Here is a 115,343-nt window from a genome sequence, read left to right on the forward strand (position 1 = left end):
CGGTACTGTCCAACATCGACCTGCAGCAGATCAAGCCCCAGGCCCTGATCCTGGCGCCGACGCGCGAACTGGCCATCCAGGTTGCCGAGGCGTTCCAGTCGTATTCGTCGAAGATCCCGGGCTTCCGCGTGCTGCCGGTGTACGGCGGCCAGCCGTACGGCCAGCAGCTGTCGGCCCTGCGCCGTGGCGTGCATATCGTGGTCGGCACCCCCGGCCGCGTGATCGACCACCTCGACCGCAGCACCCTGGACCTGTCCGAGCTGAAGACGCTGGTGCTGGACGAAGCCGATGAAATGCTGCGCATGGGCTTCATCGACGACGTCGAAGCCGTGCTGAAGAAGCTGCCGGAGCAGCGCCAGGTGGCCCTGTTCTCGGCCACCATGCTGCCGCAGATCCGTCGCATCGCGCAGACCTACCTGCAGGACCCGGTGGAAGTGACCATCGCGGCCAAGACCACCACCTCGGCCAACATCCGCCAGCGTTACTGGTGGGTGAGCGGCATGCACAAGCTGGATGCGCTGACCCGCATCCTGGAAGTCGAGCCGTTCGACGCGATGATCATTTTCGCGCGTACCAAGGCCGGCACCGAAGAACTGGCCAGCAAGCTGCAGGCCCGTGGCCTGGCCGCTGCCGCCATCAACGGTGACATGCAGCAGGCCCAGCGTGAGCGCACCATCGCCATGCTGAAGGAAGGCAAGCTGGACATCCTGGTCGCCACCGACGTGGCCGCGCGCGGCCTGGACGTGGAGCGCATCAGCCACGTGCTGAACTACGACATCCCGTACGACACCGAAAGCTACGTGCACCGCATCGGCCGTACCGGTCGTGCCGGCCGCAGCGGTGAGGCGATCCTGTTCGCCACCCCGCGCGAGAAGGGCATGCTGCGCCAGATCGAGCGCGCCACCCGCCAGCCGATCGAAGAGATGCAGCTGCCGAGCGTGGAAGCGGTCAACGACACCCGCATCAACAAGTTCACCTCGCGCATCAGCGAAACCCTGGGTGCCGGTGGCCTGGACTTCTACCGCCAGCTGCTGGAGCGCTTCGAGAACGAGCAGAACGTGCCCGCCATTGAAGTGGCAGCCGCGCTGGCGAAGATGCTGCAGGGCGATACCCCGTTCCTGCTGCAGCCGCCGGTGCGGGCCCCGCGTGAAGAGCGCGCGCCGCGCGAGCGCTTCGACCGTGGCGACCGCCCGGAACGTGGCGATCGCTTCGACCGTAACGAGCGTGGTCCGCGTTTCGAGCGCGGTCCGCGCCGTGACGACGCCGAAGGTGGTTTCGAGCAGCGTCCGCGCCGCGAGGTTCCGCCGCGTGGTGCACCGGAGCAGGGCATGGAGACCTACCGCATTTCGGTGGGCCACCAGCATGGCGTGAAGCCGGCCAACATCGTCGGCGCCATTGCCAACGAGGCCGGCCTGGAAAGCCGCTTCATCGGCCGCATCGACATCCACGACGACTTCTCGCTGCTGGACCTGCCGGCACAGATGCCGCCGGACGTGCTGTCGCACCTGCAGAAGGTGTGGGTGTCCGGCCAGCAGCTGCAGATGCGTGCGCTGGCCCCGGGTGAAGACACCAACCCGGCCCCGCGTCCGTTCAAGCCGCGCTTCGACAAGCGTGGTCCAGGCGGTCCGGGTGGCCCGCGCCGTGGTGGCCCGGGTGGTCCGGGTGGCCATGGTGGCGACCGCGGCGGTGACCGCGACAGCCGCCCGCCGCGTCGTGACGGCTTCAAGCCGCGCGGCCCGCGCAGCTACTGAGTCGTACCGCAGCCATGACAACGCCAGCCTTCGGGCTGGCGTTGTCCGTTATGGGGCTGGAAAAGGGGACGGAGGGGATTAAGTCGTAAATGGCTGGCCAGGGGGCTTATGCCGAAAACGACTTAATCCCCTCCGTCCCCTTTTTCGCATGGCCAACACATTCCCGGTCCTAGGCTGAGCTGGTTCCAAAGGAGGTTGTCACCGCATCACATTCGGGGGGATCCGGGATGGGTAGGAGTGGCACGGACCAACAGAGCCGGCGGGTGCCGATGACCCGCGGCCTGGGACTTCGGTTTGCGTTGTTGACGGGCATGGCGATTGGACTGGTCGCACTGTCCGCCTTGATCCAGGAACTGCAGGCGGCTTCCACCGCCTGGATTGCCGGCCAGGGGTACTGGTCGCGGGGGCAGCAGGACGCGACCGCCGCACTCAGCCGCTACCTGGCGCGTGGTGATGCCCAGGACCTGGACGATGCACGCCGGGCCCTGCAGGTGCCCATGGGGGATCTGCAGGCGCGGCTGGCACTGGAGCAGGCCGAACCGGACGAGGCCAAGGCCCGGCAGGGCTTCCTGCGGGGCGGTAACGCGCGCGCCGATATTCCACGACTGGTGTTCTCGTTCCGGTATGCACGCGACATCGGCGCATTCCGTGAAGCGACCGCCCTGTGGCGGCAGACCGACGGCGACCTGATGGCCGTGCAGCGGCTGGTGGATGAGCTGCAGCAGCGGCACGGCCAGGGCGGGCTGCCGGTCGCTGCGCGTGACCGCTACCTTCAACAGCTGCGTGATCTCGACCGTCGCCTGCAGGTGCAGGCGCAGGCGTTCTCGCAGGCATTGCTGCGGATGGCCACCATGGTGCGCATCGCGACGCTGGTGGTGGGAGGACTGTCGGTACTGGCGATCAGCCTGATGGCGGTAGCCCTCGCGCGCCGCGTGGGCAAGGACCTGACCGAACACGAGAGCCGCTTCCGCGCGGCGTTCTACCAGGCCAACGTCGGCATGCTCAAGCTTGACACCGAAGGCAGGGTGGTCGAAGCCAACCAGGCGATGGCCGATATCCTCGATTACCGGCGTGAGGTGCTGCTGCAGATGTCGCTGGGCGATCTGCTGATGGAAGGCGAGCTGGTCATCGACGGCGTCGGCCGCATCGACTGGGACCGCCAGCTGCGGCCGAGCGAACTGCGCTTCTGCCGGCGTGACGGCAGCCTGGTCTGGGGGCGCTGGAGCGGTACCGGTGTGCGCAGCGCCGGCGGTGGCCTGTCGGTGTTCGCGATCATCGAGGACGTCAGCCAGAACCATGCGCTGGCACGCGAGATCGAGCACCACGCCAGCCATGATCCGTTGACCGGCCTGATCAACCGTCGCGAGATCGAACGCCTGCTGGAACGCGCACTGCTGCAGGTGCGCAGCGATGGTGGAACGCATGCGCTGTGCTACATCAATCTGGACCACTTCAAGCTGGTCAACGACAGTTTCGGCCACGCCGCCGGCGATCAGATGCTGCGCAGCTTTGCCGACTACCTGGTGGCTGCGGTGCGTGATGGCGACTGGGTCGGGCGACTTGGCGCCGATGAGTTCGCGGTATTTCTTGCCCATGCCAGCCAGGACGAAGCCAAGCGGGTGCTGCAGCGGGTGATCCGCAACCTGGGGCAGGCGACCTTCCCCATCAGTGAAGGCCGCCCGCAGCTGAGCTGCAGCATCGGCGTGGTCGAAGTCAGCGCCGACGCACCCGATGTGAACTGGCTGATGAGCGCTGCCGACAGTGCCTGCTATGCCGCCAAGCAGGCCGGCCGCAACCGCGTGCACTGCTTCAACGAGAACCGCATGGCACTGGAGGAGCGGCGGCAGGAGGCCGAGCGCCTGCAGGGTGTCAGCCTGGCGATGGCCGAGAACCGGATGCTGTTGTATGCGCAACGCATCGCCCGGGTTGGCGATCCGTCCTACCTGCACTATGAAGTGCTGGTGCGCATGCGGGGCACCGACGGCAACCTGCACCTGCCCGGACAGTTCATGCCTGCGGTGGAGCGCTATGGCATGGCGGTAGCGCTGGACCGGCACGTGCTCGGACTGCTGTTCCGCCACCTGCAGGTCTGCCCGGTGCATGTCCGCCAGCTGGGACTGTGCAACGTCAATGTATCTGCCCAGTCGATTGCCGAACCGGGTTTCCTCTCCTTCGTCTGCGACCTGCTCGAACGCAACCGTGCGCTGGCGTCCAAGCTGTGTTTCGAGATCACCGAAACGGCCGCGATCAGCAACCTCAGCCAGGCCCGTGCGTTCATCGACGCGGTGAAGGCGCGCGGCTGCCGGATGGCGTTGGACGACTTCGGGTCCGGCCTCTCTTCGTTCGGTTATCTGCGCCAGCTGCCGGCCGACATGCTCAAGATCGACGGCGCCTTCGTCCGCGACATGGACACCGACCCGGTCAGCCACGCCACCGTGCGCGCGATCAGTGAACTGGGGCGCGAGCTGCAGATGGAGGTGGTGGCCGAATGGGTGGAGACCGCCGAAGTCGCCGCCGCACTGACCCGGCTTGGGGTGCAGGGCCTGCAGGGCTATGCGGTCGAGCGGCCGCAGCCGCTGGAGCGGGTGACCCTGGCTGACCTGAGGCCGTTCCGGCTGGTGGCCGTGAAGGGACCGCCCAGCGCAGGCTGAACCGCGGACGCCGACTTTGGTCTACACATGCGCGGCGTGCCCGGCTGCGATAATGCGCGCCAGGGGCGACGCGCAGTGGGCGCGGACGTAAGCAGGAACAGGACGTGGCGTGGGCGGCAGGCAGTGGCGGTATGGAACAGGAGCGGTGTTGGCCGTCCTGCTGGTGTGGTTGGCGTTGCCGTGGCCGCTTCTGGCTGCAGAGGCCGTGTCGGGCCGTGATTATCTTCTGGTCGGCGGTGCTACCGACGAGCCGACGCCGCACCGAGCGTGCACGCCGCAGATGCTGTCCGGCGCCCGCCAGCAGGCCGAGGTGCCCGCACCGCCCACTGGCTGGTCGGGCGAGCCGCAGGCACTGGATGTGTTCAACGTCTTTGCCGGTGAAGTGCGCGTCCAGCATGGCGACCGCGAAATCTGCGGCGACATGCATGATGCCCGTACCCGCGATTCGCGTTTCCGCGCAGGTATCGGCATGGTGGCCGTACCGCCGGCAGGCAGCCACGAGCCTTTCCTGGTTTCCTGGCAGACGCCGCTGAAAACACGCTGGGTACCGACCCTGCGGCTGGGCGCACCCAGCCCGGTGCAGCAGAACGATACCGCGCGCCTGCTGGTACGTGCCGCCTGCATCGCGGTCGCGATCGCGCTGGCGTTGTCGGCGCTGATGGCGTTCCTGACCACGCGCGACCGAAGCTTCCTGGTCTATATCGCCTGCACCACCGTACTGGTGTTGTGGCAGGCCATCCTCGGCGGGCTCAGTGGCTACCCGGAACCCTGGCTGCCGGTGGGGGAGCATGGCGCGAGGTGGCTGCTGTCGTTGACCGCGGCCTCGCAGGCGCTGGTGCTGCCGGCACTGTGGCGGCTGAACGGAGGCGACCGCGTGCTGCCTCGATCGCGCTCTGCGCAGCTGCTGGTGTTGTGGACCCTGATGGCGCTGGCCGCGCTGGTGCCGTGGCTGCGCTGGGAGCATCTGGCCTGGGTCGCACAGGGCCTGCAGGTGTCCTATCTGTCCGGGTGTGGCCTGGCACTGCTGGTCGGCCTGTGGGCACGCTGGCGCGGTGACCGTTGGGCGCAGGCGGGTCTGGCAGCGCTGGCACCGATGCTGGTACTGATCATCGCCGATGCCTGTGGTGCGGAGTGGCTGCTGGAATACCGGGTGGAGGCGCTGCAGCTGGCGGTGACCTGGTTGTTGATGATGGCTGCCTACGCCCTGAACCAGCGGCTTGGCCGCCTGCGCCAGCAGCGTGACGAGCTGCGCCAGCTGGCCGAGACCGATGGCCTGACCGGCCTGCCCAACCGTCGTGCCGGCCTGCAGCAGCTGGCGCGGCATCTGGAGCGTGTCAACCGTGAAGGAGGGCCGCTGGTGATCGGCTTCCTCGACATCGACCTGTTCAAGGACATCAACGACCGTCATGGCCACGCGGTGGGCGACCAGGTGCTGGTGGCCGTCGCGCGGGCCTTGCGCACGGCGGTGCGCAGCCAGGACGAAGTGGTACGGATGGGGGGCGAGGAGTTCCTGCTGCTGATGCCGGGCATGCCGCGTGAGGCGGCATCGGCGCGGCTGGACCGCCTTCGCCAGCGCATCACCGAGGCCGGCCTGGCGTTGCAGGTAGCGGGGCTGGAAGTGACGGCCAGCATCGGCCTGGCACAGTGGCGGCCGGGCGAGGATGACCTGGCGGCACTGCTGCGGCGGGCCGACCATGCCATGTACGTGGCCAAGCGCGCAGGCCGCAACCGTGTGTTCGACGGTGAAGAGCTCGATCCGCCCGGCCCGGCATGAGGCGCAGCGGGCGGCGATGCCGGATAATAGGGCGATGACCACCCGACTCAACAAACACATCGCCGACACCGGCTTCTGCTCCCGCCGCGAGGCCGATCGCCTGATCGCCGCCCGCCGCGTCACCGTCAACGGCCACCCGGCCGGCACCGGTGCGGTGGTGGGCGAAGAAGACCAGGTACTGGTCGACGGCCAGCCGCTGCGCGCCCGCGTCGCCCGCAAGCCCGGGACCCGCCGCCACGTCTACATCGCGCTGAACAAGCCGGTCGGCGTCACCTGCACCACCGAAACATCGGTCAAGGGCAACATTGTCGACTTCGTCGGCCACGAACAGCGCATCTTCCCGGTCGGCCGACTGGACAAGGAGTCCGAAGGCTTGATCCTGATGACCAGCAACGGCGACATCGTCAACCAGATCCTGCGCGCTGAGAACGGCCACCAGAAGGAGTACCTGGTGGCGGTGAACAAGCCGGTTACCGATGAATTCCTGCGTGGCATGGCGCGCGGCGTGCGCATCCACGATCAGATGACCCTGCCGTGCAAGACCTCGCGCATCGCCAAGTTCGGTTTCCGCATTACCCTGCAGCAGGGCCTGAACCGGCAGATCCGACTGATGGCCGCTGAATTCGGCTACCGCGTGACCCAGCTGCGCCGTGTGCGCATCGACAACATCAAGATCGGCGCGCTGAAGCCGGGCCAGTGGCGCAACCTGACCGAGCAGGAACTGCAGGGCCTGCTGCCGAAGCAGCTGGACTGGTAACGCGTGGTAGTGCCGGCCGCTGGCCGGCTGCACCAGTCATCGAATGACTGCGGGATGCCGGCCAGTGGCCGGCGCTACCTGTTGTGCGGTTTACGCACCGGCATCCGCTAGACTTGGCGGTGACCTGCCGGAACGTGACGCTGCATGATCAAGCCCGACAAGCCCGCCAACGAAGCCCTTCGGCTTGAGGCGCTGTACCGCTACCGCATCCTGGATTCGGAGCGTGAGAAATCCTTCGACGACCTGGTAGTGATCGCCAAGGCGGTCTGCGGCACTTCGATGGCGGCGGTGACCCTGATCGACGTCGAACGGCAATGGTTCAAGTCGATCCAGGGCATCGATGCGGCGGAGAACCTGCGCAGCGAATCGATGTGCGGCCACGCCATCCTGCAGCCGCAGGAAATCATGGTGGTGGAGGACGCGCTGCAGGACATCCGCTTCCACGACAACCCGGTGGTGACCGGCGATCCGCACATCCGCTTCTATGCCGGTGCGCCGCTGATCAGTTCAGATGGCCTGCCGCTGGGCACGCTATGCGTGTTCGACGCGCATCCGCAGCACCTGGCCAGCGACAAGGCCGAGGCGCTGGCTGCTCTGTCGCGGCAGGTGATGCTGGTGATGGAACTGCGCCGCTTCGCCCTCGACATCCAGAAGCACATGCTGGAGCGCGACGATTACGAGCGCCTGTTGTCGGAATACCAGGACGTACTGCTGGCGCAGAATGCCGACCTGGCCGCACAGAGCCGTACCGATGCCTTGACCGGCCTGCCCAACCGCCGTGCGATGGCGGCCGCGCTGGAAGAGGCGGTGGCCGGGAATCCGCCCAGTGCGGCCTGCGTGGCGCTGCTGGACATCGACCATTTCAAGCACATCAACGACTTCCAGGGTCACGCCACCGGCGACCGGGTACTGGCCGAACTGGGAGCGCTGCTGCGCTCGCACTTCGCCGGCCGCGGCATGGCCGCGCGTTATGGCGGCGAAGAGTTCGTGGCGGTGATGCCCGGTACCGATCTGCGCACCGCGGAGCTGCAATGCGAGTTCCTGCGCCTGGCGGTGGCCGACCTTCCGCTGGGTTTCCCGGTCACGATCAGTATCGGTGTCGCCCAGCACCTCACTGGCGAGAGCGTGGACGAGACCCTGGCACGTGCCGACAAGGCGCTGTACCGGGCCAAGGGCAATGGCCGCAACCGGGTGGAACGGGCCGACTGAATCGCCCCCCGTCGAATGGATGCGACGTGCGGATGATTCGATGCCACTCAGGCAGGCCCACGCCACGCGTGGATGCCGTTCCCGATTCAACACCGTCGCGTCGCAATCCCTGCGACCACGACCGGCCAGCATGGTGCATCTGTTCCCGCGGACGCCGACCATGCTGCAGACCCTGGCCATCGCCCACTACCGTTCACTGCATGGACTGGTGCTGCCGCTGCAGCCGTTGAATGTGGTCACCGGCGACAACGGCAGTGGAAAATCCAGCCTGTACCGCGCGCTGCGCCTGTTGGCGGAAACCGCGCAGGGCGGAGTGGCCGCAGTGCTGGCGCGCGAAGGTGGACTCGGCTCGGCGTTGTGGGCCGGCCCGGAAAAGATCGACCGCCGGGTCACGGCGGGCGACATTCCCCTGCAGGGTGGCCCGCGCCAGGAAGCGGTGGGCCTGAAGCTCGGCTTCGCCACTGACCAGTTCGGCTATGCGATCGACCTGGGCTATCCGCCGCCCAGCCGTTCAGCGTTCGCACTGGACCCGCAGATCAAGGCCGAGGCGATCTGGGCCGGGCCGTTCCTGCGCAGCGCAAACCTGCTGGTCGATCGCCGCGGGGCGATGGTGCGGCAACGCCTTGCGCACGGCTGGGATCGGGTCGACGACCGGCTGTCATCGTTCGACAGCCTGTTCACCCAGGTCGGCGATCCGCAGCGCATGCCGGAAACCATCGCCCTGCGTGAGTACATCCGTCGCTGGCGCTTCTACGATCATTTCCGCAGCGATGCCGATGCGCCGGCGCGGCAGCCGGCGATGGCCACGCGCACGCCGGTGCTGCATCACGACGGCCGCGATCTGGCGGCGGCCTGGGTGACCATCCTCGAGATCGGAGATCCGGTTGCCTTGGCACGCAGCGTGGACGATGCCTTCCCAGGTGCCACGATCGGCTTCGAGGAACTGGATGGCCGATTGGCCCTGCGCTTCCACCAGCCCGGGCTGCTGCGGCCCTTGTCGATGACCGAGCTGTCCGATGGCACCCTGCGTTTCCTGCTGCTGGCTGCCGCGCTGCACACACCGCGCCCGCCGCCGCTGCTGGTGCTCAATGAGCCGGAGACCAGCCTGCATCCAGACCTGCTGCCGGCGCTGGCGCGGCTGATCATCGCCGCCAGTGCACGCAGCCAGGTATGGGTGGTGTCTCACGCCAGCCGGCTGATCGCCGCGTTGGAGCAGGCACCGGGCTGCCACTCGCTGCACCTGCACAAGGAGCAGGGGCGCACGTTGTTGAGTGGGCAGGGGCTGCTGGATGCCCCTGCATGGCATTGGCCGCAGCGCTGAAACGTCGATCCACGCGCGGTAGATCCACGCCGTGCGTGGATGCACTCAATCGGCGATGTTGCGCGCCTCGGCCGTGCCAAGGATTTCCGGATGCTGCACCGGCTTGCGGCGATTGAGAAGCGGATGCAGGAACACGGCTCCGACGATGATCGCCACGCCCAGGTAGAACCATGGCGTGACCTCGTGCTGCTCGCGCAGCAGCACCACCGCCAGCACCACTGCGTAGACAGGTTCCAGGTTGGTCACCAGCTGTACGGTGTAGGCGCTCAGGTGGCGCAGCGCGACCAGGGCCAGGGCGAACGGCAGCAGCGTGCAGAACCCGGCCAGTACCAGCAGCAGGATGCCGTCGTGCAGGTCCGGAACCACCCACAGCGGGCTGGCCAGCGCCGGCAGCAGGTAGGGCATCAGCGGTGCCAGCAGGGTCAGGGTGAGGGTGCCGGCACCCAGCTCCAGCGCCGTGACCGTAAGCGGATCGGCGTGGCTGACCATGCGCTTGTTGAGCGAGCCGAACACCGCCACCAGCAATGCCGAGATCGCGCCGATCAATACACCCAGGCGCATGCCATCGGGCACGCCACCGACCACCAGCGCCACGCCCGGCAGTACTGCCAGGCCGAAGGCCAGTTCACGCAGCTGGAACGGCCGCTTGGCTACCCACGGTTCGATGATTGAAGTGAACACCGGCGCCAGCGCAATGCAGGTGGCGGCCACCGACGCATTGGCCAGCTTCACCGCACCGTAGAACGTCAGCCAGTGCAGGGCGACCAGCGCGCCGATGCCAGCGTAGCCGGCCACCAGCCGCAGGGGCAGGGTGCGCAGCCCGCGCCACACCCGTGGCAGCAGGGCCAGCATCGCCGTCACCAGCAGCATGCGCCACCAGACCAGCGGCAATGCGGGCAGGGTGATCAGCTTGCCGAGGATGGCGGTGACGCCCCACAGCAGGACACAGAAGTGGATCTGCCACAGCGCTTTGCGGGTGTCGGGTGTGCTCATCCGCCTATTGTGAGGCAAGGCGAACGTCGCAGCGCTACCCGCGTGTGGAATTGTTGCCCTGGTCAACCTGCCGCTGCAGCGCCATCGCTGCCGCCGGGTTGCGCGCCTTGCCTGCGCCGATGCACAGCAGGTAGACCTCGCGCGGGGTTTCAGGGGCGGGCGCTGCCAGGCAGGGCAGGTCGTCCACCGGCTCGCCGCGCGACCAGCGCCGGGCCCGTTCGGCCCAGCGCTGCTGCACGGGTGCCGGCAGGCCCTCGTTCAAACGTGCCTGGCTGCGCTTGATCCGTGCGTAGACGAAGCCGGCGCTGACATCGCCGTGCAGGGGTGCCTCGTCGCTGTCCTCGATCACCAGGGCCACGCCGTGCGCGCGCGCAGCGGTAACCAGTTCCGGGCCATGCGCCTCGGCATTGCGGACTTCCAGGGCGTGCTGCAGCGGCACGCCGTCCAGTTGCTTCGGCAGCTGCGCCATCAGCCGTTCCAGCGCTTCGGCGTCGGCCGGATGCCGTGGATCGAACTGCCACAGCAGCGGGCCCAGCCGGTCACCGAGCGCGAGTGCGGCCTGCAGGAACGGCGCCGCGGCATCCACCGTGCTGGACAGGTCGCGGCGCTGTACCAGGTAGCGCGGCGTCTTCAGCGAGAAGCGGAAGCCTTCAGGGGTCTGCGCGGCCCATTGCGCGCATTGCACTGCGGTCGGCGTGCGGTAGAAGGTGCCGTTGATCTCGATGCAGCGCAGCGCACGGCTGGCGTGTGCCAGCTCTTCCCGCTGCGGCAGGCCGGCGGGATAGAACACGCCGCCGCGCCATTCCGGAAACACCCAGCCGCCGATGCCGCAGCGGATCGCTCCTGCGGTCACTGGCCGTGGTCCGCGCGCCAGGGATCGTAGCTGCCGAACCACCACAGGTAGCCTTCCGGATCGGCGCAGGCATAGCCACGGCCGCCGTAGTCCTGGTCGGCGATGTCGATGACGATGCGTGCCCCGGCCGCCTTGGCCCGGGCGTAGTGCGCGTCGGCATCGGTGACGATCACGCAGGCACTCTGGGTCTGGCGGCCGCCCACCTCGTCCGGCATCGCGGCATGCTGGCTCCAGGCGCTTTCCTTGACGGCCGAGCCGAGCATGATCATGCCGTTGCCGAAGGTCAGCTGGGCGTGGAACACGGTATCGCCATCGGCATACACCGCCTGGGCATGAAAGCCGAAGGCGCGCTGCAGCCAGTCGATCGCCGCCTGCGCATCGCGGTAGCGCAGGCAAGGAATGATGGTGGATCCATTGCTCGGTTGGCCGTTCCCGTCCATGACACCCCTCCTATGGCACAGGCCAGCCTGCGCCGATGACCGTTACCATCGCGCGAACCCTTGATGACGGCCTGCACATGGCCGCCACCCCTGTTCGGAGATCGTGCTGGATGAAACCCTGGATTGGAGGAGCCGTGCTGCTGGCATGCACGACCATGGCAAGCGCGGGCACCCCGGCGCAACTGCAGGACCTGGATGCGACCGTCGAGCGCGTGCGCGCGCAGTTCGACGTGCCCGGCATCGCCGTGGCCGTGGTCAAGGACGGCCAGGTCGTGCTCGAGCGCGGTTGGGGCGTGCGTGAACAGGGCAGGCCGGAGCCGGTCCAGGCCGACACCCTGTTCGCCATTGCCTCCAATACCAAGGCGTTCACTGCAACCTCGCTGAACCTGCTGGCCGAGGACGGCAAGCTGAAGATGGACGACAAGGTGATCGACCACCTGCCGTCGTTCCGCATGTCCGATCCGTTCGTGACCGGGCAGATGACGATCCGCGACCTGCTGTCGCATCGCAGTGGCCTGAGCCTGGGCGCCGGTGACCTGCTGTTCTGGCCGACCACGTCCTACAGCAATGCCGAAGTGGTGGAGCGCCTGGGCAAGGTGCCGCTGAAGGGCGGTTTCCGCGAAAGCTATGCCTACGACAACATCCTGTACGCGGTCGCCCAGCAGGTGATCGAGCACGTTTCCGGCATGAGCTACCAGCAGTTCCTGCAGGCGCGCATCTTCGACAAGGTGGGCATGGCCGGCACGCGCTACAACGCCGATCACCTGAAGCCCGGTGACAAGGCCGCGGTCGGTCACGCCAAGTACGATTTCAAGGATCTGCGCACCGTTGCGCCGCTGACCTGGTCGAACAACGCAGGCGCCGGTGGCATCTATTCCAGCGCGCATGACATGGCGCGCTGGATGCAGGTGCAGCTGGCCGAAGGCAAGCTGGCCGATGGCACGCCGTTGTTCACCGAGAAGAGCCAGCAGCAGATGTGGCGGATGATCACGCCGCAGTCGATTCCGGCGCCGAGCGTGCCGGAGCTGGCACCGGCGCGGGCCAATTTCGCCGGCTATGGCGAGGGCTGGAGCCTGAGCGACTATCGCGGGCAGAAGCTGGTCTGGCATACCGGTGGCTGGCCGGGCATGGTCTCGCGGCTGACCCTGGTGCCGGGCGAGAAGCTGGGCGTGGTGGTGCTGACCAACCAGGAGGTGGGTGCGGCGTTCAACGCGATCACCCTGAGCGTGCTTGACGCCTACCTGGGCGGAGAAAAGCACGATTGGGTGGATGCCTATGCCAAGGCCGTGGCCAAGGGCCAGGACAAGGCCGACGAGGCCTGGGCCAAGCACCAGATCGCGCGCGACAAGGGCAGCAGGCCGTCGCTGGCGCTGGCCGGCTACACCGGCACCTTCCGTGACCGCTGGTACGGTGATATGCAGGTCAGCAGCGAGGGCAAGGGCCTGCGCCTGCGCTTTGCCAAGACCGCGCAGCTGAGCGGGCGCCTGGAGCACTGGCAGCACGACACCTTCATCGTGCGCTGGGACGACCGTTCGCTCAACGCCGACGCATTCGTGAACTTCAGCCTGGACCCGGATGGCAAGGTGCGCGAGGTGCGCATGCAGCCGATTTCCGACCTGACCGATTTCAGTTTCGATTTCCAGGACCTGCTGTTCACTCCGGTGAAGTGACGCCGCCGGACGTGGCCCGGCGCCAACGTTTGACGAATCCGATGGATAGTGCCGGCCGCTGGCCGGCAACCTCATGTTCCCCGGATGCGTCGCAAGGGTGCCGGCCAGCGGCCGGCACTACCGGAGCCGCGGCGATCGTCGGCCGGTGTACACATGCGGCGTGGGATACTCCGCCGGCTAATGATGGCGAGGGAATGCGATGTTCCGTTGGTTTGAATCCCTGATCCCGGTGTTCCCGCCCGTGGATGGGCGCATGCCACCGCGCAAGGTGCTGCCGTTCTACCTGCACTACCTGCGCCCGGTCTGGCCGGTGCTGCTGGCCACGCTTGTCGCCGGCCTGCTGCTGGCGCTGGTGGAAGTGGCGATGTTCGACTACCTGGGCCGCATCGTCGACATGGTCGCCGAGCAGCCGGGCGCCGACTTCTTCAAGCGCCACGCCAATGAACTGGGCTGGATGCTGTTCATCACGGTCATCGCGCGGCCGATCCTGGTCGGCCTGCACAACCTGCTGGTCAACCAGGCCATCGTGCCAGGCCTGAGCAACCGCTCGCGCTGGCTGATGCACAACTACGTGGTGCGGCAGAGCCTGAGTTTCTTCCAGAACGATTTCGCCGGCAGCGTCGCCAACCGGGTGATGCAGACCGGTACGTCGCTGCGCGAATCGGCGGTGCAGATGGTCGATTCGCTCTGGTACATCGTGGTCTACACCGGCACCGCGCTGTACCTGTTCGCGCAGGCCGACTAGCGGCTGATGGTGCCGTTGATCCTGTGGCTGCTGGCCTATGCGGTGATCCTGTTCTACTTCGTTCCGCGCGCGAAGGAACGGGCATGGATCGCCTCCGAAGCACGTTCGAAGGCGATGGGCCGCATCGTCGATGGCTACACCAACATTCCCACGCTGAAGCTGTTCGCCCATGGTGGGCGCGAGCAGGCCTACGTGGCCGAGTCGATCCAGGAACTGGCGGTCAAGCACCGCGCGCAGACCCGCATCACCACCGGCATGGACCTGACCATCGCCATCGTCAACGGCTTCCTGATTGCCGGCACCTGTGGGCTGGCGCTGTGGTTGTGGAATGGCGGGCACATCACCGTCGGCGCGATCACGCTGGCGACCGGCCTGGTCATCCGCATCCACAACATGTCCGGCTGGATCATGTGGACCATCAACGGCATCTTCGAGGACATCGGCACGGTGCAGGATGGCATCACCACCATCGCCCAGCCGCTGACCGTGCAGGATCGCGAGGATGCGGTGCCGTTGCAGGTGACCCGTGGCGGCGTGCACTTCCAGGACATCCATTTCCACTACGGCAAGAAGGGCGGCGTGATCGCCGGCCTGGACCTGGTGGTGAAACCGGGCGAGAAGATCGGCCTGGTGGGCCCCTCCGGTGCCGGCAAGTCGACCCTGGTCAACGTACTGCTGCGCCTGTACGACCTGGAGAGCGGCCGCATCCTGATCGACGACCAGGACATTGCCTACGTCACCCAGGACAGCCTGCGCCAGCAGATCGGCGTGGTCACCCAGGACACCTCGCTGCTGCATCGCTCGATCCGCGACAACCTGCTGTACGGCCGTCCGGACGCGACCGATGAGCAGCTGCGCGCAGCAGTAGCCAAAGCACGTGCCGAAGCCTTCATCGATACGCTGGTGGACGGGCAGGGGCGTCGTGGCTACGACGCGCATGTCGGCGAGCGCGGCGTGAAGCTGTCCGGTGGCCAGCGCCAGCGCATCGCCATTGCCCGCGTGCTGCTGAAGGACGCACCGATCCTGGTGCTGGACGAAGCCACCTCGGCGCTGGATTCGGAAGTGGAAGCGGCGATCCAGGACAGCCTGGACGAACTGATGGGTGGCAAGACGGTGATCGCGATCGCGCACCGGTTGTCGACCATCGCGCGCATGGACCGGCTGGTGGTGATGGACCAGGGCCGCATCGTCGAAACCGGCAGCCATGCGGAGCTGATTGCGGCCGGTGGACTGTACGCACGGTTGTGGGCGCGGCAGACCGGTGGTTTCGTGGCTGCCGATCAATGATGGGATCGGGGTCGGATCCCTTTCCGCAGGAAAGGGCTCTGACCCCAGCGTGCTTCTGGAGACCTGCATGATCCTCCCCCTGCGCTCCCTGTTGCTGGCGCTCGCGCTGGCCATGAGCACTGCAACCGCGATGGCCGCACCCGCCGCAGGCGAGCAGCTTGAGCAGGTCATCCTGCTCAGCCGCCATAACCTGCGCGCGCCGGTGGTGGCCTCCGGCGCGCTCGCCAACGCGACACCCGAGACCTGGCCGCGCTGGGAGGTGGCACCGGGCGAGCTGACCACCAAGGGCGGCGTGCTGGAGGTCTACATGGGCCGTTACATCGGCCAGTGGCTGCGCCAGGCGCGACTGTTGCCGGCGTCGGGTTGCCCGCAGCCCGCTGACTTCCACGCCCATGCCAACAGCCTGCAACGTACCCAGGCCACGGCGCAGTTCTTCGTTGCCGGTGCCTTCCCGGGCTGCCACGTTGCGATCGAGCAGCGCATGCCGCTGGGCACGATGGATCCCTTGTTCAATCCGGTAATCCTCAACAGAGACACGGTCTTCCGCGAGCGCGCGCTGTCGGCAATGCAGCAAGCGCTGACCGACGTGGACATGGCACCGGCACTGTCCGTGGTGGAGCAGATCACCCGCTACCCGGAGTCGGCGGCGTGTACCGGCCGCGGCGACTGCCATCTGACGCTGGCCGATATCACCTTCAGTGCGGAGCCGGGCAACGAGCCTCGCGCTTCGGGTTCACTGGCGCTGGCCAGCGGGGTGGTGGATGCGCTGCTGATGGAGCACTACCAGGGAAGTGGCATTCCGCGCGAAGGCTGGGGCCGCTTGAACAACGAGACGCAATGGCAGGCGCTGGCGCAGATCCGCAATCGCTACCAGGACATCCTGTTCGGTACTCCTGAAGTTGCTCGTGATGTGGCCGCGCCGCTGCTGGCAAGAGTAGAAGCGCTGTTCAAGGAACCGGCGTCACCGAAGGTGACCCTGCTGGTCGGCCACGACTCCAACATCGGCTCCGTGCTGGCCGCGTTGGGAATCGCTGACTACACGCTGCCGGGCCAGTACGAGAAGACGCCGATCGGAGGCCTGCTGCAGTTCGAGCGCTGGCGCGAGCGTCGCAGTGGCCTGGAGCGTTTCCGCGTGTCCTACGTCTATCCCACCACCGGGCAACTGCGCGATGCGCTGCCGCTGACCGAGGCGCAGCCGCCGGGGCACGTCGCACTGCCGTTGCCGGGCTGCGACCGGCTGGGCTGCAGCCGTGCGCAGTTGCAGCAGCTGCTGCAGCGGGCCCGTCACTGAAACAGAGCTGCTATCGCAGCGGCGTGCGCACGATGCCATGGGTGGCCATCAGCGTAAGGTCGCCCCCCAGCCGTGGCGAGTGGAACGGGCCGCGTGCATGCGCGGCATCGAACAGACCGCCATCGGGTGATCGCAACCGGTAGAACTCGACCCAGCCGCTCGGTCTGCGGAGCGGCAGCTGTGCAACGCCGGTGTGTTGGTTGAACCATGCAGGGTCCTTGCTGCCTTCGATGACGCGACGGGCAAGGTGGTCGATGGCGTGATCCCTGCTGGCATACCAGTCCTGCCCGCGTAGCCGCGCCAGTTCGGCCATCATCACCAGTGGCGCCAGTGCGTAGTCGTGGTAGTGCAGGGCACGCTGCCCGCGGGCCATTTCCAGCGGCAGGCTGCCATCGTCCTGGACGTCATCGATGCCTTTCTGGAAGGCGGCGTGGCCGGCCTGCCACAGGGCGTCGTCGTCGGTGGCCAGGCCGGTCGCCAGCACGCCCAGGCCGCCCCAGTAGTAGTGGTTGTTGCGGCGCCGTTTCGGGTTGTCCCAGTAGGCCAGGTTGGCGCGTGCCAGCTGTTGCAGCCACGGATCGATGCGTGCGCGCTGCTGCGGGTCGGCCTGGTCGTGCACTTTCAGGTAGGCCATCGCCACGGCATCGAGCATCCACTGCCGCATGTAGAACGACTGGTCGTTGTTGACCCGGATCATCTGCCCGAGCATCGCGCCTCCGTCTGCCCATGCACCCAGCCATGCCAGCGTGCATTGCGCCGCTGCCGGGTCACCGTTGCGCAGATAGTCGTCGCTCATGCGCGCCACGTCGGCGGCATAGCGGTCCAGCGGCGCAGTGGCGTCCTTGTTCTGCTGTTGCAGTGCCGGGTCGATCACCGAGCCGGCCTGGTCGGTGTAGTAGCCCAGGGCACGGATGTCGGGCTGGCCGGGCGGTGGTGGAGGGCAGGCGGCGAAGGCACAGGCGCTGGCCAGCAGCGTGGGCAGCAGTGCAAGACGGAGCAGAGGGAGAGACATGGACGCTGGTGGAAGGGAGAACCCGGCGAACGATGCGCCCGTGCATGTTGCCGGTGCGTGATGCAGCCGCGGCTCCCGCCACCGCATGTAGAAACGGCCCGGGTTTGCCCGGGCCGTTCCGTTTGCAACTTACACCACCCCGATCATTCGATCGGCTGGTCCAGCATCAGCTGGCGGGCGAAACGTACCGGCGGTGCGCCGTAGGACAGCATCTGGTCGTGGTAGGCCTTCAGGTTGAACTTGTCGCCCAGCTTCTCCTGCACCGCCTTGCGGGTGTCGAAGTGTTCCTGCGCACCGACGAAGTAGGTCGGCAGCTGCGCCGACGTCAGCTGTGCGCGCACCCACTTGCCCGAGGCTTCGCTTTCCTGCTGGAACGCGTCGTGGGTCATCAGGTGCATCGCCTTCTCGCGATCCCAGTTGTCCACGTGCACGCCCTGGTCGAGGATCGCGTTGGAGATCGTGCGCAGGTAGAACTTCAGCTGTACCAGGTGGAACAACGGGTCGTTGTTGAGGTAGCCCTGCTCCTGCATCATGCGCTCGGTGTAGACCGCCCAGCCTTCGGCGAACAGGCCCGAACGCAGCACCGCACGCAGGGTGGAGGGGAACTTGGCCGAGTGCCAGCCCTCCAGGTAGTGGCCCGGGGTGCCTTCGTGGATGCTGAGCAGGTGGATCATGCGCGAGTTGTATTCACGCAGGAACGAGTCGACCTGCTTGTCGTTCCAGTCGTCCGGAATCGGCGACACGGCGTAGAAGGTCTTCAGGTTCTTGTCCAGCGGGCCCGGCGAATCGCAGTAGGCCACGGCCACGCCACGCTGGAATTCCGGCATCAGGATGATGTCCACCGGTGCGTCGGGCAGGGTCATCAGGTCGTGCTCGCGCACGAACGCAGTGGACTGGTCCAGCGCGGCCTTGGCATCGTCGACGACCTTGTCGCGTGCCGGCTTGTCGGCGTAGGCCAGTTCCAGCGCGGCCTCGATCGCCTTCTGCTGCTGCTCGTCGGTCGGCTGGGCCGGCATCTCCGGCGCACCCGGCTTGTCCTTCAGCACGGTCTGCGCGATGCCGTACATGTCCTCGCGCACGCGCTTGAGTTCGGCACGCGCGCGCTCACCGATCTCCTGGCGCGACAGCGAGGAGCTCAGCGCGAACTTCAGCTTCTGGTCGTACTTTTCCGCACCGATGCGGAAGTCGCCCTTGGCATTCGGCACCAGGGTCTTGTCCAGCCAGGTCTGCTGCTCGTCCACGGCCTTCTTCAGGCCGTCGATGGCGGCCTGCAGGCGCTGCTGGTCGGCCTGCGGCAGTTCGCCGATGTGGGGGGGTGATGAAGGTATCGACGATGCTGAGGATGCCCTTGTTCTGCTTGGCCACCGTCTCGGCATGGATCTTCGGTACGCGGGCCGGATCCAGGTTCTCGCGGGCCTGGGCGAAGATCGCCGGCAGCTTCTCCATGCGTGCGGTGGCTGACTTCAGGCGCTCCGGCAGCGGTGCGAATTCACGCGCCATCAGGCCGTAGATCGCGCTGCCGGCGATGCCGTTGTACAGCTGCGGGTCCCACTTGCCGGACTGCAGCACTTCGGCGTTCCAGATTTCCGACTGCAGCTGGTTGCGCAGGATCGCCGCGTCCACCTGGTTCTCGCGGCCCAGCTTGGCCACTTCGATCTTGTCCAGCTCGCCCAGCAGTGCCTTGTAGGCGGCCACGGTCTTCTGCTGGCCGGCGGCGCTGAGGTCGTCCAGCTCGCTGTCGTAGCGATGGTCACCGATCTGGGTGGCGCTGACCGGCGACAGCTGCATCCAGGTGTCCAGGGCGCGCTTGGACAGATCGGCGAAGGCGGCATCGACCGCCGCGTCACCGGCCTGCTGGCTGGCGGCCGGGGTGGAACCGTTGGTCGGGGCGTCGGCCGGCTGGCAACCGGCGAGGGCGGCGACCAGGGCGAGGGCAAGAAGATGCGGGCGCATCGGCGTTCCTGTACAGGGTCAAACCCCGAGCATAGGGCGCCGGAGCTGCTTTGTCCCCGTGCCATAGGATTACCATGGGCGCAGACACGGACCCTCCAGCGGAGCACAGGACATGGAATACCAGGGAAGCTGCCATTGCGGCAGGATCGCATTCACCGTACAGGCCGAGGCGCCGATCAGCGACGTCATCGACTGCAACTGCTCGATGTGCCGTCGCCGCGGCAGCCTGCTGTGGTTCGCCCCGCGCGAAGCGTTCCAGCTGAGCACCGATCCGGCGGACGTGGCCACCTACCACTTCAACAAGGCCCATATCGATCATCACCATTGCCGCGAATGCGGCATTGCCCCCTACAGCGAGGCGGTGGATCCGCGCAGCGGTACACCGATGGTGGCGGTGAACGTGCGCTGCGTGCCGCAGGTGGATCTGGCCGGTCTTTCGGTGACCTCCTACAACGGAGCCGCGCTGTGAGGCCGCTGCGCGCGTGGACGCGCACGCTGGCCATGCCGGTGCTGCTGCTGGCGCTGGGCGCCTGCGCCAAGCAGGGCGACATGGCGGCGGATGCGGGCGCCACGGCGGCCGAGGCTGCCATCGCTTCACCGGAAGGCGCGTTCCTTGCCTACGAACACGATGTGCAGGTGCAGCTGGAGGCGGCGCAGATCGCACCGCGCATCCAGCAGATCGCCCAGGCGTGCCAGAGCGCGAAGTTCGGCGATTGTGCGGTGCTGCAGGTCGATCAGCGCAGTGGCGAGCAGCCCAGCGGCGAGGTCAAGGTGCGGATTGCACCGAAGGGCACCGAGCCGCTGATCGCGATGGCCGGTGAGGGCGGCACGCTGCAGTCACGCAACACGCGTGCCGAGGACCTCGCGCAGGCCGTGGCCGACACCGCGCTGACCAAGGCGCGGCTGGAGAAGGAACACGCGCGGCTGCTGTCCTACCAGGATCGCAAGGACCTGAAGATCGAAGACCTGATGGCGATCACTACACGGCTGTCGGAGATCGAGGCCGGTGTCGAGCAGGCCAACAAGGATGCAGCGCAGCAGCGTCGGCGCATCGATACCCAGCTGGTGACGATCCACTTCGACACCACCTCGGGCCAGCGCAGCCGCAGCGAGATCGGCGAGGCGCTGAGCGAGTCGGGCGGCATCCTCAGCACCAGCATTGCGTTCCTGATCCGCGCCGCCGCAGCGCTGCTGCCGGTGGCGGTGCTCGCCTTGATCGCGGCCTGGGGTGTGCGGGCGTGGTTGCGCCGCCGCCGTCGCAAGCTGCCGCCCAACCTCTGAGGTGAAGGCTGATGCCGGCAGCCGGCCGGCATCAGCCCTCGTCGGTCTCGTACTCGACGAACACATCCAGCTCCAGCGCCAGTTCCTGCACGGCATCGCGCACCTTCTGCGCGGTGCTTTCATTGCCGACTTCCACTTCCAGTTCGTGGATGCCCGGGCCGATGTCGTCGGACAGCCCGGCCGAACTGGAGTCGTCGTCGTCCATGTGCGGCATCAGGTCGTCGGTTTCCTCGACATGCTCGATGCCTTCCAGGCCGAGCAGTAGATCGCTGATGGCGCGGGCGTCGTCTTCGGTTCCGGTGATGCGCAGTCGCAGCATGGCCATGGCATAGGTACGTTGTGGGTTCGCCAGCAGCCTAGCCAGCGTGAAGAAAAGAGCGGGTGAGGGCGCAGTCAGCCGCGCGTGGCAGGGCGCCCCAACAGACTGTCCGGCAGCGCGGGAATCGGCGTGCGCTCGTCCTGCGCCTGCTCCAGCAACCAGTCGATGAACAGGCGTGCCGCAGGGCTCGGCGGCTGCCCTTCGGCATGCACCACGTAGTAGGCGTAGCGGGCCTTCAGCGCAGGGCCGGGCAGGCGCACCACTTCATAGCGCTGCAGGTAGGGCTGGGCGACGTGGGTGCGCGCCAGCACCGCGCCCATGCCATACACCGCTGCACGCATCGCATCGGTGCTGTCGGCGAAGGTGTGCATCGGCGGCAGCGGCGACGGCGGGCGTACACCGGCGTGGCGGAACCAGTCACGCCAGCCCTGCGGTGACAGATCGGTCAGCAGCGGCAATCCAGCGATGCGCGCCGGGTCGTCCAGGATTTCGACGCCGGCGAGCGCGGGTGAGGCTACGGGGAACAGATAGTCGTCCATCAGATGCTGCGCGCGCAGGCCCGGCCATTGCCCCAGCCCGTAGCGGATGCCGACTTCGGGGCCGTTGTCGTCGTAGCGATCCAGCCCGCTGCCGGTATGCAGTTCGATGCGGATATGCGGATGCGCCTGGGTGAAGCGCGGCAGGCGTGGCAACAGCCAGCAGTAGGACAGCGAGCGCAGGGTGGTGATCCGCAGCGGTACGCTGTCGGCATCGGGGTGCAGATGGTGGGCAACCGCTGCGACGTCGGTGAACGCAGCGCTGGCGGCGTCGGCCAGCTGTCGGCCTTCGGCGGTCAGGCGCACGCCGCGGGCGTGGCGCAGGAACAGGCGTACTTCCAGCACTTCTTCCAGACGGCGCACATGGTGGCTGACCGCGCTGGCGGTCAGGTGCAGTTCCTGAGCGGCCTGGGCGAAGTTCTGGTGGCGTGCGGCGACCGCGAACACGGCCAGTGCGGGGAGCAGGGAAGGGCGTAGCTGCATGTCGAGCCTCAAACCATATTTGTGGCTGGCAGCGATACTACGCGCTTGTGTGGCGGGCGTCTGCGCCTGATCCTGTCTGCCTTGGCACGAAACAGACGATGGACGGAGGCACGGCATGAATGCGGTCCCACAGGCGGCCGAGCGCGACTGGCGCACGCCGCTGGAATTGACCCTGCTGGGCGCCATCTGGGGCTGCTCGTTCCTGTTCATGCGGGTGGCGGTGCCGTCGTTCGGCCCGTTCGCGCTGGTCGAGGTACGGCTGGTGCTGGGAGCGCTGGTGCTGCTGCCGTTCCTGTGGCGTGCCCGCGCGCAGTTCCCGCCGCGGCGCTGGCTGTGGCTTGCACCGATCGGCCTGATCAACTCGGCGCTGCCGTTCGTGCTGTTTGCCTATGCCGCCGAACAGGCGCCGGCCGCGATCGGTGCGATCTGCAATGCGATGACGGTGCTGTTCGCCGCGCTGATCGCTTTCCTGTTCTTCGGTGAAAAGATCGGCATGCGCCGTGCCGGTGCGCTGCTGGTCGGCTTTGCCGGCGTGGTGGTGCTGGCCACCGCCAAGGTCTCGGGCCTGAGCATCGGCACCGCGGTGCTGGCCGGCGCGGCGGCTTCGCTGCTGTACGGCCTGGGCGTGAACCTGGTGAAGCGGCACATGACCGGCCTGCCGTCGGCCGCGGCTGCGGCAGCCACGCTGTCGTGTGCCTCGCTGTGGATGCTGCCGATGGCGGTGAGCCACTGGCCGCAGGCGGCGATTCCGCTGAAGGCCTGGGGCGCGGCGATCGCCTTGGGCGTAGCCTGCACCGGGCTGGCGTTCCTGATGTTCTACCGCCTGATCGGCCGCATCGGCCCGTCACGCGCGTCGACGGTGACCTACCTGATTCCGCTGTTTGGTGCGGCGTTTGCGTGGTTGTTCCTGGGTGAGGCGGTGACGGTGCAGATGCTGATTGCCGGTGTGCTGATTCTGGGTAGCGTGGCGGTGAGTCAGAAGGGCTGAGGAATTGGCGTTTTGCGCGTTGCGCGTGCTGAAGGTGCTTCACTGTTCATGGGCGTTACTTTTCTTTGTACGCAAAGAAAAGTAACCAAAAGAAACGTTCCGCCGGCCGCGAGCCGGTGCTGCGCACCGGTGCCCTGCGCTCCTCGGCCCGTCGAGGGACGGCGCGGGAACTCGCTGCGCTCAGACACCCGCGCCTCTTCGCCCTCGCCGGACCTGCGGTGCTCGGCTCGCTCAAGGCGGATCCAAGATCAAAGGCAGAAGCGGTCGCTTCGCTCGCCGGGCCCGGCCCGGCCCGGCACTACCATGCATCGTCGTGCAGCTGTGGCTCTTGACCTTGGGTCCGCCTTGAGTGAGCCGAGCATCGCAGGGGAATCAGGGGCGAAGAGGTGCAGATGTCTGAGCGCAGCGAGTTCGGCACCGTCCCCTGATTCACCGAGAAGCGCAGGGGACCGACGTGCGAAGCACGGCGGCTCGCGACCTGGCGGCGCGTTTCTTTTGGTTACTTTTCTTTTCGCGCGAAAAGAAAAGTGACGTCCATGAACAGTGAAGCACCTTCAGCACGCGTCACGCGCAGGAAACCATCAGCGCACCGGCACCGGAATATTGCAGAGGTCGATATGCCCGGCCGGTCGCTTGTAGAAATCATCCACGCGATTACGCCGTGCCTCCACCGTATCGGCGAAGGTCTTCGAATCGGTACGCAGCACCTGGATCTGCGTGCGCTCTGCGGCCGGCACGTCGCTGGCGCGGCGGATCGACACGATCGGCGTGCGCAGTTTCGGGTCTTGGTAGAAGCCCATCGGCGCGGGCCCGCGCGGTGTTGCGCTGAGCAGTTCCATGCCCTTCAGCACGCGACCGACCAGGGTGATGTTGCGGTCCAGTTGGCGCGGCGACTGGCCGGTCACCACGTACAGTTCGGCACCGATGCTGCTGTCTTCCTCGTTGCTGCGGCCGGCGCCGAGCATCCCGTAGCAGTGGGCCAGCCAGGCCTTGCCGGCCTGCGGATCCTGGCCCACCGGGAAACCGTCGACGAACCCGGTCTGCGCGGCCCAGCCATCGCGGTCGGGCAGCACGCTCACCTTCAGGCCGGCGCTGGCGCGTTCGAACTCGGCTGGCAGCTTGCGCGCGGCACTGCCGAACGGCTTGGCCTTGGCCGCGTCATCGGCGTCGGCATCGCCGAACTGCACCACGAAGTTGTCCTGCGAGCGGTAGATGCTGGTGCCGTCCCAGAAGTGCTCGTGGGCGAAGGTCTGGATGTTGGCGACATGGCGCGGGGCGAACTGCGGCGCCAGTTCGATGATCACCCGCCCGGCCGGCAGGTCCATGTACAGCAGGTTGGCCGGATCCGGGGTGCGCCAGTCGCTGGCCGCTGAAGCATCGAGAATCTGCTGCGGGCTGCGGTACGGGGTGGCCGCGCTGGCCAGGGCGGGGAGCAGGCAGGCGAGGGCGAGGGCGGTCAGGGCAAGGCGACGACGGTGCGGCATGGGAACCCCGGAACATGAACAAGGCTTCGATTCTGCGCGAGCGGCCGGGTCTCGCCAACCGGCACGATGACTAACGACACATTCGCTATACCGAACTTCGCACTACTGTGGACTTCAACGTAGTGGAGGCCGGTCATGTCCGAGGACGATGTCCACCTGAAGAAGTTCCAGAAGGAGCTCAGCGCTGGAACGGTGTCGCTGGCCCTGCTGGCAGTGCTGGCCCGGGCCGGCGAGCCGCTGTACGGCTACCTCATTGCCAAGGAGCTGGAACGAGTGGGCGAGGGCGTGCTGAGCGGCAAGCAGAGCGCGCTGTACCCGGTGCTGCGCAACCTGGAGGGCGCCGGCCTGCTGGAAAGCCATGTGGAACCGTCCAGCAGCGGGCCGCCGCGGCGCTACTACCGCATCAATGAACGTGGCCGCGAGGTGCTGGCGCAATGGCGCCAGGCCTGGCAGGCCACCCGCGATTCCGTCGATTCCGTGTTGGAGGGGGTACCGCAATGAACGACCCGAGCCTGGCAGGCCGCGCCCTGCCCACGACCATCCCGCAGTATCTGGCGCAACTGCGCGCGGCGCTGGAAGGTGCCGATCCGGCGATGGTGCAGGACGCGCTGTACGACGCCGAGGAATACCTGCGCTCGGAGCTGGCCGCGCAGCCCGGCCGCAGCGAGGCCGAGGTGATCGCCGACGTGGCCGGCAGCTATGGCGCGCCGGACGAAGTGGCCGACATCTACCGCGAGACCGAAGTGACGGTGAACCGCGCGCTGCGTACGCCGCGTGCAGATACCGCGCCGGTGCTGCGCGCGGCGGCGGAAGCCAGTGGCGTCGAGCCGGCCGCACCGCCGCCGGCGCCGGTGCAGCGTTCGCTGCTGGCGCGCTTCTTCGGCGTGGTGACCGATCCGCACACCTACGGTGCGCTGTTCTACATGCTGCTGTCGCTCGCCACCGGCATCTTCTTCTTCACCTGGGTGGTGACCGGCCTGTCGCTGTCGCTGGGCCTGCTGATCCTGATCGTCGGCATTCCGCTGACCGTGCTGTTCTTCGGCTCGGTGCGCGGGTTGGCGCTGCTGGAAGGACGGCTGGTGGAAGCGCTGCTGGGCGAGCGCATGCCGCGTCGTCCGCGTTACACCGACCGCAGCCGTACCTGGCTGCAGCGCATCGGCGACATGTTCACCGATGGCCGCACCTGGCTGACCCTGCTGTACTTCGTGCTGATGCTGCCGCTGGGCGTCATCTACTTCACCATCGCGGTGACGTTGCTGTCGCTGTCGCTGGGCCTGATCTGGGCGCCGGTCGCGGCGATCTTCAGTGGCGAGATTCCGGGCGTGTACGTCGATGGCGTGAATGTACTGCCGATGGCGGCATCGCCGCTGGTGGCGATCGCGGTCGCCGCGGTTGGCGTGCTGCTGCTGCTGTTGACGATGCATCTGGCACGCGGCATCGGCAAGCTGCATGGGTTGATCGCCAAGAACCTGCTGGTGCGGCTGTAAGCGGGAATCCACGCTTCGGCAGGTGCCAACCCTGGTTGGCACAATCCATCAGCGTCGGGGCGTTTGGCGGACTTCGCTTTGGTAGGTGCCAACCTTGGTTGGCACGCTCCATCAGATACCGGGATTCATGGCATGGCGCCAACCCGGGTCGGCACCCACCACCGGCGGGTTACCCCGCCTTTCGACGCAACGGGGTGACGTTGCTCTTCTTCTTCGTAGCCTTCGCCGCCGGTGCTTCGGCATGCGCGGCGAAGAAGTCGCGCACCTTCGGGTACACCACTTCGCGCCAGCGACGACCGCTGAAGATCCCGTAGTGGCCGGCACCTTCGACGATGAAATGCTCGCGGCGGTCCGCAGTGATACCGGTGCACAGCGCCTGCGCGGCTTCGGTCTGGCCGAGGCCGGCGATATCGTCCAGCTCGCCTTCGATGCTCAGCAGCGCGGTATCGCGGATCGCTGACGGATCGACCTTCTCGCCATTGACCACCCACTCGCCACGCGGCAGCAGGAAGTCCTGGAATACCACGCGGATGGTATCGAGGTAGTACTTGGCCGGCATGTCCAGTACCGCGTTGTACTCGTCGTAGAAACGGCGGTGCGCGTCGGCGTCTTCCAGATCGCCCTTGACCAGGTCGGTGTAGAAGTCCCAGTGCGAACTGAAGTGGCGGCTCGGGTTCATCGACAGGAAGCCGGCGTGCTGCAGGAAGCCCGGATACACGCGACGGCCGGCGCCGGGATAGCTGGCCGGCACGGTGTGGATGACGTTGTTCTCGAACCACGACAGCGGGTTCTGCGTGGCCAGGTTGTTCACTGCGGTCGGGCTGCAGCGCGCATCGATCGGGCCACCCATCATCACCAGCGTGCGCGGCGTCGGCTCGCCACGGCTGGCCATCAGCGAAACCGCCGCCAGCACCGGTACGGTCGGCTGGCACACGCTCACCACGTGCAGGCGCTCGACGCCGAGGTGGCGGATGAATTCCTGGATGTAGGCGATGTAGTCGTCCAGGCCGAATTCGCCTTCGCTGGACGGCACCATGCGCGCGTCGACCCAGTCGGTCACGTACACGCGGTGGTCGCGCAGCAGCGTGCGCACGGTATCGCGCAGCAGCGTGGCATGGTGGCCGGACAGCGGCGCCACCACCAGCACGAACGGCTGGTTGAGCATCGTGTGCAGCTGGTCGGCCTCATTGCTGTGGCGCTTGAAGCGCAGCAGCTTGCAGAACGGCTTGCTCACTTCCTCGTGCACGACGATCGGCACGCGTTCGCCATCGACGTCGATTTCGTTGATGCCCCACTCGGGCTTCTCGTAATCCTTGCCGATGCGGTGGAAGAGTTCATTGACCGCCGCCAGGCGATCAGCGCCGGGCATCTGCGACCACCAGTGGCCCTGGTTGGCGAAGAACCTGGCGTTGGCCTGGGCCTGGTGCACCCAGGGGGCGAGCAGGTTGCGGGTCAGTTCGTGCAGTTGATAGAGCATGACGACCGAATATGTATGGTCATATGTTGCCGCGCAGCATATCCCATCCGGGTGTCCCGCAGGTTAAGTCGGCTGAAAATAATGAATCCGGATTCACATCCGTTCCAGCGCGGCCGCATCGCCTGCCAGGGCGGGGCCGAGCCAGCAGTGCGACCCCACCGGCTGCAGGCCGTGCCGGGCCAGCGTGCGGCGGTACCAGCGCGCTGGGCGGGGCTGGAAGCCGTCGTGGTCGCCGTCGAACTCGTCCTCGGCGGCGAAGGTTTCCAGGAAGGCCACGCCGCCGGTCAGCTCGGCCACGCCGGCCAGTCCGGCACGCAGCTCGCGGTCGGGCACGTAGTGCATCACGTCCGAGCAGATCAGCAGGTCGACCGGGGCACAGGGCCGCAGCCAGGCGAAATCGCCGAAGCGGGCCATGTGCAGGTTGCGGGTCCTGCCGTAGCGACGCACAGCGTACTCGCTGCTGTCGAAGCCGAGGTATTCGACCTTCGGACGCAGCTTCAGCAGCGGCGCGCGCCAGGCGCCTTCACCGCAGCCGATATCCAGCACACTGCGGATCGGCCGCTCCAGGTAGTACTCGGCGCTGGCCACGGCCAACGCGACCTTGCGCGCCAGGCGGGCGCTGCCGCCGATGTCGGCACGGCGGTACCAGCGTTGGAAGTAGGCGGCGTCGTAGGTCTTGTCCATGGGGCGGTGCGCGATCGGGGAAAACGGCGTCTATCGTACGGTGTTGCGACGCGTCATGCGTCGATGTGTCGCGGCGTGCGTGCCTGCAGCGGCTTCGCCACGGCATGCGAGAATGGCCGCCAATCTACGCCAGCCGCCGGAGCGAGCGCATGCAGAGCTACTACTGGGTCAAGACCTTCCACATCGTGTTCGTGGTGGCGTGGATGGCGACGGTGTTCTACCTGCCGCGCATCCTGGTGAACCTGGCCGAGACTGCGGGCCAGCCGGCGGTGACCGAGCGCCTGCAGCTGATGGGGCTGCGCCTGTACCGCTTCGGCCACTCGATGTTCGGCCTGGCCTTCCTGCTGGGCCTGGTGCTGTGGCTGGGCTACAAGGTCATTCCCGATTTCCCGACCATGGTCGCGCCCGGTGGCGCCGGTTGGCTGCATGCCAAGCTGGGGCTGGTGGTGCTGCTGCTCGTGTACTTCAGCTGGATTGGCCGCCTGCTCAAGGGCGTGGCCAAGGGCAGGGCGCTGCCGTCGTCGCGCGCGCTGCGCTGGATCAACGAGATCCCGCTGCTGGCCTTCATTCCGATCGTATGGCTGGTGCTGGCCAAGCCGTTCTGAACGGGGCGCGCTGCGCGCGCGGCGCATCGCACAGATGCATCCACGCATGGCGTGGTTCTACTGGGTGCAGCTGTGGCTTTTGATGTCCAGGTCCGCCATGAGCGAGCCGAGCATCGCAGGTGAAACAGGGGCGAAGAGGTGCCGATGTCTGAGCGCAGCGAGTTCGGCGCCGTCCCCTGATTCACCGAGAAGCGCAGGGAACCGGTGCACAGCACCGGCTCGCGTTCGGCGGCGTGTTCTTTGGTTACTTTCTTGCACGAGCAAGAAAGTAACAAGCCGATGAATCAGGCTGCTTCGTACGTGCCGTAGCTGCGCAGGCGGGTGTAGCGCTGTTCCAGCAGCTGTTCGGTGGACAGCTTGTCCAGCGCGTCCAGCTCGTTCAGCAGCACCGCCTTCAGGCGCTTGGCCATCTGCGTCGGGTTGCGGTGGGCGCCACCGGTCGGCTCGCGCACGACCTTGTCGACCAGGCCCAGGCTCTTCAGGCGCGGGGCGGTCAGGCCCAGCTGTTCGGCGGCATCCTTGGCCTTGCCGGCGTCCTTCCACAGGATCGAGGCGCAGCCTTCCGGGGTGATGGTCGAGTACACCGAATACTCCAGCATCACGGTGCGGTCGCCCACGCCCAGCGCCAGCGCGCCGCCGGAGCCGCCTTCACCGATCACGGTGCAGATGATCGGCACCTTCAGTTCGGCCATCTCGATCAGGTTCCGCGCGATCGCTTCGGACTGGCCGCGCGATTCGGCGTCGATGCCCGGCCAGGCGCCGGCGGTGTCGATCAGGGTCAGCACCGGCAGGCCGAAGCGCTCGGCCATCTTCATCAGGCGCAGGGCCTTGCGGTAGCCCTCCGGCTTCGGCATGCCGAAGTTGCGCTTGATCTTTTCCTTGGTGTCACGGCCCTTCTGGTGGCCGATCACCATCACTGCACGGCCGTTGATGCGGGCCAGGCCACCCATGATGGCCTTGTCGTCGGCGAAGGCACGGTCGCCGGCCAGCTCCTGGAACTCATCGAACATGACGCGGAGGTAGTCGGCGGTGTACGGGCGCGACGGATGACGGGCCAGCTGCAGCACCTGCCACGAGGTCAGGTTGCGGAAGATCTGCGCGGTGCGCATGCGCAGCTTGTCCTGCAGCGCGTGCACTTCCGCCTCGACATTGACCGCCGGCCCGGCACTGGCGTTGCGCAGTTCCTGGATCTTGGCTTCCAGGTCGGCGATGGGTTGCTCGAAGTCGAGGTAGTTCGGATTCATCGGAAGCCGTCGTGTAAAGAAGAGGGGAATTCTAGCCGAATGCGTGCAAACCACCCGTACGCCCTCGTCTGGAAGGCGACGGTAGCGCAGCCGGGCAGGGGGCGCCAGTCAGTTCAGGGCACCACCAGGGCGCTGCGGCCCATCAGCTGGCTGCGCTGGGAGACGAAGTCGTTGTAGGCCTCGTTGGCCTCCCGGCCCAGCCCGCTGCCCAGGCTGGCGGTGGCCGAGGTGAAGGCCATCTGCGCGGCGAAGTCCTGCTTGCGCAGGGCCTTCTGTTCCTCGGCGGTGGTGGCCTTCAGCCAGCGCGCATAGACCTCGCGCAGCGGCGCGGCGTGGGTCTCGAAGGCCGGTACCAGCGCCGGCAGGCTCGCCGGGGCCGGTTCCAGGCTGTACGCCGGGGCCACGTAGCCGGCCGGCTGCTCGCGTTTGAACGCACCCGGCTCGCCCATGCCTTCTTCGACGTAGGCAATGAAGTCGGGGGCGGTGAACACCTTGGCCACGATCTGGCCACCGCTGGCGTCGACGTGCGCCACCACCTTTTCCTTCGGGAAGGGCTCGCGCACGCCGTAGGTCCAGGTCTTGTCGATGAACAGGTCGTGGTGCTTCTCGAACGGGCCTTCGAAGTCGACGCCACCCAGCTCGATGCCGGCCTTGCCGGTGCCGAAGTTCTTCAGCTTGCTCTCGTCGGTGACGTAGATCTCGCGGGCGACCACGTATTCGCTCAGGGTCGGGTTGATCAGGCCGCCACGCCCGTCGGTGTAGACGATGAAGCGCACGTCGCCGAGCTTTTCGGTGTGCAGGCGATGCTCGCCCACGGCCAGCGAAATCGGGCGCGAGCCCTGTGCGGCGACCGGCAGGTCCTTGCCATCGATGCTCAGTGCCAGCGGCGTGTCGGTGGGGTTGTCGATCTGGAACTCGACCTTCGAGGGCGAACAGGCGGCCAGGGCCAGAGCGGCAGCGAACGGGAACAGCAGGGTCTTCATCGGAAAATCGTCCTTGATATCTGGAACGGGGAGTGCAGGAAAACGATGGCGCCAGCCTCAGCTGGCCCACGGTGGGCTGTAGCGCACCTTCAGCGTGCGTACGGCCGGGTCGGCGCGCAGCGCCTCCATCAGCTTGGAATCGATGCGTACGGCGCTCTGCCCGGACACATCGAGCATGCCGGCGACGCCGCCCTGCGGGCCCTTCAGCAGCAGGTCCAGGCGCAGTGGGGTACGCCCCGGGCGATGGCGGTCGAGCAGGGCATCGATGCGCTCCCAGACCGGGCGCTGCTGGCGCAGGTCCAGGCGTAGCGACAGGCGCGTGGCGTAGTTGGCGCAGACCTCGTCGAAGTCCCAGCACTGGCGGATGCGCAGTGCGTAGCCGCCGTTGAACTCGTCCTCGCGCAGGCCACCCTTGACCACCAGGATGCGGTCCTTGGTCATCAGGTGGCCGAACTCGGCCATCGCGTCGGAGAACGCGCTGCACTCGACGCGGCCACGGCCGTCTTCGAGCTGGATGAAGATCTGGCTCTCGCCCTTGCGGCGCACGCCGACCACCTGGCCGGCCAGCACGGTCTGTACTTCCGGGCGCCAGCGCTTCTCGCCACCGCCACCGCCGCCACTGTTGGCGCTCCAGATCTTCTCCACCGCGCCCAGGTCGTTGCCGACCAGGTCGCGCACATCGTCGCGCCAGGGATCGAACGGGTGCCCGCTGAGGTAGAAGCCCAGCGTGTCGCGCTCGCCGTTCAGGCGCTGCAGCAGCGGCCATTCCTCGGCTTCGGGCAGGTCCAGCTGGATCGTGGTCGTGCTCGGGTCGGGGCCGCCGAACAGCGAGTTCTGGCCCGAGGCGCGCTCGCGCGCCATCTGGTCGGTGGCCTTGATCACTTCCGGCAGCTGCAGCATCAGCGAGGCGCGGTTGTGACCGAGCTCGTCCAGCGCGCCGCAGTTGATCATCGCTTCCAGCGTGCGCCGGTTGAGCTTGGCCGAGCCGACGCGGGTGCAGAAGTCGAGCAGGTCCTTGTACCTGCCGCCCTTCAGGCGCTCCTCCACCACCGCTTCGCAGGCCCCCTGGCCAACGCCCTTGATCGCGCCCAGGCCGTACTGGATGGTGTCCGGGGTCACCGCTTCGAACATGAAGGCCGACTGGTTCACCTTCGGTGGCAGCACGGTCAGGCCGAGGTTGCGCACCTCGTCGAGGAAGCCGACCACCTTGTCGGTGTTGTCCAGGTCGGACGACAGCGTGGCCGCCATGAACTCGGCCGGGTAATGGCGCTTCAACCACGCGGTCTGGTAACTGACCAGCGCGTAGGCGGCGGCGTGCGACTTGTTGAAGCCGTAGCCGGCGAACTTCTCCATCAGGTCGAAGATCGCATCGGCCTTGGCTTCGTCCACGCCGTCCTTGGCCGCACCTTCGCGGAAGATCTCGCGGTGCTTGGCCATTTCGGCCGGTACCTTCTTGCCCATCGCACGGCGCAGCAGGTCGGCGCCACCCAGCGAGTAGCCGCCGACGATCTGCGCCATCTGCATCACCTGCTCCTGGTACACCATGATGCCGTAGGTGTCTTTCAGGATCGCTTCGGTGCGCGGATCGGGATAGATGATTTCTTCCTGGCCGTGCTTACGCGCGTTGAACGAAGGAATCAGGTCCATCGGGCCGGGGCGGTACAGCGACACCAGCGCGATCAGATCTTCGAAACGGTCGGGGCGCGCGTCCTTCAGCAGGCGGCGCATGCCCGAGGATTCGAACTGGAACACCGCGCCGGTGTTGCCGTTGGCGAAGATGTCCTTGTAGGTGGGCGTGTCGTCGAGCGGGATCGCGGCGATGTCCACCGGCGGGATGCCGGCGCGCTCATGGCGCTTGTTGATCGCCTTCACCGCCCAGTCGATGATGGTCAGCGTGCGCAAGCCGAGGAAGTCGAACTTCACCAGGCCGACTTCTTCCACGTCGTTCTTGTCGAACTGGGTGACCGGGTTCTTGCCCAGGCCGTTCTCGTCGTGTTCGGCGTACAGCGGGCAGAACTCGCTCAGCGGTTCGGGACCGATCACCACGCCACCGGCATGCTTGCCTGCGTTGCGGGTCAGGTCTTCCAGCTGCAGCGCCAGGTCGATCAGGTCGCGGACATCGTCCTCGGTCTCGTAGCGCTGGATCAGCTCCGGCGAGGCCATTTCCGAGCTGGGGCCTTCCTTGCCCTTGCCCAGTGCATCCTTCAAGTGGATGCCCAGGATGTTCGGGATCAGCTTGGAGACGCCATCCACCAGGCCGTACGGGAAGCCGAGCACGCGGCCGGAGTCGCGCACCACCGCCTTGGCGGCCATGGTGCCGTAGGTGATGATCTGGCTGACGCGCTCGCGGCCGTACTTGCGCGCGACGTAGTCGATCACCTCGTCGCGGCGGTCCATGCAGAAGTCGATGTCGAAGTCGGGCATCGACACGCGTTCCGGGTTCAGGAAGCGCTCGAACAGCAGGTTGTACGGCAGCGGGTCCAGATCGGTGATCTTCAGTGCCCACGCCACCAGCGAACCGGCACCCGAACCACGGCCCGGGCCGATCGGGATGCCCTGGTTCTTGCCCCACTGGATGAAGTCGGCCACGATCAGGAAGTAGCCGGGGAAGCCCATCTTGATGATGGTGTTGAGCTCGAATTCCAGGCGCTCGAAGTATTCTTCGCGGGTCTTGCCCGGCGCCAGCGGATTCTTCTCCAGGCGCTCTTCCAGGCCATCGCGCGACATCTTCTGGATCCAGGTGTCCAGGGTCTCGTCGTCGGGCACCGGGTAGTTGGGCAGGAAGTAGGTGCCCAGCCGCATCTCGATGTTGCAGCGCTCGGCCAGCGCCAGCGTGTTGTCGATCGCATCGGGGATGTCGGCGAACAGCGCACACATCTCCTCGGCCGACTTCAGGTACTGCTGGTCGCTGTACTCGCGCGGGCGCTTGGGGTCGTCCAGCACGCGCCCGGTGGAAATGCACACGCGCGCTTCGTGCGCGCTGAAATCGGTGGGCGACAGGAAGCGCACATCATTGCTGGCCACCACCGGCAGGCCACGTTGGCCGGCCGCCATCAGCGCGAACTGGTTGAAGGTTTCCTCGCCCTCGCGGCCGGTACGGGTCAGTTCCAGGTGCAGGCCATCGCCGAACACGCGCTGCCAGTCGGCCAGCTGCTGCTCGGCCAGTTCATGCTTGCCGTCCAGCGCCAGGCGCCCGGCCAGGCTCTGCCGGCCGGCCAGCGCGAACAGGTTGGCATTGCCGGCCTTCAGCCAGTCCGGATGGATGGCCACACCGCCTTCCGGGCGATGGCCTTCCATCCAGGCGCGGGTCAACAGCCGCGACAGGCTCAGGTAGCCTTCGCGGTCGCGGCACAGCAAGGTCATCCGCCACGGGTCCTGGCCCTCTTCGGCGATCAGCACGTCGGCGCCGGCGATCGGCTTGATGCCCACGCCTTCGGCGGCCTTGTAGAACTTGACCAGCGCGAACAGGTTGTTGAGATCGGTCACCGCCAGCGCGGGCAGGCCGAGCTCGACCGAGCGCGACAGCAGGTTGGCCTGCTTGGCCTTTTTCGGGTCCGCCTGGTCCGGTTTGGCCGGTACACGGATGGTGGAGTCCGCCAGCGAGAACTCGGTGTGGACGTGGAGATGTACGAAGCGGGAGTTGGACATGCCGGACCAGGTTGGAGCGCGCGGGCCCCGGGTGCTGACGGGGGAATCGTCGCCGGGGTCGGGAAGCGCTGGAGTGCCCGGTCAGGGTAGCGAGGGCAGGGGGAGGCGACAAGGACTTGACGGTACGTCGATTGCGCGAATACCGCCGGGCATGGCCCGGCGCTACCGGATGCGTTCACATTGGCGTGGTAGCGCCGGGCCATGCCCGACGGCTGTTCAGGCGATCGTGACGGCCTGCTCGGCCTGCAGGCACTCACGCACCGGGGCGAAGCTGCGGCGGTGTTCCTCGCAGGGGCCGTGCTCGCGCAGGGCTGCCAGGTGGGCCGGGGTGCCGTAGCCCTTGTGCTGCTCGAACCCATACTGAGGGTAGCGGGCGTGCACGTCCTGCATGTAGCGGTCGCGCGAGACCTTGGCCAGGATCGAAGCGGCCATGATCGACCGGTCGATGCCGTCGCCACCGACCAGCGCCTGTGCGGGGAGCACCAGGCCCTTGGGCACGACGTTGCCGTCGATGCGGGCGAAGCCGGCGACGTGGGCCACTGCCGCAACCACGTCGCGCATGCCCTGCAGGGTGGCCTGGTAGATGTTCAGGCGGTCGATGGTGTCCACGTCCACCAGCACCACCTGCCAGGCCAGGGCACGTTCGATGATGCGGTCATGCAGTTGCTCGCGGCGGGCTGCGGTCAGCTGCTTGGAATCGTCCAGGCCGTTGATTCGCGGCCGGGATGGATCGAACACCACTGCTGCCACCGCCACCGGTCCGGCCAGCGGACCGCGGCCAGCTTCGTCGACGCCGGCGACCAGACGCTCCGGCTCGACCACGGCGGCGGCGTCGAACAGGGCCAGGCTGGCCGCTGCGGCGTGGCGGCGGCTCATGCCTGGGCCTGGTCGCGCATCAGCAGCTCGCCCACCGCGTCGGCCGCACGGGCCGAGGCATTGCGGCGCAGGCGCTCATGCAGGCGGGCATAGGTGTCCTGCAGGTCGATCACCCGCTGCGGGTGGTCGAACCACTGCTGGATGGCTGCCGCCAGCTTGTCTGGTGTGCAGTCGTGCTGCATCAGTTCCGGTGCCAGGTCCTGGCCCGCCAGGATGTTGGGCAGGGCGAAGCGATCGACCTTGATCAGGCCCAGCGCCTTGACCAGACGGTAGGTGAGCTCGTTGACGCGGTAACCGACCACCATCGGCCGCTTGACCAGCATCGCCTCCAGCGTCGCGGTGCCCGAGGCCAGCACCACCACATCGGCGGCGATCATCGCGTTGCGTGCCTCGCCGTCGAGAACGTGCGAAAAAGCCACCGGCAACGCCGAGCGTGACAGCTGCTCTTCGATCAGGCGCTTGCAGGCCGGGTTGGCCGCAGGCACCACCACGTGCAGGCCGGGGATGCGTTCGGAGACCTGCCAGGCGGCCTCGAAGAACGGTTCGCCCAAGCGCGAAATCTCGCCCAGGCGGCTGCCCGGCAACACTGCCAGTACCTTGGCCGAGGTCGGCAGGCCAAGTGCGGCACGGGCCTCCTCGCGGTTGCCCTGCAGCGGAATGTCATCGGCCATCGGGTGGCCGACGAAGCGCGCGTCGATGCCGTGCCTGGCATAGATCGGCGGTTCCATCGGGAACAGGCACAGCACCAGGTCGGCGCTGCTGCCGATCTTCTCCGCCCGCTTCTCGCGCCAGGCCCAGACCGAGGGGCTGACGTAGTGCACGGTGCGCACGCCGCGCTGCTTCAGCCAGCGCTCGATGCCCAGGTTGAAGTCGGGCGCGTCGATGCCGATGAACACGTCCGGCTGCCATTCCAGTGCACGCTGGCGGAACGCCGAACGCAGTTTCAACAGGCGTGGGAGATGGCGCAGTACTTCAGTCAGGCCCATCACCGCCAGTTCGCTGGCGTCGTGCCAGGTCTGGCAGCCGGCACTGCGCATGGCATCGCCGCCGATGCCGGCGAATTCGGCATTCGGGAAGCGCGCTTTCAGTTCGCGCACCAGGCCCGCACCGAGCAGATCGCCGGAGGCCTCACCGGCCACCAGGGCGATCCGCAACGGGCGCTCGCTGAGCACCCGCTGGGCAGGGACGCTGCCAGCCATGGAGGCCAGCGGAATCACGGCGGCGCCGGCCGGCGCCTGGCCGGTCGTGCTGCTCATCGCAGCAAGGGCCTCTCGGCGTGCTCGATGAAGTCCAGCATCGCCTTGACGTCATCGCTGTCACGCGCCTGTTCGGTCAGCTGCACCTTGGCTTCGGCCAGCGGCAGGCCTGCCACGTACAGGGTGCGGTAGGCGCGCTTGATGGCGGAGATGCGCTCGGCATCGAAGCCGCGGCGCTTCAGGCCTTCGCTGTTGATACCACGCGGGCGGCCCAGCGAATCGGTGCCGACCATGGTGAACGGTGGTACGTCGCCATTGGTCAGCGCGCCCATGCCGAGGAAGGCATGCGCACCGATGCGGCAGAACTGGTGGGCACCGGCGAAGCCGCTGATGATCACGTAGTCGCCCACGGTCACGTGGCCGGCCAGCGTGGTGTTGTTGGAGAACACGCAGAAGTTGCCGACATGGCAGTCATGCGCCACGTGCGTGTAGGCCAGCATCCAGTTGTCGTCGCCGATGGTGGTGATGCCACCGCCGCCGCCGGTGCCACGGTTCAGCGTGACGAACTCGCGGAACACGTTGCGGTCGCCGATCACCAGTTCGGTGCGTTCGCCAGCGAACTTCTTGTCCTGCGGCTCGCCACCGACCGCTGCGTGGCCCACGAAGCGGTTGTCACGGCCGATCTTCGTCGGGCCGTGGATGCTGCAGTGGGGGCCCACCACCGTGCCGGCACCGATTTCGACATCGGCACCGATCAGGGTGAACGCGCCGACCTGGACGTCGTCGGCCAGGCGCGCGGCCGGATCGATGACGGCGGTCGGGTGGATCCGCGGTGCGTTGTCAGTCATTCCTGCCTCCAGTGGATCAGCCCTTGGCGCCGGCGCACATGACTTCGGCCGAGGCAACGACTTCACCGTTGACCTTGGCTTCGCCGTAGTACCAGCCCATGTTGCGGATCAGGCGCTTCATCTGCACATCCAGCATCAGCACGTCGCCGGGAACGACCTGCTTGTTGAAGCGGGCGTTTTCCACCTTGACCATGTAGAACAGCTTGGACTGCGCATCGCGGCCAAGCGTGAGCTGGGTCATTACGCCACCGGCCTGCGCCAGCGCTTCGATGATCAGCACGCCGGGCATGATCGGGCGGCCCGGGAAGTGGCCCTGGAAGAACGGCTCGTTGATGCTGACGTTCTTCTGCGCAAGGATGCGCTTGGCTTCGATGTCGAGCTCAAGCACCCGGTCCACCAGCAGGAACGGGTAGCGGTGCGGGAGCAGTTCCTGGATCTGGCAGACGTCGATCGGAAGCTGCAGCGTGTCGTTCATTCTTTCTCCTTGCCAGCAGCCAGGACGCGGCGAGCCAATGCGTCCAGCTGCTTGAAGCGCGCGGCGTTCTTGCGCCACGTGCGGTTGTCGGTCAACGGGGTGCCGGACGAGTACTCGCCCGGCTCATGGATGGAATTGCGGACCACCGACTTGCCGGTGATCACGACCTTGTCGCAGATCTCGAGGTGGCCGACCACGCCGACGTGGCCGCCGAGCAGGCAGTAGCGGCCGATCCTGGCGCTGCCGGCGATGCCGGTGCAGCCGGCGATGGCCGAGTGCGCGCCGATCTGCACGTTGTGCGCGATCTGCACCAGGTTGTCCAGGCGCACGTCGTCGTCCAGCACGGTGTCTTCCAGCGCACCGCGGTCGACGCAGGTGTTGGCGCCGATCTCGCAGTCATCACCGATGCGCACGCCGCCGAGCTGCGGCACCTTGATCCACTTGCCGGCATCCATGGCCAGGCCGAAGCCATCGGCGCCGAGCACGGCACCGGGATGCACGCGAACGCGCTTGCCGAGCTTGACCCGGGTGACCAGGGTGACCCGCGCGATGAGCTCGCAGCCGTTGTCCAGGCTGCAGTCTTCACCGATCACGCTGCCGGTACCGATGATGCAGTTCTCGCCGACCACGCTGCGCGCGCCGATGGAGACGAAGGGACCGATATGGGCGCTGGCGGCGACCTGGGCGCTGGGATCGATGACGGCGCTGGGGTGGATGCCCGGCGGGCGCGCCGGCGCGATGTCGAACAGCGCGGCGATCTTGGCGAAGGTGGTGTACGGGTCCTTGGCCACGAGCGCGGCGCCGGGGGCGGCCTCGGCGTCGTCGGCACGCAGGACCACCAGCGAGGCCTGGCTGTCGGCCAGCTGGGCGCGGTAGCGGGGGTTGGCGAGGAAGGTCAGCTGGCCAGGACCGGCATGGGCGAGGGTGGCCACGCCATGGATGGCGGTGGCGGGGTCGCCATGGACCTGCAGGCCGAACTGCTCGGCGAGTTGCTGGGCGGTGTAGGTGGGAGTATTCACGGCGGGAGTTTAACGTGTGAGGCCATTGCGGTCATGCGGGGTCAAAAGCGGCGCCTGCCTGATGTCCCGGGGTGATGGCGCAGGGGGCTGCCCAGGACACGCCGTAGACCCCGCTCCGCGGTCCGGCCCAGCCGCTGGCGGCTGGGCGTTCGGGCGCTTGCGAAGCAGTGCTTCGCAAGCAAAGCGCCCTCACCCCTGGGGGCTCGATGGCGCCTTGCTCGTGTGCGCTGTCCTGCGCACACGGCAAGACCGGGGTTGGGCGTCCTGCCCAACCCGCCCGAAGCATGCCTCGGGCCCATGGCGCCAACGGTCCTGGTCAGCCCCCTGCGCCATCACCAGGTGATTTCACGCGAGCGCGGGAAGTAACGGTGGCGAGCAAGTAAAACGAAAACGCCGGGCAGAGCCCGGCGCTTCGCGCCCCGTCTGGTGGAGAGCCCCCCTTTTGTTAAGGGGGGCGCGCCAGCGGCGCGGGGGATAGGTGAAATGCGCGGGCAATTCACCGGAGGTGGATCAGTTCTGAGGAACGTCGTTCCTCAGAACTGGCCGCCGAAGGTGAATTGCAGGCGTTCGATCTTGTCGCCGTCTTCCTTCTTCAGCGGGAACGCGTAGCTGATCGAGATCGGGCCGACCGGAGCACGCCACAACAGGGCGACACCGGAGGACACGCGCAGCTCGTTGGCCTTGAAGTTCTTGGTGCCGTTGTAGACGTTACCGAAGTCGACGAAGGCCGACACGCGGGCCGACGGGCTGTCGAACAGGCGCGGGAAATAGGCTTCGACCGAACCGACGGTCTTCAGCGAACCACCCAGCGGCTGGCCTTCCGGGTAACCGTCGGTGACTTCGCGCGGGCCGAGGGTGTTGTCCTCGAAGCCGCGGACCGAGTTGGTACCACCGGCATAGAAGTTCTCGAAGAACGGCAGGCCGCTGGCGGTGACGGTACGGGTGGTGCCATCGGCATTGGTGATCGTACGGGTGTAGTCCTTGCCGTAGGCGTCACCGTAGCCCACTTCGGCGCGGGTGTTGATCACCAGCGACGGCATGATCGGCCAGTACTTGCTGATCTGGTAGTTCAGCTTGTAGTACTCGATGGTCGAACCTGGCAGGGTCGTTTCCAGGCCGACGCGCTGGTAGGTACCGCGGGTCGGCATGAAGTAATCGTTGCGCGAGTCGCGCGCCCAGCCGAGCTCGGTACGCCAGGCATGGAAGGTGCGCGAACCGACCGCATCGATGTAATCGATGATCGAGGCCGGGGTCGAGCCACGGTAGGTCGTGATCTGGTTGCTGTCGATGCCGAACATCAGCGAGACGGTGTCGGTCTCGGTCAGCGGCACGCCGAACACCACCTGCGCCGAACCATTGGTGCTGTTGTACTGGGCGGTGTTGAAGTCGGAGTAGTCCAGTTCACGCCAGGACAGGTTGTAGCCCAGCGACACGCCGTCATCGGTGAAGTACGGGTTGGTGTAGCTGAAGCCGTAGCGCTGCAGGTAGCTGCTGCGCGAGGCTTCGACCGACACGCGGTTGCCGCCGCCGAGGAAGTTGTTCTGCGACAGCTGCACCGAGGTGGTCATGCCGTAGGACTGCGAATAGCCCAGGCCGAACACGAAGCTGCCGGAGGTGGTTTCCTTGACGTTGTAGACGACGTCGACCTGGTCGTTGCTGCCGCTGACGGCCGGGGTTTCCACGTCCACCGATTCGAAGTACCCCAGGCGCTGCAGGCGGATCTTGGATCGGTCGATCGCGGCCTGCGAGTACCAGCTGTTCTCGAACTGGCGCATTTCGCGACGCATCACTTCGTCGGAGGTGCGGGTGTTGCCACGGAACAGGATGCGGCGCACCGACACGCGCGGGCCCGGAACGACCTGCATGTTGATGGCCACGGTCTGGTCGGGGCGGTTGGTGGTCGGAATCGGGTTCACCTTGGCGAACGCGTAGCCGATGTTGGACAGCGAGTTGGTGATGGTGTCCGAGCTGAATTCCAGCAGGGCACGCGAGAACGTGTCGCCGGACTTCTGGATCACCATGCGCTCGACGTCCTCCTGCGGGAGGATGGTGTCGCCGCTGACCTTGATCTCGGAGATCTTGTACTGCGCACCCTCGGTCACGCCCGCGGTGAGGAACATGTCGCGCTTGTCGGGGCTGATCGAGACCTGGGTGGAATCGATGCTGAAGTCGACGTAGCCGCGGTCCAGGTACCAGGAGTTGAGCTTTTCCAGGTCGCCGGACAGCTTTTCCTTGGAGTACTGGTCGTCACGGCGGTACCACGACGCCCAGTTGTGCTCCTTGGACTCCCAGGTCTCCAGGATGTCCTTGCTCTCGAACTTCTCGGTGCCGACGAGGTTGACGTGGCGGATCTTGGCCGCCTTGCCTTCCTTGATCGCGATCGCGATGTCCACGCGGTTGCGGTCCAGCGGGCTCACGGTCGGGGTGATCTCGACGGTGTACTTGCCACGGTCGTTGTACTGGCGGCGCAGTTCCTGGGTCACGCGGTCCAGGCTCAGGCGGTCGAAGGTGCCACCCTCGGTCAGGCCGATGTCGGACAGGCCCTTGAGCAGCTGCTCGGACTTGATGTCCTTGTTGCCGGTCACGGTCAGCTTGTTGATCGCCGGGCGTTCCTTGACGGTCACCACCAGGATGCTGCCCTGGCGGTCCAGCTGCACGTCTTCGAAGAAGCCGGTCTTGTACAGGGCGCGGATGGTCTCGCCGACCTTGTTGTCGGTGATCGTCTCGCCACGTTCCACCGGCAGGTAGGTGAACACCGTGCCCGAGCTGATGCGCTGCAGGCCATCGACGCGGATGTCGCTGACAGTGAAGGGCTCGGCTGCCTGGGCCAGGGCGGGAGCGCCGGTGACGGCGGCGAGGGCGAGGGCCAGCAGGCGGCGATTGGGGAGTCGCGTCATGTCACGTCCGGTAGGAAGGTCGATTTCATTGGTGCGGGATGCCGACGCTGTAGACGGCAACAACGTGGAAAAGTTCATCGCGGGACCAGGCCGAGGATGTCGTTGTAGAACGCCAACCCCATCAGCCCGGCCAGCAACGCCAGGCCGATGTATTGGCCGGCGGCGATGGCACGCTCGCTCAGCGGGCTGCCCTTGACCAACTCGATAAGGTAATACAGCAGGTGCCCGCCGTCCAAGATCGGGATCGGCAACAGGTTGATGATGCACAGGCTGAGTGACAGCAGGGCAAGGAACTGCAGGAACCAGTCGAGGCCGCGTTTGGCCGAGACATTGGCCACGCGGGCGATGGTGACGGGCCCGGAAACGTTCTGCAGCGAGGCTTTGCCGGTGACGATGCGGCCCATCATGCCCAGCGAATCGGCGGCAAGCCGGCCGGTTTCACGCACGGCGACGGTCACTGCATCCAGCGGCCCATAGCGCAGCAGGGTGTCATAGGAGGGGCTGTAGGTGGTGGGGAAGCCGACGCCGATCTGCCAGACCGGGTTGCCCTTGCCATCCTTGCCCTGGCGGGGCGTGACTTCCAGTGCAAGGCGTTCACCGCCTCGCAGGACCTCGATCATGCCAGGGCCTCCGGCACGACCGAGGGCCTGGATCTCGCCGATCACCTGGTCGACGCTGTCGATGCGCTGGCCGTCGATCGCCACGATCAGGTCGCCCGGCTGCAGCAGCCCGGTGACCACCGAATCGGCGGTGAGCGAGTCGACCAGCGCCGGCTGCAGCCACGACTGCCAATACAGGCCGGCCAGGATCGGCACCCGTCGTTCATCGAAACCGGCGGGCAGCTGCGACAGCGGCAGGGTGCGCACGCGTACCTGGTCCGCGGGGTCGAGTACTTCAAGCGTGACGTCGCGGCGATCCATCGCGGCGGCGGTCAGCGCCATGCTGGCCTCGCCCAGCGTGGCGACCTGGCGGTCATCCACCCGCAGAACGCGGTCACCACTGACCAGGCCGGCACTGGCGGCGATGCCGTCAACCCGGCCGATCGTCGGCGAGTAGTCCTGCTTGCCGATCACGAACATCGCCCACAGCAGCAGGATGCACAGCAGCAGATTGGCGATCGGCCCTGCAGCAACGATGGCGATGCGCTGCCACACGGTCTTGTGGTTGAAGGCCTGGCCGCGCTCGTGGGGATGGACCTCGACCTCGCGCTCGTCGAGGAACTTCACGTAGCCACCCAGCGGGATGGCGGCAATGGCGAACTCGGTACCGTGCTTGTCGCGGCGCGACCACAGCGGGCGGCCGAAGCCGACCGAGAAGCGCAGGATCTTGACCCCACAGAGGCGGCCGACCCAGTAATGCCCGAACTCGTGGAACGTGACCAGCAGCCCGAGGCTGACAATCATCCACCAGACCGATCCGATGAAGTCAGTCATGCAGGCTCACAGTGGCGGGCAGGGGCGGCGGCGTCATGCTGGGCGAGGCGGTCGTTCAGGCGGCGTCGATGGCGTTCAGGGTGAGCTGGCGTGCCCGCTGGTCGGCGGACAACAGGACCTCCAGTGTATCGGCTGCTTGCGTCGGCAGTGTTGAAAGAGCGTTAGCAACCAACTCCGGGATGGTCAGGAAACCGATCCGGCCCTGAAGAAATGCTGAAACCGCCTCTTCATTGGCGGCGTTCAGCACCGCCGGGGCGGTGCCACCGGCCTGCATCGCCTGCCACGCAAGCGCCAGGCAGGGGAAGGCGTCGGTGTCAGGCGCCTCGAAATCCAGCCGGCCCTGCGCCAGCAGGTCCAGCCCGGCCACGCCTGATTCGATGCGCTGCGGCCAGCCCAGGCCGACCGCCAGGGTGGTGCGCATGTCCGGCAGGCCCATCTGGGCCAGGGTGGAGCCGTCGACGAACTCGACCAGCGAATGCACCAGGCTCTGCGGGTGCACCAGTACCTCGATGCGCTCGCCGGGCACCGCGAACAGGTGATGGGCCTCGATCACTTCAAGGCCCTTGTTCATCAACGTCGCCGAATCGACCGAGATCTTCGGGCCCATCGACCACTTCGGGTGGGCCACGGCCTGGGCCGGGGTGACCTCGGCCAGCTCGGCGCGGCTGCGGCCGCGGAACGGGCCACCCGACGCGGTCAGCAGGATCCGGCGCACGCCGGCGCCGTCGATGCTGGCGTCGCGCGAACGCAGGCACTGGAAGATCGCGCTGTGCTCGCTGTCGATCGGAATGATCTCGGCGCCGGCGCGCTCGGCGGTGCGGGTCAGCAGTTCACCGGCCAGGACCAGCGATTCCTTGTTGGCCAGCAGGATGCGCTTGCCGGCCGCAGCGGCGGCGAGGGTCGAGGACAGCCCTGCAGCACCGACAATGGCTGCGACGACGGTGTCGCAGGCATCGCTTGCTGCCAGCTGGTCCAGTGCGGCATGACCGGCGTGGGCCTCGGTGGACAGCCCGGCATCGCGCAGGCCGTCGCGCAGTTCGGTGAACAGCGCTTCGTCGGCGATGACCGCGTGCGCGGGCTTGTGCTGTCGGCACAGCGCAAGCAGCGCCTGCACCTGGCGGCCGGCGGCCAGCACCGTGGCCTGGTAGCGCTGCGGGTGGCGGGCGATCACGTCCAGCGTGGAGGCACCAATCGAGCCGGTGGCGCCGTATACGGCGACCCGGCGCAGGTCTGCGACAGCTTTCATGGTCAGAACCCGAAGATTTCCTTGCCCAGCGCGAACACCGGCACGGCGGCGAGGACGCCGTCGACGCGGTCGAGCACGCCACCATGGCCCGGAATCAGGTTGCCCGAGTCCTTGGCACCGGCGTGGCGCTTGATCAGGCTTTCGAACAGATCACCCAGCACAGACGCGAATACGGCCACCACCGAGGTGATCAGCAGGCCCGGCAGGTGCGCGATGTCGATGCCGGCCAGCCAGCCCAGGCCGAGGGCCACGCCGACACCAGCCAGCAGGCCGCCGAACAGGCCTTCCCAGGTCTTGTTGGGGCTGATCCGCGGCGCCAGCTTGTGCTTGCCGAAGTGACGGCCGGCGAAATAGGCGCCCGAATCGGCTGCCCAGACGAGTGCCAGTGCCGCCAGCAGCCACAGGTGGCCCTGCTTGCCCGGCGGGTCACCGCCGGCGTGGATCAGCACCAGCGCAGCCCAGGCAGGAACGATGGCCAGGGTGCCGGCCAGCATCTTCACGATCCGGGAGGGGGCCGTCGGCTGGGCGCCGAAGTTGAAGAAGCGCAGCCAGACCAGCGCCGCCAGCCACCAGGCGACACCCGCCAATGTGGTGATCTGGAACAGCACCAGCGTGCTGCCATCGGCCCACACCAGCAGCACCATCAACAGCAGGTTCAGCACCAGCAGCACGGTGCGCGCGAGGGTGTCTTCGATGCCGGCCAGCTTGAGCCATTCCCACAGGCCGATCAGCAGCACGGCGGCGGCGGCGGCGGCCAGCCATTGCGTCGGCAGCAGCAGGATCGCGGCAATGGCGACCGGCGCCATGATCAGCGCGGCGAGGACTCGGGTCTTGGTCATGGGCTGGAGGTCTCGGTGGCCAGTGCGGCGATCTGGGCGCTGGTCAGGCCGAAACGACGCTCGCGGCTGCCATAGGCATCCAGCGCCTGCTGCAGCAGGTCGGCATCGAAGTCCGGCCACAGCGCCTCGGTGAACCACAGCTCGGTGTAGGCCAGCTGCCACAGCAGGAAGTTGCTGATGCGGGTGTCGCCACCGGTGCGGATGAACAGATCCGGCGGCGGCAGGTCGGCCAGGGCCACCTGGCTGCCCAGCAGCGATTCGTCGATCTGTTCGGGCAGCAGGCGGCCTGCGGCGACTTCAGCGGCCAGCGCGCGCGCGGCACGGGCGATGTCCTGGCGCCCGCCGTAACTGGCGGCGATCGACAGGGTCAGAGTGGTGTTGTCGGCGGTGCGCTGCTCGGCCAGCTGCATGCGGCTGACCAGTCCGGCACCGAAGCGCTCGCGTTCGCCGATGAAGCGTACGCGCACGCCACGCCGGTGCAGTTCGTCCACTTCGCGATCGAGCGCGCCAAGGAACAGCTTCATCAGGGCGTCGACTTCTTCCTGCGGCCGGCCCCAGTTCTCGCTGGAAAACGCGAACAGGGTCAGCGCCGGAATGCCCAGTTCAAGGCAGCGCTCGATGGTGCGGTTGACCGCGCGCGCGCCAGCACGGTGGCCGATCACGCGCGGGCGGCGGCGCTGCTGTGCCCAGCGCCCGTTGCCATCCATGATGATGGCAACGTGGCGGGGCAGGGCGGCCGGCAACGGAGGCGGGACTGAAGGCATCGACTTCAGACCGACAGCAGTTCTTTTTCCTTGTCGGCGACGACCTTGTCGACGTCCTTGATGTTGGCGTCGGTCAGCTTCTGGATGTCGTCTTCGCCGCGCTTCTTTTCGTCTTCGCTGATCGCCTTGTCCTTGACCAGCTTGGCGATTTCCTTGTTCGCGTCCTGACGGATGTTGCGGATCGCGATCTTGGCGCCTTCGCCTTCCTTCTGCACCTGCTTGGCCAGTTCCTTGCGGCGCTCTTCGGTCGGCGGCGGCATGTTGATGCGGATCGCGGTGCCCAGCGTGTTCGGGGTGAACTCGGCATTGTAGAGACCCTTTTCGATCTCCTTGATCATGCCCTTGTCGAACGGGGTGACCAGCAGCGAGTGCGCGTCGGCATTGGAGATCGAGGCAACCTGGTTCAGCGGGGTGCTGGCATTGCCGTAGGCATTGACCGTCACGCGGTCCAGCAGGGCCGGCGTGGCACGCCCGGTCCGGATGGAGGTGAGGGTGTGCTTCAGAGCGTCGATGCTCTTGGCCATGCGCGTCTGCGCGTTGTTCTTGATGTCGTTGAGCATCGCCCGGTCCTGGATGTATCTGGAATCGGGCGATTATAGGCGAATACGGGACGCTGCCGGGCCTGAATCGGCCCGGTTGTCGCCGCGCGCTCAGGCTCAGGCCGGATCGCGGCCCTGGACGAGGGTGCCGATGTTCTCGCCGTTGAGGATCTTCAGCAGCTCGCCCGGCTGGCCCATGTCGAACACGCGCATCGGCAGGTCGCTGTCGCGGGCCAGTGCGAAGGCGGCGGTATCCATCACTTCCAGGCCGCGGCGGATCACTTCGTCGTAGCTCAGGCTGTCGAAGCGGACCGCATCGCTGTGCTTGTTCGGGTCCTTGTCGTACACGCCGTCGACCTTGGTGGCCTTGAGCAGCAGGTCGGCGCCGATCTCGATCGCGCGCAGGGCGGCACCGGAGTCGGTGGTGAAGAACGGGCTGCCGACGCCGGCGGCGAAGATCACCAGTCGGCCCTTTTCAAGGTGGCGGATGGCGCGGCGGCGGATGTAGTCCTCGCACACGTCGTTGATCTTGATCGCGCTCATCACGCGGGCCTTGGCGCCCAGCTTCTCCAGGGCGTCCTGCATGGCCAGGGCGTTGATGACGGTGGCCAGCATGCCCATCTGGTCGCCGGTGACCCGGTCCATGCCGCCCGCGGCCAGGCCAGCCCCGCGGAAGATGTTGCCGCCGCCGATCACCAGCGCCACTTCGGCACCGGCCTGCTGGGCTTCGATGACCTCACGGGCCAGGCGGTTGATGATCTTCGGGTCGATGCCGTAGTCCTCATCTCCCATCAGCGCCTCCCCGGACAGTTTCAGAAGGATGCGGCGATAGGCGAGCTTGGACATGGGGACCTCGGGTGCGTGGAAATCGCGGGCGATTCTACGCGCATGCGGCGTCAGGCCATAGTGTTTTGTGCACTGCGGCGTAAAATCCCGGCGTTCGCCCCGGTCATCCGGGGCTTCCCGTTCAGCCCAGCTCGGCGCCGGCGGTCGCTGACAGCTCGTCGTGGCCGAGGGCGCCGGGGGAGCGCGCGATCACCCGGTTGCGGCCGAGGTTCTTGGAGCGGTACAGCACGTCGTCGGCGGCGCGCAGCAGGTCCTGCACGTCGGCGAAGCGTTCGTAGCCGCCCTGGGTGGCGACGCCGGCGGAGAAGGTGACGAACAGCGGGCCGCCTTCCAGCTCGGCCATCGGCGTGGCGACGATGTTGGCCAGCACCCGGCGGATCACGTCCAGTGCCACCGTTTCGCTGGTGTTGGGCAGCAGCGCGACGAACTCCTCGCTGCCGAAGCGGGCCACGGTGTCGCTGTTGCGCAGCTGGCCCTGGAGCTTGCCGGCGAAGGCGCGCAGCACCTCGTCGCCGGTCAGGTGGCCGTGGGCGTCATTGATTTTCTTGAAGTCGTCCAGGTCGATGAAGGCCACCGACAGTGGCCAGCCCTGGCGCCCGGCGCGCAGGAACTCCTGCTCCAGCACCGCTTCCAGCTGGCGCCGGTTGAGCACGCCGGTGAGGGCATCACGATGGGCCTGGTCTGCCAGGCGCTTGGCCCGGGCTTCGAATTCGTCGGCGCGGCGACGGGCCTGGTCGGCATCCTGCAGCTCGCGCAGGTTGCGCAGGGTTGCCAGCTCCTGCGCGTGGTCGATCAGTTCGCGCACCCGCGAGGGGGAATTCAGGCCGGCCTCGAACAGGCTGGCGATGTCCGGCAGCGCCTCGCTGATGCGGGTCAGGACCTGGTCGAAACGGGCGCTGTCCAGTTCAAGGCGGTCATGCACCTGCTGCAGGGCGCGTTCGCGGGCGGCATCGGCGTCATCATCCAGCCAGATGTCGGCCACCGCGCCGGACAGCTGCACGCAGGCCTGGAACGGCGATTCTGCGGCGTCCAGGTCTTCGCTGTGGCTGATGCTTTCCACCAGGTAGCGCGGCAGGCCCCACTGCTCGGCCACCCAGGCGCCCACCTCGGCGTGACTGCAGCCCAGTTCGTCACGCTCGCGCGCGACCAGATCGATGTTGTCGCGCGCTTCGCGCAGCAACGGCAGGTAGCGCTCCGATTCGGCCTGGGCCAGGCACAGTACGCCCAGGTCCTGCAGCAGGCCGGCCAGCATCAGTTCTTCCAGCCGGCGCAGGCCGCGGGCCTGGCCCAGCTGGCTGGCGGCCAGTGCGCTGAGGATGCTGCGCTTCCAGGCACGTTGGCGCAGGTCGTGGTCGGCGCCGGTACCGCCGGTCAGTCCCTGGGTGACGGTGAAGCCGAGGGCCAGGCTGATCGTGGCATTCAGCCCGAGCATGGTCAGTGCCTGGCCGAGGTTCTCGATCCGGCGGCGGCTGGCGTACAGCGGCGAATTGGCGATGCGCAGCATGCGAGCACTCAGCGCCATGTCGATGGCGATGATGTCGGCGGCGGTGGCGATATCCGCTTCCGGGTCCTGTGCCAGTTCGATGATGCGCAGGGCAATACCGGGTGGCGAGGGCAGGTTGCGGCAGAGCGCCAGGGCAGCTGTCAGCTCGGGAGGCATGTCGGGTCGTTCAATTCCATTGGGACAAGAATACCTAGGAATGCATCACAGTCCGCGATTTTCGTTCCTGCTAAATGACTGTTGATTCCCTGTGCCGAGTATCGGCTTGATTCGCGCGCAACGCAAAGGTGCCGGTGTGCCCGGCGCCGGCGTGCGCACCGAGGGTGCGCACCCACGGTTGGAACATGGGCCTCCCATTGTCCCGGGCATAAAAAAAGAGCCGCGGTTTCCCGCGGCTCCTTCTGGTCGTTTCACGGCCCGAGGGCTGGAATCAGACCTGCATCGCCTTGGCAACTTCGGCGGCGTAGTCTTCCACCACCTTCTCGATGCCTTCGCCGACGATCAGCAGCTGGAAGCCAGCCACGTCGGCACCGGCGGCCTTGACCACCTGCTCGACAGTGGTGTCGCCCAGCACGTAGGTCTGGCCGTACAGGGTCACGTCGCTGACGATCTTGTTGATCTTGCCGCTGATGATCTTTTCCAGGATCTCGGCCGGCTTGGCCTTGTCCTTTTCGGACATCTTGGCCAGCTCGATTTCCTTTTCCTTCTCGACGAACTCGGCCGGGACGTCCGCAGCCTTGTTGTGCGGCGGCTTCAGGGCAGCCACGTGCATGGCCAGGCCACGGGCCAGCTCGACGTCGCCGCCGACCAGGTCGACCAGCACGCCAACCTTGCCGTTGGTGTGGACGTAGGCGCCGATGGTGTTGTTGCCATCAACCTTCACCATGCGACGGATCTGGATGTTCTCACCCAGGGTCTGCACGGCGGTGGCGCGGGCTTCTTCAACGGTGCGGCCATCGGCCAGCTTGGCAGCCTTCACGGCTTCGACGTCGCTGGCGCCCGATGCCAGGGCGGCAGCGGCGACGGCGTTGACGAAGGACTTGAAGTTGTCATCGTTGGCGACGAAGTCGGTTTCCGAGTTGACTTCGACCAGCACGGCCTTGCCGCCGTCCTGGGCCAGGCCCAGACGGCCTTCGGCGGCCACGCGGTCAGCCTTCTTGTCGGCCTTGGCGGCGCCGGACTTGCGCATGGCTTCAGCAGCAGCGTCGATGTCGCCGTTGGCTTCAGTGAGCGCCTTCTTGCATTCCATCATGCCGGCGCCGGTGCGCTCGCGCAGTTCCTTGACCAGGGAAGCAGTGATTTCCACGGGATTACCTCACGAAAGAAAGGGGTAGGGCCGGCATGGTGGCCGGCCCGTGTGACACGGTCCTGTCACGCGCCAAGGGCTGCGCGCAGGGAGGGTGGACGCCGGGCGTCCACCCCGGGGCCTGGATCAGGCCTGGGCGTCGTCGCCCTTCTTGGCAGCCTTCTTGGCCGGAGCGCGGCGGGCCGGCTTCTCTTCGCCTTCGGCAGCGGCTTCAGCGAACTCTTCCTCGCGCACCGAAGCGGCGTGCGGGGCAGCGGCCTTGCCTTCCAGCACGGCATCGGCAGCGGCGCGGGCGTACAGCTGCACAGCGCGGATGGCGTCGTCGTTGCCCGGGATGGCGTAGTCCACCAGTTCCGGGTTGTAGTTGGTGTCGACCACGGCGATGACCGGGATGCCCAGCTTCTTGGCTTCCTTGATCGCGATGTCTTCGTGGCCGATGTCGATCACGAAGATGGCGTCCGGCAGACGGTTCATGTCCTTGATGCCGCCCAGCGAGGCTTCCAGCTTGTCGCGCTCGCGACGCAGGCCCAGCACTTCGTGCTTGACCAGCTTCTCGAAGGTGCCGTCGGTTTCACCGGCTTCCAGTTCCTTGAGGCGGGCAACCGACTGCTTGACGGTACGGAAGTTGGTCAGGGTGCCGCCCAGCCAACGCTGGTTCATGAACGGCATGCCGCAACGCTCGGCTTCTTCCTTGATGGTTTCGCGGGCGCTGCGCTTGGTGCCCAGGAACAGGACGGTGCCGCGCTTCTGGGCCACCGACGAGATGAAGTTCATCGCGTCGTTGAACAGCGGGACGGTCTTTTCCAGGTTGATGATGTGGATCTTGCCGCGGGCGCCGAAGATGTACGGAGCCATCTTCGGGTTCCAGTAGCGGGTCTGGTGGCCGAAGTGGACGCCGGCTTCCAGCATCTGACGCATGGTGACCTGGGGCATTGCAATACTCCTGATATGGAACCAGCGATTCCGCCCGCGGGGATAGGTATGCGGGACGCGTGGAAGCGCGATCGGTTCCGGGGTTGGGCTTCCCTGTTGCCTCCGTGGCCGAACTCCTTGCGGAGCACCCCGGCACGGATGGGGGCAGCAGGTGTGGATTCACCGGTGACGTCCGGTGTGGACGGGCTCCCGCGCACGCAGGCGGCAGGAATCCGGTCGATTATAGCCCGCTCGGTGCGCTGGCTGCAATTGCCGGGTCTGGAGCGACCAGATCGACCACGCGGCCATCCTGCAGCAGGGCCTGGAAATGACCGCCGGCGTAGCCATCAGGGTGGGCGGGCAGGGCCCAGCGGCGCTCACGGCCGGCCAGCAGATAGCCGGCAAGCCCCGGCAGCAGCAGGGTGCGTCGGCCGTCGCTGGCGATGTAGGCGAGATCGTTCAGGCGTGCGTGCAGGGTACCGGCGTTGTTCATTCGCAGGACGGTATGCGACTGGCCAGGTTCAATCCATGCATGCAGCCGCGGCTGGGTCATTGGTGTGGCGTGCCCGCGGAACAACGGCAGCGAATAACGCTGCAGGCCTGGCGTGGTGGGGGCCAGGACGATCCGATAGGCCTGTTCACCGGCAGCGGGTGCCGGCTGGCGTGGCAGCAGCCAGATGCGCTGGCGGATGCCGGGCGGGATGTCGAGCTGGGTCGGGCTGGCGACAACCTGGTCGGTGGGACGCAGCACTTCGGCGTCGGTCTGCTGTTCCCACGCCATGATCTGCACCCGGCCCTGCCAGCGGCCGGGACCGGGGTTGTAGAGCCACAGTTCGCCCTGACCACCTTCGGCGGGCAGTTGCAGTGTGGTCGGCAACAGGTCCAGTGCCGCGGCAGGCAACGCCAGCAGCATCGCCAGCAGAGTCAGAAGTGCCCGCATCAGTAGATGACGGTCACGGCGGACGTCGAGTCTTCGTCGTCGGCGGGAGGTGCGAGCTCGCGGACCTGGGGAGGCAGTTGCGGTGCGTCGCTGCGCTGGTGGGGGGCGGGGCAGTGGGCGCTGCCGGGATCATCGCGGCAGGCTTCGACCACGGTCAGGCGAATCTGCAGCGGCGCGGGACTGGGTTCAGCCCACGCCGGCGTGCTGGCGACCAGCATCGCCCCGATCAGAATTGCGCGAACCACCTGCCAACCACCGTGCTGAAAGATATCGCTGCGCGGTATCGGCTGGATCGGCCGAATCTGTAGAGCTGTCAGTCGGCTGCTCCTGGCGCAGGCGTGATGCGCGCATCCACGCATGGCGTGGATCTACGGAAACCCGCCCCGGTGGGCGTCGAACGTCCGAAACCTGCCTGGTGGGTGCCGACCGTTGGTCGGCACGCAGGTCAATAGGTGATCGTCACCTGCACCACATCGTTGTAGGTGCCGGCCGGTGGTTGGCCGGTGACCGGCGGCACCCGGCCATAGATTGTCAGCTGCTGCGCGCTGCCAGTGCCGGTACCGCTGGCGGTATCGACGGTCAGCGCGTTGCCCCAGCGCTGGGTGCGTGTGGAATCGCGGTACAGCTCGTAGGTGAGGTAGTAGGTGCTGGCGCCGATGGTGGTGGCCATGCGTCGCGTGCTGGTGGCGGTGGGATTGTTCTGGCCGTTGTTGAGGCTGATCTGGTAGGCCGTGTTCTTAAGGCAGGTCAGGGTCAAGGTGGCGGTCTGGTCGATGTTGGCGGGAATGCTGCCGGTGACGTTGCCGAAGTTCATGTTGGTGGTGACATAGCTTCCGCACTGCGGCAACACGTTGGCGGTGGCGGTAAAGCTGAAGGCGGCACTGGCGCTGTTGGTACCGGTGGCGCCGCCGTTGCAGGTGGCGGGCACGGTGGCCGTGCCGAGCAGCACTTCGTTCCAGGCCCAGGTCAGCACCACGTTCGCACCGCTGAACGTACTGCTGTAGGCGCCCGACGCCAGGATCTGGTTGGCCGGGATCTGCGCGAACAGCTGGGTCGACTGCGCACCGCTGCCACCGGTCAGCAACGGCACGCTGTAGGTCATGGCCAGTTCCTGTGCCGGCGGAGTGCCACGCGGGGTCAGCCCGGTTACCTGGCTGAAGTTGGAGGTGTTGTAGAGCTGGAAATTCATGCTGTCGCTGGCGCTGGTCTTCATCGTGCGCCAGCTGAAGCTGCTGCCGCCGCCGCTGCCGGCGCCGATGCCCACGCAGACCCGCACGCCGGTGGTGGCCAGCAGGCTCAACGCAGCGGTGGTGCAGGACACCGTGATGTTGAGCGTGCCGGTGGTTGCGCCTGGCGCATTGCTGTTCACGTTGCCGAACGGCAGCGTCGGATCGGCGATGGCGGTGCAGACCGCGGTGGCACGTGCCGGTGCCGCCGCCAGCAGGCCGGCTATCAGCAGCAATCCGAGCAGCAGCACCTTCATGGCGCCACCTCCGGAATGCACTGCAGCGGCGCCGGTTTGGGGCGTGCACCGGTGGCCACCACCTTGGGCAGGTCCGGCACCTTCACCCGGCACTGGCCGCGGCTGGTGGTGATGTACAGCACGCTGCCGGCGGCCACGTCTTCCAGGTACAGCAGGCCGTCATAGCCCACCAGCGCCTGGCGCCCGTCCGGCAGCTGCACCTCGCTGCCGACCTCCAGCGGTTGCCCGTCCATGCCGTGCAGGGTCAGGCTCAGCGAGGGCCGCGAGCGCAGTGCGAAGGTCACGTGGGTACCGGCGCGCTGGCGTGGTGTCACCCAGTCTTCGATGCGGTCGGCGCGCATGTCCTCGGGCAGGTCCAGGGTATCGATGGAGACGCGGTTGCGCTGCCAGGACAGCAACGGGCTGACCAGCAGCAGGCCGCGATCATCGGTCACGCCGATCAGCCGGTTTTCCAGCCGCACCGGCACGCCACCGATGCCATTGGTGCTGATCACCGCGAATGCATCGGAGACCTCGCGGGTGGCGAAGGCATGCCCGCCCATCCACACCAGGCTGCCACTGGCGCTGGCGTAGGCGTAGTTCAGGCCGCCCTGGCGCGAGGCGCCGAATGAGTAGCGACCGATAGCATTGAGGATGCCGACTTCGGCGAGGCCACCATTGCCATCCTCGCCATGGCGCACCTGCGCACGCCAACCGACGCCGCCGGCGCTGCCGTCGCCGGGCACCGGCTGGGTGACATCGGCCACCCAGCTCTGGCTGTCGCCATTGCGCTGGCTGGACAGGCTGGCCTGGCGGTTGTTGCCCAGGCTGGCGGTGACCGACAGGTAGATGCTGCGGTCATCGCTCTTGTCCAGGTTCTGGTTCACCGACAGGTAAGCCGACCAGCGCTGGCTCCAGGTGCGCGACCAGAAGAGGCTGGCGTAGCGGTTGTCCTCGCCGTCGGGATAGCGCAGGCGCAGGTAGCTGGCGCTGAGTGTGCCCAGCCGCAGCAGATCGGCGCCGACCGTGGCCTGTTCGCTGATGCTCGGCGGCAGGTTGCCCTGCAGTGCGCCCAGGTCGCGGTAATCACCATGGCTGCGCACGGTGCGCAGATTGAAGTTGAGCCGGCGGTTGTTCCAGCTGTAGCCCAGTGCCCATTGCCCGCCCTGCAGGCCGTGATAGTCACTGTGCGCATAGGCGGCGTTGAACACGCCCGCGCCGCCGAGCAGCCACCAGCCGCCGATGCCGGCCTGGGCCAGGCCGCCGCCGCCTTCGGCATGTGCTTCGCCGGTGAAGGCGTCGCTGACGCCGCCGCGCCAGCTGGCACTGGCCACGGTGCGATCGTCGTAGGCGAAGGAGCGCTGGCCGAAATCCTCACGCAGGCGGCCAACACCGACCGACCAGTCCGACAGGCCCTTGGCAAGCAGTTGCTGGGTGCCGTAGAAGCTGAAATCCAGCGTCTGCATGCGGCCGAACGCATCGGTCACCACCACCTGCGCACTGCCGGTGCCGCTGATGCCGGGTTGCGCGGCCAGCTGGAATGGACCGACCGGCACCTGCCCGCTGTACTGGCGCAGCCCATCGACGTACAGCTCGACCGTGGACGGCACCACCGCCTGGCCGAGGAAGCTGGGGGTGGGCGTGAGCACACGGTAGGGCTGCAGGCCGTAGTTGCGGCCGATCTGCAGGCCGCCCATGCGCACGGGCCGGGTCCAGTCGACGAAACCACTGTAGAAGTCGCCGACGTCCAGGGTCATCGCCCTGTCGGGGAAGTCCAGGCTCCACCGGGTGTCCAGGCGCACGCTCTCGCCACGCCAGCGGCGGTCACCGGATTGCTGGTAGCGGCGGCTGATCGCGGTGTTTTCGAAGGTGCCGTTGCCGATCCCGAAAAGGCGCAGCTCCGAGCTGAGGCTGAGGTTGCCGAGTGTGTCGACCCGGCTGCCATACACGTCGTAGTTCAGCAGCAGGCCGGGCGAGGCGCTTCCGGCCAGCGCGCGGGTCTGTGGCTGGCTGAGCACGGTGGTCGGCAGGGTCAACTGGTCCAGTGGCACGTCCAGGGCCAGGGTCTGCATATGCGCGTCGTAGCGCACCACGGCCCCGCTGATCTGGTCCAGATAGACCGGCGCATCGCCGCGGGCGCTGAAGCCGAGCTGGCGCAGCACTTCCGGACTGGCCTGCAGCCGGCCATGGTTTTCGGTGAACGGCAGCAGGCCGCGCGGCGTGCTGTTGAGCGAGACGTCCAGGTACAGCGTCTGGCTGGCGGTCAGGGGCGTGGGGGCAGGCGGGATCGCATCGGCCGACACCCCGGAGACATCCGCAGCCCCGGCAGCAGCCATGCCGGGCACATCGGCGGCCTCGGTCGCCGCAGGAGCCAGGGCAGCCAACAGCGCGCCCATCAACGCCTCAGCGAGCCGGTGGTGGCGACAGTGGCGTCTGTTCCGACTCGCCATTGAGCTTGGCCGTGATCTGGTCGTTGTCGCGGTCGATGGCCGTGCGCTCGATCGGCCAGCGCATCACCTGCCCGGGCAGTACATACCCCAGCAGGCCGGGGTGCACGATGCGCGGACGCTGGACGCTGCCCAGTGCGAGGTCGGCGATCTGTGCATAGCTGTTGCCGGTGTTGGCCACCTCCACGCCGTTGCGTCCGTCCTCCAGCCGGACCAGGCTGGCCTGCAGGCGCGGCGCCAGCTTGCCGCCCGAGGGTTGCACGAACACCGGAATCGAATAGCGCAGCACGAACTGCATGCCGTTGGCACGGGTCGCCAGATCAGGCACCTCGTCGACGATCAGCCGGTAGTACTGCTGTGCCGCAGGCGGTTCGTGGTTCGGGCGCATCACCCGTACCAGCTGCTGCTGGCCAGCGCCCAGTTCCTGCATCGGCGGGGTGGCCAGCAGTTCATCAGTGGGCAGCAGTTGTTCCTGGCCATCCTGCTGCACCCAGCGGAAGACCCGCACCTGCAGCCTGACCGGCGAGGTACCACTGTTGGTCAGCCACAGTTCGCCGGCGCGCTGGCGGGCCTCAAGCTGGAGGCTGGTGGGGGCGACCTGGAGGCTGGTGGCACTGGCAGCGGCGGTGGCCAGCAGGAAAAGGGCGAGCAGCGCCACGCCGGTGGCGCGCCACGGGCGGGGTCCGGCCATGCGGGCGTGCTCCATCAATAGGTGATCGTGGCGGTGACCGTATCCAGGTAGTTACCGGTGGCCGGGTTGTTGGTACTCAGGTTCAGGATCTGGCCGTAGACGATGTAGGGTACGGCCAGGCCGGTGCCGATGCCGGCCTGGGTGTTGGTGCCTGAGGTGGCACCCCAGACCAGGGTATGCGCGGCGTCCTGGTAGAGCTGGTAGCCGACGAAATTGTTGGCGGTCACCGCGGCATTGGTGTTCTTCATCCGGCGGGTGGTGACGTCGTTGGCGGTGCTGGCATTGGCGCCCGCGTTCAGCGAAATCGTGTACGGGGTCAGGGCCGAGCACTGGGCGGTCACTGTACCCTGGCCCAGGGTGGGGGTCGCCGTGGTCGAGGCCGCCGTGCCGAAGTCAACGTTGGTGGCGGCCGCTGCCGTGATCGTGCAGGCCTTGGTGACCACCAGGGTGACGTTGAAGGTCGTGGTATCGGCCGCCAGTGCGGGGCCGGCCAGCAACAGTCCGGTCAGGGCCCAGGCGAGCGGTGAGCGGAGCGTGGATCGCATGGACAACCTCCCTGACCCGAAGGTCTGTTGAACAAGGCGAAGGCGGCGCATTCGGGGCCGCTTTGACGACAGTCATGGCCAGCTTGTGGGGGTAAGTGTCTGTAATCCGTGATAAATAGGCATGCGAAAGGGTGGAGGTCGTCACGCTTTCACTTTCCTTGCCGGAACCGTGCATGCCCCGGATCGCCAGTTGGGTGGCGTTCGTTCAGATTGCAGCCGGATCGGCGATAATGGGCGCCATGAGCGTGAATCTGAAAACCCCGCAGGAAATCGAGATGATGCGCATCGCCGGCCGCCTGGCCAGCGAAGTGCTCGACATCGTCACCCCCCACGTCAAGCCCGGTGTCACCACCGAGGAGCTGGACCGCATCTGCCACGACCACATCGTGAACGTGCAGGGCGCGATTCCGGCCAACGTCGGCTACCGCGGCTTCCCGAAGACCGTGTGCACCTCGGTCAACAACGTCATCTGCCACGGCATTCCCAGCGAAGGGAAGGTGCTCAAGGATGGCGACATCATCAATATCGACGTTACCGTCATCAAGGACGGCTGGCACGGCGACACCAGCCGCATGTACTTCGTCGGCACCCCGTCGGTAATGGCCCGCCGTCTGGTGGAAACCACCTACGAAGCCATGTGGCGCGGCATCCGTGCGGTGCGTCCGGGCGCAACCCTGGGTGACATCGGCCATGCCATCCAGAGCTATGCCGAAGGCGAGCGTTTCAGCGTGGTGCGCGAGTACTGCGGCCACGGCATCGGCAAGGTCTACCACGACGAGCCGCAGGTGGTGCATTACGGCCGCCCGGGCCAGGGCCTGGTGCTGCAGCCCGGCATGACCTTCACCATCGAGCCGATGATCAACGAGGGCACCCGCTATAACAAGGTGCTGCCGGATGGCTGGACCGTGGTGACCAAGGACCGCAAGCTGTCGGCGCAGTGGGAGCACATGATCGCGGTCACCGAGACCGGCGTCGACGTGCTGACCCTGTCGCCGGGCGAGTCGCAGGTCTCCTGAGGATGCTGCCGGCGAGTTCGCTGCTGGACACGCCGGCCGCGTCGCTCAACGACCCGGATTGGGCTGCTGCCGCGCGCCAGGCGCTGCAGCAGGCCGACGCGCGCCTGTACCGCCGCTTCGACCAGGGCGACAACATCGAGCGCCTGCTGGCGCTGCGCGCGCGTGCCGCCGACCATCTGATCCGCCTGGCCTGGCAGCGCTGCCTGCCGGTCGACAGCGGCCTGTCGCTGTTCGCAGTGGGTGGTTATGGGCGCGGTGAACTGTTCCCGCGCTCGGACATCGACCTGCTGGTGTTCGGCGATCCGCCGGCACAATTGGCGCACGAATCCGCACTGGCGCGCCTGTTCGCGCTGCTGTGGGATTGCGGGCTGGCAGTCAGCCATGCGGTGCGTAGTGCCGCGCAGTGCCGCGAGGCTGCTGCCGACCAGACCGTGTTGACCGCGCTGATCGAGGCGCGTCCGATCCTGGCTGAGGACGCTGCCCGACGCGCGCTGCGCGAGGCCATCGACGACCGGGAGCTGTGGCCTGCACGTGCCTTCTTCCTGGCCAAGCTGGAAGAGCTGCGCAACCGCCACCAGCGTTTCGGTGACACCGCCGACAACCTGGAGCCGGATCTCAAGGATGGCCCCGGCGGCCTGCGCGATCTCAACACGCTGGGCTGGATGGCGCTGCGCGCCTTCGGCGTGCGCGACCTGGAAGCGCTGGTCGGCCTGGGCCACCTGGGTGCCGACGAAGCGGCCGCGCTGAAGCGCGAGCGTGCGGTGCTGGCGCGTCTGCGCTTTGGCCTGCACCTGGTGGCGCGGCGCCCGGAAGAACGGTTGCGCTTCGATTACCAGAAGACCCTGGCCGCGCGCCTGGGCTTCGAAGACGATGCCGAGAATCTCGGTGTCGAAAAGATGATGCAGGGCTTCTACCGCGCCGCTCTGGTGGTGCGCCGGATCAGTGACCGCCTGCTGCAGCGCTTCGAGGAACAGTTCGATGGCGAGGCGCAGCCGGAACCGCTGACCGTGGGTTTTTCCCTGCGACGCGGCTACCTGGCGGCCAATGATGCCGACTGGCCGCGTGGCGATATCGGCCAGGTGTTCGCGCTGTTCTCCAGCTGGGCCAACAACCCGCAGGTGCGCGGCCTGCATTCGCTGACCGCGCGCGCGCTGGCCGAATCGCTGCCGCTGCTGCCGGCCTACGACCAGGCCGACGCCGACGCGCGCGAGCAGTTCCTGGCCCTGCTGCGTGGCCAGCGCCCGGTCGATACGCTTTCGCGCATGGCCAGGCTGGGCGTGCTCGGCCAGTGGATTCCGGCATTCGCCCAGGTCAGCGGGCGCATGCAGTTCGATCTGTTCCATGTCTATACGGTGGACCAGCACACGCTGATGGTCCTGCGCAACATCGGCCAGTTCGCCAGCAGCCGTGCCGACGAGCGCTTCTCGATCGCACATGAGGTGTGGCCGCGCCTGCGCAAGCCGGAGCTGCTGCTGCTGGCCGGCCTGTTCCATGACATTGCCAAGGGTCGCGGTGGCGACCACTCCGAACTGGGCGCGGTCGATGCACGCGCGTTCTGCCAGGCGCATGCCCTGAGCATCTCCGACACCGAACTGGTGGCCTGGCTGGTCGAACAGCACCTGCGCATGTCGGTGACCGCGCAGAAGCAGGACATCGCCGATCCGGTGGTGATCCATCGCTTTGCGACCCTGGTCGGCAGTCGCGACCGCCTCGACTATCTGTACCTGCTGACCTGCGCCGATATCGCCGGCACCAGCCCGAAGCTGTGGAACGCGTGGAAGGACCGCCTGCTGGCCGACCTGTATTTCGCGACCCGGCGCGCGCTGCGTGAAGGCCTCGAGCACCCGGTGCCTGCCGCCGAGCGCGTGGCCGAGGCGCGTGACAGCGTGCGTGCGCTGGTGCGCGAGCAGGGGTATGACGATGCCACCATCGACCGCCAGTTCGCCGTGATGCCCGACGAAGGCTTCATCCGCCTGCGCCCGGAGCAGCTGGCCTGGCAGGCTGCCGCACTGGTACCGGTGAAACAGGGCCAGGCGCTGGTGAAGGTGCGCCGCATCAGCGTCGACGACCCGGCACTGGAAGTGTTCGTGCATTCGCCGGACCGCGACGGCCTGTTCGCTGCCATCGTGATGACCCTGGACCGCAAGGGCTACGGCATCCATCGCGCGCGGGTGCTGGATGGTCCGGCCGACACCATTTTCGATACCTTCGAAGTGAACCCGGCCGACAGCTTCGCCGATGGCAGCAGCGCCAACCTGGAGGCCGCGCTGCGCGAGGCACTCAGTGGTGACCTGTCGCGCCTGCGCCCGTCGCGCCGGGTGGTGCCACGCCAGCTGCGCCATTTCCGTTTCGCCCCGCGCATCGAGTTCCGCGATGAACCGGGCGCAACCCGTTTTGCCCTGGTCGCGCCCGACCGCCCCGGCCTGCTGGCCGACGTGGCGTTCGTGCTGCGCAACCAGGGCCTGCGCGTGCATGATGCGCGCATTGCCACGTTCGGCGAACGCGCCGAAGACACCTTCGTGATCAGTGACGAACACGACCTCCCCCTGACTGAACCTGCCCGGCAGCAGCTGCATGACGCGATGCTGGCCTGCCTGGACCCTGATCGAAACGCCGGAGACCCCGCCTGATGGCCACCAAGCCCGTTAAGAAGACTGCTGCCACCGCCAAGAGCGCAGCGGCCAGGAAAATTGCCGCCGTGCCGGCCGCGAAGAAGGCTGCCACGCCGAAGAAAGCCGCAGCGGTGAAGGCGCCGGCGAAGAAGGTGGCGGCACCCAAGAAGGCCCCGGCCAAGAGTGCAGAAGCCGCACGCGCCGAAACCATCGCCCGCAAGTCGCTGCGCAAGCCGGCCGCGCCGGGCGTGGAAGAACTGAAGTTCGGTATCGAAAGTGCCTTCGAACGCCGCGCCACGCTGACCCTGCACGAACTGGAAGGCTCGACCAAGCCGCTGGTCAACCGTGTGATCGATGGCCTGGAAAGCGGCGAATTCCGCGTTGCCGAACCGGACGGCCACGGTGGCTGGAAGGTCAACGAGTGGCTGAAGAAGGCGGTGCTGTTGTACTTCCGTGTCAACGACATGGCTGTGGTCGATGCGCGCCCGGCGCCGTTCTGGGACAAGGTCGAATCGCGTTTTGCCGGTTATGACGAAGCCAGGTTCCGCCGTGGTGGCGTGCGCGTGGTGCCGGGTGCGATCGCCCGCCGTGGTACGTACTTCGGCAAGGACGTGGTGCTGATGCCGAGCTTCACCAACATCGGCGCCTACGTCGGCGAAGGCACCATGGTCGATACCTGGGCTACCGTGGGTTCCTGCGCGCAGATCGGCCAGCACTGCCACCTGTCCGGCGGCGCCGGCATCGGCGGCGTGCTGGAACCGCTGCAGGCCAGCCCGACCATCATTGAAGACCACTGCTTCATCGGCGCGCGTTCGGAAGTGGTGGAAGGCGTGGTGGTTGGCCACCACAGCGTGATCGGCATGGGCGTGTTCCTCAGCCAGAGCACCCGCATCTACAACCGCGCCACCGGCGAGATCAGCTACGGCTACATCCCGCCTTACAGCGTGGTGGTGTCCGGCTCGCTGCCGAGCAAGGACGGCACCCACTCGCTGTACTGCGCAGTGATCGTCAAGCAGGTCGATGCCAAGACCCGCAGCAAGACCAGCGTCAACGACCTGCTGCGCGGCCTGGCCGACTGAAGGTGGCTGCGCCGGAAGACCTGGCGCAGTCCGCGATCTACCGGCATCCGTCCGACAACGCGTTCGGGCGGATGCTGCCGCGCCTGCTGCATGCATCCCGCTGGAGCCGGCTGCGTCGCGCGCTGTCGCGGCGCTGGCCGATGCCGGCACTGGCCAGCGATGTGCGCGACGTGGTCTACGCGAGCTGGTGGGTCGACGTGCGTCACGCACCAACGCCGCCACCGGGCCATCATTACGTGGTGCATGCCGGGCGCACGCCGTACACCATCCTCAGCTACCGTCACGGGCACTTCGGGCCCGCGCTGGCCGGGCCGCTGCGCGCGCTGATGCCGTCGCCGCAGCAGAGCAACTGGCGCTGGTACCTGTGCCGTGACGACGATCCGGACGCCACGCCGGTGGTGCTGTTTGATCGCAACGTGATGGACCAACTGGCCTTCGTCGCCGGGGCGCGTGCGTTCAGTGATGCCATGCAGCCGCATCTTTCCACCCGCTTCGAACATGTGCTGGATGCCGCCGGTCGTGGCCACACGCTGATCGAAGGCGGGCAGGGCAGTGCACCAGACCTTCGCCTGCAGTGGCGGGTTGCTGCCGACTGCGCGGATGCCGCGTGGGCGGCGGCCTTCGGTGGCCAGCAGGCCCTGCTACGCTTCCTGACCTGCCAGGACGAAGCCATCGCCCGCACCTGTGATCGCCGCTGGGCCAGCACCCGTATCGCGCTGCCGGTGGACGTCGACAGCCTGCAGCCGCTGCGCCTGGAAGGCGAACTGCATTGCCCGCGCCTGCAGGCGATGGGCGTGGCGCTTGAATCGGGCCTGGCCTTCCGTTTGCCGAGGGTGCCGTTCCGGGTCGTGTCCGAGCGCCTGTTGTGAGATTCTGGCCCCCTGTTTTCCAGCATCACAGATGGCCATGAGCACCACTGTCTACGGTTTGAAGAACTGCGATACCTGCAAGAAGGCGACCAAGTGGCTGGACCGCTTCGGCGTGCCGTACACCTTTGTCGACTACCGCGAGAACAAACCCAGCCCGGAAATGCTGCTGGAATGGGCCGAACAGCTGGGGGGGCTGGCGGCGATGGTCAACAGGTCCTCCACCACCTGGCGGCAGCTGCCCGACAACCGCAAGGCCGCCGATTCCGAGGCCGAGTGGAAGCTGCTGCTGCGCGAGTACCCGCAGCTGATCAAGCGCCCGCTGGTGGTCAACGCCGATGGCAGGGCCAGCCAGGGTTTCAGTGACAATGGCTTCAAGGCACGCTTCGGCGTGGGCGACGCATGAGTGCCGTGCTCGACCTGGCCTGCGAGCTGATCGCACGGCCTTCGGTGACGCCGGACGATGCAGGTTGCCAGGCGCTGTTGGCGGCGCGGCTGAAGCAGGCTGGATTCCACTGTGACCACCTGCGTCTGGGCGAGGTCGACAATCTGTGGGCAACCCATGGCCAGGGCGCACCGGTGCTGGTCCTGCTGGGCCACACTGACGTGGTGCCAACCGGCCCGCGCGAAGCCTGGACCAGCGACCCGTTCACCCCACAGATCCGCGATGGCGTGCTGTACGGGCGCGGTGCCGCCGACATGAAAGGCAGCGTGGCTGCGTTCGTGGTCGCCGCCGAGCAGTTCGTCGCCGCCCATCCCGACCATCCCGGCACGCTGGCGGTGCTGCTGACCAGCGACGAAGAGGGTGATGCCATCGATGGGGTGCGCCACGTTGCACGCCTGTTCGCCGCACGCGGGCAGCGCATCGACTGGTGCATCACCGGTGAGCCGTCGTCGACCGCGGCGCTGGGCGATCTGCTGCGCGTGGGTCGCCGCGGCAGCCTGTCCGCCAAGCTGCGCGTGCAGGGGGTGCAGGGGCATGTGGCGTACCCGGAGAAGGCGCGCAATCCGATCCACCAGGCGGCGCCGGCACTGGCCGAACTGAGTGCGCGACGCTGGGACGATGGCTACGAGAGCTTCCCGCCGACCAGCCTGCAGATTTCCAACATCCACGCCGGCACCGGTGCCAACAACGTGATTCCCGGCGAGCTCGAAGTGGATTTCAACCTCCGCTACAACCCGCATTGGGACGCGCCGAAGCTGGAAGCAGAGATCGCCGCACTGCTGGACCGGCATGGCCTGCAGTACACGCTGAAGTGGCACCGCAGCGGCGAGCCGTTCTACACCCCGGAAGGCACGCTTCGCGCCGCCGCACGGGCGGTGCTGGCCGAGCACATCGGCCGTGCGCCGGAGGAAAGCACCGGCGGCGGCACGTCCGATGCGCGCTTCATCGCGCCGTTGGGTGCGCAGTGCATCGAAGTAGGCCCGGTCAACGCCAGCATCCACCAGGTGGACGAGAACGTGCGCGTGGACGAACTGGAAGCACTGCCCGGGCTGTACCAGCGGCTGGTGGAACGGCTGCTGGTGTGAGCCTGCGACGGTGGGTGCCGACCGTTGGTCGGCACGCCGCCCGCCGGCACTACTCCGAAAAAATGAAGAACGGCGGCTCGACCGCCTTCTTCCAGTAACTCGGCGCTGCCATGTAGAAGCGCTGTGCCTCGGCCTTCGCGAACCAGCGTGCCGCCGCCTCGGTGTCCTTCTCCACGCCTGGCGCACTCCGGCCCAGCAGCAGCCCGGCGAAGTACTGGCCGAAGACATTGCCCTGTTCCCCGGCACGCTGGTACAGCTGCAACGCACGTGCCGGATCGCGCGGCAGTCCCATGCCTTTCTCCAGCAGTGCGCCCAGATCCACTTGCGCTTCGGCATCGCCACGCGCCGCGCGACGCTGGATGCGCGCAACCAGCGGATGCACGGTGTCGCCCTGCGCGGCCACTGCATCCGGCAGTCGCGAGGAACGGCTTGGATAGCGCTGGTAGATCATCGCGCGCAGGTCCCAGCGCAGCGCCTGTTGCGCGTCGCCCCGCTGGCGATAGGCCTTGGCGAGCCCGTAGAACGCATAGGGATTGCCGTGGTTGGCGGCCGCCAGATAGGCGCGTTCGCCACGTCGCCAGGACGCACGCAGCACCGGTGCAGGATCGATGCGGGGGCTGTCGGCATGCCGCAGCATGCCGGAGGTCCAGATCCGGCCGAGTGCCTCTTCCGCCTTGGTGTTGTGGAAGGTCCATGGCGTGATCGCAGCGGCACGCTCGTAGTAGGCGAGTGCGCGCGGATCGTTGAAGCGCTCGAAGGTCTCTGCGGTATCCCAGGCGCCGTCAAAGCTGCCGTCGCTGCCGCGCTGTTCCAGGGCCTGCTGCTGTGCCGGTGGCAGCCTGGACGGCGGGGGCAGGGTCTGGCACGCCGTCAGGCCCAGGCAGAGCAGGGCGGCCAGTACGGCGGTGCATCCAGTGCGGTGTTGCATTTCCATTACACATTGCGGGGCGCGCCATTATGCGCCTCACGTGTGGTTGCCAACGCAACTGTTGCGTCGCGCCGGAAACCGGGGTACGGTCGATCCCATGTCGATCCGCCTGGCCACCGCCGTCAATAACAACAACCGCAATAATCTGCGCGCGAATAATCGTGCGCGGCCGATGCGGGACTGCGCCCTGGGTAGATAGACAGCAATACACGCCCGGACACCAGAAAACCCGCATCGGCCGATGCGGGTTTTTTTGTGCCCGGGCGCAGCCTTCCCGGGCCTGGATGGCCGGTCGAACACCTTCCCCTCGTGAAATTCCCCAACAGGAGCTCCGCCATGTGTTCGATCTTCGGAATCTTCGGCCTGCAGGCCGGTGACGATCTTCCCGCCCTGCGCCGTCATGCGCTGGAACTGTCGCAGCGCCAGCGCCACCGGGGCCCGGACTGGAGCGGCGTGTACCTGGACGAAGGCGCACTGCTGGTCCACGAGCGGCTGGCCATCGTCGATCCGGCCGGCGGCTCGCAACCGCTGCTGTCGGCCGATGGGCAGCTGGCGCTGGCAGTGAACGGCGAAATCTACAACCACCAGCAGCTGAAGGCCGCGCTGACCACCGCCTACGACTTCCAGACCGGCTCGGACTGCGAAGTGATCAACGCGCTGTACCGCCAGGGCGGATCGCCAGCGCAGTGGCTGGAGCAGCTCAACGGCATCTTCGCTTTCGCGCTGTGGGACCGTGATGTCGGCCGGGTGCTGGTTGCGCGCGATCCGATCGGGGTGGTGCCGCTGTACTGGGGCCACGATGCGCAGGGGCGCCTGCGGGTGGCTTCGGAGATGAAGGCGCTGGTCGATTCCTGCGCCGATGTCGCGCAGTTCCCGCCGGGCCACTATTTCGACAGCGCCAGCGGTGAGCTGGTGCGCTACTACCAGCAACCCTGGCGTGACTACGCCGACGTGCAGGGCCGCCAGGCGGATCTGGCCGAACTGCGCCAGGCCTTCGAGCATGCGGTGGAACGCCAGCTGATGAGCGATGTGCCGTACGGCGTGCTGCTGTCCGGTGGCCTGGACTCGTCGCTGGTGGCGGCGGTGGCCGCGCGCTATGCACGCCGCCGCATCGAAGACGGCGGGCAGACCGAAGCCTGGTGGCCGCGCCTGCACTCGTTCGCGATCGGCTTGAAGGGCTCGCCCGATCTGGCCGCCGCTGCGATCGCCGCCGAAGCGCTGGGTACGGTGCACCACGGGTTCGAATACACCTTCGAAGAAGGCCTGGATGCACTGCCGGAAGTGATCCGCCATATCGAAACCTACGACGTCACCACCATCCGTGCATCGACACCGATGTTCCTGCTGGCGCGGCGGATCAAGGCGATGGGGGTGAAGATGGTGCTGTCCGGCGAGGGCAGCGATGAGATCTTCGGTGGCTACCTGTACTTCCACAAGGCGCCGGACGCGCGCGAATTCCACGATGAGCTGGTGCGCAAGCTCGACGCCCTGCACAACTACGACTGCCTGCGTGCCAACAAGTCGATGATGGCCTGGGGCGTGGAGCCGCGCGTGCCGTTCCTGGATCGTGAATTCCTCGACGTGGCGATGCGCTTCGATGCCGCGCACAAGATGGTCGGTGCCGGGTTCGGTGGCCGCCGCATCGAGAAGGCGGTGCTGCGCGAGGCATTCGATGGCTACCTGCCGGACAGCATCCTGTGGCGTCAGAAGGAGCAGTTCAGCGATGGCGTCGGCTACGGCTGGATCGACGGACTGAAAGCGCATGCCGAGGCGCAGGTGAGCGACCGTGTGCTGGCGGCGGCCGACAAGCGCTTCCCGCACAACCCGCCGCAGACCAAGGAGGCGTACTACTACCGCCACCTGTTCGAGCAGTTCTTCCCGAGCCGCGCGGCGGCGGAGACCGTGCCGGGCGGCAAGTCGATCGCCTGTTCGTCGCCGGCGGCGATCGCCTGGGATGCCAGCTTCGCCGCAGCTGCCGACCCTTCCGGACGCGCGATTGCCGGCGTGCACGCGCAGGCCCTGGCCTAAGCCCCAAAAAGGGGACGGAGGGGATTAAGTCGTTAGTGGCACAAACGACTTAATCCCCTCCGTCCCCTTTTTGTATCATCGCCCCCCTGCGCATTGGGGAATGTTCATGGACGTACAGGCAGGCGGCAACGCGCCGCCCACGAAATGGGGATGGCGTTATCTGGCCTGGGCCGGTGTCCCGCTGCTGGTCGGCGTGCTGTTGGCGCGGTATGCCGGGCCGGCGGCGCCCGAGGCGGTCGCCCGTGCCACGGCTGCTGCCGAAGGCAGCTGGGCGCAGCATCTGGCGTCACCGCTGGGCCTGTTCCTGCTGCAGCTGCTGGTGCTGCTGCTGGTGGCCAAGGGCGCAGGTGCGCTGCTCAAGCGCTTTGGGCAACCGGCGGTGATCGGCGAGATGGCCGCCGGCCTGATGATGGGGCCGCTGGTGCTCGGCAGCCTGTTGCCGCAGCTGCATGGCGCCCTGTTCCCGGCCAGCTCGCTTGGCCCGCTGGGCATGCTCAGCCAGCTGGGCGTATTGATGTTCCTGCTGGTAGCCGGTGCCGAGCTGGACCTGGCGGCACTGCGTGGCCGCCGCCGTTTTGCTTTCACGGTCAGCCATGCTGGCATCGCGGTGCCGTTCGTGCTTGGCGTCGCTCTGGCGATCTGGCTGTATCCGCAGCACGGCCCCGAAGGTGTGGGCTTCACCGCGTTCGCGTTGTTTGTCGGCATCTCGATGAGCATCACCGCGTTCCCGGTGCTGCTGCGCATCCTCGCCGACCGCGGCATCACGCAGACATCGCTGGGCCAGACCGCCATCGCCTGCGCCGCCTTGGGCGACGCCACCGCGTGGTGCCTGCTGGCGCTGATCGTCGCAGCGGCCCAGGCCAGTGGCTGGCTACCGGCCAGCCTCAACCTGCTGTGCGTGGTTGCGTTCGTGGCGTTGATGCTGGGGCTGGTGAAGCCCTGGTTCACCCGCCAGCAGATCGCACCGGGCCGTGAGGGGCGCTGGCTGCTGGGCATTCTGCTGCTGTCGCTGGCCAGTGCGCTGGTCACCGAGATGCTCGGCATCCATGCGCTGTTCGGTGCCTTTGCTGCGGGCGTGGCAGTGTCGTCCAACGTGCAGCTGCGCGAGCTGCTGATGGCCCGCGTCGAACCGTTCGCGGTGACGCTGCTGCTGCCGCTGTTCTTCGCCATGACCGGTCTGCGCATGCGCGCCGATGCATTGCAGGCCAGCGATATCGTGCTGTGCGCGGTGGTGATCGTGGTGGCCACGGCCGGCAAGCTGCTGGGCACCTTCAGTGCTGCACGCAGCGCCGGCATGCCCACGCGCGAGGCGTGGCGGCTGGGTGCACTGATGAACACCCGTGGCCTGATGGAGCTGATCGTGCTCAACCTGGGCTACGAGCTGGGCCTGCTCGGCGACCGCCTGTTCGCGGTGCTGGTGATCATGGCGTTGGTGACCACGGCGATGACCGGGCCGCTGCTGAACCTGATCGAGCGGCGCAGGGCCTGAGCGCTGGGGGGCATCCATGCAGGCGTGGAGGTGGGGTCAGATCCCTTTTCCTCTGGAAAAGGGATCTGACCCCGGCCGTCAACGCGCCGGCACCAGCGTCATCACGTGCTGTGCCTTGCCAGGCAGGAACGGGGTCGGGCGTCCATGCACCCAGTCCTCGTGGCCGGCACCCCAGTAAGGTGACAGCGGATGCCCGCTCTGGCCGCCGGGCATATGCACGAAGCCGTCGGCCTCGTGGCCGGGCGACACCACCATGCGCTCGGAAGCACCGAAGTTCGGCGTCTGTACGCGCGGCATGTCGCGGTCACCAGGCAGCCGGTCGGCGGGCATGCACAGCCAGCGCTTGGCGATGTCCGGCAATGCGCGAGCAATGGGATGGCAGATCGCCGCGGTGTTGCGTTCACCCCACGTGCGCCTGGCCAGTGGGCCCTGCCTGGAGAGCTCGGCTTCCGTGCGGCGTGCTGCATCGATCAGCAGCGCATCCCAGCTGTCGAACGCCGGCGGCAGCAGGTTGGCCGGGCGCTGCTGCAGCATCGGCCAGGCTACGCCTTCCAGCTGCGCCAGGCGCGGATCGAGGTAGTCCTCACCCAGCTGCGCATTGGCCGGTGCCAGCAGCGCATCGGACAGCGTCTCCATCACCTGCGTGCGGAACTCGCGCACCACCCGGTAGCTGACCGAGTCGGCTGAAGCGCGCCCGCCCCACTGATGGCTGACCGCCTTCAATCGCTTCAGTGCAGGGTCGTCACTGCGTTCGATGACGTCGTGCAGCAGGGCCCACCAGCGCTGCAGGAACACGGCGCGGTCATCGAGCTGGATCGCCAGCAGATCGTGCTCGTCGAAGCGCTCCTGGATCGCCAGCAGGTCACGGATCTGCCGCGCCCGTGCACCGAGGTCATAGCCACCGTTGCCGGCGGCGGCCAGTGCCTCGCCGTCCAGAACGCGGCCGTTGGCGGTCCACAGGCGATGGTTGGGTGGGTCGATCAGTGCCGGTGAGGCATCGCTGCGGATCGGCCAGGGTGCGCAGTCCTGGTTGTTGGCGGCGGTGAAGCCCGCAGGCGCACAGCCGGGGCCGCGGTCCGGGCGGGCGCCGATCAGGCGCCAGGCGATGCGTCCGCTGCGGTCGCCGACCACCAGGTTCTGTGCGGGGATGCCGGCGTGGTCGGCGAACTGCAGGGCAGTGTCCAGGTCACCGGCGCGGGCCAGGTCACCGAAGTCCAGGCGCACCGCGCCGGGCAGCTGGGCGACCCAGCGCAGCGCGTCGCCGCTGCCGTCGGCGTGGGTATGCAGGATTGGCCCCCAGGCGGTTTCGCGCACCGGGAACACCACGTCGGCCTGGCCGGCTACGGTGATGCGTTCTTCATGTACGGTCGCCGGGGCGTTGGCCGGTTCAGTGCGGTAGTCCGCCGTGTCGATGTAGCTGTTGGTGAAGCCCCAGGCCACGTGACCGTTGCTGCCGACGATCACCGCGGGCAGACCGGGCAGCGAAAAACCGGTGACATCGACCTGGCCGCCGGCAGCCTGCGGGTCCGGGTAGCGCAGACGCACGCGGAACCACAGGCCCGGTGCACGCAGGCCCAGGTGCATGTCGTCGGCGACGATCGCGCGGCCATCGGCGGTAAGCGCCCCGGCCACCGCGAAGTTGTTGCTGCCGACGGCGTCCGCCTCTTCCTGCGCGGTGCCGGATGTTGCCTTCAATGTGCGCAGGTCAAGCTGGCTGGCATCGGGCAGGGCGGCGTTGCCGGTGGGTTCGCCGAACAGCGGTGCATCCCATTCGGTGCCGTCGTGGGCGATCAGCGCATACAGCGCCGGTGGCACCACCGCGCGGATGCGGCTCAGCGCAAGCTCGGTCTGGTTGCCCGGATCCTGCAGGTCGGCATACATGGCCAGCCCGGCCAGCACGCTGTCGCTGGCCTGCCAGGGCTGTGGTGATTGCCGCAGCAGCAGGTAGGCCCACGGGCGCACGGAGAGATCGGCCAGGCCCTCATTGACCCCACCGACATAGGCGCTCACGGCTTCGATGTTGTCGCCCAGCGCAGCCCGCATGTTCGCCTCGGTGCGCGCGCGCAGCCGATGCACGCGCATGCGCTTGTCGGCGTCGATGGCCTTCGGCCCGAACAGCGCCGACAGCTCGCCGGCGGCACTGCGGCGCATCAGGTCCATTTCGAAATAGCGTTCCTGCGCATGCACGCGACCCAATGCGCGCATGGCGTCGGCCTGGCTGCCGGCGGTGATGGTGACCACGCCCAGCGCATCGCGCTCGACGGTGACCGTCTTGGCCAGCCCCGGCAGGGCATGCTCGCCGTCCAGGTCGGCCAGGCTGCCACGCAGCAGCAGCCAGATTGTCAGGACCGCAGCCATCACGATGGCGATCAGCAGAGCCAGTATCCAACGCCATCTACGTCGCATTGCAGGTCCTTCCAGCACTCGAGGGGCGATTGTAGCCGCAGGCGCAACTGCGACTGATTCCGATTAGATCACCGTATTCTGAAATGGGGCACCCTATGCCGCATCGATTCACAGGAGCCCCCCCATGAAAGGCAACCCGGACGTCATCGCCTGCCTGAAGGAACTGCTGCGCGGCGAGCTTGCTGCCCGCGACCAGTACTTCATCCATTCCCGCCGTTACGAGGACCAGGGCCTGTTCGCGCTGTACGAACGCCTGAACCACGAGATGGAAGAGGAAACCCAGCACGCCGATGCGCTGCTGCGCCGGATCCTGTTCCTCGGCGGCGACCCGGACATGCGCCCGCATGCCACCGAGCCCGGCAAGACCGTGGAAGAGATGCTGCAGAAGGATCTCGATACTGAATACGCCGTTCGGAACAATCTGGCCGCCGGCATGAAGCTGTGCGAGGAGAACGGCGACTACGTGAGCCGCGACATCCTGCTGGCGCAGCTGAAGGACACCGAGGAAGACCACGCCTGGTGGCTGGAGCAGCAGCTGGGCCTGATCAAGCGCATCGGCCTGGAGCTGTACCAGCTGAGCAAGATCGACGGCAACGGCGCCCCGGCGCACTGAGCCGCAGGGGGCGCCGGGCAATTCCCGGCGACCACCCGGTAGAGCCGACCGCTGGTCGGCTGCACTTCAAAAGGCAGCCGACCAGCGGTCGGCTCTACCAGACGAAGCACAGCGTTCTGTCGCCCGCCAGCACCGGAGCACCGCCAGCCAGCCTTCGCCCGCCAGCTGCTCCACCGCCCGCCAGCCGACAACGAAAAAGCCGGGGAATTCCCCGGCTTTTTCGTGTCCGGAGTCAGAGCCCGTTCCGTTGGAACGGGGTCCGACCCCCAGCCCTCACTCCACCGACAACCCTTCCACCTTCTGCCAGCCGCGCGGCAGCAGGTGGCCGCGGGTGGCGCGGGCGCCGAGGTAGGCGTCCAGCTCATTGAACTTCAGGCCCATGGTGCGCTGGCCACTGCGTACCTGCAGGGTCTGCCCCGGGCTGATCGCCACGATGGCGACCACGCGTTCGGTGGCGAGCTTGGCCTTCGGGATCTCGATGATCTTGTTGCCCTTGCCCTTGTCCAGTTCCGGCAGGTCGTTGGCAGCAATCGCCAGCAGGTTGCCCGAACTGGTCACCGCCACGATGCGGTCGGTGGCCACGTTGGCGAGCACCGATGGGGTCAGCACCGAGGAACCGGACGACAGGTTCAGCATCGCCTTGCCGGCCTTGTTGCGACCGATCAGGTTCTCGAAGCGGGTGACAAAGCCATAGCCATGACTGGAGGCCAGCACGAAGCGGGCATCCGGCTCGGCACTGGCCAGGGTCACGAAGCTGGTGCCCGGTGCCGGCGAGAAGCGGCCGGTCAGCGGTTCACCGTTGCCGCGCGCCGAGGGCAGGGTGTGCACCGGCGTGGAGTAGGCGCGGCCCTCGCTGTCGAGGAACGCAACCTGCTGGGTGCTGCGCGCACGCACCGCGCCCTGCAGCGCATCACCGTCGCGGTAGGACAGCGCGGATGCATCGACGTCGTGGCCCTTGGCCGCGCGGATCCAGCCCTTCTCGGACAACACCACGGTCATCGGCTCGCTCGGCACCAGCTCGGTCTCGTCGATGGCCTGCGCGGCCTGGCGCTGCACCAGCGGCGAGCGGCGTGCATCGCCGAACTTCTTGGCGTCGGCGGTCAGTTCGTCGCGGATCAGCTTCTTCAGCTTGGCCTTGCTGTCGAGGATGCCGAGGATCTTCTCGCGCTCCTTGGCCAGCTCGTCCTGCTCGCCACGGATCTTCATCTCCTCCAGGCGGGCCAGCTGCTTCAGCTTGGTTTCCAGGATGTACTCGGCCTGGTCGTCGGACAGGCCGAAGCGCGCGATCAGCGCGGCCTTCGGTTCGTCCTCGGTACGGATGATGTGGATCACCTCGTCCAGGTTGAGGAAGGCGACCAGCAGGCCTTCCAACAGGTGCAGGCGGCGCTCGACCTTCTGCAGGCGGTGCTGCAGGCGGCGGGTGACGGTGTTGCTGCGGAAGGTCAGCCATTCGCTGAGCAGCATCTTCAGGTTCTTCACCTGCGGACGGCCGTCCAGCCCGATCACGTTGAGGTTGACGCGGTAGCTGCGCTCCATGTCCGTGGTGGCGAACAGGTGGCCCATCAGCTGTTCGGCGTCGACGCGGTTGGAGCGCGGCACCAGCACCACGCGCACCGGGTTGGCGTGGTCGGACTCATCGCGGATGTCTTCCAGCCACGGCAGCTTCTTGGCGCGCATCTGCGCGGCGATCTGCTCGATCACCTTCGACGGCGACACCTGGAACGGCAGCGCCGTCACCACGATGTTGTTGGCTTCCTTGGTGAAGGTCGCACGCGCACGCACGCTGCCGTTGCCGGTCTCGTACATGTTCCGCAGATCGTTGGCGGCGGTGATGATCTCGGCGCTGGACGGGTAGTCCGGGCCCTGCACGTGCTCGCACAGGTCGCGCACGGTCGCCTCGGGGTTGTCCAGAAGGTGCAGCAGCGCGCTGACGATCTCGTTGAGATTGTGCGGCGGCACGTCGGTGGCCATGCCCACGGCGATGCCGGTGGTGCCGTTCAGCAGCAGGTGCGGCAGCCGCGCCGGCATCCAGGTCGGTTCCTGCAGGGTGCCGTCGAAGTTCGGTGCCCAGTCGGTGGTGCCCTGGCCCAGCTCGCCCAGCAGCACTTCGGCGATCGGGGTCAGCTTGGATTCGGTATAACGCATCGCCGCGAACGACTTCGGGTCGTCGCTGGAGCCGAAGTTGCCCTGGCCCTCGATCAGCGGGTAGCGGTACGAGAACGGCTGGGCCATCAGCACCAGCGCCTCGTAGCACGCGCTGTCGCCGTGCGGGTGGTACTTACCGATGACGTCACCGACGGTGCGCGCGGACTTCTTCGGCTTGGACGCGGCATTCAGGCCCAGCTCGCTCATCGAATAGATGATGCGGCGCTGCACCGGCTTCAGGCCGTCGCCGATGAACGGCAGGGCGCGGTCCAGGACCACGTACATCGAGTAGTCGAGGTAGGCGCGTTCGGCGTACTCGCGCAGCGGCAGTTGTTCGAATCCGTGGAACACGGGGCGGGCAAGTTCGGTCATGCGGCGTTGTTACCTGTTGTCGGGAGGCGGCGACGGCGGTCGCCGCTCGCAATCCTGTGATTATCCGGATGCGGCGGGGGATGCCAAGCCGCGCGCAGGGTCCAGCCCGGTTTCCAGGCCATGTCCGGCCCGTGCCAGGTAGCGCCCCGGCGGCAGCCCGAAGTGGCGGCGGAACACGGTGACGAAGGCGCTGGCGCTGCTGAAGCCCAGCGCGTGTGCGATGTCGGCCACGCTGCGGCCGTCGGTCAGCTGGCGCAGGGCCTCGGACAGGCGGGCCTGCTGCCGCCACTGGGCGAAGCTGAGCGTGGTCTCGTCGCGGAAGTGACGGGTCAGGCTGCGCGGCGACAGGCCGGCCCAATGCGCCCATTCGGCCAGGCTGCGCTCGTCGGACGGGTCGGCCAGCAGCTGCGAGGCGATCTTCAGCAGGCGCCGGTCGTGCGGCATCGGCAGATGCATGCGCTGTCGCGGCGCGGTGCGGATCTCATCCAGCAGCACCTCGATGATGTGCTGGCGCTCGGGCGTGGTGTCATAGCCCAGCGGCCATTCGCAGATGCGGTCGGCCAGCGCCTGCGCCAGCTTGGACAGGCCCAGTACGCAGGGATCGGCGGGCAGGGTGGCGCAGGCCGGCGCGGCCAGTGCCATGCCCCAGCCGCGCAGCGGGCCGTCCAGGGTGACCGTATGCGGCTCCAGCGGCGGCATCCAGCCGGCCGAGCCCGGCGCCAGTGACCACGTGCCGTGCGAGGTCCGGGTGGTCAGCAGGCCGCGTTCGACGCAGATCAGCTGCGCGCGCTGGTGGTGGTGCCAGTCCACTTCACGGACCAGGCCCAGGGGGCTGTCGAAGCGGAAAGCGACAACCGGTGGCCCGTCATTGCGCTCGAACCAATCCAGCGCGTCGTCGCGCAACAACCGCTTGGAAGGGGGGATTTCTGCCTTGTTCATCATATCCGCTGGCTGAAATGTGTCATCCATTGGCTGAATTGTACTACCGGGCCACCTGACCAGATCATTAAGGTAGGCGCCTTCATTGATCCAGCCCGCTGCTGCAACACAGCATTCGATGCCAGATCGAATATTTCCATTGAGAAATATTTTTTTTGGAAGAGAATGCTCCCCCATGATCTGTCCTGCAACCACTCCCCCCAGCTTCGGCCTGCTGCTGCGCCAGGTGCGCGACGGCCTGGTCCGTCAACTCGACGCATCCATGGCTGAAGAAGACCTGGGTATCGGCTTCACCCACTACATCGGGTTGAAGGTGCTTTCCAACATGGCCCCGTGCACGGCCAACGAGCTGGCCCAGGCCATCGACCAGGTGCCCAGTGCGGTGACCCGCCTGCTGGACAAGCTGGAGTCGCTGGGCTGCGTCCGCCGCGAACCGCATGCCCAGGACCGGCGTGCGCTGCAGATCGTGCTGACCGATGAAGGCCGCGCACTGTGGGCGCGGCTGAAGCTGCGCGGCGACGCGGTGATGGATTACGCCCTGCGTGATCTTTCCGCCGACGAGCGCACGCTGCTGCTGTCCCTCCTTACCCGAATCCGCGATTCCCTGACGACCCCATGAACCCGATCCCGCATTCCACTCTCCGCCGGTCCGGGTGCGCGCTGCTGGTGTCAGCGCTGGCCCTGGCCCTGGCCGCCTGCGCCAGCAGTCGTGGCCTCAACCCGCAGGGCCATGTGCTCGACGTGGACAGCCTGCACAGCGAACGCACCCTGGCCGACACCGACCTGAGCGCCACCGGCTTCCCGGCGCAGGACTGGTGGAAGGCGCTGGGCGATGCACAGCTGGACGCCCTGGTTGCCGAAGGCCTGGCCGGTCACCCGAGCCTGGACGCCGCCGATGCGCGCCTGCGCCAGGCCCAGTCCCAGGTGGGTACCGCGCGTGCCGATCGACTGCCGAGCCTGTCGGTGTCCGGTGGCTATACCGGCCTGCGCCTGCCTGAGTCGATGGCCGGCAGCGAGATGGGTGGCCACTACGCCGGCAGCAGCCAGGTCGCCTTCGACTTCAGCTATGGCGTGGACCTGTGGGGTGGCAAGCGCGCTGCCTGGGAAGCGGCCGTGGACGGCGCCCATGCCGCCACTGTCGAAGCCCAGGCTGCACGCCTGAACCTGTCCACCGGCATCACCCAGGCCTATGCCGACCTGGCCTATGCGTGGCAGCTCAACGACGTGGCCGAGGAAGAGCTGGCCCGTTCGCAGAAGTCGCTGGAACTGACCCGCCAGCGCCGCAGCGCCGGCATCGACAGTGATCTGCAGGTGCGCCAGGCCGAGGCCCGCGTGCCCGCCGCGCAGCAGCAGGTGCAGGCCGCGCAGCAGCGCATCGATGCCGCCCGCACCGCGCTGGCCGCGCTGGTCGGCAAGGGGCCGGACCGCGGCCTGTCGATCCAGCGCCCGCAGCCGTTGAATCCGATGGCCCTGCAACTGCCGGGCGTGTTGCCCAGCGAACTGCTGGGTCGTCGCCCCGACATCGTCGCCGCACGCTGGCGCGTGGAAGCGGCCGACAAGCAGATCAAGGTTGCGAAGACCAAGTTCTACCCGAGCTTCAACCTGACCGCGCTGGCCGGCGTGGTCGCCCCGAACGTGGGCGACCTGCTGAAGAGCAGCTCCACCTTCGCCTACATCGGCCCGGCGCTGAGCCTGCCGATCTTCGAGGGGGGCAAGCTGCGCGCCAACCTGGCCAACACCGATGCGCAGTACGACCTGGCGGTGGCCAACTACAACCAGGCCGTGCTCGACGCATTGCGCGACGTTGCCGACCAGGTCAACGCGGTGCGTTCGCTGGCGCAGCAGGCGCACTCGCAGCAGCAGGCGGTGGACACCGCGCGCTCGGCCTTCGATCTGGCCCAGCAGCGCTACCGCGCCGGCATCGGCAGCTACCTGGACGTGCTGACCGCGCAGTCCACCCTGCTGCAGTCGCAGCAGCAGCTGGCCGGGCTGCAGTCGCAGCAGGTGCAGTCCTCGGTGCGCCTGAGCAAGGCGCTGGGCGGTGGTTTCCAGCCCGCTGAAGCCGACCTCGCACCGATCGCCTCCCATTCCAATTCCTCGCATTCCTGAAGACGCCTGCCATGAGCCAGACCCAAGACACCGCGGCCCCGGCCGCCCCCAACCGCCGCGGCAACCTGCTGCGCGGCCTGTTCGTGATCGTCGTGCTGCTGCTTGCAGCACTGGCGCTGTGGTACTTCATGTTCGGCCGTTGGTTCGAAGAGACCGACGACGCCTACGTGCAGGGCAACCAGGTGCAGATCACCCCGCTGGTGGCCGGTACCGTGGTCGCCATCAACGCCGATGACGGCATGCGCGTGGAGCGCGGCCAGCTGCTGGTACAGCTGGATCCGTCCGACACCTCGGTGGCACTGCAGCAGGCCGAAGCCAACCTGGCCAAGACCGTGCGCCAGACCCGTGGCCTGTACCGCAGCGTGGAGGGCGCGCAGGCGGACTTGAACGCCCGCCAGGTGACCCTGAAGCGCGTGCGCGAAGATTTCGCCCGTCGCAAGGACCTGGCCGCCACCGGTGCCATCTCCAATGAAGAACTGGCCCATGCCCGTGACGAGCTGGCCGCTGCCGAAGCCGCCGTGGCCGGTTCGCGCGAGACCGTCGAGCGCAACCGCGCGCTGGTCGACGACACCGTGATCGCCACCCAGCCGGACGTGCAGGCCGCCGCCGCGCAGCTGCGTCAGGCCTTCCTCAACAACGCCCGCGCCGGCATCGTCGCGCCGGTGACCGGCTACGTTGCCCGTCGTTCGGTGCAGGTCGGCCAGCGCGTGCAGCCGGGCAATGCCCTGATGGCGGTGGTGCCGACCGAGCAGATGTGGGTCGAGGCCAACTTCAAGGAAACCCAGCTGCGCCACATGCGCCTGGGCCAGGAAGTGGAGCTGAAGTCGGATCTGTACGCCGGCGACGTGAAGTACAAGGGCCGCATCCAGAGCCTGGGCCTGGGCACCGGCTCGGCGTTCTCGCTGCTGCCGGCGCAGAACGCCAGCGGCAACTGGATCAAGATCGTGCAGCGCGTGCCGGTACGCATCGCCATCGATGCCAAGCAGCTGGCCGAGCACCCGCTCCGCATCGGCCTGTCGATGAAGGCCGAAGTGAGCCTGCGCGACCAGAAGGGCGAAGTGCTGCCGAGCGCCCCGGCCAAGGGCACGGTGTTCGACACCGACGTGTATGCCAAGCAGCTGCATGATGCCGATGAGGTGATCCATACGATCATCCAGGGCAACCTGCCGCAGCAGGCGAAGGTGGGCTGAGGTCGCCATGTCCGCACAAGCTCCAGCCGCGCCCGGCGCTCCGGGCGCACCGGCGGCGCCGGGTGCGGCCTCCGGGTTCCTGCCGCCCAGCGTCGCCCTGTGCACCGTGGGCCTGGCGATGGCGTCGTTCATGCAGGTGCTCGACACCACCATCGCCAACGTCTCGCTGCCGACCATCGCCGGTAACCTTGGTGCCAGTTCGCAGCAGGCCACCTGGGTCATCACCTCGTTCGCGGTCAGCACGGCCATCGCGCTGCCGCTGACCGGCTGGCTCAGCCGTCGTTTCGGCGAACGCAAGCTGTTCGTCTGGGCCACGCTGGCCTTCGTCATCACCTCGCTGCTGTGCGGCCTGGCGCAGAGCATGGGCATGCTGGTGCTGTCGCGTGCGCTGCAGGGTTTCGTGGCCGGCCCGATGTACCCGATCACGCAGTCGCTGCTGGTCTCGATCTATCCACGCGAGAAACGCGGGCAGGCATTGGCGCTGCTGGCGATGATCACGGTGGTGGCGCCGATCTGCGGCCCGATCCTCGGTGGCTGGATCACCGACAACTACAGCTGGGAATGGATCTTCCTGATCAACGTGCCGCTGGGCATCTTCGCTGCACTGGTGGTGGGCAACCAGCTGAAGGGGCGCCCGGAGCACATCGAGAAGCCGAAGATGGACTACGTCGGCCTGGTCACCCTGGTGATCGGTGTCGGTGCGCTGCAGCTGGTGCTCGACCTGGGCAATGACGAGGACTGGTTCTCGTCGATGAAGATCGTGGTGCTGGCGTGTGTGGCGGTGGTGACGCTGACAGTGTTCCTGATCTGGGAACTGACCGACAAGGATCCGATCGTCGACCTGAAGCTGTTCCGGCATCGCAACTTCCGCGCCGGTACGCTGGCGATGGTGGTGGCGTACGCGGCGTTCTTCAGCGTGGCGTTGCTGATCCCGCAGTGGCTGCAGCGTGACATGGGCTACACCGCGATCTGGGCGGGCCTGGCGACGGCGCCGATCGGCATCCTGCCGGTGATCATGACCCCGTTCGTGGGCAAGTACGCATCACGCTTCGACATGCGCATGCTGGCCACGGTGGCGTTCATCGTGTTGTCGATGACCAGTTTCCTGCGTTCGAACTTCAACCTGCAGGTGGACTACAACCATGTAGCGGGCGTACAGCTGATCATGGGCATCGGCGTCGCGCTGTTCTTCATGCCGGTGCTGCAGATCCTGCTGTCGGACCTGGATGGGCGCGAGATCGCGGCGGGCTCCGGCCTGGCCACCTTCCTGCGTACGCTGGGCGGCAGTTTCGCGGCGTCGCTGACGACGTGGCTGTGGGCGCGGCGCACCCAGGTGCACCATGCCGACCTGACCGAGCACATCTCGGTCTATCAGCCGGGCATGCAGGACCAGGTGGCAGCGATGGGGCAGGGCGACCTGCAACATGGCGCGGCGGTACTGAACAACATGATCAACCACCAGGCATCGCAGATGGGCTTCAACGACATCTTCTTCCTGCTGGGCTGGATCTTCCTGGCGATCATCGCGTTCCTGTGGCTGGCCAAACCGCCGTTCGGCGCAGGCGCAGGTGCGGCCGCCGGTGGCGGGCACTGAAAACTCCCTGGAAACACGTGCTGTATTTTGACCCCGCCGCAAGGCGGGGTTTTTGTGTGTGCATTCCTGCGAACACCGGATGCATCCACGCATAGCGTGGATCTACCGTGGGCGCAGACGTAATCATCGCGTTGACGCTGCAAACCCCGGAAACGAAAAAACCCGCTTTCGCGGGTTTGATCATCTTGAGTCGTGGTGCCCAGGAGAGGACTCGAACCTCCACGGTTTTACCCGCTAGTACCTGAAACTAGTGCGTCTACCAATTCCGCCACCTGGGCGACTCAGGAGATGAATTGTGCGGTACGGCAGAGAGTGTGTCAACAACATTTCACACTTTTTTCTGCGGCTGCACGCCCAGGTGATGCAGCAGGCTGCGCATCGCCGGTGACAGCTGCGTCCACTCGGCAAAACACGCACACAGGCGACGTTGTGCCCATGCATCGGCGAGCGGCACGGCGACGGTATGCGTGCTGCGCCGATGCTGGCGGGCGATGGTCCGCGGCACGATGCCGACGCCAATGCCGTGGCCGACCATGATGCACACGCCTTCGAAGGTCTTCATGCGGATGCGCACGTCCAGGCGGCGCCCGATGTCGCGCGCCTGGTCTTCGATGTAGGTCTGCAGTGCATTGCCATCGGCCAGGGCGACGAAGGTCTCGCCGGCAACCTCGGCGAAAGCCACGTTGCGCCGCGATGCGAAGCGATGGTCGGCCGGCAGCAGCATCACCAGTGGATCTTCGGCGACCACATGCTGCTGCAGGCCGGCAGCGTCGACCGCATCACTGATGATGCCGGCCTCGGCCTGGCCAGCGCTGATCGCACGCACGACTTCGGGGCTGGTGCGCTCCAGCAGTTCCACGTGCAGGCGTGGGCGTTCGGCCAGCCACGGTGCCAGCCGCGAGGGCAGGTAGTTGGTCAGTGCTGCGGTATTGGCATAAAGATGCAGGGTGCCGCGCGCACCATGCGCGAACGCCTGCAGTTCGCCGCGCAGCTGCGTCTGCTGTTGCAGGATCAGGCGTGCATGGTGGGCGAGGGTGGCACCGGCTTCGGTCAGGCTGACGCCACGTGGATGCCGGTTCAACAGCGGGGTGCCGGCATCGGCTTCGATCGTGCGCAGGCGTTCGCTGGCCGAAGCCAGTGCCAGGTTCGCCTGGGCCGCGCCGGCCGTGATGCTGCCGGCTTCGGCAATGGCCAGGAACAGGCGCAGGTCGGCGATATCCATCCGCATGTGATGCCCTCATTGCAACGCCTGAGCCTTCGGATCAGCCGAAGGCGTGGCCGGGAAGACCGCATTGTGCGCCGGGTGGTCGGTCGATCCAATGAAGGCATGAATGAATCGATGTACTTCTACGTGCTGCTGGTAGTGGTGTTCGTGCTGGCCGGCGTGGTCAAGGGCGTAACCGGCATGGGCTTGCCGACCGTGGCGATGGGGTTGCTCGGCAGTACGCTGTCGCCGGTGGCGGCGGCATCGATGCTGTTCATCCCCACCTTTGTCACCAATGCATGGCAGCTGTTGTCCGGGCCATCGCTGGGCCACATCGTGCGGCGCCTGTGGCCGATGATGCTGGCGGTGGTGGTGGTGACGCTGGGTTCGGCCGCGCTGCTGGTACGGGTGGATCGCACCTGGTCGCGCGTTGCACTGGGCGTAGCGCTGGTGGTCTATGCGGCCTATGCCCTGCTTGCGCCGGTGTTCCGCGTGCCGCAGCGGCGCGAGCGTTGGCTGGGGCCGCTGGTGGGCGCGTTGTCGGGCGTGGTGACCGGCGCCACCGGCGTGTTCGTGATGCCGGCGGTGCCGTACCTGCAGTCGCTGGGGTTGCAGCGCGAGGAGCTGGTGCAGGCGCTGGGGCTGGCCTTCACCGTGTCGACGATTTCGCTGACCACCGGCCTGGTGCTGCACGGCGCATTCGGCATCCAGCAGCTGGGGCTGAGTGCGCTGGCGGTGCTGCCGGCATTGCTGGGCATGTGGCTGGGGCAGGTGATCCGGCAGCGGATCAGTGCCCGGGTGTTCCGTGCCTGTTTCCTTGGGTTCCTGCTGCTGCTCGGGCTGGAGCTGGTGCTGCGGCCGCTGTTCTGATGCTGGATTCCGGCCATGAAAAAACCCGCTTTCGCGGGCTTTTCTCATTCTCGACGTGGTGCCCAGGAGAGGACTCGAACCTCCACGGTTTTACCCGCTAGTACCTGAAACTAGTGCGTCTACCAATTCCGCCACCTGGGCGTCGAGGAGCGAGATTATGGGGTGTTGTTATGGAGGTGTCAACACTTTTTCTGGATCCGGGGTCTGATTCCGTTTCGCGTGCGGAACGGGCTCCGACCCCATCCAACCTGCTTGGGGTCAGGGCCCTTTCCTTTGGAAAGAGATCCGACCCCATTGCTGGATTACAGGCAAAAAAAATCCCCGCCGAAGCGAGGAGTTTTTTCGTTGGTGCCCAGGAGAGGACTCGAACCTCCACGGTTTTACCCGCTAGTACCTGAAACTAGTGCGTCTACCAATTCCGCCACCTGGGCGTTCCAGAGGCGCAATTGTGAAGATGAATCCGCAGGCTGTCAACGACTTCCTGAACATTTTTCACGCAAGGCCTTCAAGACGGCCGCTGACCCGTTCTGCACGCCGTCAACGGCTACCATGTAGGGCGATGACTACCAAAAAACCAAGCAAGGGCGGGAGCACCTCCCGCAGCCAGGCCCCGAAGAAGGGCGCCAAGGCGGGCACAGCCCGCGCCACCAAGCCGGGCAAGCCGTTGCCGGGCTGGTTCCCTGAATTGAATGAAGGCGGCGCACCACCGCGTGGCCGCAAGGTCCGCAGTAGCGACGCACCGGGCCCGGCCCCGGGCCGCAAGCTGCCGCCGACCGGCAAGGTGATCGACGATCCCTACGCCGCGCGCGAAGCGGAGAAATACGAACAACCCATCGCCAGCCGCGAGGCCATCCTGGCCCTGCTGGAGCGCTGCGAAGGGCCGCAGACCGCCGAGGAACTGGGCGCACGCCTGGGACTGACCGCACCGGACCGTGCCGAGGCGCTGTCGCGCCGGCTCGGCGCCATGGTCCGTGATGGCCAGCTGGTGCAGAACCGCCGTGGCGGCTTCGCCCCGATCCAGACCCTGAACCTGGTGACCGGCGTGGTGATCGCCAACCCGGAAGGGTTCGGCTTCCTGCGCCCGGTCGAGGGTGGCGACGATCTGTTCCTGCCGCCGTATGAAATGCGCAAGGTGATGCACGGCGACAAGGTGCTGGCCCGCGTGACTGGCATCGACCACCGTGGCCGTCGCGAAGGCAGCATCGCCCGCGTGCTCGAACGCGGCATGACCCGCCTGATCGGTCGCTTCAGCATCGAGATGGGCATCAATTACGTGGTGCCCGACGACAAGCGCGTGCAGCGCAACGTGCAGGTGCCGCCGGACCAGACCGGTGGCGCGCGCGACGGCCAGCTGGTGGTCTGCGAGCTGACCCAGGCGCCGGACAGCCGCCGCCCGCCGATCGGCCGCATCATCGCCGTGCTCGGTGACAAGCTGACCGCCTCGCTGGTGGTGGAAACCGCTATCCACGGCCATGAACTGCCGTTCGAGTTCCCGCAGGAAGTGCTGGACGAAGCGGCCTCGGTGCCGCTGGTGGTCGAGCCGGCGATGATCGGCGACCGCGTTGATCTGCGCAGCACACCGTTGGTCACCATCGATGGCGAGGATGCCAAGGACTTCGACGACGCGGTGTACTGCGAGCCGAATGCCGATGGTTTCCGCCTGGTGGTGGCGATTGCCGATGTCTCCAGCTACGTTCGTCCGGGCACGCCGCTGGACGAGGAAGCACAGAAGCGCGCCACCTCGGTGTACTTCCCGGGCTTCGTGGTGCCGATGCTGCCGGAGACGCTGTCCAACGGCATCTGCTCGCTGATGCCGAAGGTCGACCGCATGTGCTTCGTCTGCGACATGCAGATCGACCGCGACGGCCTGGTCACGCATTCCCGCTTCTACGAAGCGGTGATGAACTCGCACGCGCGCTTGACCTACACCCAGGTGTGGAAGGCGGTGGGCGAGGACGATGCCGATACCAAGGCCTGGATGGGTGACCTGCTGCCGCAGGTGCAGCGCCTGCACCAGCTGTACAAGGTGCTGTCCAAGGCACGCGCCAAGCGGGGTGCCATCGAGTTCGAAAGCAGCGAAGTGCGCTTCGTGCTGGACAACCGCGGTGAAGTCACCCAGGCCGGCATGCTGGTGCGCAACGATGCGCACAAGCTGATCGAGGAATGCATGATCGCGGCCAACGTCGAGGCGGCGAAGTACCTGCTGTCGCGCCACGTGCCGGCCCCGTACCGCATCCACGAGAAGCCGCCGGAAACCAAGTACGCCGACCTGCTGGAATTCCTCAAGGAGTTCAAGCTGAGCCTGCCGCCGTGGTCGAAGGTGCGCCCGGGCGATTACACCAAGCTGTTGAAGAAGATCCGTGACCGCCCCGATGCCACGCTGCTGGAATCGGTGCTGCTGCGCAGCCAGAGCCTGGCGATCTACAGCCCGGAAAACCACGGTCACTTCGGCCTGGCACTGGAGGCGTACGCGCACTTCACCTCGCCGATCCGCCGCTATCCCGACCTGCTGGTGCACCGCGCGATCAAGCACGCGCTGTCCGGCAAGCCGCTGGACAAGTTCACCTACAACGCCCGCGAAATGGCTGCGCTGGCGCTGCAGTGTTCCGAGCGCGAGCGTCGGGCCGACGAGGCCGAGCGCGAGGTGGACGAGCGCTACCGCGCCGCGTGGATGGAAAAGCACGTGGGCGGGCAGTTCGACGGCGTGATCAGCGGCGTGACCAGCTTCGGCCTGTTCGTCGAACTGGACGAGTCGAAGGTGCAGGGCCTGGTGCACGTGACCCAGCTGCCGCAGGACTATTACAAGTTCGACGCCACCCGCAAGACGCTGACCGGCGAACGCCGTGGCAGCAGCTACCGGCTGGGCGACCGCGTGCGCATCCTGGTGCTGAAGGCCAGCATGGAAGAGCGCAAGATCGACTTCCGCCTGGTCGAACACAAGGGCGAGGACGAAGGCGATGACCTGCCGCCGCTGCCCGAGCGTGGCAAGCCGGCCAAGCGGAAGAAAGAGAAGTATTGATGACCGTGGTAGTGCCGGCCGCTGGCCGGCATCCATGGCACCCTCGGCACCGACGTGTTGCCGGCCAGCGGCCGGCACTACCAGGAGACATCGCATGCAGGGCCAACCCGAATACAGCGGCGGTTGCCAGTGCGGCGCGATCCGCTTCCAGGCGCGTGGCGCGCTGACCGACAGCTCGATCTGCCACTGCCGGATGTGCCAGAAGGCCTTCGGTGCCTATTACGCGCCACTGGTGTCGGTGCGCGGCGTGCAGTTCAGCTGGACCCGCGGCCAGCCGCGCTATTTCCAGTCGTCCAACGTGGTGCGGCGCGGCTTCTGCGCCGACTGTGGCACGCCATTGACCTACGAGGCGCCCGATGGCGTGGCGGTGGCTGCTGGCGCGTTTGACGAACCCGAACGCCTGCCGCCGACGATCCAGTACGGAGTCGAGCGCAAGCTGCCCTTCGCCGACAGCCTGGCCAGCCTGCCGGCGCGCCGTACCGAGGAGGACATCGCTGCCCTGGACTTCCTGGCCACGATCGTGTCCCACCAGCACCCCGACCACGACACCCCGCACTGGCCGCCGCGCAGCCGTTCAGCCGAAGGGTGAACGGCCGGTAGCGCCGGGCCATGCCCGGCGAGCGCGAAGCGCGGTTGTCGCCGATGCTCTACCATAGCCACCCCCTTTCCGGTCCCCGCCCGCATGAGCAAGAACAGCCAGTGGATCGTCGGCGTCAACGCCGTCGCCTCCTCCATCGAGAACGACGCCGAGAACGTCCGCGAAGTGCTGGTCGAGGCCGGTGCGAAGAACCCGCGCCTGACCGAGATCGAGGAAAACGCGCGCCGCAAGGGCATTGACGTGCGCAAGGTGAACAGCCAGGCGCTGGATGGCGTGGGCGGTTCGGTGCGCCACCAGGGCGTGGCCGCGCGCTATGCCGCCGCCCGTACCTACAGCGAGAACGAGCTGGAAGGCCTGGTCACTGCAGCCGAGGGCAAGGCCCTGCTGCTGGTGCTGGATGAGGTACAGGACCCGCACAACCTCGGCGCCTGCCTGCGCTCGGCCGCTGCGGCCGGTGCGACCGCAGTGATCATTCCCAAGGACAAGTCGGCCACGGTCAATGCCACCGTGCGCAAGACCTCGGCCGGTGCCGCCGATCTGATCCCGGTGGTAGCGGTGACCAACCTGTCGCGCTGCCTGAAGGACCTGCAGAAGCAGGGCGTCTGGATCTATGGCCTGGCCGGTGAAGCGACCGCCTCGCTGTACCAGCTGGACCTGAAGGGCAACATCGCGCTGGTGCTGGGTGGCGAGGCCGATGGCCTGCGCCGTCTGACCCGCGAAAACTGCGATGGCCTGGTCAAGATCCCGATGCCGGGCGAGATCGAGAGCCTGAACGTGTCCGTCGCCGCCGGCGTCAGCCTGTTCGAGGCCGTGCGACAGCGCGGTTGATCGGCTGGCGCGACGTGATCGGGGTCAGATCCCTCTCCTACGGGAGAAGGGATCTGACCCATTTTTTTGATCGGAAGGATCGTGTCGACCAAGGTCGACACCTACCAGAGCAGAACCGGATCAGGGCCCGTGCCGACCAACGGCCGGCACCAAGCATCAGCAGCAGATTCCGACAGCTCGCGGAGACGGTCGAGGGCGGGGTGGGGCCGGTGGCAGGGGTGTGAGCCGCATGGATGCGGCGACCAAGCCCCCATGGACGGGTTCACGGCGTCCCCTGCCACCGGACCCGCCTCGCCGTCCCACAGGAAGCCAGCTTTTGACGTTGACGTTGCCGTTGCCGTTGCCGTCGCTTCGGCGGGTGCGGGGCGCAGCCCCGCATCGCCTTACCCCGCGCTGCCGCCCAGCGCCTTGAACAGGGTGACGTCGTTGTTCAGCTGCCCCTGGCGCACGCGTGCCAGCGACAGCTCGGCGTCGCGCCGGGTCTGCTGCGCTTCCAGCCAGGTCCGCAGATCGGTGGCACCCACGCGGTAACGCACTTCCTGTGCGCGCTCCACTTCCACCGCCTCGTCATACGACGCCTGCGAGGCGGCTACCTGGCGCACCAGCTGCTCGCGGGCCGACAGCGCGTTGTCCACTTCCGAGAGCGCGGTGTAAAGCGTCTTGCGGAAGTTGGTGGCGGCGATCTGGTAGGCGGTGCCGGCGATATCGGTATCCAGCTGCGCGCGCTGCAGGTTGAGGAACGGCAGCGACAGGCCCGCGCCCAGCGTGGCCACCGGGTTGCGCAGCACATCCCCCAGCGAGGTCGCACTGGAGCCGAGGCTGCCGGTCAGGCTCAGGGCCGGGTAGTACTGGGTGGCGGTCACCTTGATGGTCTTCAGGCTGTTGCGCAGGCGCAGTTCGGCCGCGCGCAGGTCGGGACGGCGGCCGAGCAGGTCGCTCGGCAGGCCTTCGCTGATGCCCGGGCTGTGTGCGCCCAGCAGGTCCTGCGGTTCGTCCTGCTGCGGCCACGGCGTGCCGTCCAGCAGCACAGTCAGGGCGTTGCGCACCTCCACCCGCTGCTGTTCCAGCGCGCTCTGCGCCGAGCGCTGCGACTGCAGGTTCTGCAATGCCTGGCGAACTTCCAGGCGCGATACCGCGCCGGCCTCGAAGCGGGCCTGCACCAGTTCGCGGGTGCGCTCCAGGCGCTCTAGGTTGGCCTGGCCGGTGGCGATCGACTGATTGAGGTAGGCCAGGTTCCAGTACTGGGTGATGGTGTCGCCGATCACAAGCAGCGCGGTGTTCTGCCGGTCTTCCTCGCTGGCCTCGGCTTCCCAGCGGGCGATGTCACGCTGGGTGCGCAGGCGGCCCCACAGATCGACCTCCCAGCCCAGCGAGATGCCGGTGGAATAACTGCGGCGCCAGTCGTCGGCCTGGTCGGTGGCGCGGCTGGTATTGCCGCTGATGCCGGACGACGAAGGCTGTGGCCACAGCGCGTTGCTGGCCAGCCCGGCCTGCAGGCGCGAGCGTTGCACGGCCAGGCCGGCGGCAGCGAGGTCGCTGTTGGCGGCCAATGCCTGCGCTACCAGGCGGTCCAGCCGCTCATCGCCGAAGCCGGTCCACCAGCTGTCCTGGCGAATGTCGCGGCCGGGGGTATCCAGGCTGCTGCGCGGGTCGTCGGCCGGTGCATTGAGCGTGGCATCACCACGCCCGTAGGTGGCCGCCACATCGGGGTCGTGCACGGGATAGCGGCCGACCGACGCACAACCGGACAGCGCGAGCAGGACGGCGCCGGCCAGCAGCAGGCGCGAGGGAGCAGGGAAGGGTAGTCGGGTCATCATCTTCATTCGCGGGCCAGGGCCTCCACCGGGTCGAGCTGCGCGGCATTGCGCGCGGGCAGGAAGCCGAACGCCACGCCGATCAGCGTCGAGCAAGCGAATGCGGCAACAATCGAGGCGGTGGAGAACAGCACCTGGAAGTCACTGGCGAAGCGGCCGATCATCGAGCCCAGCAGCAGGGCCAGGCCAATGCCGAGCACGCCGCCGAGCAGGCACACCAGCACCGCTTCGATCAGGAACTGCTGGCGGATATCACTCTGCCGCGCGCCCACGGCCATGCGCACACCGATCTCGCGCGTACGCTCGGTCACCGACACCAGCATGATGTTCATCACGCCGATACCGCCGACCAGCAGCGCGATGGCGGCAATGGCGCCGATCAGCAGGGTCATCGTACGCGTGGTCTGCTCGATGGTTTCGCGGATCTCGGCGCTGTTGCTGAGGAAGAAATCCTCGGTGCCATGGCGCAGGGTCAGCAGGCGGGTGATCGCTTCCTGTGCCGCATCCATCGGCGTGCTGTCGTCCACGCGCACGGTAATGCTGGAGACGTGGCTCTGGCCGAGCATGCGCGACATCACCGTGGTGTACGGCACCCATACGCTGAGGCTGGTGCTGCCACCAAAGCCGAAGCTCTGGCGCTTGGCCACGCCAACCACGCGTGCCGGCACGTTGCCGAGCAGGATCACCTTGCCGACCGGATCGACATCGGGGAAGAACTGGATCTGGGTGTTCTCGTCGATCACCGCCACCTGGCCGAGGCCCTTCACTGCGTCACTGTCGAAGAAGCTGCCACTGAGCAGGGTCACGCCCTTGACCCGGAAGAACTGCTCGCCGACACCGCTGACCTGCGCGGTGGACGACTGGTTGCGGTAGCGCGCGGTGACCGAGGTCGACACGCTGGGGGTGGCGCTGTCCACATAGCTCTGCTTGGCCAGCGCATCGGCATCGCTGGCCTTGAGTGTCTGCACGCGGGCTGAGCGCATGTCGCCGAAGCCGCGGCCGGGGTAGACGTCGATGGTGTTGGTGCCCAGCGCACTGATGTTCTGCAGGATCTGCTGCTGCGAGCCATTGCCCAGCGCCACTACCGACACCACCGAGGCGATGCCGATGATGATGCCGAGCATGGTCAGGAAGGTACGCAGCCGATGCGCGTTCATGGCCAGCAGGGCCATGCGGAAGGCCTCGGTGAAACGATCCCGGGCCGCCCGCCAGCTGTTGCCGTGGGCAACGCCGGTGCTGGCTTCGCGCTGCGCACGGTAGGTCGGCGCCTCCGGGTTGGCGCGGTCGGCGATGATCTCGCCATCGCGGATCTCGATGATGCGCTGCGCGTGCTGGGCCACGCTCATGTCGTGGGTGACGATGATGATGGTGTGGCCTTCGGCATGCAGTTCGCCGAGGATCGCCATCACTTCCTCGCCGGATTTCGTGTCGAGCGCACCGGTGGGCTCATCGGCCAGGATCACCTCGCCGCCGTTCATCAGCGCACGCGCGATCGAGACGCGCTGCTGCTGGCCGCCGGACAACTGGCCCGGCTTGTGGTGCATGCGATCGCCCAGGCCAAGCCGCTGCAGCAGCTGCTCGGCGCGCGCGTTGCGCACCGGGCCAGGGCTGCCGGCATACACCGCGGGTACTTCCACGTTGCCACGCGCGTCCAGGTCGCCCAGCAGGTGGTAGCGCTGGAAGATGAAGCCGAAATGCTCACGGCGCAGTTCAGCCAGTTCGTCCGGCTCCATCCTGCCGGTTTCGCGGCCGGCCACCTGGTAGCTGCCGCGGGTAGGGCGGTCGAGGCAGCCGAGGATGTTCATCAGCGTCGACTTGCCCGAGCCGGACTGGCCGACAATCGCCACCATCTCACCGGCGTGGATGTCGAGGTTGACGTCACGCAGCACGGCGATCACATCGTCGCCGGCCGGGAATTCGCGTCGCAGGTCGCGCAGGCGCAGCAGCGGCGCCGTCGTGCTCATCGGCGCGGACCCATGCCCGGGCCGCCGACCCGCATCTGCATGCCGCCACGGGTCCCGCCACCGGCACCGGCCGCAGCCGCATTGGCCTCGCCGACCACCACGCGCTCGCCTTCCTTCAGCCCGGACAGGATCTCGGCCGAGGCGCCGTTGTTGATGCCGACGGTGACCTTGCGCGGCTGCGGCTGGCCCTTGTCGTCCAGCACCCGCACCATGCGCTCATCGCCACGACGCTTCGGCCCCAGCGCCACCGCTGGCACCATCAGCACGCCCTTGGCCTGCTTGAGCAGTACCGAGACCTGCGCGGTCATGTCGATGCGCAGCGTGCCGTCCGGGTTTTCCACGTCGAACAGCGCGTTGTAGTAGACCGCGCTGCTGGAACTGGAGCTGGACGAACTGCTGGAGCTGGACGAATTCTCGTTGGCGATCGAGGCCGGCGCCGGATTGATCTGGCGCAGAGTGGCGTGGTACTTGCGGTCCGGGTCGCCCAGCGTGGTGAAGTACACCGGCATGCCGGCCTTGATCTTGACCACGTCGGCCTCGGAGATCTCGGCGTTGACCGTGACCACGTCCAGCCGCGCCAGCATCACGATGGTGGGCGCGGTCTGGTTGGCGTTCACGGTGCGGCCTTCCTCGGCCACCACCGCGACCACCGTGCCATCCATCGGCGCGGTGATGCGGGTGTAGGCCAGGTTGGCGCGGGCGGTGCCCAGCTCGGTTTCGCGGCCCTTGATCTGCGCCTCGTAGGACTGCAGCTGGGCGCGGGCGGTCTTCAGCTGCGCCTCAGCGGCATCGAATTCCTGGCGCGAGGTGGCCTCGGCGGCCAGCATCTGCTGCTGGCGCGCGAACTCCAGTTCGGCCTGGCGCAGGGTGGCCTGCTGCACGGCGCGCTGGGCGGTGACCTGGTCCAGCGAGGCCTGCGCGTTGAGCACCTGGTTCTGCTGGGTGGTGGCGTCGATCTCGGCGATCAGGTCGCCTTCCTTCACCGTGTCGCCCAGCTGCACCTTCAGCGACTTGATCTGGCCGGAGGCCTGCGCACCGACGCTGACCAGCTTGTAGGCGTCGATCACGCCGGTGGCGTCCACGGTCTGCTCGATGTCGCCGCGGCTGACCGGCGTGGTCGCTACGGCCGGGGCGGCGGGCCTGCGCAGCAGCCACCAGGCGGCCACGGCAACAATCAGGGCAAGCAGGGCGATCAGTATCAGGCGACCCCGGCGGGTCGCGGGCAACAGGCGGAACGTCACGTCGTGGCTTCACTCTCGGGGCCGCACGGGCGGCGTTGGCGGGCATTGTGAAGACCGGGCGATGGGCCGCTCAATCCTCGGGGTATGTCTCTATGTAACACTGTCGGTGAATACGCGTAACCACGGGTATCCCGCCCGCGGCTGGATACACTGGTACGCATTGCCCCGGATGCGGTTCAGCTGCCGACACGGGATGATCGCGACATGGAGACTGAAAACACGATGCATCGACTGCTGATCGTCGACGACGACAACGACATCCGCACCCTGCTGGCCGAACAGCTCGGCCGTGCCGGCTACCAGGTGAGCACGGCCGCCGATGGCACCGCCATGCGCCAGCTGCTGGACCGCGAGCACGTGGACCTGATCGTGCTCGACCTCAACCTGCCGCGCGAAGATGGCCTGACCCTGTGCCGCGACCTGCGCGCGCGCTCGAACACGCCAGTGATCATGCTGACCGCGCGCGCCGAGCCGATCGATCGCGTGCTGGGCCTGGAAATGGGTGCCGACGACTATCTGGCCAAGCCGTTCGAACCGCGCGAGCTGCTGGCGCGCATCCGCAACGTACTGCGCCGGACCGAGGCGCTGCCGGCCAACCTGGAGCCGCTGGCGGTGCGCCGCGCGCGGTTCTCGCGCTGGGTGTTCGACCTGGAGCATCGCCACCTGGTGGACCCGGACGATCGCGTGGTGGTGCTGTCCGGCGCCGAGTTCCGCCTGCTGCGGGTGTTCATCGCCCATGCCAACAAGGTGCTGTCGCGCGAGCAGCTGGTGGCGCTCAGCAGTGGCCGCAACTACGAGGCGCAGGACCGCGCGATCGACCTGCAGGTCAGCCGCCTGCGCAACAAGCTGGGCGATGATGGTGGTCCGGATGGCCTGATCAAGACCGTGCGCAACGAAGGCTACGTGCTGGCCTCCTCGGTGAACCTGGAATAAGCCGTCATGAAGCGCCTGCGCCATTTCCTGTCCTCGATGGTCGGGCGGTTGTTCGTCATCCTGCTGCTGGGCATGAGCGTGGCTGCGATCGGCGCAACCATGCTGGCCACCTCCAAACGCCAGCAGGAGTTCGAGCGGCAGAACCTGAACCGCATTGCCGACCGCCTGCAGGGTTACGTCAACCTGCTCGATGGCAATCCCGAACTGCGCGAGCGCCTGCTCGAGGTCGGCGGGCCCAGCGTGCGTGCGCTGCAGCCCGGCGCGCGCCTGGGGCGGGCGGATACCGCACTGATGGAAGTCCTGGATGACCGGCCCGGCCCGGTGTCGCGCGCGCATGTGCACTTCACCTCGTTCCGTTCCTGCATTCCCAAGCTGCAGGACCTGCTGCCGCCACCGCCGCCGGGGCACCGGCGGCATCCGCGCGAGCGCGATCCGGCCTTCATTCCGCCCAAGTGCCGCGCGGTCGATGTGACGCTCAACGACGGTACGCTGCTGAAGCTGGCGCTGGATTCGCCGGCGGTGGCCCACAACGGCATTCTGGCCGTGGACCCGTGGTTCCTGACCCTGCTGGTGCTGGCCATCGCGGTGCTGGCCTACATCGTCGCGCGCATGGCCAGCGCGCCGCTGCAGGAGCTGGCGGCCGCCGCCGAGGATCTCGGCGACGATCTGCAGCGCGATCCACTGCCATTGCGCGGGCCGCGCGAGGTGCAGCGCGCCGCCGAGGCCTTCAATGCCATGCAGCACCGCCTGCAGCGGCACCTGGCCGAACGCACGCAGATGCTGGCGGCGATCACCCATGACCTGCAGACCCCGTTGACCCGCCTGCGCCTGCGCCTGGAGAGCGTCAGCGACGAGGTGCTGCGCGAACGCCTGATCGGCGATCTGGCGGCGATGCAGGCACTGGTGCGCGAAGGCCTGGAGCTGGCCCGCAGCGCCGAGAGCGCCGAGCAGCGCGCCGCGCTGGATCTGGATTCACTGCTGGAAAGCATCGTGGAAGACGCCGCCGAGGGCGGTGCCGATGTGGTCTTTGAAGGCGGCACCGGTGCGGTGCTGATGCTGCGCCCGCTGGCCATGCATCGGCTGTTCTCCAACCTGGTGGACAACGCCGTGATGTATGCCCACCGCGTGCGCGTGCGGGTGGAGCGCAGCGGCGGCGCGATCACGGCGATGGTGTCCGACGATGGCCCGGGCCTGGCGGAAGATCAGCTGGAGGCCGTGTTCGACCCGTTCGTGCGGGTGGAAACCTCGCGTTCGCGGGAAACCGGTGGCGCCGGGCTGGGCCTGACCATCGCGCGCGCGCTGGCCGAGAAGGATGGGGCGCGGCTGTGGCTGCGCAACCGCGCCGAAGGCGGACTGGAGGCGGTCGTGCAGTGGCCGGCCAGTGCACAGGTGACGCCGCCGGGGCGCGCGGGCTGAGTCTTCGCGGCTGGCGATGGTGACGCCGTGGGCCGGGTTTGGCCTATCATCTGCGCATCTTCCCAGTTTCCCCCCGATGAGCCAGCCCGTTCCCGCCGGCATGCCGTTCCGCGCTGCCCGGCAGTTCCCGCATGCTGCCAGGCCCGGCAGCCCTGCCTGGCCGCCGCCGCTGCACTGATGGCCGGACAGGGGGACATCGGGCGCTGGGCGGAGCGCTGCGGATCAGATATCGGTCGATGGCTGCGACAGGGCCTGCTGTGGCTGCTGCTGGCCCTTGCAGTGCCGGCGGCAGCGCAGGAGGGGGCACCGCCACTGCGCGACTACGCCATCGATGTGTGGACCTCGCGCAACGGCCTGCCACACAACTCGCTGCGCGACATCGCGCAGACCCCCGAAGGCCACCTGTGGTTCGCCACCTGGGAAGGCCTGGTGCGATACAACGGCCTCGATTTCACCGTGTTCGACCGCAGCACCCGCCCGGGGCTGCGCGACAACGGCATCGGCGCGCTGTTCGTCGACCGCCAGGGCGGATTGTGGATCAGTGATTCGCGCGGCAACGTCAGCCACCGCGGCAACGACGGCCAGTGGCGTGTCTGGGAGCACCAGGCCGATACCCCGCAGGTACTGATCCAGTCCATGCAGATGGACAGCCAGGGCCGCCTGTGGCTGCTGTATGAAGGCAAGGGCATCGGCTATCTGACGCCGGACACCGGCATCGTCTACCAGGCCCCGGCCGCCGACCTGCCGATGGCGATGAGCTTCACCAAGCTGGTGGTCGATGCGCAGGACCGGGTGTGGGTCGGCACGCTTGACGGGCTGGTGCTGCGCGACAACGACGGCGTGCTCAAGCGCGCGCCCGCCGCGTGGGGCCTGGGGGCCGGCACCGGCCTGTCATGGCCGTACCGGGCTCCGGATGGCGCGCTGTGGATCGTCGCTGGCGAGCGCCTGTACCGCGTGGAGGATGATCAGCTGGTGCTTGTGCACCGGTTGCCGGGACAGCTGCACATGACCTCGATGCTGCAGGACCGGCACGGCGACCTGTGGCTGGGAACCGAGAACCAGGGCCTTCTGCGGATCTCGGCGCATGGTCTGGAACGACTGCCGGCCGGCCTGAACCTGCCAGGCGGGCGCGTGGTCAGTCTGCGCGAGGATGCCGAAGGCAGCATCTGGGTGGGGGCCAACGGTGGCCTGTACCGCCTGCGCGAAACATTGTTCAGCAGCTACACCGAGCGCGATGGCCTCAGTGGCGACTATGTGCGCACGGTGCTGGAGGACCGCGACCGCCAGCTGTGGGTCGGCAGTGCCAGTGGCCTCGATCTGCAGACGCCTGATGGCCGCTTCCGCGCGGTTCCCCTGCACAACCGCGGTGGCAAGGCGCCATCGGTATTGAGCCTGGCGCAGGGGCCGGACGGCGACCTGTGGGTCGGTACGTTCGGCGATGGCGTTTACCGTCTTGGCCGCGACGGCCGGCTGCAGCACAACTATGCCGTCGCCGATGGCATGCCGGGCGGCAACATCCGCGCGATCAGCGTGGACCCGCAGGGCGTGGTCTGGGCCGGTACGCAGAAGGGCGTCGTCCGCATCGATGGCGACCGCGTGCAGGTATCAAACATGGTGGGCATGCCCAGTGGCCTGATCACCGCGCTCGAGCACGATCATCAGGGCAACCTGTGGATCGGCACCATCGAGGGAATCCGCGTACTGCGCGGCGACCACGTGCAGTCGATCGACCTGGCACCGATGGGCGGGGGGCGCAGCGTGTTCGGCTTCCATCAGCTGGGCGATGCGATGTGGGTCAGCAGCGACCGCGGCCTGTACCGCTGGCGCGACGGAAAGCTGGCACGCGTCGGCCTGGAGCAGGGCATGCCGGTGGATGCGGTGTTCCAGCTGGTGCCGGACCGCCTGGGCAATGTGTGGATCAGCAGCAACCGCGGCGTGCTGCGCACCGACATGGCCACCCTCAACGCCGTGGCCGATGGCCGCGCACCGCGCGTAGTGGTGGAGCGCTACAACGAGATCGACGGCATGGCCAACGCACAGGCCAACGGCAGCTCCGGACCATCGGCGATCCTGCGCCAGGACGGCACGTTCTGGGTGGTCACCGCCGGTGGCCTGAGCACCGTCGACCCGCAGCGCCTGCAGCGCTTCCGTGAGCGCCCATCACCGCCGGCAGCGATCGAGAGCGTGCAGGTGGATGGCGCACCCGTGCATTGGGAAGGCCCTGATCGCAACTACATCCCCGGCGGCCGACGTCTGGCGGTGAGCTATGTGGGCCTGAGCTACCTGATGTCCGACCGGATCCGCTACCGCACGCGGCTTGATGGCCTGGATGCGGGCTGGGTCGAGCGTGGCCCGCAGCGCAGTGTCGAGTTCGTCGGCCTGCCGCCGGGTGACTACACCCTGCACGTGTCGGCGGCGCATCCAGGCGGGGCCTGGGGCCAGCAGGAAGCCGTATGGAGCTTCACGGTGGAGCCGTTCTGGTGGCAGCGCCGCAGCGTGCAGCTGCTGGGCGGGCTGTTGCTGCTGGCCGGGCTGGTTGTGCTGTACCGCCTGCTGCTGCAGCAGCTGAAGGCCAGCAATCTGCGCCTGGCACGGCGGGTGGATGAAGCCACCTTTGACCTGCAGGCCAAGACCGTGCACCTGCAGGCGCTGAACCAGGAAAAGACCGAACTGGCCGAGCGCCTGGCACGCCAGGCCGAGGCATTCGAACGGCAGGCCCGCGAGGATGCGCTGACCGGCCTGGCCAACCGCCGTGCCTTCGATGAAACCCTGGCCCGCGACTTCGCGCGTTCGCAGCGCAGTGGCCACCCGCTGTGCCTGGTGGTGCTGGATATCGACCACTTCAAGGACGTCAACGACCGCCACAGCCACAGCATCGGCGACGCCGTGCTGGTGCAGGTGGCGCGGTTGATCGCCGCCGCCAGCCGCGACTCGGACCTGCCCGCGCGCACCGGAGGCGAGGAGTTCGCGCTGCTGCTCAACGACACCCGCCTGGAAGAAGCCGCGCAGCTGTGCGCGCGCCTGCGCGGCCTGTTCCATGACAACCCCGACTGGGCCGGCGTGGCGGGCCTGCGCGTGACCTTCAGCGCAGGCCTGGTGGAACTGGATGCCGATGACCGCACCCCGGCGCTGCTGTATCAGCGCGCCGACCGTGCGCTGTACCGCGCCAAGAGCGACGGCCGCGACCGCACGAGCATCGGTTGATCACATCCACGCGTGGCGTGGATCTACTGGAGTGCCGTACCAACTGGCGGTGCCGACCAATGGTCGGCACCCACCAAAGAAGTGACCCACCACAGAGGTCGTCGGCAGCCCCCCAACGAGCGCAGCGACCCGCTGTTGCTCCTGCTTTTCTGATCTTTCCGTGGCGCCCAGCAACGTGTCCGTGGCCGGACGGGTGGGCTGCGCAGGGGCGTGAGCCGCATGGATGCGGCGACCGAGCTTACATGGACGTACTTGCAGCGTCCCCTGCGCAGTCCACCCGTCCGGCCCAACCGATGATTCGCTTCACGCCACGAGGGGCTCCGCCGTTGGCTGCGTTACCGCGGCCAGGCGTTGGCGATGGTGCAGAACAACCGCGCCGTCTGCTCGGTGTCGTACACCGCGCTGTGCGCTTCGTTCGCATCCCAGCCCAGCCCTGCAGCATTGGCCGCGCGTGCCAGCACCGTCTGCCCGTAGGCGATACCGGCCAGGGTGACCGTGTCGAACACGCTGAAGGGATGGAACGGGTTGCGCTTGTGGCCGGTCCGGGCCACGGCGGCGTTGACGAAGCCCAGGTCGAAATGGGCGTTGTGCCCGACCAGGATCGCGCGCTGGCAGCCGTACTTCTTCATCGCTGCGCGGACCGGGGTGAAGACGTGGTCCAGCGCGGCCTTCTCTTCCTTGGCCAGCCGGAACGGGTGGTCGAGGATGATGCCGGTCACTTCCAGCGACTTCGGGTCGATCTCCAGGCCCTCGGCCGGGACCACGTGGGCACTGGCGGTCTGGCCGGGGTAGAGCAGGCCGTTCTCGTCCATCTCGATCGGTACCGCAGCGATTTCCAGCAGCGCGTTGCGCTGGCTGTCGAAGCCGCCGGTTTCCACATCCACCACTACCGGCAGGAAGCCGCGGAAGCGTTGTGACATCGCGCGCTGCGCCTGGGGTACTGCGGAATCGGGAGCGGCGGCAGGTGCGGGAGTGGGGTCAGTCATGCGTGAATTCTAGCAGAGCGATCCTGAGCGCCCGGCCACGCAGCCCATGCCAGCCACCGTGGTGGCACCCGGTAGGTGCCAACCTTGGTTGGCACACGACGCGCCGACCAAGGTCGGCATCTACCGGACTGCGGGCCGTGCCGTCGTGCCCGATGGCTGCCACCGTGCCAGCCACGCATCCACGCTCAGCCTGCCGGCACCGGTGAACAGCAGCGGCAGCAGCATCGCCATGAACAGTACCGGCAGCTTGAAGTTGCCAAAGCCCTGGTCACTGATGGCATATCCCATGGCGAGGTCGCCCAGCGAATGCCATTCCATCGGCCAATGCACTGCATACGTCGCCACCACGGTCAGCACCAGCAGGCTGGCGGCGGCAAAACGGGTGCCGAAGCCGACCAGCAGGCAGGCCGCCCCGATCAGTTCGAACCAGGTGGCGAGTTGCCAGTTCAGGCCGGCCGGCAGCTGGTCGAACGGGAACGGGAAGGCGTCCTGCAGGTCGGCAAACCAGTTCTGGCCGTGCAGCTTCTCGCGGCCGGATTCGAAGAATTCCCAGGCCAGCAGCAGGCGCAGGCCGAGCGGGGCCAACCAGGGGGCGAGACGGTCCAGCTGGCCGCGCGCGGCGGCCAGGAGCGGAAGGTTCATCGGTGGATCTCCGGTGGAAGGGGCGTCAGGGTGGGGATGCAAGCGGGCCGATCACACCGGCCTGCAGGAACTGCTGCAGCAGCGCGGCACCGGGTTCGGCCAGCGCATCCTCGGCCAGCCCATGTGCAGCAGCCAGCTGCTGCAGGTAGATATGCCCTTCCTGGCCAGGCTGTTCACCGATGCTGGACAGCAGGTACACCGCCAGCGGGCTGAGCGTGGCGAACCGCACCTCGCCGTCGGCATCGCGGCGCACAAGAAGGCCCGTCGGCTCGGCGGGTGGCTCGGTCGGTGCATCCTCGGCGCCGAGGCGGTGCACCGGCCACTGGTACAGCAGCGGCCACGCCAGCGGCGAGCGCTGCAGCGGCACCCGCAGCGGGTCGATGCCGCCAGGCGCAGGAAGTGGCTCGGCCTGCAGCTGGTACAGCGCGGTTTCCACCCACTCGTAGTGGGCCAGCTCGGCCAGCGCCGGGTGTGGCAGCTGCGGCTGCGCCTGCAGCCATTGCACGAACTCAGCGGCCAGTTCGGTGAACAGCGGGGTCTGGCAGCGGTGCATGCTGAAGTAGTGGCGGACCAGCGCGCTCCAGGTCGGTTCACCGAGCAGGCGCACGCAGACCGGGAAGCCGTTGCTCAACAGACCGAGCAGGTTGTTGAACAGCAGCCGCTGGTACACCGCCACGCGGCGCGGTTCGAGTCCGGCGGGTGAGGCCACCGCCTGTGGATCGCGCAGGTGTGCGGTGAACGCGTGCTGCTGCGCACGCAGCGTGGCGGGGGCATCAGCCATGCAGGGCCTCCGCGTGCGCGGCCTGCAGGCGGCGGATGGTCTGCAGTTCGCCGCGCAGTTCGGCGTAGGGTGGGAAATTGAAATCGCGCTCGAGCAGGGTGGGGCGAGCGCCGATGCGCGCATAGGTGCGTGCCAGCAGCTCCCAGACCGGGTCGATCACCGCACTGCCATGGGTATCGATTTTCAGGTCCGGCGCTTCATCCAGGTGCCCGGCCACGTGCAGGCAGACGATGCGGTCTGCGGGCAGGCCGGCGATGAACGCGTCGGCGTCGTAACCGTGGTTGCAGGCATTGACGTAGACGTTGTTGACGTCCAGCAGCAGATCGCAGTCGGCCTCGGCGAGCACGGCATTGGTGAAGGCCAGTTCGTCCATCGCCGGCTCCGGCGCCAGGTAATAGGACACGTTCTCCACCGCGACGCGGCGGCCCAGCAGATCCTGCACCTGACGGATGCGTGCGGCGGTGTGGCGCACTGCTTCATCGGTGAACGGAATCGGCAGCAGGTCGTACAGGTGGCCGTCGTCGCTGCAGTAGCTCAGGTGTTCGCTGTACAGCGGCACGCGGTGCATCTCCAGGAACTGGCCGACCTGCTCCAGCAGCCGGGTATCCAGCGGCGCACTACCGCCCAGCGACAGGGACAGGCCGTGGCAGCTGAGCGGATGGCGCTGTGCCAGCTCGGCCAGCGCATCCCCGGCGGGGCCGCCGACATTGATCCAGTTTTCCGGCGCGCATTCGAGGAAATCGAAGTCGTCCGCCGGTGCATCACGCAGGTCCTGCAGCAGCGCCCGGCGCAGCCCCAACCCGGCGGCCGCCGCACGAAGCGGCGACCGCGGGTTGACGGCGCTGGCGCGGACCTCAGTGCTTGCCACCGCACTTGCCTTCGCCACACTTGCCTTCGGCCGCCTTCTTGTCGCCGGTCTTGGCCTTGGCGCCAGCGGCCGCACCGGCAGCCTTGCCCTTGTCAGCACCGCACTTGCCTTCGGCGGTCTTGCCGTCGGCACCACACTTGCCTTCGGCATGCTTGGTCGCGTCAGCGGCCATCCTGGTGTCGGCGGCCTTGGCGTCGGTACTGGCCTTGGCTGCCTGTCCGGCCACCAGGTAGCCTTGGGCGAGGTCGCTCATGCTCAGGGCCGAGGCACTGGCGGTCATGCCCAGGCCGGCGGCCAGGGCGGTAGCAGTCAGCAGGGACAGGGTCTTGTTGGAACTGCTCATCGGTCTTACTCCTGGGTGGTGGGCAGGTGCCCGGGGTGAATCGATGGTGCAGCGATCCTACTCAACGAATCCTCGCCAAGAACTCAAATTTTCGTGAGATTTGTTACAGAAGCGGAGAACGGTAGCCGCGGCAGGGCATGCACGCCACGCGCGGCCCGGTAGATCCACGCCATGCGTGGATGAATTCACGGAGAAACCCAAAAAAGAAGGCCGCTGTCACCAGGACAGCGGCCACCTTGGAGTCGACTCCGGTGTTGCAGTGCAGCGTCAGGGCTGGCCGGTGCTGGAGGTCTCGTCGCGCTTCTCGCGCGGCGGCAGCGGCTGCTCGCCGTGCACCAGGAACCACACGTTCTCGGCGATGTTGGTGGCGTGGTCACCCACGCGCTCCAGGTTCTTGGCCATGAACAGCAGGTGCGTGCACGGGGTGATGTTGCGCGGGTCTTCCATCATGTAGGTCAGCAGCTCGCGGAACAGCGCGGTGTACTGCGCGTCCAGGCGGGCGTCGTCCTCGCGCAGTTCCAGCGCGGCGTCGGCGTCGTTGTCGCGGTAGGCGGCAATGGCGCGGCGCACCTGCTGCGCGGCCAGGCGGCCCAGCGCACGCAGGCCCTGGATCTGCGGCAGCGGCGGCACCTTGCCCAGCGCGATCGAACGCTTGGCCACGTTCGCTGCATAGTCGCCGATGCGTTCGATGTCGGCCGGGATGCGCAGGCCGGCCAGGATCTCGCGCAGGTCGCGCGCCATCGGCCCACGCAGCGCCAGACGCATCACGTCATGGCTGATCTGCTGCTCAAGCGCATCGATCGCTTCGTCGTTGGCGATGATGCGATGGGCGGCGTTCTCGTCGCGCTTCTCGATCACGTCCATCGCCGCTTCGAGCTGGGCGACGGCCATCTCGCCCATGCGCACGATTTCGGCCACCAGGCGCTGCTGCTCTTCGTCGTAGCTCTTGACGATGTGGTCGTTGGGAAGGTTCATGGTCTGCAATCCGGGTAGAGCCAGGCCATGCCTGGCTGGGACATATGGCGAAGAAACAGCGTCGATCAGCCGAAGCGACCGGTGATGTAGTCCTCGGTCTGCCGCTGCGACGGCTGCGAGAAGATCACTTCGGTGCGGTCGTGCTCGATCAGGTCGCCCAGGTACATGAAGGCGGTGTAGTCGGACACGCGCGCGGCCTGCTGCATGTTGTGGGTGACGATGACGATGGTGTACTCGTGCTTGAGCTCTTCCACCAGCTGTTCGATGCGGCTGGTCGAGATCGGGTCCAGCGCCGAGGTCGGCTCGTCCAGCAGCAACACCGACGGGCGCAGGGCCACGGCGCGGGCGATGCACAGGCGCTGCTGCTGGCCACCGGACAGGCCCAGTGCGCTCTGCCCCAGCTTGTCCTTCACTTCGTCCCACAGTGCGCCCTGGCGCAGCGCCTGCTCGACGCGGTCGGCCATGTCGGCCTTGCTCAGCTTCTCGTGGTGGCGGATGCCGTGGGCCACGTTCTCGAAGATGGTCATCGGGAACGGCACCGGCTTCTGGAACACCATGCCGACCTTGCTGCGCAAGCGGTTCATCGGGTACTTCGGCGACAGGATGTTCTCGCCGTCCAGCAGCACCTCACCGCGCGCTTCCAGCTTCGGGTACAGCGCGTAGATGCGGTTGAAGATGCGCAGCAGGGTCGACTTGCCGCAACCGGAGGGACCGATCAGCGCGGTCACGCGCTTTTCCGGAATCTCCAGGTTGATGCCCTTCAGGGCGTGGAACTTGTCGTAGTAGAAGTCCAGTCCACGCGCAGCCAGCTTCACCGGCGACGGCGTGTGCAGGCTCTCGTGCGAGGACGGCACGGCGATGCGCTGCATCGGCACGGCGTTGGAAAGGTCGTTCATGGCGTTATCCACGGAAAGGTCAGTCATGGGAGATACGGTTGCGCAGCAGGATGCCGCGGGCGGCAAGGCTGACCAGCAACACGAAGACAGTCAGCACCAGGGCACCGGCCCAGGCCAGAACCTGCCAGGATTCATACGGGCTGCCGGCGAACTGGTTCATCACCACCGGCACCGAGGCCATCGGCTGGAAGATGTTGTTGTTCCAGTACTGGTTGCCGAAGGCGGTGAACAGCAGCGGCGCGGTTTCGCCGGAGATGCGGGCCAGCGCCAGCAGGATGCCGGTGATGATGCCGGCCGAGGCACTGCGGTACAGCACCTGCACGATCACCTTCCACTGCGGGATGCCCAGCGACAGGGCCGCCTCACGCATCTGCGAGGGCACCAGGCGCAGCATCTCGTCGGTGGTGCGCACCACCACCGGCAGCACGATGAAGGCCAGCGACAGGGCACCGGCAAACGCCGAGAAGTTGCCGCCGGTCTGCATCACGTACAGGGTGTAGACGAACAGGCCCAGCACGATGGACGGGGCCGACAGCAGGATGTCGTTGACGAAGCGGACCACGGTGCCGGCCTTGCGGGCGTTGCCGTACTCGGCCAGCCAGGTGCCGGCCAGCACGCCCAGCGGGGTGCCGATGCCGATCGCCAGCGCACACATCACGGCACTGCCGAAGAAGGCGTTGGCGAGGCCGCCTTCCTGCATCGGCGGCGGCGTCATCTTGGTGAAGAGATCCCAGTTGATGCCGGCCAGGCCCTTGGAGGCCAGGGTGAACAGGATCCAGCCCAGGAAGAACAGGCCGAACAGCGCAGTGGCGCAGGAGGCGGTGATCGCAACGACATTGCCGATGCGGCGGCGCAGGTACAAGGAATCAGCGGTGGTGGACATCAGTTGCCCTCCTTGCGGGACAGGCGCATCAACATCAGGCGGGCGATGGCCAGCACCACGAAGGTGACGATGAACAGGACGAAGCCGAGCAGCAGCAGGGCCGAGCGGTAGGTTTCAGTGGCTTCGCCGAAATCGTTGGCGATCAGCGCGGCGATGGTGGTGCCCGGTTCCAGCAGCGACGGCGACAGGCGCACGCTGTTGCCGATCACGAAGGCCACCGCCATCGTCTCGCCCAGGGCGCGGCCGAGGCCGAGGAAGATGCCGCCGATCACCGCCGAGCGGGTGTAGGGCAGGACGATGTCCCAGCTCACTTCCCACTTGGTGGAGCCCAGCGCGTAGGCCGATTCCTTCAGGCGGGTCGGCACGGTCAGGAACACTTCGCGCATCACCGAGGAGATGAACGGAATGACCATGATGGCCAGCACGAAACCGGCGGTGAGCATGCCGATGCCCAGCGGCGGGCCCTGGAACAGCGGGCCGATGATCGGCATCTCGCCCAGGGTTTCGTTGAGGAACGGGGTGACGTACTCGGTCATCACCGGCACCAGCACGAACAGGCCCCACATGCCGTAGATGATCGAGGGAATGCCGGCCAGCAGTTCGATGGCGGTACCGACCGGGCCACGCAGCCAGCGCGGCGCGACTTCGGTGAGGAAGAAGGCGATGCCGAAGCTGACCGGCACGGCGATGACCATCGCGATGAGCGCGGTGACCAGGGTGCCGTAGATCGGGGCGAGGGCGCCGAACTTGTTTTCGACCGGATTCCAGTCGGCGGAGAAGAAGAAGCTCAGGCCCTGCATCTGCAGGGCATGGCGGCCGCCCCACAGCATCGACAGCGCGGCGCAGGCCAGGGCGATCAGGACGAAGATGACGGTGCCGACCAGCACCCATCGGAACAGTTTGTCGTTGCGGGCATCACGCGCATCACGCGTGGACGGGGCGGCTACAGGCTGGGCGATGGCATTCATGGGGACGGCAGGGCCAGGAAGGGGCGGGGCGGCACGGCGTGGAAGCGGCGGTGCCCGCGCGGGGCGGGCACCGTCGTGTCCATCACTTCAGGTCGGACGCCCAGTAGGCCTCGATCTGCTTGACCAGTTCGGCCGGCAGCGGCACGTAGTGCAGCTCGTTGGCCTGGGCCTGGCCGTTTTCGAAGGCCCACTTGAAGAAGGCCAGGGTGTCCTGGTTGCGCTTGGCGTCCTTCGGCTGCTTCTGCATGAGCATGAAGTTGGTGGCGGTGATCGGCCACGCCTGCTCGCCCGGTGCGTTGGTGATGACCAGGTTGAAGTCCTTGGCGCTGGCCCAGTCGGCGCTGGCGGCTGCAGCGGCGAAGGTTTCCGCGCTCGGCTCGACCCAGTTGCCGGCCGCGTTCTGCATGGCGGTGTACGGCATGCCGTTCTGCAGCGCATAGGCCAGTTCGACGTAGCCGATCGAACCCTTGATCTGCTTCACGTAGGAAGCAACGCCTTCGTTGCCCTTGCCACCAACGCCGTCCGGCCACTGCACCGAGGTGCCTTCGCCGACCTTGCTCTTCCACTCCGGGCTGACCTTGGACAGGTAGTTGGAGAAGTTGAAGGTGGTGCCCGAACCATCCGAACGGTGGACCAGGGTGATCTTGCCGTCCGGCAGCTTCACGCCCGGGTTGGCGGCGACGATGGCCGGATCGTTCCAGGTCTTGACCTTGCCCAGGAAGATGTCGGCCAGCAGGGCGCCGCTCAGGCGCAGCTTGCCGGCTTCCAGGCCTTCGATGTTGACCACCGGCACCACGCCGCCGATGGCGGACGGGAACTGCGCCAGGCCGGCCTGGGCCAGCTCTTCGCTGCTCAGCGGCTTGTCGGAGGAACCGAAGTCGACGGTGCCGGCCTTGATCTGGGCGATACCGCCGCCCGAGCCGATCGACTGGTAGTTGATCTTGGCGCCGGTGCTGGCGTTGTAGTCAGCCGACCACTTGGAGACCAGCGGGAAGATGAAGGACGCGCCCGCGCCGGACACTTCGGCGGTCACCTTGGCACCGGCAGCGGCCGGGGCAGCGGCACCGTCGGCAGCCGGCTGCTGCGCGGCCTGCTTGTCGCCACCGCAGGCCGACAGGCCCAGGGCGATGGCCAGGGAAAGGGCGGCAAGGCCGGCCGAGTGCAGTTTCATGGTCACTCCATAGCGGGGAAGAGCCGACGTGGTCGGCGGATGCGGCTATGAAATGATGTTTTTGTTACAGCCGTATTACGACCATGACAGAGGTGTCCCGGATCACGTTCTGACAAGGGTTTCACAGGGTTGGCGCCGATCCGGCAGGTGCCGGGAAACCCCCGATCTGCGCACCGATATGACGGTCGGTTGGCCCTTGTAGAGTCGAGCCATACTCGACTGCTCCCTGCCCTCGGTAGGTGCGGACCGTTGGTCCGCACGCTCCAGCACCCAGCCGAGCATGGGCTCGGCTCTACAAACGCTCCTGCCTTTGCTTCTGCCTTCCATGACCCCACCGCGCCCCCGATGAACTGTCGAGAGGCGGTGGGCCAGGGCGTGCAGGACCGTCCACGGCATGGATGCCGTGGCCGAGCCCCCAGGGGTGAGGGCGGTTTGCCTGCGAGGCACTGCCTCGCAAGCGCCCGAACGCACAGCCGCCAGCGGCTGGGCCGGACCGCGGAGCGGGGTTTACGGCGTGTCCTGCACGCCCTGGCCCACTGACTCACCCACGGATCAACGCAGGCGCAAACGCTCTTCACGACCAACCCCGAAAAAACAAGAAGAGCGCGAGATCTCGAGGATCTCGCGCCCGGGTGGGATCGGCGGGGGAGAGAGGACCCGCCGACCCCGTTCCTGCGGGGGGAACGCTTACTTCAGGTTCTGCGACCAGTAGGTCTCGATCTGGCGGACCAGGCTGTCCGGCAGCGGCACGTAGTCCAGCTGGCGGGCCTGGGCGTCGCCGCTCTTGTAGACCCAGCGGAAGAACTCCTGGGTGGCCTTGCCGTTGGCAGCGTTCTTCGGCTTCTTGTGCACCAGGATGAAGTTGGTGGCGGTGATCGGCCAGGACTCGGCGCCGGGGGCGTTGGTCATCACCAGGTAGAAGTCCTTGGCGCTGGCCCAGTCGGCGCTGGCAGCGGCGGCGGCGAACGACGCGTCGCTCGGCTGCACGAAGCGGCCGGCGGCATTCTTCATCGCGGTGTACGACAGCTTGTTCTGCAGCGCGTAGGACAGTTCGACGTAGCCGATGCCGCCCTTGATCTGCTTCACGTAGGCAGCAACGCCTTCGTTGCCCTTGCCGCCGATGCCGGCCGGCCACTGGACCGAGGTGCCTTCACCGACCGAGCTCTTCCACTCCGGGCTGACCTTGGACAGGTAGTTGACGAAGTTGAAGGTGGTGCCCGAGCCGTCCGAACGGTGCACGACGGTGATCTTGGCGCTCGGCAGGGTCACGCCCGGGTTCAGCGCGGCGATGGCCGGGTCGTTCCAGGTCTTGATCTTGCCCAGGAAGATGTTGGCCAGCACGGTGCCGTCCAGCTTCAGTGCGCCCGGGGCGATGCCGGCCACGTTGACCACCGGCACCACGCCGCCGATCACCGACGGGAACTGCGCCAGGCCCGAAGCGGCCAGTTCTTCCGGCTTCAGCGGGGCGTCGGAGGAGCCGAAATCAACGGTCTTGGCCTTGATCTGGGCGATACCACCGCCGGAGCCGATCGACTGGTAGTTGACCTTGTTGCTGGTGGCGGCGTTGTAGTCGGCCGACCACTTCGACATCACCGGGTAGATGAACGAGGCGCCCGCGCCGGTGATTTCAGCGGCGTTGGCGGCGAACACGGACGACGCTGCGAAGACGGCAACGGCAACGCGCGACTTGAAGGCGTGGATCACGGGGTGGCTCCTGGGTTGATTGGGATGCGGGGTTACCCGCCCGGCGCACATTCCATAACGGTTCGATGACAGCGCAGGGACCGTTGTATGACGCAACCGTTACAGCGCTGGCCGTTACAGCTGCGGCGGTGTCCGTGAAGGATTGGCGCGCGGTCGAGGGGCGGCAGGGGGGCGCGCCGCCCTCCTCTATATGTCGCTGTCGGAGCCTCCACGCTGGCGCGCACGCATCCCGGGAATGGGCATCCGGCAGCGATGCCATGTCCCGCACCGGGATGCATGGTGCCGCGTTGCGTGTTGAAGCGGATACATCACGCCATGTGCCGCAAGGCCTCGACACAGATGCCGGCGCAAATGCGTCGTCCGCATGACCGCACGAAGAAACCTGTGTTTGGTGCGCAGTTTGTCATTCGACTGTCATGGTTTTAACGGAACGTTCGCAAAACGCTTGACCGGCCTGCCGGCGTGGCGTTCTGCCCAAGCCATTCCAACCCTCTGGAGAGATCCAAAATGCGTTCCCATTTGCTCGCCGCCGCGGTCGTTGCAAGCCTCGGTCTGGTTTCCGCCGACGCCTTCGCAGCCCCCGCCAGCTCGGGCGTATCCCAGGCACAGCTGCAGCAGCTGCAGGCACAGATCGCCGCGCTGCAGGCCCAGGTCCAGCAGTTGCAGAACGATTCGCAGGCGCTGCAGGCGCAGTCCGACGCGCAGTCCGAAGTGAACATCACCCAGGCGCAGGCGCTGGAAGGTGCACAGAAGACCCAGACCAGCGTCGACAAGCTGGCCAAGCTGGTCAATGACAACAAGATCGGCGGTCGCATGTTCTTCGACCTGACCAACATCGACAAGACCAGCAACGGCAAGGACACCGCCGCCAGCGGCACCGGTCTGGACGTCAAGCGCTTCTACCTGACCGTCGACCACAAGTTCAACGACATCTGGTCGGCGAACCTGACCACCGACTTCCAGTACAGCTCGGCCATCGGCAACACCGAACTGTTCGTCAAGAAGGCCTACGTGCAGGGCAGCTTCGACCCGGCCTTCAACCTGCGCGTCGGTGCCGCCGACATGCCGTGGATCCCGTACGTCGAGAAGTTCTACGGCATGCGCTATGTCGAGAACACCCTGACCGACCGCCTGAAGTATGGCAACTCGTCCGACTGGGGCCTGCATGGCTTCGGCAACCTGGGCAACAACTTCAACTACGCCGTCTCGGTGGTGTCCGGCGCCGGCTACAAGAACCCGACCCGCAGCAAGGGCATGGACGTGGAAGGCCGCGTGGCCTACACCCCGAACGAGAACTTCGTGGTTGCCGTCGGTGGCTACAGCGGCAAGCTGGGCAAGGAAACCGACATCCAGAGTTCCGAGAACACCTACACCCGCGCCAACGCGATGGTGGCCTACGCCAGCAGCGACTTCCGCGTCGGTGGCGAGTACTTCCAGGCCAAGAACCTCAACAACGTGATGACCGTTGCCACCGACAAGTCCAGCGGCTGGTCGGTGTGGGGCAGCGTGCGCGTGACCGATGGCGGCATCAACGTGTTCGGTCGTTACGATGACACCGACGTCAGCAAGACCCTGGACCCGACCTTGAGCGACAAGTACTGGAACGTCGGCGTCGAGTTCCCGGTCATGAAGAACCTCAAGCTGTCGACCGTGTACAAATACACGCACCTGGCCAACGCCGGCGACAAGAAGAACGACAAGACCAAGGAATTCGGCGTATGGGGCGACCTGTCGTTCTGATCTCCTGAAGCACGCTTGTCCTGAAACACAGACGGCGGGCCTCGTGCCCGCCGTCTTCGTTTGGTCACAACAGAGACTGCGTCATGCCTCGGCCGTGGTCTTTTCCTTGAACCGGCACAGATCGGCGATCACGCACCCCGGGCAATCCGGCTTGCGCGCCTTGCACACATAACGACCGTGCAGGATCAGCCAGTGATGCGCGTCGAGCAGGAACTCGGCGGGAATCACCTTCACCAGCTTGTCTTCCACGTCGCGCACATTCTTTCCCGGGGCGAGGCCGGTACGGTTGGAGACGCGGAAGATATGCGTGTCCACCGCCATCACCGGCTCGCCGAACGCGGTGTTGAGCACCACGTTGGCGGTCTTGCGGCCCACGCCCGGCAGCGCTTCCAGCGCATCGCGATCGCGCGGCACTTCACCACCATGCTTTTCCAGCAGGATCGCGCAGGTGGCGATCACGTTCTTGGCCTTGGCGTTGAACAGGCCGATGGTGGCGATGTACTGCTTCAGCCCGTCCTCGCCAAGCGCAAGGATCTTCGCCGGCGTGTTGGCGACCGGGAATAAACGGCGCGTGGCCTTGTTGACGCCGACGTCGGTGGCCTGCGCCGACAGCGCGACCGCCACCAGCAGCTCGAACGGCGAGCTGTACTCCAGTTCGGTCTTGGGGTGCGGATTGAGTTCACGCAGGCGGGTGAACATTTCCACCACGTCGGCGCGCGGCATCGTGCCGCCACGCAGCGCCGGGGCGCGTGGGGTCTTCTTCGTGGTGGCCATTACTGCTCCTTGCCGCTGGCGCGGGCCTTGGCCCGGGCGAGGATGGCGGCCGCCGCAGCGGGCAGGGCGGGCTTCACGTCCGGCGCCGGGGCCGGCGTGCGCCGCGCGTCGCGTTCGGCTTCCCGGCGGGCCAGTCGCACCGCACGGGCGCGGTAGCGTTCGCGTGCCGCCCAGGCGGCCTGAAGCTGCTGCTGGGCCTGCTGCAACCGCTGCGGGAGTTCCGGGTGGCCGGGCAGCAACTGCGCGTCGTCGGCGCGGGCGACATAGTCCATCAGACCGGCCTGCAGGGCGCCATCGAGATCGTCTGCCTGGACCCGGGCGAACAGCTGCGCGGGGTTGGGTCGGGATGCCATGGCGTCAGCGGTTCTGGAAGGCCGGCGGACGGCGCTGCAGGAAGGCGCTGGTTCCCTCGCGCATGTCCTCGGTGGCGAACAGCAGGCCGAACTGCGCGCTTTCGTATTCCAGCCCGGCTTCCAGGCTGCATTCGCCACCCACGTGCACCGCGTCCAGCAGGCCGCGCAGGGCCAGCGGCGCCGAGCGCGCCAGCTGGCGGGCGACGTCATTCACGCGATTGTCCAGCGCGTCGGCCGGCACCACCTCGTTGACAATCCCCAGTTCCAGCGCACGTGCGGCGTTGATCGGTGCACCCAGCAGGCAGAGCTCCAGGGTGGCGGCGCGGCCGCACAGGCGCAGCAGGCGCTGGCTGCCGCCGAAGCCGGGAATCAGGCCGAGATTGATTTCCGGTTGGCCGACTTTGGCGGTATCGGCGGCGATGCGCAGGTGGCAGGCCATGGCCAGTTCCAGGCCGCCGCCCAAGGCAAAACCGTTCACGCGGGCGATGACCGGCTTGGGCATGCGCTCGATCTGGCGCATCAGGGCCTGGCCCAGCAGCGAGAAATCACGTCCCTGAACCGCGCTGAGTGTGTTCATCTCGGCAATGTCGGCGCCGGCCACGAACGCCTTCGGGCCTGCGCCGGTCAGCACCACCACGCGCACCCCCGGGTCTGCGGCGGCAGCACTGAAGGCCTCGGCCAGGGCCTGCAGGGTCGCGGCATTGAGGGCGTTGAGCTTGTCCGGGCGCTGGACGGTCACGGTGCGGATGGCGCCGTCGTCGGTGACAGCGATCAGGGCATCGGCCACGGGGAAACTCCTGGAACGTTAAAAAAAAGTGATATTGAACTCCGCGAACGCAGACGGGTCATAGCCTGCATCGTGAGTAGCGGTTACACGTTGCGCCCGTTATCCTAACCCGTCGCCTCAGGGCGGCGCAGAACGTCCCTGAGTTACCACCCCTGGAGAACTGTTTGATGAAGTTGCGTTCTATCGCGGTCGCCGTCGCGGCCCTGGCCCTGACGGGCAATGCCTTCGCCCAGGACGTTTCGTCCGAAAAGGGCAAGCTGAGCTACTACTTCGGTTACGACTACGGCAACAACCTGGCGGAGCTGACCGGTCGTGGTGAGCAGCTGGACATCAACTCGGTGGTGAAGGGCCTGCAGGATGCCTACGCCAAGAAGCAGCCGGCGATCACCGCCGAGCAGCTGAAGCCGGCCGTTGAAGCGTTCCAGAAGCGCGAGCAGGGCCGTGCCCAGGCTGCCAAGGCCGAGTACGAAAAGGCTGCTGCCGAAAACAAGACCAAGAGCGATCAGTTCATCGCGGCGAACAAGGCCAAGGCCGGTGTGCAGTCGCTGCCGAGCGGCGTCCAGTACCGCGTGATCGAGGCCGGCAAGGGTGCCAAGCCGACCCAGGCCAGCACCGTGCAGCTGGAAGTGGCCGGTCCGTTCCCGTACGGCCAGCGCCCGACCGAAGCCCGCCCGGCCCAGCAGATCCCGTCGATCAAGGTCAGCGAAGTCGAAATGAAGGCCATGCGCGAGACCCTGCTGCAGATGCCGGCAGGCTCGAAGTGGGAAGTCACCCTGCCGCCGGACCAGGCCTACGGTGCCGACCCGCGCACCCCGTTCCCGCCGAACGTGGCTGTGCAGTTCGAGATCAAGCTGGTCAGCGTCAAGTAAATCGAAGTCGTAAACGAAACGCGCCGGTGATTCCACCGGCGCGTTTTTGTTTGCGCAGCTCCTGACGGTAGAGTCGACTGTCAGTCGACTGCACTTGGGTCACATCAAGAAAACGCCCGCGCTGCGCGCGCGCGTCGACTGACAGTCGACTCTACCGTCCGGCCGGGCCACCCGCGCAAATCCAGCCCATTCGCGCTACTGTTGGCGGGTGCAAACAATGGAAGAATCGGCGCGTGTTGTCGCAAGTCCCTGCATCGGAGTGTGCACGCTGGATCCGCACCGGCAGTGCACCGGCTGCGGGCGGCATATCGATGAAATCGCACGGTGGTCGTCGATGAGCCACGACGAACGCAGTCGCATCCTGCATCGCGTGCAGCCGCTGCGCGCGCAACTCCAGCAATCACTGCGCGGCTCGCTGGCCGACCACGAACGACTGATGCGCGCGCTGCACCCCTTGGCCGAACCGCCGGCCGGCGACGGCTGGAACCGCAGCGAGCTGATCGACCTGTTGCCGTCCGGCCCTCCGGTGGAGGCGGCCGTGCTCGCGGGTATCGTGCCGCGTGCCAATGGCGCGCAGGTGATCCTCACCCGCCGCACCGAAACCCTGCGCACGCACGGTGGCCAGGTCGGATTCCCCGGCGGCCGCACCGAGCCCGACGACCGCGACGCACTGGCGGCGGCATTGCGCGAGAGCCAGGAAGAAATCGCACTGGCGCCCGGCCAGGTGCAGGCGCTGGGCTACCTGGATCCCTTCGTGACGATCACCGGCTATCGGGTCACCCCGGTGGTGGCGGTGGTCGATCCGGACTTCGTGCCGGTGCCGCAGCCCAGCGAAGTGGCCGAGGTGTTCGAGGTGCCGCTGGACTACCTGATGGCGGCCGACAACCTGCGTCAGGTCGAAATCAACCATCGCGGCCGCATCCGCCACGTCCTTGAGTACGGCTGGCCCGGCCAGCGCATCTGGGGCGCCACCGCGGCCATTCTCTACAACCTGCGTCGCCGCCTGGAGCAAGTGCAATGAACCTGATCGATCCGCCGTGGACCACCCTGGTCGATGTCGCCCCCCTGGCTGCCACGTTGGGCGAGGGCATCCGCGTGGTCGACGCACGCGCCACCGCCAGCACCGCGGTGCGCGTGGTTGATGCGCGTTCCTCGCTGGCCGACCCGCAGGCGGGAAGCGGCCAGTATCTGGCAGGTCATATCCCGGGTGCGGTGTATGCCGATCTCAATCGTGACCTGTCCGATCTGTCGCGCGTCGGCCATGGTCGCCATCCACTGCCGGACAGCGATGCCTTTGCCGCAAAGCTGGGGCAGTGGGGCATCGGCCCCGACACCCAGGTGGTGGTCTACGACGGCAGCGACGGCAGCATGGCCGCCTCGCGCCTGTGGTGGCTGCTGCGCCTGATGGGTCACAGCAGGGTTGCCGTGCTCGACGGCGGCATCGCCGCCTGGCAGGCGGCTGGTCACGCGCTGGCGAGCGGCCAGACTGAAGTGACGGCGTTGCCTGCCTACCCGGGCCGCTTCGACACCACACAGATCGCCAATGCCGATGAAATCACCGCGCGGCTGAAGCATGCGCAGGGCTGGCTGGTCGACGCGCGCGCGGGTGAGCGCTTCCGCGGTGAAGTCGAGCCGCTGGACCCGGTCGCCGGCCACGTGCCTGGCGCGGTCAACCGCCCGTTCGCATTGAACGTACTCGACGGCCGCCTGCGCGACGCACAGGCGCTGCGCGCCGAACTGCAGGGCGTGATCGGCAACCGTGATCCGCAGCAGGTGGTGCTGATGTGCGGCTCCGGCGTGACCGCCTGCCATCTGCTGCTGGCGATGGAAGCGGCCGGCCTGTCCGGCGCGCGTATCTACGCCGATTCGTGGAGCGGGTGGGTCAGCGACAGCAGCCGCCCGGTGGCGACCGGCGCCTGAGCGATCCGGGCAAAACGCAGTCGAGCGCGGCTCGACTCTACAAAGGCACCCTTCGATCGATTCGACCCCGTGCCGACCAACGGTCGGCACCCACCAACAGCAGCGGGAAACTGTCGAAGGCGGGGTGGGTCCGGTTGCGGGGGTGTCCGCGGCATGGATGCCGCGGCCAAGCCCCCAGGGACGGGTTTACGGCGTCCCCCGCAACCGGATCCCCCCCGCCATCCCACCGAATGCCGGCTTTTGACGTTGACGTTGCTTCTGCGGGTGCAGGGCGCAGCCCTGCCGCTTACCCAACAGGCTGCAACGGCACCTTCGCCAGCACCCGCGCCCATGGGAACAACGGCCCCGGATCACGCTTGCGCGCCACCATCAGCGTCGGGTCGTCGCTGGCCGGCACCTGCTCAAGATCCAGCTGGTCGTGCCCGGCAATCCGCCGCAGCGACGGATAGCGCGCCACCAGCGCCAGTAGCAGCGCCTCCAGCGCCACCAGCTGCGCCTCGGTGTAGGCCTCGTCCATCGCCTGGTGACGGCTGTCGAACCAGTGCGGGTAGCGCCCGGTGTTGACCAGCTCGATGCCCAGCGAATGCGCGTTCATGCCGCGTACGTGGTGGGCCACGCGTTCCGGTGCCACGTACTGCACCACGCGGCCATCACGGTCGATGTAGAAATGGCCGCTGTTGCCGGCGCCACTGTCGTACAGCACGCGCTGCCCGTACTCCCGCGCCATCACCAGATCGGGCAGCTCGGTGCAGTGGATCACCACCATCTCCAGCGTGGCCGGGTCGCGCAGCGGCAGACGGTCTTCGTAGGGCAGGGGCTGCAGCTGCAGGCCGGGCAGGAGCGGGTTGGGCATCCGGCGATGCTAGCATTGCGGCATGAACCTGCCTTCCCTTTCCTTGTCGAACCGCGCGCACGGAGCCTGCGCGTGAGCCGCGGCCACTGCATCCTGTCCCACGGCTTCGAGAGCG

At 67.2% G+C, this 115,343-nt stretch carries 95 protein-coding genes, 3 tRNA genes and 2 pseudogenes (2 of these 100 running past the window's edge); 40 read left to right on the forward strand and 60 right to left on the reverse strand.

The features are described from left to right. The 6 genes from EZ304_RS15925 to EZ304_RS15950 form a co-directional block, all read left to right on the forward strand. Positions 1–1,751, forward strand: the 3' portion of a protein-coding gene (locus EZ304_RS15925; RefSeq protein ID WP_142807569.1) for a DEAD/DEAH box helicase. The gene continues 196 nt to the left of window position 1, outside the view; 1,751 of the gene's 1,947 nt are visible here — the last part of the coding sequence; its start codon lies off the left edge, out of view; it ends in the stop codon at positions 1,749–1,751. Positions 1,752–1,978: 227 nt separating this feature from the next. Then, positions 1,979–4,402, forward strand: coding sequence for a putative bifunctional diguanylate cyclase/phosphodiesterase (locus EZ304_RS15930; protein ID WP_142807571.1), 2,424 nt, complete (start codon positions 1,979–1,981; stop codon positions 4,400–4,402). Between the two features lie 109 nt (positions 4,403–4,511). Continuing rightward, on the forward strand, positions 4,512–6,176 hold the full coding sequence (locus EZ304_RS15935; protein ID WP_142807573.1) for a sensor domain-containing diguanylate cyclase: 1,665 nt from the start codon (positions 4,512–4,514) through the stop codon (positions 6,174–6,176). Between the two features lie 34 nt (positions 6,177–6,210). Further along, complete coding sequence (locus EZ304_RS15940) at positions 6,211–6,933, forward strand: pseudouridine synthase (protein ID WP_099551369.1); 723 nt, start codon at positions 6,211–6,213, stop codon at positions 6,931–6,933. A 144-nt stretch (positions 6,934–7,077) separates the two neighbouring features. Beyond that, positions 7,078–8,142 carry a sensor domain-containing diguanylate cyclase gene (locus EZ304_RS15945; RefSeq protein ID WP_099551368.1) on the forward strand — a complete coding sequence of 355 codons (1,065 nt, stop codon included), beginning with the start codon at positions 7,078–7,080 and terminating at the stop codon, positions 8,140–8,142. Positions 8,143–8,302: 160 nt separating this feature from the next. Beyond that, positions 8,303–9,463: an AAA family ATPase gene (locus EZ304_RS15950; RefSeq protein WP_142808115.1), complete on the forward strand. Its 1,161-nt coding sequence runs from the start codon at positions 8,303–8,305 to the stop codon at positions 9,461–9,463. Between the two features lie 45 nt (positions 9,464–9,508). On the opposite strand, the gene EZ304_RS15955 is transcribed toward EZ304_RS15950, so the two are convergent. The 3 genes from EZ304_RS15955 to EZ304_RS15965 are packed head-to-tail and all read right to left on the reverse strand — an operon-like array spanning position 9,509 to position 11,749. Further along, on the reverse strand, positions 9,509–10,456 hold the full coding sequence (locus EZ304_RS15955; protein WP_032128349.1) for a DMT family transporter: 948 nt from the start codon (positions 10,454–10,456) through the stop codon (positions 9,509–9,511). A 34-nt stretch (positions 10,457–10,490) separates the two neighbouring features. After that, positions 10,491–11,309 (reverse strand): DUF72 domain-containing protein, encoded by an 819-nt coding sequence (locus EZ304_RS15960; RefSeq protein ID WP_142807575.1) that lies wholly within the window; start codon positions 11,307–11,309, stop codon positions 10,491–10,493. Beyond that, a complete protein-coding gene (locus tag EZ304_RS15965; protein ID WP_099551366.1) occupies positions 11,306–11,749 on the reverse strand; it encodes a VOC family protein in 444 nt (147 codons plus the stop codon). The genes EZ304_RS15960 and EZ304_RS15965 overlap by 4 nt, the downstream gene beginning before the upstream one ends. A gap of 110 nt (positions 11,750–11,859) precedes the next feature. Between EZ304_RS15965 and EZ304_RS15970 the strand changes: the two genes are divergently transcribed. The 3 genes and pseudogenes from EZ304_RS15970 to agp all read left to right on the forward strand — a co-directional run bounded on the left by EZ304_RS15970 (position 11,860) and on the right by agp (position 16,742). Then, complete coding sequence (locus EZ304_RS15970; protein WP_142807576.1) at positions 11,860–13,419, forward strand: serine hydrolase; 1,560 nt, start codon at positions 11,860–11,862, stop codon at positions 13,417–13,419. A gap of 199 nt (positions 13,420–13,618) precedes the next feature. Next, positions 13,619–15,451 (forward strand): annotated as a pseudogene (gene smrA / locus EZ304_RS15975) (multidrug efflux ABC transporter SmrA). 67 nt (positions 15,452–15,518) lie between these two features. Beyond that, entirely contained in the window at positions 15,519–16,742 is a 1,224-nt protein-coding gene (gene agp / locus EZ304_RS15980; protein WP_142807577.1) for a bifunctional glucose-1-phosphatase/inositol phosphatase, read from the forward strand. Positions 16,743–16,752: 10 nt separating this feature from the next. Here the strand turns inward: agp and EZ304_RS15985 are convergent, their stop codons facing one another. Then, positions 16,753–17,754: a polysaccharide lyase gene (locus tag EZ304_RS15985; protein ID WP_142807578.1), complete on the reverse strand. Its 1,002-nt coding sequence runs from the start codon at positions 17,752–17,754 to the stop codon at positions 16,753–16,755. Positions 17,755–17,897: 143 nt separating this feature from the next. Next, positions 17,898–19,707: pseudogene (locus tag EZ304_RS15990) on the reverse strand (DUF885 domain-containing protein). A gap of 112 nt (positions 19,708–19,819) precedes the next feature. On the opposite strand from EZ304_RS15990, the gene EZ304_RS15995 reads away from it, so the two are divergent. Both EZ304_RS15995 and EZ304_RS16000 read left to right on the forward strand, forming a co-directional pair. After that, entirely contained in the window at positions 19,820–20,176 is a 357-nt protein-coding gene (locus EZ304_RS15995; RefSeq protein WP_099551360.1) for a GFA family protein, read from the forward strand. Positions 20,177–20,208: 32 nt separating this feature from the next. Further along, positions 20,209–20,988, forward strand: a complete 780-nt coding sequence (locus EZ304_RS16000; RefSeq protein WP_142808116.1) for a DUF4349 domain-containing protein — start codon at positions 20,209–20,211, stop codon at positions 20,986–20,988. A gap of 31 nt (positions 20,989–21,019) precedes the next feature. Here EZ304_RS16000 and EZ304_RS16005 read toward each other — a convergent pair whose 3' ends face one another. Both EZ304_RS16005 and EZ304_RS16010 read right to left on the reverse strand, forming a co-directional pair. Continuing rightward, on the reverse strand, positions 21,020–21,313 hold the full coding sequence (locus EZ304_RS16005; RefSeq protein WP_005408721.1) for a hypothetical protein: 294 nt from the start codon (positions 21,311–21,313) through the stop codon (positions 21,020–21,022). A 68-nt stretch (positions 21,314–21,381) separates the two neighbouring features. Further along, positions 21,382–22,326: a LysR substrate-binding domain-containing protein gene (locus EZ304_RS16010; protein ID WP_099551359.1), complete on the reverse strand. Its 945-nt coding sequence runs from the start codon at positions 22,324–22,326 to the stop codon at positions 21,382–21,384. A gap of 115 nt (positions 22,327–22,441) precedes the next feature. On the opposite strand from EZ304_RS16010, the gene EZ304_RS16015 reads away from it, so the two are divergent. After that, positions 22,442–23,314 (forward strand): DMT family transporter, encoded by an 873-nt coding sequence (locus tag EZ304_RS16015; protein WP_049454681.1) that lies wholly within the window; start codon positions 22,442–22,444, stop codon positions 23,312–23,314. A 581-nt stretch (positions 23,315–23,895) separates the two neighbouring features. On the opposite strand, the gene EZ304_RS16020 is transcribed toward EZ304_RS16015, so the two are convergent. Beyond that, entirely contained in the window at positions 23,896–24,798 is a 903-nt protein-coding gene (locus tag EZ304_RS16020; RefSeq protein ID WP_142807579.1) for a peptidylprolyl isomerase, read from the reverse strand. Between the two features lie 135 nt (positions 24,799–24,933). Here EZ304_RS16020 and EZ304_RS16025 point away from each other — a divergent pair, with 135 nt between their 5' ends. Both EZ304_RS16025 and EZ304_RS16030 read left to right on the forward strand, forming a co-directional pair. Beyond that, positions 24,934–25,299 carry a PadR family transcriptional regulator gene (locus tag EZ304_RS16025; RefSeq protein ID WP_004150914.1) on the forward strand — a complete coding sequence of 122 codons (366 nt, stop codon included), beginning with the start codon at positions 24,934–24,936 and terminating at the stop codon, positions 25,297–25,299. Then, on the forward strand, positions 25,296–26,285 hold the full coding sequence (locus EZ304_RS16030) for a sensor domain-containing protein (protein ID WP_142807580.1): 990 nt from the start codon (positions 25,296–25,298) through the stop codon (positions 26,283–26,285). The genes EZ304_RS16025 and EZ304_RS16030 overlap by 4 nt, the downstream gene beginning before the upstream one ends. A gap of 169 nt (positions 26,286–26,454) precedes the next feature. On the opposite strand, the gene EZ304_RS16035 is transcribed toward EZ304_RS16030, so the two are convergent. Together EZ304_RS16035 and EZ304_RS16040 are read right to left on the reverse strand one after the other, a co-directional pair. Then, the gene (locus EZ304_RS16035) at positions 26,455–27,762 is read right to left on the reverse strand and encodes a polyhydroxyalkanoate depolymerase (protein ID WP_099551355.1); all 1,308 of its coding nucleotides are present in this window, start codon (positions 27,760–27,762) and stop codon (positions 26,455–26,457) included. A 93-nt stretch (positions 27,763–27,855) separates the two neighbouring features. Further along, positions 27,856–28,446, reverse strand: a complete 591-nt coding sequence (locus EZ304_RS16040) for a class I SAM-dependent DNA methyltransferase (protein ID WP_142807581.1) — start codon at positions 28,444–28,446, stop codon at positions 27,856–27,858. Positions 28,447–28,595: 149 nt separating this feature from the next. On the opposite strand from EZ304_RS16040, the gene EZ304_RS16045 reads away from it, so the two are divergent. Then, positions 28,596–29,051 (forward strand): CopD family protein, encoded by a 456-nt coding sequence (locus EZ304_RS16045; protein ID WP_049433848.1) that lies wholly within the window; start codon positions 28,596–28,598, stop codon positions 29,049–29,051. 284 nt (positions 29,052–29,335) lie between these two features. Here EZ304_RS16045 and EZ304_RS16050 read toward each other — a convergent pair whose 3' ends face one another. From EZ304_RS16050 to EZ304_RS16165, 24 genes are all read right to left on the reverse strand, one after another. Then, complete coding sequence (locus tag EZ304_RS16050; RefSeq protein ID WP_054171326.1) at positions 29,336–30,295, reverse strand: acetyl-CoA carboxylase carboxyltransferase subunit alpha; 960 nt, start codon at positions 30,293–30,295, stop codon at positions 29,336–29,338. A gap of 113 nt (positions 30,296–30,408) precedes the next feature. Continuing rightward, a complete protein-coding gene (locus EZ304_RS16055; protein ID WP_142807582.1) occupies positions 30,409–31,278 on the reverse strand; it encodes a hypothetical protein in 870 nt (289 codons plus the stop codon). 57 nt (positions 31,279–31,335) lie between these two features. Then, positions 31,336–34,926 carry a DNA polymerase III subunit alpha gene (dnaE, locus tag EZ304_RS16060; protein ID WP_142807584.1) on the reverse strand — a complete coding sequence of 1,197 codons (3,591 nt, stop codon included), beginning with the start codon at positions 34,924–34,926 and terminating at the stop codon, positions 31,336–31,338. 216 nt (positions 34,927–35,142) lie between these two features. Continuing rightward, positions 35,143–35,802 (reverse strand): ribonuclease HII, encoded by a 660-nt coding sequence (locus EZ304_RS16065; protein WP_142807585.1) that lies wholly within the window; start codon positions 35,800–35,802, stop codon positions 35,143–35,145. Beyond that, positions 35,799–37,001: a lipid-A-disaccharide synthase gene (gene lpxB / locus EZ304_RS16070; protein WP_239503756.1), complete on the reverse strand. Its 1,203-nt coding sequence runs from the start codon at positions 36,999–37,001 to the stop codon at positions 35,799–35,801. The genes EZ304_RS16065 and lpxB overlap by 4 nt, the downstream gene beginning before the upstream one ends. A 53-nt stretch (positions 37,002–37,054) precedes the next feature. Further along, positions 37,055–37,846, reverse strand: coding sequence for an acyl-ACP--UDP-N-acetylglucosamine O-acyltransferase (gene lpxA / locus EZ304_RS16075; protein WP_099551349.1), 792 nt, complete (start codon positions 37,844–37,846; stop codon positions 37,055–37,057). Positions 37,847–37,862: 16 nt separating this feature from the next. Beyond that, positions 37,863–38,321, reverse strand: coding sequence for a 3-hydroxyacyl-ACP dehydratase FabZ (fabZ, locus tag EZ304_RS16080; protein WP_012479607.1), 459 nt, complete (start codon positions 38,319–38,321; stop codon positions 37,863–37,865). Then, positions 38,318–39,340 (reverse strand): UDP-3-O-(3-hydroxymyristoyl)glucosamine N-acyltransferase, encoded by a 1,023-nt coding sequence (gene lpxD / locus EZ304_RS16085; RefSeq protein WP_142807586.1) that lies wholly within the window; start codon positions 39,338–39,340, stop codon positions 38,318–38,320. Before lpxD ends, fabZ begins: the two co-directional genes overlap by 4 nt. A gap of 533 nt (positions 39,341–39,873) precedes the next feature. Then, positions 39,874–42,237, reverse strand: coding sequence for an outer membrane protein assembly factor BamA (gene bamA, locus EZ304_RS16090; protein ID WP_142807587.1), 2,364 nt, complete (start codon positions 42,235–42,237; stop codon positions 39,874–39,876). Between the two features lie 74 nt (positions 42,238–42,311). Next, positions 42,312–43,670, reverse strand: coding sequence for an RIP metalloprotease RseP (gene rseP, locus EZ304_RS16095; RefSeq protein ID WP_142807588.1), 1,359 nt, complete (start codon positions 43,668–43,670; stop codon positions 42,312–42,314). A 55-nt stretch (positions 43,671–43,725) separates the two neighbouring features. Further along, entirely contained in the window at positions 43,726–44,916 is a 1,191-nt protein-coding gene (locus EZ304_RS16100; protein ID WP_142807590.1) for a 1-deoxy-D-xylulose-5-phosphate reductoisomerase, read from the reverse strand. Positions 44,917–44,918: 2 nt separating this feature from the next. Further along, positions 44,919–45,755: a phosphatidate cytidylyltransferase gene (locus EZ304_RS16105; protein ID WP_099551344.1), complete on the reverse strand. Its 837-nt coding sequence runs from the start codon at positions 45,753–45,755 to the stop codon at positions 44,919–44,921. Further along, positions 45,752–46,519: a polyprenyl diphosphate synthase gene (gene uppS, locus EZ304_RS16110; RefSeq protein WP_099551343.1), complete on the reverse strand. Its 768-nt coding sequence runs from the start codon at positions 46,517–46,519 to the stop codon at positions 45,752–45,754. Before uppS ends, EZ304_RS16105 begins: the two co-directional genes overlap by 4 nt. A 5-nt stretch (positions 46,520–46,524) precedes the next feature. Beyond that, complete coding sequence (gene frr / locus EZ304_RS16115; RefSeq protein ID WP_049427358.1) at positions 46,525–47,079, reverse strand: ribosome recycling factor; 555 nt, start codon at positions 47,077–47,079, stop codon at positions 46,525–46,527. Positions 47,080–47,175: 96 nt separating this feature from the next. Next, entirely contained in the window at positions 47,176–47,904 is a 729-nt protein-coding gene (pyrH, locus tag EZ304_RS16120) for a UMP kinase (RefSeq protein WP_005408745.1), read from the reverse strand. Between the two features lie 121 nt (positions 47,905–48,025). Further along, positions 48,026–49,564: a GGDEF domain-containing protein gene (locus tag EZ304_RS16125; protein WP_142807591.1), complete on the reverse strand. Its 1,539-nt coding sequence runs from the start codon at positions 49,562–49,564 to the stop codon at positions 48,026–48,028. A 271-nt stretch (positions 49,565–49,835) separates the two neighbouring features. Beyond that, on the reverse strand, positions 49,836–50,711 hold the full coding sequence (gene tsf / locus EZ304_RS16130; protein WP_099551341.1) for a translation elongation factor Ts: 876 nt from the start codon (positions 50,709–50,711) through the stop codon (positions 49,836–49,838). 126 nt (positions 50,712–50,837) lie between these two features. Continuing rightward, positions 50,838–51,644 carry a 30S ribosomal protein S2 gene (gene rpsB / locus EZ304_RS16135; RefSeq protein WP_005408748.1) on the reverse strand — a complete coding sequence of 269 codons (807 nt, stop codon included), beginning with the start codon at positions 51,642–51,644 and terminating at the stop codon, positions 50,838–50,840. Between the two features lie 220 nt (positions 51,645–51,864). Continuing rightward, complete coding sequence (locus EZ304_RS16140) at positions 51,865–52,563, reverse strand: fimbrial biogenesis chaperone (protein WP_142807592.1); 699 nt, start codon at positions 52,561–52,563, stop codon at positions 51,865–51,867. Then, positions 52,563–52,781, reverse strand: coding sequence for a hypothetical protein (locus EZ304_RS16145; protein WP_185959189.1), 219 nt, complete (start codon positions 52,779–52,781; stop codon positions 52,563–52,565). Before EZ304_RS16145 ends, EZ304_RS16140 begins: the two co-directional genes overlap by 1 nt. 227 nt (positions 52,782–53,008) lie before the next feature. Further along, a complete protein-coding gene (locus tag EZ304_RS16150; RefSeq protein WP_142807593.1) occupies positions 53,009–54,046 on the reverse strand; it encodes a Csu type fimbrial protein in 1,038 nt (345 codons plus the stop codon). Further along, positions 54,043–56,421 (reverse strand): fimbria/pilus outer membrane usher protein, encoded by a 2,379-nt coding sequence (locus EZ304_RS16155; protein ID WP_142807595.1) that lies wholly within the window; start codon positions 56,419–56,421, stop codon positions 54,043–54,045. Before EZ304_RS16155 ends, EZ304_RS16150 begins: the two co-directional genes overlap by 4 nt. Before the next feature lie 7 nt (positions 56,422–56,428). Next, positions 56,429–57,178 (reverse strand): fimbrial biogenesis chaperone, encoded by a 750-nt coding sequence (locus tag EZ304_RS16160; RefSeq protein WP_099551069.1) that lies wholly within the window; start codon positions 57,176–57,178, stop codon positions 56,429–56,431. After that, positions 57,178–57,708, reverse strand: coding sequence for a Csu type fimbrial protein (locus tag EZ304_RS16165; RefSeq protein ID WP_099551070.1), 531 nt, complete (start codon positions 57,706–57,708; stop codon positions 57,178–57,180). Before EZ304_RS16165 ends, EZ304_RS16160 begins: the two co-directional genes overlap by 1 nt. Positions 57,709–57,881: 173 nt before the next feature. Here EZ304_RS16165 and map point away from each other — a divergent pair, with 173 nt between their 5' ends. The 6 genes from map to dapE are packed head-to-tail and all read left to right on the forward strand — an operon-like array spanning position 57,882 to position 64,811. Beyond that, the gene (gene map, locus EZ304_RS16170; RefSeq protein WP_005408754.1) at positions 57,882–58,724 is read left to right on the forward strand and encodes a type I methionyl aminopeptidase; all 843 of its coding nucleotides are present in this window, start codon (positions 57,882–57,884) and stop codon (positions 58,722–58,724) included. Between the two features lie 2 nt (positions 58,725–58,726). Next, complete coding sequence (locus tag EZ304_RS16175; protein ID WP_099551071.1) at positions 58,727–61,354, forward strand: [protein-PII] uridylyltransferase; 2,628 nt, start codon at positions 58,727–58,729, stop codon at positions 61,352–61,354. Further along, positions 61,354–62,415 (forward strand): 2,3,4,5-tetrahydropyridine-2,6-dicarboxylate N-succinyltransferase, encoded by a 1,062-nt coding sequence (gene dapD, locus EZ304_RS16180; RefSeq protein ID WP_099551072.1) that lies wholly within the window; start codon positions 61,354–61,356, stop codon positions 62,413–62,415. The genes EZ304_RS16175 and dapD overlap by 1 nt, the downstream gene beginning before the upstream one ends. 2 nt (positions 62,416–62,417) lie before the next feature. Then, positions 62,418–63,284, forward strand: a complete 867-nt coding sequence (locus EZ304_RS16185) for a hypothetical protein (protein ID WP_142807597.1) — start codon at positions 62,418–62,420, stop codon at positions 63,282–63,284. 31 nt (positions 63,285–63,315) lie between these two features. After that, positions 63,316–63,687 carry an arsenate reductase gene (locus EZ304_RS16190; protein WP_185959190.1) on the forward strand — a complete coding sequence of 124 codons (372 nt, stop codon included), beginning with the start codon at positions 63,316–63,318 and terminating at the stop codon, positions 63,685–63,687. Beyond that, complete coding sequence (gene dapE / locus EZ304_RS16195) at positions 63,684–64,811, forward strand: succinyl-diaminopimelate desuccinylase (RefSeq protein ID WP_142807600.1); 1,128 nt, start codon at positions 63,684–63,686, stop codon at positions 64,809–64,811. The genes EZ304_RS16190 and dapE overlap by 4 nt, the downstream gene beginning before the upstream one ends. A gap of 49 nt (positions 64,812–64,860) precedes the next feature. Here the strand turns inward: dapE and EZ304_RS16200 are convergent, their stop codons facing one another. Continuing rightward, positions 64,861–65,745 (reverse strand): tetratricopeptide repeat protein, encoded by an 885-nt coding sequence (locus EZ304_RS16200; protein WP_142807601.1) that lies wholly within the window; start codon positions 65,743–65,745, stop codon positions 64,861–64,863. A gap of 330 nt (positions 65,746–66,075) precedes the next feature. Between EZ304_RS16200 and asnB the strand changes: the two genes are divergently transcribed. Both asnB and EZ304_RS16210 read left to right on the forward strand, forming a co-directional pair. Then, the gene (asnB, locus tag EZ304_RS16205; protein WP_142807602.1) at positions 66,076–67,767 is read left to right on the forward strand and encodes an asparagine synthase B; all 1,692 of its coding nucleotides are present in this window, start codon (positions 66,076–66,078) and stop codon (positions 67,765–67,767) included. Positions 67,768–67,867: 100 nt separating this feature from the next. Continuing rightward, positions 67,868–69,256 (forward strand): cation:proton antiporter, encoded by a 1,389-nt coding sequence (locus EZ304_RS16210; protein WP_142807603.1) that lies wholly within the window; start codon positions 67,868–67,870, stop codon positions 69,254–69,256. Positions 69,257–69,334: 78 nt separating this feature from the next. Here the strand turns inward: EZ304_RS16210 and EZ304_RS16215 are convergent, their stop codons facing one another. After that, positions 69,335–71,662, reverse strand: a complete 2,328-nt coding sequence (locus tag EZ304_RS16215; RefSeq protein WP_142807604.1) for a penicillin acylase family protein — start codon at positions 71,660–71,662, stop codon at positions 69,335–69,337. Between the two features lie 124 nt (positions 71,663–71,786). On the opposite strand from EZ304_RS16215, the gene bfr reads away from it, so the two are divergent. Further along, on the forward strand, positions 71,787–72,275 hold the full coding sequence (gene bfr / locus EZ304_RS16220; RefSeq protein WP_010486279.1) for a bacterioferritin: 489 nt from the start codon (positions 71,787–71,789) through the stop codon (positions 72,273–72,275). Positions 72,276–72,548: 273 nt separating this feature from the next. Here the strand turns inward: bfr and parC are convergent, their stop codons facing one another. Further along, positions 72,549–74,792: a DNA topoisomerase IV subunit A gene (parC, locus tag EZ304_RS16225; protein WP_142807605.1), complete on the reverse strand. Its 2,244-nt coding sequence runs from the start codon at positions 74,790–74,792 to the stop codon at positions 72,549–72,551. A gap of 60 nt (positions 74,793–74,852) precedes the next feature. Continuing rightward, a complete protein-coding gene (locus EZ304_RS16230) occupies positions 74,853–75,734 on the reverse strand; it encodes a helix-turn-helix domain-containing protein (protein ID WP_185959191.1) in 882 nt (293 codons plus the stop codon). A 172-nt stretch (positions 75,735–75,906) separates the two neighbouring features. Between EZ304_RS16230 and emrR the strand changes: the two genes are divergently transcribed. From emrR to emrB, 4 genes are read left to right on the forward strand one after another with little or no spacing between them, the layout of a single operon-like run. Continuing rightward, on the forward strand, positions 75,907–76,350 hold the full coding sequence (emrR, locus tag EZ304_RS16235) for a multidrug efflux system transcriptional regulator EmrR (RefSeq protein WP_126928107.1): 444 nt from the start codon (positions 75,907–75,909) through the stop codon (positions 76,348–76,350). Then, complete coding sequence (gene emrC / locus EZ304_RS16240) at positions 76,347–77,840, forward strand: multidrug efflux transporter outer membrane subunit EmrC (RefSeq protein ID WP_142807606.1); 1,494 nt, start codon at positions 76,347–76,349, stop codon at positions 77,838–77,840. Before emrR ends, emrC begins: the two co-directional genes overlap by 4 nt. A gap of 11 nt (positions 77,841–77,851) precedes the next feature. Then, entirely contained in the window at positions 77,852–79,030 is a 1,179-nt protein-coding gene (gene emrA, locus EZ304_RS16245) for a multidrug efflux MFS transporter periplasmic adaptor subunit EmrA (RefSeq protein WP_142807607.1), read from the forward strand. 7 nt (positions 79,031–79,037) lie between these two features. Then, entirely contained in the window at positions 79,038–80,624 is a 1,587-nt protein-coding gene (gene emrB, locus EZ304_RS16250) for a multidrug efflux MFS transporter permease subunit EmrB (protein ID WP_142807608.1), read from the forward strand. Positions 80,625–80,817: 193 nt separating this feature from the next. On the opposite strand, the gene EZ304_RS16255 is transcribed toward emrB, so the two are convergent. Together EZ304_RS16255 and EZ304_RS16260 are read right to left on the reverse strand one after the other, a co-directional pair. After that, a tRNA-Leu gene (locus tag EZ304_RS16255) sits at positions 80,818–80,902 on the reverse strand. Between the two features lie 50 nt (positions 80,903–80,952). Further along, positions 80,953–81,852 carry a LysR family transcriptional regulator gene (locus EZ304_RS16260; protein ID WP_142807609.1) on the reverse strand — a complete coding sequence of 300 codons (900 nt, stop codon included), beginning with the start codon at positions 81,850–81,852 and terminating at the stop codon, positions 80,953–80,955. A gap of 99 nt (positions 81,853–81,951) precedes the next feature. Between EZ304_RS16260 and EZ304_RS16265 the strand changes: the two genes are divergently transcribed. Next, a complete protein-coding gene (locus tag EZ304_RS16265) occupies positions 81,952–82,698 on the forward strand; it encodes a sulfite exporter TauE/SafE family protein (protein ID WP_099551087.1) in 747 nt (248 codons plus the stop codon). A 56-nt stretch (positions 82,699–82,754) separates the two neighbouring features. Here EZ304_RS16265 and EZ304_RS16270 read toward each other — a convergent pair. Then, positions 82,755–82,839: transfer RNA gene (locus EZ304_RS16270), tRNA-Leu, on the reverse strand. A 205-nt stretch (positions 82,840–83,044) separates the two neighbouring features. Further along, positions 83,045–83,129 (reverse strand) — tRNA-Leu (locus tag EZ304_RS16275). 254 nt (positions 83,130–83,383) lie between these two features. On the opposite strand from EZ304_RS16275, the gene rnr reads away from it, so the two are divergent. The 3 genes from rnr to rlmB all read left to right on the forward strand — a co-directional run bounded on the left by rnr (position 83,384) and on the right by rlmB (position 87,143). Further along, on the forward strand, positions 83,384–85,717 hold the full coding sequence (gene rnr / locus EZ304_RS16280) for a ribonuclease R (RefSeq protein WP_428999718.1): 2,334 nt from the start codon (positions 83,384–83,386) through the stop codon (positions 85,715–85,717). A 94-nt stretch (positions 85,718–85,811) separates the two neighbouring features. After that, complete coding sequence (locus EZ304_RS16285; protein WP_142807611.1) at positions 85,812–86,306, forward strand: GFA family protein; 495 nt, start codon at positions 85,812–85,814, stop codon at positions 86,304–86,306. Between the two features lie 93 nt (positions 86,307–86,399). Continuing rightward, a complete protein-coding gene (rlmB, locus tag EZ304_RS16290) occupies positions 86,400–87,143 on the forward strand; it encodes a 23S rRNA (guanosine(2251)-2'-O)-methyltransferase RlmB (RefSeq protein WP_005408775.1) in 744 nt (247 codons plus the stop codon). Positions 87,144–87,526: 383 nt separating this feature from the next. Here the strand turns inward: rlmB and EZ304_RS16295 are convergent, their stop codons facing one another. Genes EZ304_RS16295 through EZ304_RS16305 form a run of 3 tightly spaced genes read right to left on the reverse strand, consistent with a single transcriptional unit; the run spans position 87,527 to position 92,162 of the window. After that, entirely contained in the window at positions 87,527–88,966 is a 1,440-nt protein-coding gene (locus EZ304_RS16295; RefSeq protein WP_142807612.1) for a TolC family protein, read from the reverse strand. Beyond that, the gene (locus EZ304_RS16300; RefSeq protein ID WP_142807613.1) at positions 88,963–90,921 is read right to left on the reverse strand and encodes a MacB family efflux pump subunit; all 1,959 of its coding nucleotides are present in this window, start codon (positions 90,919–90,921) and stop codon (positions 88,963–88,965) included. The genes EZ304_RS16295 and EZ304_RS16300 overlap by 4 nt, the downstream gene beginning before the upstream one ends. After that, a complete protein-coding gene (locus EZ304_RS16305) occupies positions 90,918–92,162 on the reverse strand; it encodes an efflux RND transporter periplasmic adaptor subunit (protein WP_099551948.1) in 1,245 nt (414 codons plus the stop codon). Before EZ304_RS16305 ends, EZ304_RS16300 begins: the two co-directional genes overlap by 4 nt. 204 nt (positions 92,163–92,366) lie before the next feature. On the opposite strand from EZ304_RS16305, the gene EZ304_RS16310 reads away from it, so the two are divergent. The 3 genes from EZ304_RS16310 to EZ304_RS16320 all read left to right on the forward strand — a co-directional run bounded on the left by EZ304_RS16310 (position 92,367) and on the right by EZ304_RS16320 (position 97,715). Then, positions 92,367–93,095, forward strand: a complete 729-nt coding sequence (locus tag EZ304_RS16310) for a response regulator (protein WP_005408779.1) — start codon at positions 92,367–92,369, stop codon at positions 93,093–93,095. 6 nt (positions 93,096–93,101) lie between these two features. Continuing rightward, positions 93,102–94,511: an ATP-binding protein gene (locus EZ304_RS16315; RefSeq protein ID WP_142807614.1), complete on the forward strand. Its 1,410-nt coding sequence runs from the start codon at positions 93,102–93,104 to the stop codon at positions 94,509–94,511. Positions 94,512–94,688: 177 nt separating this feature from the next. Next, positions 94,689–97,715, forward strand: coding sequence for a ligand-binding sensor domain-containing diguanylate cyclase (locus tag EZ304_RS16320; RefSeq protein ID WP_142807615.1), 3,027 nt, complete (start codon positions 94,689–94,691; stop codon positions 97,713–97,715). A 335-nt stretch (positions 97,716–98,050) separates the two neighbouring features. Here EZ304_RS16320 and rnt read toward each other — a convergent pair whose 3' ends face one another. The 11 genes from rnt to pstS (EZ304_RS16375) form a co-directional block, all read right to left on the reverse strand. Further along, positions 98,051–98,701 (reverse strand): ribonuclease T, encoded by a 651-nt coding sequence (rnt, locus tag EZ304_RS16325; RefSeq protein WP_428999702.1) that lies wholly within the window; start codon positions 98,699–98,701, stop codon positions 98,051–98,053. Positions 98,702–98,821: 120 nt separating this feature from the next. After that, positions 98,822–99,343, reverse strand: a complete 522-nt coding sequence (locus tag EZ304_RS16330) for an HvfX family Cu-binding RiPP maturation protein (RefSeq protein ID WP_142807616.1) — start codon at positions 99,341–99,343, stop codon at positions 98,822–98,824. A gap of 25 nt (positions 99,344–99,368) precedes the next feature. Next, positions 99,369–100,124, reverse strand: coding sequence for an HvfC family RiPP maturation protein (locus EZ304_RS16335; RefSeq protein WP_142807617.1), 756 nt, complete (start codon positions 100,122–100,124; stop codon positions 99,369–99,371). After that, complete coding sequence (locus EZ304_RS16340) at positions 100,117–100,992, reverse strand: HvfB family MNIO-type RiPP peptide maturase (protein WP_099551944.1); 876 nt, start codon at positions 100,990–100,992, stop codon at positions 100,117–100,119. The genes EZ304_RS16335 and EZ304_RS16340 overlap by 8 nt, the downstream gene beginning before the upstream one ends. Next, the gene (locus tag EZ304_RS16345; RefSeq protein WP_099551943.1) at positions 100,979–101,335 is read right to left on the reverse strand and encodes a hypothetical protein; all 357 of its coding nucleotides are present in this window, start codon (positions 101,333–101,335) and stop codon (positions 100,979–100,981) included. The genes EZ304_RS16340 and EZ304_RS16345 overlap by 14 nt, the downstream gene beginning before the upstream one ends. A gap of 267 nt (positions 101,336–101,602) precedes the next feature. Then, the gene (gene phoU, locus EZ304_RS16350) at positions 101,603–102,310 is read right to left on the reverse strand and encodes a phosphate signaling complex protein PhoU (protein WP_014036547.1); all 708 of its coding nucleotides are present in this window, start codon (positions 102,308–102,310) and stop codon (positions 101,603–101,605) included. 65 nt (positions 102,311–102,375) lie between these two features. Further along, complete coding sequence (gene pstB / locus EZ304_RS16355) at positions 102,376–103,206, reverse strand: phosphate ABC transporter ATP-binding protein PstB (RefSeq protein WP_142807618.1); 831 nt, start codon at positions 103,204–103,206, stop codon at positions 102,376–102,378. Positions 103,207–103,225: 19 nt separating this feature from the next. Beyond that, complete coding sequence (pstA, locus tag EZ304_RS16360) at positions 103,226–104,089, reverse strand: phosphate ABC transporter permease PstA (RefSeq protein ID WP_032127902.1); 864 nt, start codon at positions 104,087–104,089, stop codon at positions 103,226–103,228. Then, positions 104,089–105,057 (reverse strand): phosphate ABC transporter permease subunit PstC, encoded by a 969-nt coding sequence (pstC, locus tag EZ304_RS16365; RefSeq protein WP_049421601.1) that lies wholly within the window; start codon positions 105,055–105,057, stop codon positions 104,089–104,091. The genes pstA and pstC overlap by 1 nt, the downstream gene beginning before the upstream one ends. A gap of 82 nt (positions 105,058–105,139) precedes the next feature. Next, complete coding sequence (pstS, locus tag EZ304_RS16370) at positions 105,140–106,228, reverse strand: phosphate ABC transporter substrate-binding protein PstS (protein WP_142807619.1); 1,089 nt, start codon at positions 106,226–106,228, stop codon at positions 105,140–105,142. Between the two features lie 687 nt (positions 106,229–106,915). Continuing rightward, positions 106,916–107,932, reverse strand: a complete 1,017-nt coding sequence (gene pstS, locus EZ304_RS16375; RefSeq protein WP_014646540.1) for a phosphate ABC transporter substrate-binding protein PstS — start codon at positions 107,930–107,932, stop codon at positions 106,916–106,918. A gap of 507 nt (positions 107,933–108,439) precedes the next feature. On the opposite strand from pstS (EZ304_RS16375), the gene EZ304_RS16380 reads away from it, so the two are divergent. Then, entirely contained in the window at positions 108,440–109,672 is a 1,233-nt protein-coding gene (locus EZ304_RS16380; RefSeq protein ID WP_099552603.1) for a porin, read from the forward strand. Between the two features lie 81 nt (positions 109,673–109,753). Here EZ304_RS16380 and nth read toward each other — a convergent pair whose 3' ends face one another. Genes nth through EZ304_RS16395 form a run of 3 tightly spaced genes read right to left on the reverse strand, consistent with a single transcriptional unit; the run spans position 109,754 to position 111,586 of the window. Beyond that, on the reverse strand, positions 109,754–110,446 hold the full coding sequence (nth, locus tag EZ304_RS16385) for an endonuclease III (RefSeq protein WP_099552604.1): 693 nt from the start codon (positions 110,444–110,446) through the stop codon (positions 109,754–109,756). Next, positions 110,446–110,799 (reverse strand): hypothetical protein, encoded by a 354-nt coding sequence (locus EZ304_RS16390; RefSeq protein WP_005408795.1) that lies wholly within the window; start codon positions 110,797–110,799, stop codon positions 110,446–110,448. Before EZ304_RS16390 ends, nth begins: the two co-directional genes overlap by 1 nt. Before the next feature lie 4 nt (positions 110,800–110,803). Next, entirely contained in the window at positions 110,804–111,586 is a 783-nt protein-coding gene (locus tag EZ304_RS16395) for an enoyl-CoA hydratase/isomerase family protein (protein ID WP_099552606.1), read from the reverse strand. 167 nt (positions 111,587–111,753) lie between these two features. On the opposite strand from EZ304_RS16395, the gene EZ304_RS16400 reads away from it, so the two are divergent. The 3 genes from EZ304_RS16400 (at position 111,754) to EZ304_RS16410 (ending at position 114,375) form a co-directional block, all read left to right on the forward strand. Next, positions 111,754–112,455, forward strand: a complete 702-nt coding sequence (locus EZ304_RS16400; protein ID WP_005408797.1) for an FKBP-type peptidyl-prolyl cis-trans isomerase N-terminal domain-containing protein — start codon at positions 111,754–111,756, stop codon at positions 112,453–112,455. Between the two features lie 217 nt (positions 112,456–112,672). Further along, entirely contained in the window at positions 112,673–113,476 is an 804-nt protein-coding gene (locus EZ304_RS16405; RefSeq protein WP_099552607.1) for a CoA pyrophosphatase, read from the forward strand. After that, on the forward strand, positions 113,473–114,375 hold the full coding sequence (locus EZ304_RS16410) for a sulfurtransferase (RefSeq protein WP_142807620.1): 903 nt from the start codon (positions 113,473–113,475) through the stop codon (positions 114,373–114,375). Before EZ304_RS16405 ends, EZ304_RS16410 begins: the two co-directional genes overlap by 4 nt. A gap of 286 nt (positions 114,376–114,661) precedes the next feature. Here the strand turns inward: EZ304_RS16410 and EZ304_RS16415 are convergent, their stop codons facing one another. Further along, positions 114,662–115,228: an N-acetylmuramoyl-L-alanine amidase gene (locus EZ304_RS16415; RefSeq protein ID WP_099552609.1), complete on the reverse strand. Its 567-nt coding sequence runs from the start codon at positions 115,226–115,228 to the stop codon at positions 114,662–114,664. 72 nt (positions 115,229–115,300) lie between these two features. Between EZ304_RS16415 and EZ304_RS16420 the strand changes: the two genes are divergently transcribed. Next, positions 115,301–115,343, forward strand: the 5' end (the start) of a protein-coding gene (locus EZ304_RS16420; RefSeq protein WP_142807621.1) for a hypothetical protein. Its footprint extends 485 nt past the window's final position; the window shows 43 of its 528 coding nt (coding positions 1–43); it begins with the start codon at positions 115,301–115,303; its stop codon lies beyond the right edge, outside the window.

This window comes from Stenotrophomonas maltophilia, from assembly GCF_006974125.1.
Taxonomy (GTDB): Bacteria; Pseudomonadota; Gammaproteobacteria; order Xanthomonadales; family Xanthomonadaceae; genus Stenotrophomonas; species Stenotrophomonas maltophilia_O.

Bases quoted from the DNA above. Each gene is read 5' to 3' on its own strand.
- EZ304_RS15930 (WP_142807571.1), top strand. From the start codon at position 1,979: ATGGGTAGGAGTGGCACGGACCAACAGAGCCGGCGGGTGCCGATGACC.
- EZ304_RS15940 (WP_099551369.1), top strand. From the start codon at position 6,211: ATGACCACCCGACTCAACAAACACATCGCCGACACCGGCTTCTGCTCC.
- EZ304_RS15945 (WP_099551368.1), top strand. From the start codon at position 7,078: ATGATCAAGCCCGACAAGCCCGCCAACGAAGCCCTTCGGCTTGAGGCG.
- EZ304_RS15950 (WP_142808115.1), top strand. From the start codon at position 8,303: ATGCTGCAGACCCTGGCCATCGCCCACTACCGTTCACTGCATGGACTG.
- EZ304_RS15955 (WP_032128349.1), bottom strand. From the start codon at position 10,456: ATGAGCACACCCGACACCCGCAAAGCGCTGTGGCAGATCCACTTCTGT.
- EZ304_RS15965 (WP_099551366.1), bottom strand. From the start codon at position 11,749: ATGGACGGGAACGGCCAACCGAGCAATGGATCCACCATCATTCCTTGC.
- EZ304_RS15970 (WP_142807576.1), top strand. From the start codon at position 11,860: ATGAAACCCTGGATTGGAGGAGCCGTGCTGCTGGCATGCACGACCATG.
- agp (WP_142807577.1), top strand. From the start codon at position 15,519: ATGATCCTCCCCCTGCGCTCCCTGTTGCTGGCGCTCGCGCTGGCCATG.
- EZ304_RS15985 (WP_142807578.1), bottom strand. From the start codon at position 17,754: ATGTCTCTCCCTCTGCTCCGTCTTGCACTGCTGCCCACGCTGCTGGCC.
- EZ304_RS15995 (WP_099551360.1), top strand. From the start codon at position 19,820: ATGGAATACCAGGGAAGCTGCCATTGCGGCAGGATCGCATTCACCGTA.
- EZ304_RS16000 (WP_142808116.1), top strand. From the start codon at position 20,209: ATGCCGGTGCTGCTGCTGGCGCTGGGCGCCTGCGCCAAGCAGGGCGAC.
- EZ304_RS16005 (WP_005408721.1), bottom strand. From the start codon at position 21,313: ATGGCCATGCTGCGACTGCGCATCACCGGAACCGAAGACGACGCCCGC.
- EZ304_RS16010 (WP_099551359.1), bottom strand. From the start codon at position 22,326: ATGCAGCTACGCCCTTCCCTGCTCCCCGCACTGGCCGTGTTCGCGGTC.
- EZ304_RS16015 (WP_049454681.1), top strand. From the start codon at position 22,442: ATGAATGCGGTCCCACAGGCGGCCGAGCGCGACTGGCGCACGCCGCTG.
- EZ304_RS16020 (WP_142807579.1), bottom strand. From the start codon at position 24,798: ATGCCGCACCGTCGTCGCCTTGCCCTGACCGCCCTCGCCCTCGCCTGC.
- EZ304_RS16025 (WP_004150914.1), top strand. From the start codon at position 24,934: ATGTCCGAGGACGATGTCCACCTGAAGAAGTTCCAGAAGGAGCTCAGC.
- EZ304_RS16030 (WP_142807580.1), top strand. From the start codon at position 25,296: ATGAACGACCCGAGCCTGGCAGGCCGCGCCCTGCCCACGACCATCCCG.
- EZ304_RS16035 (WP_099551355.1), bottom strand. From the start codon at position 27,762: ATGCTCTATCAACTGCACGAACTGACCCGCAACCTGCTCGCCCCCTGG.
- EZ304_RS16040 (WP_142807581.1), bottom strand. From the start codon at position 28,446: ATGGACAAGACCTACGACGCCGCCTACTTCCAACGCTGGTACCGCCGT.
- EZ304_RS16045 (WP_049433848.1), top strand. From the start codon at position 28,596: ATGCAGAGCTACTACTGGGTCAAGACCTTCCACATCGTGTTCGTGGTG.
- EZ304_RS16050 (WP_054171326.1), bottom strand. From the start codon at position 30,295: ATGAATCCGAACTACCTCGACTTCGAGCAACCCATCGCCGACCTGGAA.
- EZ304_RS16055 (WP_142807582.1), bottom strand. From the start codon at position 31,278: ATGAAGACCCTGCTGTTCCCGTTCGCTGCCGCTCTGGCCCTGGCCGCC.
- dnaE (WP_142807584.1), bottom strand. From the start codon at position 34,926: ATGTCCAACTCCCGCTTCGTACATCTCCACGTCCACACCGAGTTCTCG.
- EZ304_RS16065 (WP_142807585.1), bottom strand. From the start codon at position 35,802: ATGAGCCGCCGCCACGCCGCAGCGGCCAGCCTGGCCCTGTTCGACGCC.
- lpxB (WP_239503756.1), bottom strand. From the start codon at position 37,001: ATGGCTGGCAGCGTCCCTGCCCAGCGGGTGCTCAGCGAGCGCCCGTTG.
- lpxA (WP_099551349.1), bottom strand. From the start codon at position 37,846: ATGACTGACAACGCACCGCGGATCCACCCGACCGCCGTCATCGATCCG.
- fabZ (WP_012479607.1), bottom strand. From the start codon at position 38,321: ATGAACGACACGCTGCAGCTTCCGATCGACGTCTGCCAGATCCAGGAA.
- bamA (WP_142807587.1), bottom strand. From the start codon at position 42,237: ATGACGCGACTCCCCAATCGCCGCCTGCTGGCCCTCGCCCTCGCCGCC.
- rseP (WP_142807588.1), bottom strand. From the start codon at position 43,670: ATGACTGACTTCATCGGATCGGTCTGGTGGATGATTGTCAGCCTCGGG.
- EZ304_RS16100 (WP_142807590.1), bottom strand. From the start codon at position 44,916: ATGAAAGCTGTCGCAGACCTGCGCCGGGTCGCCGTATACGGCGCCACC.
- EZ304_RS16105 (WP_099551344.1), bottom strand. From the start codon at position 45,755: ATGACCAAGACCCGAGTCCTCGCCGCGCTGATCATGGCGCCGGTCGCC.
- uppS (WP_099551343.1), bottom strand. From the start codon at position 46,519: ATGCCTTCAGTCCCGCCTCCGTTGCCGGCCGCCCTGCCCCGCCACGTT.
- frr (WP_049427358.1), bottom strand. From the start codon at position 47,079: ATGCTCAACGACATCAAGAACAACGCGCAGACGCGCATGGCCAAGAGC.
- pyrH (WP_005408745.1), bottom strand. From the start codon at position 47,904: ATGTCCAAGCTCGCCTATCGCCGCATCCTTCTGAAACTGTCCGGGGAG.
- EZ304_RS16125 (WP_142807591.1), bottom strand. From the start codon at position 49,564: ATGCCTCCCGAGCTGACAGCTGCCCTGGCGCTCTGCCGCAACCTGCCC.
- rpsB (WP_005408748.1), bottom strand. From the start codon at position 51,644: ATGCCCCAGGTCACCATGCGTCAGATGCTGGAAGCCGGCGTCCACTTC.
- EZ304_RS16140 (WP_142807592.1), bottom strand. From the start codon at position 52,563: ATGCGGGCACTTCTGACTCTGCTGGCGATGCTGCTGGCGTTGCCTGCC.
- EZ304_RS16145 (WP_185959189.1), bottom strand. From the start codon at position 52,781: ATGCTGGTCGCCAGCACGCCGGCGTGGGCTGAACCCAGTCCCGCGCCG.
- EZ304_RS16150 (WP_142807593.1), bottom strand. From the start codon at position 54,046: ATGAAGGTGCTGCTGCTCGGATTGCTGCTGATAGCCGGCCTGCTGGCG.
- EZ304_RS16155 (WP_142807595.1), bottom strand. From the start codon at position 56,421: ATGGGCGCGCTGTTGGCTGCCCTGGCTCCTGCGGCGACCGAGGCCGCC.
- EZ304_RS16160 (WP_099551069.1), bottom strand. From the start codon at position 57,178: ATGGAGCACGCCCGCATGGCCGGACCCCGCCCGTGGCGCGCCACCGGC.
- EZ304_RS16165 (WP_099551070.1), bottom strand. From the start codon at position 57,708: ATGCGATCCACGCTCCGCTCACCGCTCGCCTGGGCCCTGACCGGACTG.
- map (WP_005408754.1), top strand. From the start codon at position 57,882: ATGCCCCGGATCGCCAGTTGGGTGGCGTTCGTTCAGATTGCAGCCGGA.
- EZ304_RS16175 (WP_099551071.1), top strand. From the start codon at position 58,727: ATGCTGCCGGCGAGTTCGCTGCTGGACACGCCGGCCGCGTCGCTCAAC.
- dapD (WP_099551072.1), top strand. From the start codon at position 61,354: ATGGCCACCAAGCCCGTTAAGAAGACTGCTGCCACCGCCAAGAGCGCA.
- EZ304_RS16190 (WP_185959190.1), top strand. From the start codon at position 63,316: ATGGCCATGAGCACCACTGTCTACGGTTTGAAGAACTGCGATACCTGC.
- dapE (WP_142807600.1), top strand. From the start codon at position 63,684: ATGAGTGCCGTGCTCGACCTGGCCTGCGAGCTGATCGCACGGCCTTCG.
- EZ304_RS16200 (WP_142807601.1), bottom strand. From the start codon at position 65,745: ATGGAAATGCAACACCGCACTGGATGCACCGCCGTACTGGCCGCCCTG.
- asnB (WP_142807602.1), top strand. From the start codon at position 66,076: ATGTGTTCGATCTTCGGAATCTTCGGCCTGCAGGCCGGTGACGATCTT.
- EZ304_RS16210 (WP_142807603.1), top strand. From the start codon at position 67,868: ATGTTCATGGACGTACAGGCAGGCGGCAACGCGCCGCCCACGAAATGG.
- EZ304_RS16215 (WP_142807604.1), bottom strand. From the start codon at position 71,662: ATGCGACGTAGATGGCGTTGGATACTGGCTCTGCTGATCGCCATCGTG.
- bfr (WP_010486279.1), top strand. From the start codon at position 71,787: ATGAAAGGCAACCCGGACGTCATCGCCTGCCTGAAGGAACTGCTGCGC.
- parC (WP_142807605.1), bottom strand. From the start codon at position 74,792: ATGACCGAACTTGCCCGCCCCGTGTTCCACGGATTCGAACAACTGCCG.
- EZ304_RS16230 (WP_185959191.1), bottom strand. From the start codon at position 75,734: ATGATGAACAAGGCAGAAATCCCCCCTTCCAAGCGGTTGTTGCGCGAC.
- emrR (WP_126928107.1), top strand. From the start codon at position 75,907: ATGATCTGTCCTGCAACCACTCCCCCCAGCTTCGGCCTGCTGCTGCGC.
- emrC (WP_142807606.1), top strand. From the start codon at position 76,347: ATGAACCCGATCCCGCATTCCACTCTCCGCCGGTCCGGGTGCGCGCTG.
- emrA (WP_142807607.1), top strand. From the start codon at position 77,852: ATGAGCCAGACCCAAGACACCGCGGCCCCGGCCGCCCCCAACCGCCGC.
- emrB (WP_142807608.1), top strand. From the start codon at position 79,038: ATGTCCGCACAAGCTCCAGCCGCGCCCGGCGCTCCGGGCGCACCGGCG.
- EZ304_RS16260 (WP_142807609.1), bottom strand. From the start codon at position 81,852: ATGCGGATGGATATCGCCGACCTGCGCCTGTTCCTGGCCATTGCCGAA.
- EZ304_RS16265 (WP_099551087.1), top strand. From the start codon at position 81,952: ATGAATGAATCGATGTACTTCTACGTGCTGCTGGTAGTGGTGTTCGTG.
- EZ304_RS16285 (WP_142807611.1), top strand. From the start codon at position 85,812: ATGCAGGGCCAACCCGAATACAGCGGCGGTTGCCAGTGCGGCGCGATC.
- rlmB (WP_005408775.1), top strand. From the start codon at position 86,400: ATGAGCAAGAACAGCCAGTGGATCGTCGGCGTCAACGCCGTCGCCTCC.
- EZ304_RS16295 (WP_142807612.1), bottom strand. From the start codon at position 88,966: ATGAAGATGATGACCCGACTACCCTTCCCTGCTCCCTCGCGCCTGCTG.
- EZ304_RS16300 (WP_142807613.1), bottom strand. From the start codon at position 90,921: ATGAGCACGACGGCGCCGCTGCTGCGCCTGCGCGACCTGCGACGCGAA.
- EZ304_RS16310 (WP_005408779.1), top strand. From the start codon at position 92,367: ATGGAGACTGAAAACACGATGCATCGACTGCTGATCGTCGACGACGAC.
- EZ304_RS16315 (WP_142807614.1), top strand. From the start codon at position 93,102: ATGAAGCGCCTGCGCCATTTCCTGTCCTCGATGGTCGGGCGGTTGTTC.
- EZ304_RS16320 (WP_142807615.1), top strand. From the start codon at position 94,689: ATGGCCGGACAGGGGGACATCGGGCGCTGGGCGGAGCGCTGCGGATCA.
- rnt (WP_428999702.1), bottom strand. From the start codon at position 98,701: ATGACTGACCCCACTCCCGCACCTGCCGCCGCTCCCGATTCCGCAGTA.
- EZ304_RS16330 (WP_142807616.1), bottom strand. From the start codon at position 99,343: ATGAACCTTCCGCTCCTGGCCGCCGCGCGCGGCCAGCTGGACCGTCTC.
- EZ304_RS16335 (WP_142807617.1), bottom strand. From the start codon at position 100,124: ATGGCTGATGCCCCCGCCACGCTGCGTGCGCAGCAGCACGCGTTCACC.
- EZ304_RS16345 (WP_099551943.1), bottom strand. From the start codon at position 101,335: ATGAGCAGTTCCAACAAGACCCTGTCCCTGCTGACTGCTACCGCCCTG.
- phoU (WP_014036547.1), bottom strand. From the start codon at position 102,310: ATGAACCTTCCCAACGACCACATCGTCAAGAGCTACGACGAAGAGCAG.
- pstB (WP_142807618.1), bottom strand. From the start codon at position 103,206: ATGAACGACCTTTCCAACGCCGTGCCGATGCAGCGCATCGCCGTGCCG.
- pstA (WP_032127902.1), bottom strand. From the start codon at position 104,089: ATGTCCACCACCGCTGATTCCTTGTACCTGCGCCGCCGCATCGGCAAT.
- pstC (WP_049421601.1), bottom strand. From the start codon at position 105,057: ATGAATGCCATCGCCCAGCCTGTAGCCGCCCCGTCCACGCGTGATGCG.
- pstS (WP_142807619.1), bottom strand. From the start codon at position 106,228: ATGAAACTGCACTCGGCCGGCCTTGCCGCCCTTTCCCTGGCCATCGCC.
- EZ304_RS16380 (WP_099552603.1), top strand. From the start codon at position 108,440: ATGCGTTCCCATTTGCTCGCCGCCGCGGTCGTTGCAAGCCTCGGTCTG.
- nth (WP_099552604.1), bottom strand. From the start codon at position 110,446: ATGGCCACCACGAAGAAGACCCCACGCGCCCCGGCGCTGCGTGGCGGC.
- EZ304_RS16390 (WP_005408795.1), bottom strand. From the start codon at position 110,799: ATGGCATCCCGACCCAACCCCGCGCAGCTGTTCGCCCGGGTCCAGGCA.
- EZ304_RS16400 (WP_005408797.1), top strand. From the start codon at position 111,754: ATGAAGTTGCGTTCTATCGCGGTCGCCGTCGCGGCCCTGGCCCTGACG.
- EZ304_RS16405 (WP_099552607.1), top strand. From the start codon at position 112,673: ATGGAAGAATCGGCGCGTGTTGTCGCAAGTCCCTGCATCGGAGTGTGC.
- EZ304_RS16410 (WP_142807620.1), top strand. From the start codon at position 113,473: ATGAACCTGATCGATCCGCCGTGGACCACCCTGGTCGATGTCGCCCCC.
- EZ304_RS16415 (WP_099552609.1), bottom strand. From the start codon at position 115,228: ATGCCCAACCCGCTCCTGCCCGGCCTGCAGCTGCAGCCCCTGCCCTAC.